The following is a 109445-nucleotide window of genomic DNA, read 5'->3' on the forward strand; positions in this document are numbered from 1 at the left end:
CACATGTGATTAAGACTCTGTTAATCATGTGGATGGTCCAGCAGCGCGTTGAAGGTCTTAATGAATTCTTAACTCGCGGCGACGGACGCAAGGCCGTTCGCGGGACTCTGTCCCTGACCTTGGACAGTCGGGATTCACCTATCGGGGGATGCGGCGCGGGCCTGGGGATGATACGCGAGCAATGCGACCGTTGATCACAGCGGCGCCGTGTCACGACGCCTCTAGGGCCTTTCGGCGCACAGGCGTCCCCAGGGACGAGGCAAGTGGTTAAGCAACCGTTAACGGATGATCCACAGGAGAGTCTGGGCCAGGCGGACCAGGAACGGCTGCCGCCGCGCTTCGCCACCTACTTCCATATCCACCTGGTTTCGGACTCCACGGGCGAGACCTTGAACGCCATGGCGCGCGCGGTGTGCGCCCGTTTCACCGACATCCTGCCGATCGAACACATCTATGCGCTGGTCCGTTCCACGCGGCAGCTGGATCGGGCGCTGGAAGAGATCGGCGGCGCGCCGGGCGTGGTCATGCATACGATCGTCGATCCGGGCCTGCGCGCGGCGCTGGAAGAAGGCTGCCGCAAGCTGGAAATGCCCTGCATCGCCGCCTTGGACCCGGTGATCATGGCCATGTCGCGTTATCTGGGCGCGCGGATTTCGACCCGGGTCGGGGCCCAGCACGCCCTCACCAACGACTATTTCGACCGGATCGAGGCGCTGGACTACGCCATCGCCCACGACGACGGCCAGGGTGGCCAGGACCTGACCCAGGCCGACGTCATCCTGGTCGGCGTGTCGCGGACCTCCAAGACCCCGACCTGCATCTATCTGGCCCACCGGGGCGTGCGCGCCGCCAATGTGCCGCTGGTGCCGGGCCGCCCGCCGCCGCAGGACCTGTTCGAGCTGAAGAACACCCTGATCGTCGGCCTGATCACCTCGCCCGACCGCCTGATCCAGATCCGCCGCAACCGCCTGCTCTCCCTCAAGGAGAACCGCGAGAGCGACTATGTCGACAGCGACGCCGTTCGTCAGGAGATCATCGCCGCCCGGCGTCTGTTCGAGCGGATGAACTGGCCGGTCATCGACATCACCCGCCGCTCGGTCGAGGAGACGGCGGCGGCGATCATCAACCTGCTGTCGGGCGGCCGCGGCAAGGTCGAGGTCCTGGGATGACCCCTGTAACCCCCACCCCAGTGACTTTGGCGTCGAAAAGTTCTGCCCGGCAGATGATCCTGAAGAACGCCGGCGTCGCCTTCGAGGCGGTCAGTCCCGGCGTCGACGAGGAGGCCGCCAAGGCCGGCCTGCTGGCCGAGGATGTCACGCCGCGCGACATCGCCGACGCCCTGGCCGAGATGAAGGCGGTCAAGGTCTCGACCAAACGGCCGGGCCTGGTGATCGGCGCGGACCAGACCTTGGACCTTCGCGGCACGCTGATCGACAAGGTCGACACGCTGGACGAGGCCCGCGCCCGCCTGCTGGAGCTGCGCGGCCAGGTCCACAAGCTGCACTCGGCCGTGGTCGTCGCCCGCGACGGCCAGCCGATCTGGCGGATCGTCGAAAGCGCCAAGCTGTCGGTTCGCCCGTTCAGCGAGGCCTGGCTCGACGCCTATATCGAGCGCCGCGGCGAGGCCCTGCTGTGGTCGGTCGGCTGCTACGAGCTGGAGGCCGAGGGCGTGCAGTTGTTCGACCAGGTCGACGGCGACTATTTCACCATCCTGGGCTTGCCCCTGATCGGCCTGCTCGACTTCCTGCGCCTTCACGGAGCCCTGGCCGCATGAGCCATTCCACCGGTTTTGGGATTTCCGGCGCCGCCATCGTCGGCGGCGTCTGCGGCCAGCCGATCAAGCACTCGATGAGCCCGATCCTGCACAACGCCTGGATCCAGGCGGCGGGCCTGGACGCGGCCTATGTGCCGTTCGCGCCGGCGGCCGATCATTTCGCCACCTTCGTCGACGGCCTGCGCGGGGGCGCCGTGCGGGGACTCAACGTCACCATCCCGTTCAAGGAACAGGCCCTGGCGGCCGCAGACCAGGTCAGCGACCTGGCCCGCATGGCCGGCGCGGCCAATCTGCTGATCTTCGAGGAAGACGGCGTCATCCGCGCCGACAACACCGATGGTCCCGGCCTGCTCGGCGCGATCGCGGCCCAGGCGCCGGGGTTCGACATCACCGCCCGGCCGGTGGTGATCCTGGGCGCCGGCGGCGCGGCGCGGGGCGCGGTCGCCGCCCTGCTGCTGGCCGGCGCGCCCAAGGTCGCGATCGTCAACCGCACGCTCGACCGCGCGCACGAGTTGGTCGCCGCCTTCGGTCCGCGCACCCTGGCGGTCGCCGAATACGCCCTGACCGATCATCTGAAGGACGCGGGCCTGATCATCAACGCGACCTCGCTGGGCCTGGGCGGCGGCGATGGCCCGGCCGCGCGCCTGGACCTGACGCCCGAGGACGCCGTGGTGGTCGACATGGTCTATAAGCCGCTGCGCACCGAGTTCCTGCGCCGGGCCGAGGCCGCAGGTCGTCGCACGGTCGACGGATTGGAGATGCTGCTGCGCCAGGCGATCCCGACCTTCGAGGCGATCTATGGCCAGCCGCCCTCCCCCGAGGTCGATGTGCGCGGCCTGGCCTTGAAGCTGCTGGGCGAGGCCTGAGCCATGCTGGTGCTGGGCCTGACCGGTTCGATCGGCATGGGCAAGTCGACGACCTCGGCCATGTTCCAGGTCGAGGGCGTGCCGGTCTACGACTCCGACGCCGCCGTCCATGCGCTGTACGCCACCGGCGGCGCGGCCGTCGCCCCGGTCGAGGCGGCCTTTCCGGGCGTGGTCGTGAACGGCGCGATCGATCGCGCCAGGCTCAGCGCCCAGGTGGTCGGCGACGCCGAGGCCCTGGCCAAGCTGGAGGCCATCGTCCACCCGCTGGTCGGCGCCCACCGGATCGGCTTCTTCGAGAAGGCGACGGCCGAGGGCCACGAAATCGTCGTGCTCGACATTCCCCTCCTGTTCGAGACCGGTGGGGAGAAGAAGGTCGACAAGGTGGTGGTGGTCTCGGCGCCGGCCGACGTCCAGCGGGCTCGCGTCCTGGCCCGTCCCGAGATGACGCCCGAGAAGTTCGAGGCGATCCTGGCCCGCCAGACCCCCGACGCCGAAAAGCGCGCCCGCGCCGACTTCGTCATCGATACCGGCCAGGGGCTGGACAGCGCCCGCCAGCAGGTCCGCGACCTTCTGACTCTGTTGAGAACTTCCAGCTCCGCTTGATGCGGGACTCGAACGGCTTCATTGAAGGGTCATGGCCCGGGAAATCATCCTCGACACCGAAACCACCGGCTTCGATCCGAAGACGGGCGACCGCCTGGTCGAAATCGGCTGCATCGAGGTGGTCGAGTTCATGCCGACCGGCCGCAACTTCCACGAATATTGCGACCCGCTGCGCGACATGCCGGCCGAAGCCGAGAAGGTCCACGGCCTGTCGTCGGCCTTCCTGACCGGCAAGCCCAAGTTCCACGAGATCGCCGACAAGTTCCTGGAGTTCGTCGGCGACAGCGTCGTCGTCGCCCACAACGCCGCCTTCGACCGCAGCTTCATCAATTTCGAGCTGGAGAAGTGCGGCCGCGCGCCGATCGCCGAGGAACGCTGGATCGACACCCTGGCCATGGCCAAGAAGCGCTTTCCGGGCATGTACAACTCGCTCGACGCGCTCTGTAAGCGGTTCAAGATCAGCCTGGACAGCCGCGACAAGCACGGGGCGCTGATCGACTCCCACCTCCTGGCCGAGGTGTATCTGGAACTGCAGGGCGGCAAGGAACGCGCCCTGGAACTGACCCATGTCGAGGCCCTGTCGGTGTCGGCCGCGATCCAGGGCTCGTACGGCGCCCGCTCGCGACCCCTGGCCCCACGCTCGACCGACGCCGAGCGCGAGGTCCACGCCGCCTGGGTGCGCAAGAACCTCAAGGACCAGGCGCTCTGGATCAAGTTCGGGGTCGTCGCGGCCGAGGGCTAGTCGTCGATCGACGCCGCGGCGGTCCATAGCCGGTCGCGCGATTTCTTCTCTTCAGGAATGCCCGAGTGCCCAAGGAAACCTTGGTGGGCGTTCATAGGCGTTCGTTCGCGTGGCGCGCCGCTCCGCCTGGGCGGATCAGGAAGACATCCTGAAGCACAAGGAAGAAATCAAATACCTCTGGTTGATATTTAGTTTTCGATAAGAAATGCGCGACGTCTTCAGTTCAGGTAGGTCATATTGTCGCGCTTCCGGAGGTATTAATCACGAATTCATCCGCAAGGACGATCAACTTCGCTCAACAATTCTCGTTTTCTCAGAAAACAGGGCGATCGACTTGCGCAAACTATTTCCCATAACTCTGTTCGCTGCCAGCATGATGGCCGGCATGGCCTCGGCCCAGGAAGCGCCGAAGACCGACGCCGCCGCCATGGAAGAACTGAAGGCGCAGCTCCGCGTCATGCAGGAGCGGCTGCAGAGCCTGGAAGCCAAGGCCAACGCGCCCGTCCCCATCCCCATCGCGACGGCGCCGGTCGCCAAGACCCAGGCCGCGCCGGCCACGACGCAGATCAAGTGGGAAAACTCGCCGCGCTTCACCGAGGCCAGCGCGACCTTCAAGATGCGCGGCCGATTGCTGGTGGACGCCGTCGACGTCAACGTCGATCGCGAAACCGGCCCGTCCTACAAGTCCCGCCAATACCGGGCCCGTCAGCTGTTCCTCGGCGCCGAGGGTCAGGTCGGGTCGTGGGCCTATCGGCTCGAGGGCGGCGCGGCGAACGGTTCGGGCTGGGCCTGGGACGACGCGGTCATCGAGTACCGCATGAAGAGCGGCATGCTCCTGACCGTCGGTAACCAGAAGGTCGGCGGCCTCGAGAACCTCACCTCGATCAAGACCATCACCTTCATGGAGCGCGGTCCCTTCGGCGATCTGACCGACAACGGCTTCGTGCTGGCGGCGCAGGCCACCAAGGTCGGCCGCAACTGGTCGCTGCGCGGCGCGCTGCAGGGCGACTCCATCAACAAGGCCGACGTCGCGGCCGGCGCCTACAACGTCAACAACGCCAAGGAACGTTCGGGCGTGATGGCTCGGGCCACCTGGGCGCCGGTCATGACCCCGACCCAGACCGTCCACCTGGGCGTCTCGGCCCGTTACCGCGAGATCGGCGGCGAAACGCCCTTCACCTATTCGGCCGCGGCCAACACCGCCTATCGCGCGCAGAACTCGGCGGGCGGCGTGCTGCTGTCGACCGGCGCCGTCGGCAAGGGCGACAAGACCCTGGCCCTGGAAGGCGCCTGGACGCGCAAGAGCCTGTCGCTGCAGGGCGAGGTCGCGAAGATCCGCGTCGATCGCATCGACACGAGCCGCAGCGCCGCCAATGGCGGCCAGGACTTCGACATCGTCACGGGCTATGCGATGGCCAGCTGGTTCCCGACCGGCGAAACCCGTCCCTACAGCGCCGCCGGCCAATTCAGCCGGATCAAGGTCCTGCATCCGCTCGATAAGGGCGGACGGGGCGCCTACGAGCTGGCCGCGCGCTACGATTTCGCCGATCTCGGCGACATGAAGGCCAACACCGCCACCGCGCTGACTAACCAGCCCGGCCTGGCGACGGCCGGGACCTACAAGGGTCTGACCGCTGGCCTGAACTGGTACCCCTGCAGCAACGTCCGCTTCATGGCGAACGTCACAAAGGCCAAGATCAACAATCGTGCGATCGGCGCCCTGGAGAATGACGCCAAGGTGACGTTGCTGCAGACCCGTATGCAGATCGAATTCTAATCAACACACTCTCATATACTTACGGTCTGGAGCTTCCGGGTGTCATTCCTGAAGAACATTTCGATCCGCAACAAGATCATGCTGTCGTTTGGCCTGCTGCTGGGCGCGGCTGTCGCGATGATCCTCAGCGTCTTTCTTCAGCTCACGGGCATGCAGGAGGCCATCCGTCTGAACGATGAAAGCAAGTCGATCATCGATCAGACCCATACCGCCGAGAAAGGCATGCTGCGCGTGAACTCGCAGATGCGCGGCGTGCTGCTGACCGGGAGCCCCAAATATATGGGATCCTACAAGGAAGGCTGGCAGCAGTTCGACGAGGCGGTGGCCAACCTCGAGCGCTCCAGCCTGACCGGCCCGGAGAAGGCCGCCCTGGCGACCGTCAAGGCCGACGCCAAGACCTGGCTCGACGCCTATGGCGCGCCGCTGACTGAGGCCGCGCTCGATCCGGCCCGTCGCGACGCGGGCCGCGAGACCCTGATCGCCGCCGGCGAAAAGGCGCGCGTGACCCACATCACCAAGAAGGTGACGCTGATCCGCAAGATCGAGCAGGGCCGCATGAGCGTCCGCGAGGCCGACCAGCATCGCGCGATCTTCTCCTCGGTCGCCATGCTGATCGGCGGCGGCGTCGGCCTGCTGGTCATCGCCTTGGGCATGGGCTGGCAGCTGACCACGCTGGTCGCCGCCCCCGTCGGACGCATGACCCAGTCGATGCTGCGCTTGGCGGATGGCGACTTCGATGTCGAGGTTCCCGACCGCGATCGCGCCGACGAGGTGGGTTCGCTGTCGCGCGCCTTCGAGACCTTCAAGGACAACAGCCTCAAGGCCATCCGCCTGGAGGAAGAGACCGGCGCCATGCGCGAGGCCGGCGAAGTCGAGCGCGCCGCGACCGAAGCCCGGCGCGCCCGCGAGGCGGCCGAGGACCGGGCCACGATCGAAGCCCTGGGTCGCGGCCTGCACGCGCTGTCGGCCGGGGACCTCACGCACCGCATCAGCGAGCCCCTGGCGCCCAAGTCCGAGCAGCTGAAGGAAGACTTCAACGCCTCGATCGCCAAGCTGGAGACCGTCATCTCCGGCGTGCGCAACGCGGTTATGACGATCAGCGGCGGCGCGCGCGAGATCTCGGTGGCGTCGGACGACCTCGCGCGTCGCACGGAGCAGCAGGCGGCCAGCCTGGAGGAGACCGCCGCGGCGCTTGAGGAGATTACCGCGACCGTCAACAAGACGGCGGAAGGTGCGGGTCACGCCCGCACCGCCGTCAGCGGCGCCAAGACGGACGCCGAAAACGGCGGCCAGATCGCCGAGCGGGCCGTGGTCGCCATGACCGAGATCGAGCAGAGCTCGCAACAGATCACCCAGATCATCGGGGTGATCGACGAGATCGCCTTCCAGACCAATCTGCTGGCCTTGAACGCCGGCGTCGAAGCGGCCCGGGCGGGCGAGGCGGGCCGTGGCTTCGCGGTCGTCGCCCAGGAAGTCCGCGCCCTGGCCCAACGCTCGGCCGACGCGGCCAAGGAGATCAAGTCCCTAATCAACCTGTCGACCAATCAGGTCACGGTGGGCGTGGATCTGGTCGGTCAGACCGGCAAGGCGCTGGAAAGCATCGTCGCCCAGGTCCTCGACGTCAGCACCATCGTGCGCGAGATCGCGGCCTCGGCCCAGGAACAGGCCAGCGGCCTGCAGCAGGTCAATGTGGCCGTCAATCAGATGGACCAGGTGACCCAGCAGAACGCGGCCATGGTCGAGGAATCCACCGCCGCCAGCCACGGTCTGGCGACCGAAGCCGACGAACTGGCCCGACTGATGAGCCAGTTCAAGGTCAGCGAGACCATGAACCGGAGCGGCCGGGCGCGGGCCGCCTAGGCTGGGCGCTGAGAAGAACACGCGGGGCGATCGGCCCGCGTGTTCGATGCGCGGGCGGCGCCTAGACGCGATCGTCCAGCAGCGATCGCACCGCGGCCAAGTCTTCCGGCGTCGCCGGATTGTAGACGATCATCGCCAGGTCGGGCCGGCCATCGACGGCGAAGGCCGAGTATTCGAACGAGACCGGACCCAGCACCGGATGGCGCAGGTGCTTGACGCCGTCGCCATACTGCCGGACGTCATTGTCGGCCCACATCGCCGCGAACTCGGGACTGCGCCGTCGCAACTCCTCGACCAGCGCGTTCACCGGCCCCTCTGCGCCGGCGCCGGCCCGGGCCACGTCGGCGCGGAAGGCGGCGACCACGAAGCGGGCCACCTGCTCCCACTCGGAATTGATCGCCCTGGCCCGGGGATCGCAGAAGATGCGGCGCAGGATGTTGCGCTCTTCCAGCGGCAGATCGCCATAATTGGCCAGCACCACAGTGGCGGCGCGGTTCCAGGCGATCACGTCCCAGGTTAGGGTCTTGATCATGGCCGGACAGGGATCCAGCGCATCCAGCACCCGCTGCAGCCGGGGCGAGACGCCGTCGGCCTCGCGGTAGCGCAGCTCCGGCGGGCGTCCCAGGCCCAGTAGGAAAAGATGCTCGCGCTCGACGTCGGTCAGCATCAGGGCGCGGGCGATGCGGTCCAGCACGTCGGCGGACGGCGCGCCGCCTCGGCCCTGCTCCAGCCAGGTGTACCAGGTGGCGCTGATGCAGGCGCGTTGGGCGACTTCCTCGCGGCGCAGGCCCGGCGTGCGTCGGCGCGGTCCGGAAAAGCCCAGCGCCACGGCGTCCAGCCTGGCGCGGCGATCACGCAGATAGGCGCCCAAACGGTTCTCGCTGGTAAGCCGGTTCTCGCGCGGGATCGGGGCGTTCATCGTATTAAGCCTTATACCCGTATAAGATCACTACTTTAACAGGATGATCATAGCGCCGACGATGTTCCACGTGAAATCCGTGGAGGGTCATTCATGCGTGTTTTCGTTACCGGCGCGACGGGGTTCGTCGGCTCGGCCGTCGTTCAGGAGCTTAAGGCTCACGGTCACCAGGTGCTGGGCCTGTCGCGCTCCGAAACCGGCGTGGCTCAGCTCGAGGCGATCGGCGTCGCGGCCGTGCTCGGCACGCTCGACGACCACGATGTCCTGACGCGAAGCGCGGCGGCCTGCGATGGCGTCATCCACACCGCCTTCAACCACGATTTCTCGAAGTTCGCCGAGAACGCCCAGCAGGACGGCAGGGCGATCGCCGTGCTGGGCGCGGCGCTGGAAGGCACGACCAAGCCGATCCTGGTGACCTCGGGCACGGCCATGTTGGCCGTCGGCCGGATGGCCACCGAGGAAGACCGACCCGGCGGACATTCGCCGCGGATCTCCGAACCCTCGGCCGACGCGCTGGTCGCCAAGGGGGTCCACGCCTCGGTGGTCCGTCTGGCGCCGACCACCCACGGCGCGGGTGATCACGGCTTCGTGCCGATGTTGATCGGCCTGGCCCGCGAGAAGGGCGTCGCGGCCTATATCGGCGAGGGCGACAACAGATGGTCGGCCGTCCATCGCGGCGACGCCGCCCGGCTCTACCGCCTGGCCCTCGAACGCGGCGCCAAGGGCGAGCGCTATCACGCCGTGGCCGAGGAGGCCGTCCCGATGAAGACGATCGCCGCCGCGATCGGCAAGGGCCTGGGCCTGCCGGTCGAAAGCCGTCCGCCCGAGCACTTCGGCTGGTTCGCCATGTTCGCCGGCATGGACGCGGCGACCTCGGCCGCCTGGACGCGCGAGACCCTGGGCTGGTCCCCGACCGGATCGAGCCTGGCCGAGGACCTGGAGAACGCGGGGTATTTCGGCTGAGGCAGAGGAGCCGCCCTCGTCCTTCGACAGGCTCAGGGTGAGGGCTACTTGAAGGACCGTTCAGTAGAAAACCTCACCCTGAGCCTGTCGAAGGGCGGGGTTTTCGGTTCCTAGACCTTCAGGTCCGCCGTCACCGGCGCGTGGTCGCTGGGACGTTCCCATTCGCGGACGTCGTCGTGGACGCGCGAGGAAGCCTTGCCGTCCACCAGCGCCGCGTCGCGCAGGCCGGGGCTGGCCAGGATGTGATCCAGGCGCAGGCCACGGTTGGACTTGCGGAAATCGGCGGCGCGGTAGCTCCACCAGCTGAACAGCTTCTCGGGTTCGGGCGTCGCCAGGCGCGGCAGGTCGAGCAGGTCCATCGACTTGATCATCGCGTCGAAGGCCTCGAGCTCGGCCGGCGTGTGGCTGACGATCTTCAGCATCTGGCGGTGGCTCCAGACGTCGTTCTCGCCAGGCGCGATGTTCAGGTCGCCGGTGACGATCAGCGGCGCCTTGGGATCGCGTTTCTTCAGCGCGGTGGTCAGGGTCTCGTAGAAGTCCAGCTTGTGGTCGAACTTCGGATTGGCGGCACGGTCGGGCAGGTCGCCGCCGGCCGGAATGTAGAAGTTCTGGATCTCGACCCCAGCCACCTTGACCGCGACGCAGCGGGCGTGGCCTTCGCGGCAGTTCATCAGGGTCGGGACGTCCTCGATCGGCAGGCGCGAGGCGATGGCCACCCCGTGCCAGCCCTTCTGGCCGGCGATCTTCAGGTGCTTCAGGCCCATGGCCTCGAAGGCCTCGCGCGGGAACTCGCCATCCTGGCACTTGATCTCCTGCATGCACAGGACGTCGGGGGCCTGCTCGTCGACGAAACGGGCGGCCTGTTCGGCGCGGAGGCGGACGGAATTGACATTCCAGGTGGCAATACGGAGGCGCATGCCAGCGCTCTAGCCTGGAAATCCCGGCTGGCAAAGAAAAACGCCCCCGGACACCGTGTGTCTCCCCGGCCGGCCAGCGGCCGGCCAAAAAAAAACGCCCCCGGACACCGTGTGTCCGGGGGACGAAAGTCTAGTCTCTCATGCCGCCGCCGGGAGGGGATAGGATCCGGCACGGTTCGCGAAGAGCGGGTCGGTCGCTCATCGCCATGCGTGTTAAATATGCCACTTCAAAACTTTAAGTCAACCCCGAAGTCGGTTGATTCTTGCATGTTGTGGTAATGTCACATTTGGCCCGTCTAGGGCCGCCCCACCTTGCGGCGGGGATCGGTCAGCACGAACAGCTTCGGATCCAGGGCGCCGGTCTCGGCGAAATCCGCCAGGCGCACGCGGATCTGGCCGCCCTTGATGTCGGTGACGGTCCAGCCCATCAGCGCGATCGGGCCGTTGGAGAAATCCAGCGAGATCTTGCCCAGCGCCTGGCGTTTGGCGTCCTGGGCCACGATCGTGAAGCCATCGGCCAGCGGGCGAATCTCGGTGATGACCACGCCGCGATCCAGGCGGACCTCGCGGGCCAGCAGCAGGTTCAGCGGCGTCTTGCTGAGCGGATAGCTCTCGTAGGTCTTCAGCCGGCTGTCAAAGATGTTGACGTTGTTGCCGTTGCTGACCACCAGCAGGCCGGCGGGCGGATCATAGGCGAACCGCGCCTTGCCCGGGCGCTGCAGGTAGAAGGTCCCTTGCGTCTGGGTCCCGCGCGCGTCGGTCTGTACGAAGCGGCCCTTGGCCGACGACAGGCCCTGGATATAGGCGGTCGCCTTGTTAAGCAGCGCCTGCTGCTCGGCGGTCAGCTTGGCCGGGACCGGCGCGGTCTGGGCGAAGGCGGGAGAAGCGATCGCGGCGGCCAGGCCGGCCGCCAGAAGGAAACGGCGATTGGTCATGCGAACTCCTTAAGCCCAACCGTGGCCCGCGCGAAGGCCGCCGCGAGGCCATTTTCCGGCGCTCCGATGAAGCGCCGTTCAGGTTGGGAGGTGGGGAACGCGCCCGCCAAGGTGAAGGTTGCCGGACCACCCCTGAGAGATTTGCGACAAAGCTTGTCATCCCGGCCGCAGCGAAGCGGAGAGCCGGGACCCAGGGGGCGACCGCATTGCGCATGGCCCCTGGGTCCCGGATCAACGCGCTACGCGCTTGTCCGGGATGACAGTTTTTAAAGCGGTGGCGGCGGCGGCGCCAGGATCTCGCGCTTGCCGGCGTGGTTGGCCGCGCCGACGACGCCTTCCTTCTCCATCCGCTCCATCAGCGAGGCGGCGCGGTTGTAGCCGATCTGCAGGCGGCGCTGGATGTAGCTGGTCGAAGCCTTGCGGTCGCGGGTGACCACGGCGACGGCGTGATCGTAGAGGTCGTTGGCCCCGCCCTCGCCCTGGAACGCGCCCTCGATGGCCTCTTCCTGTTCTTCGTCCCCGCCGGCGGTGACTTCTTCCAGGTATTGCGGAATGCCTTGGTCGCGCAGGAACTTGGCGACCTGCTCGACCTCGCCGTCCGACACGAACGGGCCGTGCAGGCGGGTGATGCGACCGCCGCCGGCCATGTAGAGCATGTCGCCCTGGCCCAGCAGCTGCTCGGCGCCCTGCTCGCCCAGAATGGTGCGGGCGTCGATCTTGCTGGTGACCTGGAAGCTGATCCGGGTCGGGAAGTTGGCCTTGATGGTGCCGGTGATGACGTCGACCGACGGGCGCTGGGTGGCCATGATCAGGTGGATGCCGGCGGCGCGGGCCATCTGGGCCAGACGCTGCACGGCGCCTTCGATGTCCTTGCCCGCCACCATCATCAGGTCGGCGACCTCGTCGATGACCACGACCAGATAGGGCATGGCCTCGGGCCGGATTTGCTCGGTCTCGTAAATCGGACGGCCGGCGTCGTCGAACCCGGTCTGGACGGTGCGCTCGAAGTGCTCGCCCTTCTCCAGCGCCTCGTTGGCCTTCTCGTTGTAGCCTGCGATGTTGCGCACGCCGATCTTGGACATCCGGCGATAGCGGTCCTCCATCTCGCGCACGGTCCATTTCAGGGCCACGACGGCCTTCTTGGGATCGGTGACGACGGGGGCCAGCAGGTGCGGGATGCCGTCATAGACCGACAGTTCCAGCATCTTGGGATCGACCATGATGAAGCGGCACTTCTCGGGCGGCAGCTTGTACAAGATCGACAGGATCATGGCGTTGACGCCGACCGACTTGCCCGAGCCGGTGGTGCCGGCGATCAGCAGGTGGGGCATCTTGGCCAGGTCGGCGATGTAGGGCTCGCCGCCGATGGTTTCGCCCAGGGCCATGGGCAGGATCTGGCTGGCCTTCTCGTAGTCAGCGCTGCTCAGCAGGTCGCGCAGATAGACGGTCTCCCGGCGCTGGTTGGGCATTTCGATGCCGATGGCGTTGCGGCCCTGGGCCACGGCCACGCGGCACGAGATCACGCTCATCGAGCGGGCGATGTCGTCGGCGAGTGCGACGACGCGGGCGGTCTTCACGCCCGGGGCCGGCACCAGCTCGTACATGGTGACCACGGGGCCAGGGCGGATCTGGTCGATCTGGCCCTTGACCCCGAACTCGGCCAGCACGCTTTCCAGCAGGCGGGCGTTCTGGCGCAGGGCGCCGGCGTCGACTTCCGACGAGCGCGGCTTGGACTTGGCCAGCATGGCCAGCTCGGGCAGCTGGAACCCGTCGCCGTCGTCGAAATCGAAGGCCTTCTGCTGTTCGCGCAGCTCGCGGCCAGACTCCTTGGGCGGGGCCTTGGGCTTGGCGATGGCCATCGGACGGGCGTCGAGCGTGTCCTCGAATTCGTCCTCGTCGCTATAGCCATCGTCGGCGGGCGGCGGGGTATAGGCGCGTTCCGGAGTCGCCACGGCGGCCGGCGCGGCGGCGACCACGTCGTCCTCGTCGTCGATCGGCGGCAGGCGGCGCTCGCGCTTGGGCGCGCTTTCCGGCTTTTCCTTCTTGGCGCGCGCGGGCTTGGCGGCCGCGACCGGCTCGGGCGCGACGCGGGCGCGAGGCTGCAGGGCGTTGTTGACGGCGTTTTGGATGGCGTCCGGGTTGACGTCGCGCACCCCGATGGCGAAGCCCAGGGCGAAGATGGCGGCGACGGCGAACAGCAAGGCCGCGACGATCGTCGCGCCGGGGATGTGGGCGAACCGCAGGATCCCGGCGACCATGTGCAGCAGGGAATCGCCCCAGAAGCCGCCCAGGCCCTTCTCCAGCTGCCAGATGGCTGGCGGCGGCGGGGCCGCCAGGGTCGCGGCCAGCGCCAGCAGGCCCAGCACGCCGACAATGGCGCGCAGGCGCAGGTCCTTGCGCTCGGCGTCCGGGTCGGCCTGGGCCGCGCGGGTGACGCCGAACACCAGCATCAGCAAGGCGACTCCCCAGGCCGCCAGGCCGATCGACTGCATCAGGAGGTCGGCGACCGCCGCGCCCGGACCCCCAGGGCGTTGCGGGCCGGATCGCCGGTGGCGGCGTTCAGGCTGGGATCGGTGGCGTTGTAGGTGGCGATGGCCAGCAGCAGGCCGGCGCCGACCACGGTGACGACGCCGCCCCGGAACCGGGCCGTCCAGGGCTGGACCCAGCCGTAACGGATCGCGTCCCACAGGAGCTCCGTCGTGGATCGCCGCGCGGCTCGCGCCATGAAAGTCTCCGAACTCAACTTCGCATCCCGTGACCCGCCAAAACGGGTCGAACCGCGATGTTTTGCCCGAAGAGCGTTAAGAGGCGTTTACGACGTTCGTCAGGAAACGATTCAGATTAGGCCGCGTCGAACGCGACCGGACCGCCCCAGAAGCTCTGGACCAGGCCGTTCTGCGGGCCCGGCGCGCCGGTGGTCAGGAAGACGCGGCTGCCGCCCGATCCCGTCGCGTACTCCGGGTGCCGCTCCAGATAGAGCTCCAGCGCGTCGGCCGTGGCCTCGGGCTGCTGGATCAGCGGCGTGCCGGCCGGCAGGGCGGCGCGGAAGATGTCGGCGATGATCTCGTAGTGGGTGCAACCCAGCACAACGCGGTCGGGAAAGCGGCCGATGCGGGTCTTCAGCGCCTGGACGTGGCCCTCGACCGCCTTGGCCAGCTCGACAGCGCTGGCGTCGCCCTCGATCAGCGGCACCAGTTCCGGGCAGGCTTCGGAGAACACCGCTAGGTCCTGCTTGCGCTTGTCGATCTCGATCTCATAGACGCGCGAGCGCACGGTGGCCTGGGTGGCGAACACGCCCAGGATGTCCAGCTGCTGGACCTTCTCGCCGCGCCGCTCGGCCTCGTGCTCCCAGGGCAGGCCCGTGGCCTTCTCGATGGTCGGCACGATGATGCCCAGGATGTTGACCGGCCGGCCCAGGTCCTTGCGGTAGCCCGGCAGCCAGGTCTGCTGCAAGCGGCGCAGGGCGATCGCCGAGGCAGTGTTGCAGGCCAGGACCACCAGGCTGGCGCCCCGATCGAACAGCCGAACGCAGCCGGCCTTGGTCAGTTCGACGATCTCCTCGCCGGTGCGCACGCCATAGGGCGCGTTGGCCTGGTCGGCCAGGTAGGTGAAGTCCGCCTGCGGCAGACGTTGCACGAGGGCGCGGTGGACCGTCAGGCCGCCCACGCCGGAGTCGAAGACGCCGATCATGAGGCAAGCTGTAGCCGCCAAACCGGGCGCCGTCCACGCGCCAAGACCATGGTCGAACGCGTACGGGAAAGGTTACGGTCCTGTCATGTGACGGCCCCGAAGCCTTGCCCTAGGGTCGCGTCAAACTCTTACCGGAGACACTCCGTGCAACGTCGTACGTTCCTTGCCTCGGCCGCCGCCACCGGCGCCGTCGCCGCCCTCAACCCGAGTTTCGCCTTGGCCCAAGCCTCCAATCCCATGCTTCAGAAATGGACCGGTCCCTATGGCGGCGTGCCGGCCTTCGACAAGGTCAAGGTCGCCGACTTCAAGCCGGCGCTCGAAGCGGCCATGGCCAAGAACCTGGCCGAGATCGACGCCATCACCGGCGACAAGGCCGCGCCGAACTTCGAAAACACCATCGCAGCCCTGGAGGACGCCGGCCGGACGCTGAACGACGTCCAGACCTATTACGGCATCTGGGGCTCGAACATGAGCAGCCCCGAGTTCCAGGTCGTCGAGGCCGAGATGGATCCCAAGCTCTCGGCCCACTATGACAAGGTCAACCAGAACGCGGCGCTCTTCGCCCGCATCGAGGCGGTCTACAATTCGCCGGATAAGGCCAAGCTGACGCCCGAGCAGCAGCGGGTGCTGTGGATCTACTACACCAACTTCGTGCGGTCGGGCGCCAAGCTGAACCCCGAAGCCAAGGCCCGGGTCGGCGCGATTAACACCGAGCTGGCCGGCCTCTACACCAAGTTCAGCCAGAACCTGCTGGCCGACGAGAACACCTGGATCGAGCTTTCCGACGCCGACCTCGCCGGCCTGCCCGAGGGCCTGAAGGCCGCCGCCGCCTCGAACGCCGCCGCGCGCAAGCTGCCGGGCAAGTTCGTGGTCGTGAACACCCGCTCCAGCGTCGACCCGTTCTTGACCGAGTCTCCGGTGCGGGGCGCTCGCGAGAAGGTCTGGCGCGCCTTCGTCAACCGCGGCGACAATGGCGGGGCGACCGACAACAACGCCATCATCAGCAAGATCCTAAAGCTGCGCGCCGAGCGGGCCAAGCTGCTGGGCTACCAGACCCACGCCCACTGGCGCCTGGAAAACGCGATGGCCAAGGCGCCCGAGAACGCCATGGCCCTGATGGAAGCGGTCTGGCAGCCGGCCATCGCGCAAGTCGCCATCGACGTCGCCGACATGCAGGCGATCATCGACGCCGAAAAGGGCGGCTTCAAACTCGAGCCCTGGGACTATCGCTTCTATGCCGAGAAGGTCCGCAAGGCGAAGTACGACCTCGATATGAACGAGGTGAAGCCCTACCTGCAGCTGGACAAGCTGCGCGAAGGCATGTTCTGGGCCTCGGGCCAGCTGTACGGCTTCCAGTTCAAGAAGATCGACGGCCTGCCCGTCTATCACGAGGACATCACCGTCTATGAGGTGACCCGCGGCGGCAAGCACGTGGGCCTGTGGTATTTCGACCCCTACGCCCGCCCCGGCAAGCGTTCGGGCGCCTGGATGAACGCCTACCGCACCCAGGAGCGGTTCAAGGGCGAGATCACCACGATCGTCTCGAACAACTCCAACTTCATCAAGGGCAAGCCGGGCGAGCCCCTGCTGATCTCTTGGGACGACGCCACCACCCTGTTCCACGAGTTCGGCCACGCCATCCATGGCCTGAACGCCAACGCGACCTACCCGACCGTGTCGGGCACCAACGTGGCCCGGGACTATGTCGAGTTCCCCAGCCAGCTGAACGAGCACTGGCTGCCGACGCCCCAGGTGCTGAACCAGTTCGCTCTGCACTATCAGACGGGCAAGCCGATCCCGCAGCCCCTGGTCGACAAGATCGAGGCGGCCGGCAAGTTCGGCGAGGGCTTCGGCACCACCGAATACCTGGCCAGCGCCCTGATCGACATGAAGCTGCACCTGGCCGGCGACGTCGACATCGACCCGGACAAGTTCGAACGCGAGGAGCTGGCCAAGCTGAACATGCCCAAGGAGATCGTCATGCGGCACCGCACGCCGCAGTTCGGTCACGTGTTCTCGGGCGACGGCTATTCGGCTGGCTACTACAGCTATCTGTGGGCCGACACCCTGACCGCCGACGCGGCCGAGGCCTTCGCGGAGGCCCCAGGCAAGTTCTACGACAAGGTCGTCGCCAAGCGCCTGTACGAGACCATCATGTCCAAGGGCAACACGGTCGACCCCGTCGAGCAGTTCCGCGCCTTCCGCGGCCGCGACGTCAAGATCGGCGCCCTGATGCGCAAGCGCGGCTTCCCGGTCCCGGCCGGGGCTTAACTCACAACCCTCTCCCCTTGCGGGAGAGGGTGGCCCGCGAAGCGGGTCGGGTGAGGGGTTGAAGAAAGAGACCGCCGCGACTGGCCTCACCGCTGGTCGCGGCGGTTTTCGTTTGTGCGACCCCTCATCCGTCAGCCTGCGGCTGACACCTTCTCCCGCAAGGGGAGAAGGGTTAGATGAGGTCAGGGGCTGAAGGAGTTTCGATGGCCGCGTCCAAGTCCGCTCTGTCCGCCCTCGCCTTTTCCCTGATCGCCGGCCCTGCCCTCGCCCAGACGCAGCCTCCGCCGCCAACCGTCGAACTCGGCGCCGCCCCGGCCCCGGACGAGAGCGCCGTGGTCGCCGAACTGACCGTGGTGGCCAAGCCGCCCGGCCCCGCCGTCTGGCTGGTCGAGAAGGACGGGGCCAAGCTGTATGTCCTGGGTTCCGCCCAACCCCTGCCCCACGCGCTGAAATGGTCCAGCCCGCGCCTGGAAAAGGCCTTGGACAAGGCCGACCTGGTCTTGGTGCCGCCGCAGGCCTCGGTGGGCGTGACCCAGATCGCCGGCTTCGTCCTGCGGTTCGGCGGCGGCCTGCGCCAGCCGATGGGCAAAAATCTCGAGGACCAGCTGCCGCCCGACCTGAAGGCGCGGTTCGTCGAATCCCGCAACCAGGCGCGCAAGGGACCGGGCGACTACAAGAACTGGAAGCCGGCCGTGGCGGGCTTCCTGCTGCTGTCGGACTTCCGCCAGGCCGCCGGCCTGTCCGAAGCCAAGCCGGTCAGCACGATCGAGCGCATGGCCAAGGCTCGCAAGCTGAAGGTCAAGGCGGTCGGCCAGTATCGAATGAGCGCGGTGACGACCATCGCCTCCAAGCTCTCGCCCGACGACCAGCTCTATTGCCTGCGCGTGGCCCTGGACGAAATCGCCTATGACGGCGCCCATTCCACCACGATCGGCCGCGACTGGGCCGAGGGCGACCTGGGCTCGGTCCGCGCCCGTTACCGGGAAAGCGCCGCCCAGCGTTGCCTGATGCGTGCGCCCGGCGGCGCGGCCTTGCTGGAAAAAGGCGTCGCCCAGACGACCGACGCCATGGCCGAGGCCCTCAAGCGGCCTGGCGTCACCGTGGCGGTGGTCGACCTGGGCTTCCTGCTGCCGGCCAATGGGGTGCTGGACCGGCTGAAGGCCGACGGCGCGGCGATCAGCTCGCCGGTCGAATAGCGCCGCGTTGACGCTTGGTCTCCCCTGCCCTCACCTTGGCGACGAGGTTCGGGAGGGAGGCCCAGATGAAGACGACGACCGCCGCAGTGGCGCTGCTGGCCGCCACGCTGACCACCGGAGCGGCGCGGGCCGAGGTGGTCGACGCCCAGCCCAATGGCTTCGAGGTCAAACACGAGATGGCGATCGCCGCCCCAGCCAGCGCGGTCTGGGCCGTCCTGGTCCAGCCGTCGAAATGGTGGGCCTCGGCGCATACCTGGTCGGGATCGGCCGCCAACCTGTCGCTGGGCGCGGCCTCGGGCGGCTGCTTTTGCGAGCGCCTGCCGAACGGCGGCTCGGTGCTGCACATGACCACGGTCTACGCCGCGCCGAGTACGAGGCTGGTGCTGTCGGGCGCGCTGGGGCCGTTGCAGAGCTCCGGGGCCACCGGGGCGCTCACCTTTCTGCTGGCGGAAAAGGACGGTCGCACGACCGTGACCGTCACCTACGACGTCGGTGGCTACTTCAAGGGTGGCCTGGACAAGATCGCTGGCGGCGTCGACGCGGTGGTCGGCCAGCAGGTCGCCCGACTGAAGGCGGCGTCGGAGGGGAAGTAATTCCCCTCTCCCCTTGCGGGAGAGGGTGGCCGCCGGAGGCGGTCGGGTGAGGGGTCGCACACACAGAAACGCCGCGACAGCCGATCGGCCGGTCGCGGCGTTTTGCGTCTATCAACCCCTCACCCGGCCCTTCGGGCCACCTTCTCCCGCAGGGGGAGAAGGGTTATTAAGCGCTTTCGGCCAGGTCGTCGCTGGCGCCCAGCAGGGCCATTTGCAGGCGCGAGCGGTCGCGTCGGGCCGCTTCGAGGGCGCCTTCCGCCAGGGCGGCTTCCGAGGTGAGGCGCTCGATCGTGGCCTGCAGCTCGGAGACCTTGTCCTCGTGCTCGCGACGAATCTGGTCCTGGGCTTCCTGCATGGCGTCCAGGCGGGTGCGCAGCTGTTGAGCCCGCTCCTCGGCGCGCTTGAGCGCCTTGTCCTGGGCCACGCCGCTCTTGGCCAGCTGGTCGGCGCGTTCGATGGCCGTGGCGCGGGCGGTGTCGACGCCGGCGTGGCGCTGACGCAGGCCCTCGGCCTCTTCCTCGAGCGAGCGGATGCGTTCCAGGGCGCGTTCCAAGGCGACGTTGAGGTCGCCGGCGCGGCGCTCGACCGCCTTCTGGTGGGCGCTGGACTCGGCCAGGCGGGCCGAGATCTGGCCGTTCATCTCTTCCAGCTTGTCGGCGCGGCCGGAGGCGGTCTCCAGACGGGTCTGCAGGGCCGAGATCTCGGCGCGGCTGGCTTCGACCTGGCTTTCCAGGCCGCGGATGATGCGGCCGCTGTCGGTCTGGTGGGCGTGCAGGGCGTTCTCGATGGCCTGGACGCGGGCGCGTTCGCCGGCCAGCTGGGCCTCGAGGTCGGTCTCGATGCGCGACAGGCGGGCCACGTCCAGGCCAGCCTGGTCGACGCGCTTCTTCAGGGTCGCGGCTTCCTCGCCCAGCAGGGCGTTGTCCTGGTTGGCGCGGGCCAGGGCGGCCTCGGCGTCGCCACGACGGGTGTCGATGTCCTGGGCCTGGACGCGCAGGCCTTCGACGTCCTGCACCAGATGCTCGATGCGGGCGGTGGCGTCGCGCAGGCTGGCGTCGAGGCTGGAGACCTTCAGGTCCGACTGCAGCAGGGTGTTGCGCAGGCGATCGATCTCGAGGGCGTTGTCTTCGAGGGCCGCTTCCTGGGTCTGGCGGCGAGCGTCGGATTCACCGAGCGCGGTCTCGGCGGCGGCCAGGCGGGCGCTGACCTCGCGCTCCTCGGCCTGGATCTGGGTGATCTGGCGCTGGGCCTGGTCGAAATTGGCGCGCAGGGCGATCAGTTCGGCGTGCTCGGCGCGGCGGGCCTCGAACTCCTGGCCGACCGGACCGCGGATCTCGGCGATCAGCGGCTCGATGGCCTTGAGGTGCTCCATGACGCGGCCGATGCTGTCGAGACCGCCATGGATGGTCTCGTAGCGTTGGCCGATGGCCTGGGTGGACTCGATCTGGTGTTGCACGGCCTCGGACCGGGCGTCGTCGCCCAGGACGGTCGGCTTGCCGTTCTTGTTGTCGCGCGAATTCTTCGACAGCAGTCTCATCTAGCCCACCTTCGCCCCGTGCGAGCCCACCGTGTCCTCACTGGACAGTTGGCGGCGGCCGCGAATCTCTTACCCAGAGGTTAACAACTTAGTTTACGGACAAGATGAATGTCGAGGGGCCGAGGGCGCGACCCGGCGTCGCGGATCAGCCCGAAACCCCGGAAAATGGGGGATGATCCACAGTTTCGACGGCCAGCACGCGGCTGGCGGCGTGGACCACGGCCGCGATGCGCAAGGCGGCCTGGACTTGCGGGGGCGCCACGCCCCTCGCCCGCAGCTCGGCTTCGTGGCTGTCCAGGCACGCGCCACAGGCGTTGATCGCCGACACCGCCACGCACCACAGCTCGTAGTCGACGGTCTCGACGCCGGGATGATGCGCCAGCCGGTTCATCCTCAGCTTCGAGGGCAGCGACCGGTATTCAGGCGTTTCCATCAGGTGCAGGGCGCGAAAATAGACGTTGTTCATGGCCATGATCGCCGCTGCGGTCCTGGCGGCGGCGAAGCCCTCCTCCGTGAGGCCGGCCTCGCGCGCGGCGGCCGTGACCGCCTTGAGGGTCTCCGGCTCGCCGACCGCGCAGGCGCTGGCGACGAAGCAGCCCCACTTGGCCTGGGGCGACAGCACCGTCTCCTCGGCCAGGACGGCCAGATTGGCCCCGATGTCCTTGGCGTAGGCGGGCAGCCGGCCGCGCAGGGCGTCGATCGACATGGGGAGGGCTCCGTGGACCAGAACCGCCGATTAGCATTGTCGGGAAGGTTCGTCCCGATCCGCGCCTCGGGCTGGGGAGAAAGGCGCGGACCGGGACCAGGCGGGGCGTCCGGCGTCGGGGGAGATACGCCGGAACTTTCACCGTGGAAGACGGATACGCCTTGGCGTTTCAGTTATCCAATCGATAGTTTTTGGAATTTCGATAGAGGTGGCCTATATAACGGCCATGCTTCTCCCGACCCTTCGCCAGCTGCAGTACCTGAAGCTCCTGTCGGAGCACGGCTCGTTCAGCCGCGCCGCCGAGAGCGCCTATGTCACCCAGCCCACCTTGTCGGCGGGGATCCAGGAACTGGAGAAGATCCTGGGCGCGTCGGTGGTCGACCGGGCTCGCTCGGGCGTGATCCTGACCGCCGCCGGCCAGGAGGCCGTGCGCCGGGCCGAGGACATTCTCGCCAGGACCGAGGACTTGGTGCAGGCGGCGCGCGGCGCCGGCCAGCCGCTGGCCGGCCGCTTCCGCCTGGGCGTGATCCCGACCGTGGCGCCGTACCTCCTGCCCCGCGCCCTGCCCGTGCTGCGCGACCGGTTCCCGAAGCTGAAGCTGTTCCTGCGCGAGGACCTGACCCAGCGCCTGATCGCGGCGCTCAAGACCGGGGCCCTGGACGCGGCGCTGATCGCCCTGCCCTACGACATGACCGGTCTGGACTGGGCCCATGTCGAGGATGACGAGCTCCTGGCCGCCGCGCCGGCCAACCACCCGATGGCCAGCCAGACGCGGGTCGACCCCGACAGCCTGCGGGGCGACGACCTGATCCTGCTGGAAGACGGTCACTGCCTGCGCGACCACGCCCTGGCCGCCTGCGGCCTGGAGCCGCCGAAAGGCGTTGGCGACGAGGAGAGCTTCGCGGCCACCTCGCTGCCCACCCTGGTGCAGATGATCGGCTCGGGCCTGGGGGTCTCGTTCCTGCCGGCCATGGCGGTCCACGCGGGCCTGACCGACAAGGCGGCCGTCACCGTTCGTCCCCTGGCCACCGAGCATCCCAGCCGCGAGATCGTGGTCGCCTGGCGTTCGGGCTCGAGCCGGGGCGTCGAGGGGCGGCTGCTGGCCGAGACCCTGCGCGAGGCGGCCTAGGCCCCTGCCCTAGACCCCGTGCGAGATCGGCCCCTCGGCGCGCCCTTCGACGAACTGCCGGACATAGGGGTTGTCGGTCGTGTGCAGCTCGGCCGCCGGGCCGCGCCAGATGATCTTGCCGTCGTGCAGCATGGCGATCTCGTCGCCGATCGTCTGGGCCGAGGCCAGGTCGTGGGTGATCGACACCGCCGTGGAGCCCAGGCGCCGAACCTGGTCGGAGATCAGCTGGTTGATCGCCGCGGCGGTGATCGGATCCAGGCCCGTGGTCGGCTCGTCGAAGAACAGGATCTCGGGTTGGGCGACCACGGCGCGGGCCAGGCCGGCGCGTTTCTGCATGCCGCCCGACAGCTCCGAAGGGAAACGGTCGGCCACGGTCGGGGCCAGGCGCACCTGCTCCAGCGCCTCGATCGCGCGTTCGCGGGCCTGCTTGCGCGGCACGCCGTCGGCGTTGATCAGGCGGAAGGCGACGTTTTCCCAGACGGTCAGGCTGTCGAACAGGGCCGCGCCCTGGAACAGCACGCCGACTCGCGAGAACAGCTTGCGGCGCTGGCCTTCCGACAGGCCGACGACGTTCTGGCCGTCCAGCTCGATCTGTCCGGCTTCCGGCCGCATCAGGCCCAGGGCCGTCTTGATGGTCACCGACTTGCCCTGGCCCGAGCCGCCGATGATCACCAGGGACTTGCCCGGCGCGACCGACAGGTCGAGGCCGTCCAGCACCGCCCGGCCCTCGAAGCGCTTGATCACGCCTTTCCAGGCGAGTTTGGGGATCACGTCGGTCATGAGGCGTGGGTGAAGAAGGTGGTCAGGAGGTAGTCGGAGGCGAAGATCAGGATCGCCGAGGAGACCACCGCGTGGGTCGTCGCCCGGCCGACGCCGCGCGCGCCGCCCTTGGCGTTGTAGCCGTGATAGCAGCCCATCAGCGCCACGATGAAGCCGAACACCGCCGCCTTGATCAGGCCCGAGATGATGTCCCAGCTCTGCAGGAAATCGATCGTGTTGCGGATGTAGACGGCCGAGCTGAAGTCCAGCACGCGGGTGGCCACCAGCCAGCCGCCGGCCACCCCGATGGTGTCGGCGACGGCGGTCAGCAGCGGCAGCATCAGCACGCCGGCCAGCAGGCGCGGGCCAACCAGATAGCGGAACGGGTCCGTCGACAGGGTGCGCATGGCGTCGATCTGCTCGGTCGCGCGCATGGCCCCGATCTCGGCGGCGATGGCGGCCGAGACCCGACCGGCCAGCATCAGGGCGGCCAGCACCGGACCCAGCTCCCGGGTGATCCCCAAGGCCACGATCTGCGGCATCACCTGTTCGGCGTTGAAGCGCCCGCCCCCGGTGAAGATGTTCAGGGCCAGGGCCGCGCCGGTGAAGATGGCGGTCAGGCCGACGACCGGCAGCGAGAAGAAGCCGATGGCGACGATCTGCCGCCACAGCTGCCCCGGGAACCAGGGCGGGCTCAGGGCGGCGGCGGTTCCGCGCACGGCGAAGACGCCCACCGCGCCGACCATGCGCACGGCGGCCAGGGCCGAGCGGCCCAACGCGCGAACGGGATTGCCGGCGACTTTCCGGGCCGCCTCGGCCGCGGCCATCAGTAGTTCTCGGCCGGTTGCGTGGCCGGATTGGCCGGAGCGGGCGTCGAGGGCGCGGCCGCGTCGCCGGAGCCGCCCCCTTGCGGACGGATCACCGAGCCGATCAGGCCGAACAAGTCTACCGCGCCTTGCGTGTTCTCGATCTCGCCGCCGGGCTTGAGGTCGTCCAGCGAAGCGCCCGGCGCGATGGCGACGTGCGCCCCGCCCAGGATGCCGTCGCTGGTGATCTTGGCCGTCGAGTCGGCGGGCAGCTTGACGGTCGGATCGATGCTCAACTTGGCGACCGCCAGATAGGTCTTCGGCTCCAGCGTGATCTGCGAGACCGTGCCGACCTTGACGCCGGCGACGCTGACCGCCGCGCCCGGGGACAGCGAGCCGGCCTCGCCGAACTTGGCGCTGATCTCATACTCGCCGCGCTTCATGTGGACGCCGCCCACGCTCAGCGAATAGGTCAGGAAGCCCGCCGCCAGGGCGAGGACGACGACACCCATGGCCGTCTCGGCCCATTGTTCGCGCAAAGCCAAATCCCCTTTGTTCTCTGGCACGTGGCTCTTAGCGGCGTCCAGGCGAGCCAGAGCCGCCCTTTTGGAGCTGGTTGATCAGCACGTCGATGTTGCCGCCGGCGTTGTCGATCGTCGAGACGAAGTCCTGCTGCTGGGTGATGGCCAGCCAGATGCCCTTGAACTGGACGTCGACCACCTTCCAGGTCTGGCCGCCGCCGAGCACGCGCCACGACACGGGCAGGGGGGTCGTGATCTGGCCGCCGGAGATGGTGGTGTTGACGATCACGTCGCCCGGCTTGCGGACGACCGAGCCGGTCACCTTCAGCTGTTCGCCGCGATAGTCGTCGATGCGGCTCTGATAGACGTTCTCGGCATAGGTCCTGAACACCGGCGTGAAGCGGGCGCGCTGGTCCGGCGTGATGGTGCGGGCGTACTTGCCCAGCACGAAGTTGGTGATGCGCGGCACGTCGGCCAGTTCGTCCACCGCCTGGTGGAAGACCTGCGTCTTCTGCGCGTCGCTCATGCTTTTGTTGGCCAGCACGGTGATGACGCGCTGGGCCTTGGTCTGGACGAAGGCCTCGGCGCCGGGGTCGCGAGCCTGGGCCAGGGCCGGGCTGGCGACGGCCAGGGCCGAGGCCCCGAAGAACGCCAAAAGCGCGGCGTTGGCGCCGCGCCGGGTGGGGAGGATGTTTTTCATGGGGTTACCGGGGGAGGTCATGGTTTGGGCGTCGCCGGAGGGGGCGGCGGCGTATCGAAATCGGGCAGGTCCTCGGCCTCGCCAGTGGCCTGGCGGACGAAGGCTTCGCGGTATTGGGTATAAGCCGATCGGGTGGTGACGTACGGATCGGCCGCGTCTTCCAGGGCGTGGAAGGCCGGGTCGGTCTGGGCGCGCAGGTCGACGATCGTCACGCCGGTGCGGGCCTTGCCGAAGTCGGTGCTGAAGCCGCCGACATAGAGCGAGATCGGATCGGTGGCGATATCCAGCGCGCGGCCGACGCCGTCGCGGACGTTCAGCGGACCCATGCCGGGCAGATAGAGATAGGCGCCGGGACCCGCGCCCCAGGCGCCGAAGGTCTGGCCGAAATCGGCCTCGCGCGGCGGCAGGTGCATCTTGGACGCGACGTCGAACAGGCCCAGCACGCCGACGGTCGAGTTGACCACGAAGCGAGCGGTCGAGCGCATGGCCCGCTTGGGCCGGCCCTGCAGCACCTGATTGATGACCGTGTTCGGTTCGCCAAGATTGTAGACGGCCGAGCTGACGCGGTTGCGCACCACGCGGGGCGTAACGGCCAGGTAGCCGTGGGCGATCGGCGAGAACAGCACGCGGTCCAGGCCCATGCCGACCTTGAACGCGCCGCGGTTGAAGCCCTCGAGCGGGTCCTTCACGGCCGAAACGGCGCTGTCGGAATTGGCCGGGGCGGCGGCGACGGTCGGGATCTGATCCTCGGCGCGCGCGGCTGGCGCGAGCGCCAGAACACCGGCGGCCGCGACCGCGCCAGCGGTGGCGAAGCGCCGTCCCGGGGTCGTTCGACGCGGGCCTTGATCCAGATCGCGCAAGCTCGTGCTCCTGCTTCTCACACGCGCCATGTATTCACGACGCTTTCCGTATCAAGATTGAAAGCGACTATTTCCGGTCGCGCTTGTCGCGTGTTGCACGGAAGCCGCTCTCCTTGATGAGGGGCGCGCTGCAAAACGGTGATTCGTTATCGGACGCCAGGAGGGTCTCACGGCGATCTGTCGCGCGACATAATCAGATATATCGGAAATAGCTCTTGACGTATCGTCGATCCGATATATCTGTAATTTCGATATAACGAAACAGGATCTAAAACACGCATGTTTGGACGACATCAACATCACCACCGCGGCCACTGGCGCGGTCACGGCGACGAACACCATGGTCGCCATCCGTTTGGCTTCCACGGCGAGCATCGCGGCGGGCCCAGAGGGCGCGGCGGCCGCATGGGCCGGTTCTTCGACCACGGCGACCTGCGCTTCGTGGTCCTCAAGCTGATCGCCGAGAAGCCCAGCCATGGCTACGAGCTGATCAAGGCCATCGAAACGGCGGCCGGCGGCGCCTACAGCCCCAGCCCGGGCGTGGTCTATCCGACCCTGACCCTGCTGGAAGAGCTGGGCTACGTCACCGCCAGCGACGCCGGCGGCGGCAAGAAGCTCTATACGATCACCGCCGAGGGCGAGGCCTTCCTGGCCAGCAACGACGCGCCGGTCCGGTCGCTTTTCGAGCGCATGGCCGAGGCGGCTTCCGCCAGCGCGGCCTTCTCGCCGCAGATCTTGCGGGCCCGCGAGAACGTCAAGACGGCCCTGCGGCTCAAGCTCCACGGCCAGCTGACGGCCGAGCAGATCGCCGCGGTCGCCAAGGTCCTCGACGACGCCGCCCAGGCGATCGAAGCCATCTAGAGAAAGGCAAGGCCATGGAAAGCCACGCCCGCGTCGCCACCGACAAGGCGGCCCGCTACATGACGCAACTGGCCAAGCACTGGAGCCACAAGTTCGAGGTCACGTATGACGCGACCTCGGCCCTGTTCCCGCTGCCGGCCGGAACCTGCCGGATGACGGCCCATCCCGACGGCCTGGACATCACCGTCGAGGCCGCCGACCTGGAGGGCCTGGCCCGCCTGGAAGACGTGGTGGCCAAGCACCTGGACCGCTTCGCCTTCCGCGAGGGCGAGCTGCAGTACGGCTGGACCCGCGCCTGGGCGGCCGGGATGGTGGATCCGCGCGCCATGCGGATCAACGCCATCCACTGACCCGCCGGATGTCCGTTCCTTACCACCGGATCCTCGCGCGTCGACGCTAGGGTCCGGTGCTGGAAGAGGGAGGACATCATGCGATAAGGGACGGAAGGTTACGCGTTGCCGGCCGGGGCCGCTCGCTTTGGCGAACGCACGGTTCTGTTTGGCGCCAACCCCAATGACATCAAGGTGTCGGGCCAGGACACCGACGGCCGGCTGGGCGTGTTCGACTATGTCGGCCAGGGTCCGGGTGGTCCGCCGCTCCATCTGCACGAGGCCCAGGACGAGGTCTATTTCGTCTTCGACGGCGACTATCTCTTCCAGGTCGGCGAGCGCCGAGAGGTCGTGAAGGCCGGCGGTATGATCTTCCTGCCGCGCGGCGTCCCGCACGCCTTCGCGCAATTGGGCGAGACGGGCCGCATGCTGTTCATGTTCACCCCGGCGGGCCGGATGGAGGACTACTTCCGGCGCCTGGCCGCGCTGGACGGTCCGCCGTCGCCGGCGCGGGCGGCCGCCCTGTTCGCCGATCATGGCATGAGGCTGATTGGCCCGCCGATCGATCCGGGTCATGCTGGGGCCTGATCCTGGCTGGCTGGCGCGCATCCGATGACGCCCCTCTTCCACACCCTGCCGCCCGCGCCCGCGCTGCTCGGCTGGGTGCGTCATCACCAGATTATCCGGTTCCGCTTCGCGCCCGGCCAGGAGGCGCCGATCAAGCCCTATTGGCCGCGTCCCGCCTGCGCCCTGGCCTTCTATCCGCGCGACGCCGAGACCTTGGTCGACGCGCGCGGCGCCAGCCTCATCGTCAAGCCGCGCGCGGCGCTGATCGGCCAGCCGACCGTCCTGACCCATCGACGAGGCGGGGCGGATTTCTGCGTCTACCAGATCGAGTTCCAGCCAGGGGCGCTGCACCGGCTGATGGGCGGCGAGGGGGCCTCGCTCACCGACGTCGCCCTGGACGCCGAGGCGGTGTTTCCCGATCTGGTCGAGGTCGCCGACCGGATCACCGAGGCCAGGACGGTGGGCGCCATGGTCGAGGCCGCCGAGTCCTGGCTGCTGCGGCGCACCGGCGCCTGTCGCCGGGACGCCGACGCGACGACTGGGCCGCCTCGCGGCTGGTCGTGGGCCGGGCGCGGTCGTTGCAACGCCTCGCCGAGCAGGCGGGGCTGAACGTCAGGACCTTCCATCGCGCGTTCCGGGACCGCATGGGCGTCAGCCCCAAGCTCTTCGCCCGCATCGCTCGGCTGGACAGGATGATCCGGGCCCGCAACGCTTCGCCCGCGACCGATTGGCTGAGCCTGGCCATCGACGCGGGTTTCTACGACCACCAGCACATGGCGCGGGATTTCCGCGCGCTGTGCCTGTCCAGCCCGACGAATTTCGACGCACGCGAACAGGCCGCGCCGGAGCGGCGGTTCGGCCTGGCCGAGCGATAGCTCCGGGGCGTCAGTCCATCAGCCGCCGGGTCAGGTAGATGTATTCCAGCGCCTGGCGCCGGGCCGTCTCGGCCAGGTTGGCGCTGGCCGCGTGGCCGCCGTCGACGTTCTCGTAATAGAGCACCGGATAGCCCAGCGCCTCCAGCCGCGCGGCCGCCTTGCGGGCGTGGGCGGGGTGGACGCGGTCGTCCTTGGTCGAGGTCTCGATGAACACCTCGGGATATTTCTGGCCCGCCTTCAGGTTGGAATAGGGATCGTACTTGGCGATCACCGCCCGCTCCGACGGGATGGTCGGGTCGCCATATTCGCCCACCCACGAGGCCCCGGCCCCGATCTGGCTGTAGCGGATCATGTCGAACAGCGGCACCTGCACGACGATGGCGTTGTAGAGCTCGGGCCGCTGCGTCAGGGCTACGCCCATCAAGAGGCCGCCGTTGCTGCCGCCCATGATCCCGAGGCGCCGGGGCGAGGTGATCTTGCGGGCGATCAGGTCCTGCGAGACGGCGAAGAAGTCGTCATAGGCCTTCTGGCGGCCGGCCTTCAGCGCCGCCTCATGCCAGGCCGGGCCGAACTCGCCGCCGCCCCGGATGTTGGCGACGACGTAGGTCCCGCCGCGCTCCAGCCACAGCTTGCCCATCACGCCTGAATAGGCCGGGGTCATCGACACCTGGAAGCCGCCATAGGCGTAGAGCAGGGTGGGCGCCGAGCCGTCGTATTTCACGCCCTTGGGCCGCACGACGAAGTAGGGGATCTTCACCCCGTCGCTGGAGGTCGCCTCGAACTGCTCGACCACGTGGGTCGAGGCGTCGAAGCGGGCGGGGGAGGCCTTGACCTGTTCCAGCTTGCCGGTGGCGGCGTCGGCCAGCCAGTAGGTGCTGGGGGTCAGATAGCCGGTGACGGTGATGAAGATCCGGTCGTCCTTCTCGGATCCCGAGCCCAGGCCGATGCTGGAGTTGGCCGGCAGGTCCAAGCCGGCTTGCGTCCAGCCGTTGGCCCCGTGGGTGAAGACCATGGCCGCGCCCTTGACGTTGTCCAGCAGGCCGACGACCAGCTTGTTCCGCGTGGTGGTCACCGACTCCACGGACTGACGGGCGGTGGGCCGCAGGACCAGGGTCGGCGGGGCCTTGGCCGGATCGGCCTTCAGCGCCGCGAGGTCGAAGCTGATCAGGTCGCCGGTCTTCAGGCCCTTCTCCGCCCAGTCCTGCTCCAGGGAGACGAGCATCTGGCCGCTCACATAGCCCTGCACGGAATGCTTGAGCGGGAAGGGGAGTTTGACCGGCCCGCCGTCGGTCAGCAGATAGGTCTCGGCCTCGAAGAAGCTGACGCCTCGGTTGGCCAGGATCGCGGCCACGGCGCCGTCGGGCTCGGTCAGGGCGTAGGCCGAGGCCGAAACATCGTCGGGCGTTCCCCGGAACACCTCCTTGGCCGAGTCCAATGGGGCGCCGCGCTTCCAGGCCTTGACCACATAGGCGTAGCCCGACTTGGTGACTTGGCCGGGTTCCCATTCGCGGGCCACCAGGAGGTTGTCCTTGTCGACCCAGCTGATGTTCTGCTTGCCTTCGGGCAGGACGAAGCCGCCCTGAACGAAGCTCTTGGTCGTCGTGTCGAACTCGCGCACCGTCACGGCGTCCTTGCCGCCGTTCGACAGGGTGATCAGGCAGCGCGTGTCGTCGGGCGGCAGGCAACTGGCGCCCTTGAACACCCAGTTGGCGTTCTCGGCCTTGGACAGCGCGTCGATGTCCAGGATCGTCTCCCAGGCCGGCTCGGCGGTGCGATAGCTGTCCAGCGTGGTCCGGCGCCAGATCCCGCGCACGTGGTCGGCGTCCTGCCAGAAGTTGCGCAAAGACCCGTCGCCGGCGAACGACACCCCGGGCACCCGGTCCTTGGCGTTCAGGATGGCCAGGGCCTTGGCCTCCAGATCGGCGTAGCGGGGATCGCCCTGCAGCACCGGCAGCGAACGGGCGTTCTGGGCCTTGGCCCAATCGAGGGCGCGGGTTCCCTCGATCTCCTCCATCCAGATGTAAGGGTCGTCCTTGCCCAGGTCGGCGAGCGGGGTGCGGGCTTCAGCGGCTTTTCCGGCTTCGGCGGCGGTCGCGGGGGTCAGGGACATCGGGCTCCCGGAAACAAGGGTGGTGGAGGCGCCCGGCAGGGTGACGTCGCCATAGCCAGTGGTCGTCAGGCTGGTGACGGTGAAATACAGCGCGTCGACATAGCCGCTGATGCCCTCGTGGCGTCCCGCGAAGCTGGTGTAGACGAAGCCCGTCACCACGAAGACGAAGGTGGCCAGGGAGCTGGCGGCGCGGGTGATGTCCTCGACCCGCGTGTCGTCGTAGCGTCGCCCGACCGTGCGCCAGAAGAACTCGCTGTGGATCAGGGTCCACAGCCGCAGCACCCGCAGGAAGCCGAAGTTGAACAGCCAGGCGGGGAACAGCAGGGTGGCCAGAACGAACAGGTCCAGCCAAGCGATCGGCTTCTTCAGCCAGGACTTCAGGTCGCCGTGGGCGATGGCCCGCGCGGCCAGGTCGGCGGCCAGGAACGCGGCGATCCCGTAGTCCAGCAGGTAGAAGGTCACGCCATGGTGCTGCATCAGCGGCGCGGCGATGAAGAAGGCGATCAGCGCCAGGTCGATCAGGATGATGGCGTAGCGAAACCGCACCGCCACGGGCGAGGCGCCGTGATACAGCGCCCGGAGGCGGGCGCGCAGGCGCAGACCCTGCGAATCCTGGCGCTGATCGTCGCGGTGCATTTCGTCCAGCTTTCCACTATATAGCCCGGCTATGAGCCGCACCTTCCTGAAGATGAACGGGCTCGGCAACGACTTCGTCGTCATCGAGACCGCCACCCAGAGCTTCGAACCGACCCCCGAAGAGATCCGCGCGATCGCCAAACGCCCGGATTCTGACGGGAAAGGCGGCGGGGTGGGCTGCGACCAGGTGATCGCCATCGATCCGCCGCGGGCGGAAGGCGCCTCGGCCTATGTGCGGTTCTGGAACTCGGACGGCGAGGAGACCGGCGCCTGCGGCAATGGCACGCGGTGCGTGGCGTGGCTTCTGATGCAGTCGGCCGGCAAGGACGCCGTGGCCTTCGACACCGTCGCCGGTCGCCTGTCGGGCGTCGCCGCCGGCGAGAAGCGGGTGACCGTCGACATGGGCCAGCCAGGCCTGGACTGGACCCAGATCCCGCTGGCCGAAGCAATGGACACCGCCCGGGTCGAACTGCAGGTCGGTCCGATCGACGCGCCGCTGGTCCATACGCCGGTCTGCGTCTCGATGGGCAATCCGCATGTCGTGTTCTTCGTCGACGCGCCCGTCACGGACGAGTTCGCGACCAAGACCGGCTCGCTGGTCGAGCATCACCCGCTGTTCTCCGAAGGCGTCAATGTCGGCTTCGCGCACGTCGCGGCGCGTGACCACATCCAGCTGAAGGTCTGGGAACGCGGCGCGGGCCTGACCGCCGCCTGCGGCACGGGCGCTTGCGCCGCCCAGGTCGCCGCCGTGCGTCGCGGCCTGACCGACCGCCAGGCGCGCGTCGAGTTCGAGAGCGGCTCGCTGGTCATCGAATGGCGCGAGAGCGACGGTCACGTGATCATGACCGGCCCGATCACCATGGAATATGCCGGCAAGTTGCCGGAGCCCGTGGCGGCGTAGGGCCATGGGAACCTACACCGTCATCAAGGCGGCTCCGAAGCCCAAGCCTGAGGTTGGAGAGGAGGGCGGTCCGGCGACCACGATGTCCGGCCCGGACGGCGTCGACGTCGTCACCTTCGGCTGCCGCCTGAACGCCTATGAGAGCGAGGCCATCCGCGCCCGCGCCGCCGCCGACGGCTTGGCCGACGCGGTGGTGTTCAACACCTGCGCCGTCACCAACGAGGCCGTGCGCCAGGCTCGCCAGGCGATCCGCAAGGCCCGCCGCGAGCGGCCGGGCGCGCGAGTCATCGTCACCGGCTGCGCCGCCCAGATCGACCCGGCCGCCTTCGCCGCCATGCCCGAGGTCGACCTGGTGCTGGGCAACGCCGAGAAGGCCGCCCCCGGCGCGCTGATCGACACCAGCGCCCGCGTGCGGGTCAACGACATCATGTCGATCAAGGAGACCGCCGGTCACCTGATCGATGGCCTCAAGGATCGCGCCCGGGCCTATGTCGAGGTCCAGAACGGCTGCGACCACCGCTGCACCTTCTGCATCATCCCCTATGGCCGCGGGAACTCGCGCTCGGCCCCCGCCGGCGAGGTGGTCGAACAAGTGCGCAAGCTGGCCGCCGAGGGCTATCGCGAGGTCGTGCTGACCGGCGTCGACGTGACCTCGTGGGGCGCGGACCTGCCGGGCCAGCCGACCCTGGGCCAACTGGTCGGCCGCATCCTGCGCATGGCGCCGGACCTTCCGCGTCTGCGCCTATCGTCGATCGACGCGGCCGAGATCGATCCGGATCTCTTCAAGCTGCTCGAGACCGAGCCGCGCCTGATGCCCTATCTGCATCTCAGCCTGCAGGCCGGCGACAACCTGATCCTCAAGCGCATGAAGCGCCGACACAGTCGCGAGGACGCCCTGAGGCTGGTCGCCGAGGTGCGTCGCGTGCGGCCCGACGCCGCTTTCGGCGCCGACCTGATCGCCGGCTTCCCGACCGAGACCGAAGAGGCGTTCGAGAACACCCTGCGCCTGGTCGAGGAGGCGGAACTGGCCTTCCTGCACGTCTTCCCCTACAGCGCCCGCCCCAGGACGCCGGCCGCGCGGATGCCGCCGGTGAAGGGGCCGGTGATCAAGGACCGGGCCCGCCGCCTGCGCGAGGCCGGCCAGCGCGGCCTGGAACGTCACCTGCAACGCCAGGTCGGCCGCACCCTGCCGGGTCTGGTCGAGCGCGAGGGCGTCGCTCGGGCCGACGACTTCACCGAGATCCGCTTCGAAGGCGAGGCTCCGCTGGGCGAGATCGTCACCTTCACGGTGACCGGCCACGATGGAGCCCACGTTCTGGCGGAGATCGCCGCCTGATCCGGTCGGTCTGGATGATCGCCGCGCTGGCGATGCTGGCGGCCGCCTCCGCGCGCGCCGAGCCCAAGCCGGTGACGTTCAGCGTCATGACCTACAATGTCGAGGGTCTGCCCTGGCCTGTCCGCAAGGGGCGCGGCACGGCGCTGAAGCGGATCGGCCATGAGCTGGCCGCCATGCGCGCCAAGGGCGTCGAGCCCGACGTCGTCCTGATCCAGGAAGGCTTCCGCGACGAGATCTGGGACCTGATCGACGAGAGCCAGTATCCCTATGTGGCGCGCGGCCCGCGCAAGGGCCAGCGCGATGCGAACGTCTTCCCCAAGGGCCAGCGACCCGACTTCCGCCGCGTGAAGTACCGCCGCAAGGGCGAGGGCCTGGGCAAGTGGGGCTCCAGCGGCCTGTGGGTGCTGTCGAACCATCCGATCGAGTGGGTGAAGTCGCACGCCTATCGCTACTGCGCGGGCCTGGACTGTCTGGCCAACAAGGGCGTGATGCTGGTGGCGGTCGATGTGCAGGGCCTGCCGACGCCGGTCGAGATCGCCGACACCCACCTCAATTCCAAGGGCGCCTCGGGCGTCCCGCGCAGCCGCGCCACCCAGGCGCATCACCTGCAGGCGGACGAGCTGAAGCGCTTCATGCAGGCCGACCGCACGCCAGGCGCGCCGCTGATCGTCGGCGGCGACTTCAACGTCATGCACTCGCCCGAGCGCTTCGACCACGTGATGAACGACTATCCGTTCGAGGTGGTCAGCCGCTGGTGTCACGCGCGCCCGGGGGCCTGCGACACCCAGATCTCGTATGACGGCGACGCGCCGTGGCTGAACACCCAGGATCTGATCGGCTTCCTGAACGGCGAGGCGGTCGCGGTGACCCCGATCGCGGTGGAGGCTACGTTCGACGGCGCCGACGAACCGGTGCTGTCCGACCACGACGGCTACAAGGTGACGTTCCGACTGACACCGAAGGGATAGGGCGATGAGCTTGAGCGGCGGTTGCCAATGCGGCGCGGTGCGGTTTCGGGTGGAGGGCCAGCCCGGACGCGCCTCGATCTGTCATTGCCGGATGTGCCAGAAGGCGTTCGGCGGCCCGTTCGGGGCGCTGGTCACCGTCAGCGTCGCCGACCTGACCTGGACGCGCGGCCAGCGTTCGACCTTCCAGAGTTCCGACAAGATCCAGCGCGGCTTCTGCGCCGCCTGCGGCACGCCGCTGACCTTCGAGTGGAGCGCTGACAAGATCGATCTGGCGGTGTTCGCCTTCGATGATCCCTCGGCCGTGGAGCCGGTGGTGCAGTTGGCGATCGAGAACCGCCCGGCCTGGATGGAGCATCTGGCTGACATGCCAGTGCGCCCGCCGATGGGACCGACCGGGACGGCGGTCAGCCGGCAGCATCCAGATCACGACACCTGATCGTCGGCCGCTTGTTCCATATTTGGGAACATGATAGAATTCTGGCGTGAATGTCGTCACCAAGAGAGTCCTGCAGACGTTCTGGGCGGTTCATCCGAACGCCAGGGGGCCGCTGATCGCTTGGTACAACCACGCCCGAGCCGCGGAATGGCTGACGCCGCAGGACATAAAGAACGACTTCCGCAGCGTCGATTTCGTGGGCGACAACCGCGTCACCTTCGACATCGGGGGCAACAACTATCGTTTGGTGGTGCGGATTTCTTACACCTTCAAACAGGTTCTGGTGAAGTTCGTCGGCACACACGCCGACTATGACAAGATCGATCCGGAGACCGTGTGATGGCGACCGACATCAAGATCATTCGCGACGAGGCCGGCTACCGCGCGGCCATGGCCGAGTTCGAAGCTCTCTTTGACAACGAGCCCGAAGCGGGCAGCGAAGAGGGGGATCGGTTCGAGCTGCTGGGGCTGCTGCTGGCGAAGTATGAGGAAGACAGCTTCCACATGCCGACGGTCGGACCGGCGGAAGCGATCCGCTTCGCCATGGATCGCCAGGGGCTGGGCCAGTCGGACCTGGCCGAGCTCCTGGGTTCCCGCTCGCGCGCGTCGGAGATCCTGAAGGGGCGCCGGGGGCTGACCTTGCCTCAGATCAGGTTGTTGTCGAAGGCCTGGAACATCCCTGTGCAAGCCTTGGTCGCCGAGGTCGAGGCCGCCTGAACGACGCGCTACTCGCCTTCGGCTTCATCTCCATGAAACCCTGGCAGGCTCCAGCCGAACTTGATCGCGCAGGCTCGCAAACCGAACGCCGTGACGAATCCCGCGACGCCCGCCGGCCAGAACGGCGCGCCCAGCAGTTGCAGCACCGCGAACACCGCCGCGCCCAGCAGGGCCGCGGTGATGTAGATCTCGCGGCGCAACAGCAGGTTCGGCTCTTCGGCCAGCACGTCGCGGATCACGCCGCCGAAGGCGGTGGTCAGAACGCCCATGACCACGGCGCTGAACGGATGCACGCCCAGGCCCAGCGCCTTGGCCGTGCCGACCACGGCGTAGCCGGCCATGCCCAGGGCGTCGAGCCACAGCAGGGCGCGGAACCGCCAGCCGCGCTTGCCCAGCAGCCACACCACCGTGGCGGCGGCCAGGCAGGCCAGGATGTAGCCGGGCCGCTGAACCCAGAACACCGGCGCGCCGATCAGGAGGTCGCGAAGGGTCCCGCCGCCCACCCCGGTGATGGCGGCGAAGAATCCGAAGGTGATGATGTCGTGCTTGCGCCGAGCGGCCGCGAGGGCGCCGGTTGCCCCGAAAACGGCCACGGCGGCGTAGTCGAGCCAGAAAAGGGCTGTTCCCAGAGGGTCAAGCTGCAAGTCCATGCCCCTTCATGGCACGCGGTTCGGCCTCGCGCTAACCGTGGTCCCTTAAATCCTGATTTACACTTTCGCCCGTTCGACTAAAGGGGCGCGGATGAGCGATAAGCCCGAGCAGAAAAAAGGCTGGTTCCAGCGCCTGACGTCGGGCCTGACCCGGTCTTCCCAGCAGATGACCGAGCAGGTCACGGGGGTCTTCACCAAGAAGCCCCTGGATCAGGAACAGCTGGACGCCCTGGAAGAGATGCTGATCGAGGCCGACCTCGGTCCGCAGATCGCCGCCCGCATCACCGAAGCCTTCGGCAAGGCGCGTTTCGGCAAGTCGTCGACCGATGACGAGGTCAAGGAGGCCTTGGCCGAGCTGATCGCCGCCGAGCTGGCCGACCGTCAAGGCGACTTCGACCCGCTTGGCGGTCCGCGCCCCTATGTGGTGCTGTTCATCGGCGTCAACGGTTCGGGCAAGACCACCACCCTGGGCAAGATCGCCGCCGACCTGACCGAGAAGGGCGCCCGCGTGCTGATCGCCGCCGGCGACACCTTCCGCGCCGCCGCCGTCGAACAGCTGAAGGTCTGGGCCGACCGGGCCGGGGCCGACTTCATGTCCAAGCCCACGGGCTCCGACGCCGCCGCCCTGGCCTATGAGGCCGTCGAGCGCGCCAAGGCCGAGCACTACGACGTGGTGCTGATCGACACCGCCGGCCGCCTGCAGAACAAGCAGGGGCTGATGGACGAGCTGCTCAAGGTCATCCGTGTCGTGAAGAAGGTCGATCCCGACTATCCGCACGAGACCCTGCTGGTGCTGGACGCCACGGTCGGCCGCAACGCCCTGGCCCAGGAGAAGATCTTCGGCAACCAGGTCGGCGTCTCCGGGATTGTCATGACCAAGCTGGACGGCACCGCGCGCGGCGGGGTGCTGGTGCCGGTGGCGCGCGCCTCCGACAGCCCGATCAAGCTGATCGGCGTCGGCGAAGGCGTGGATGACCTGCAACCGTTCGACGCCCGGGCCTTCTCACGCTCGCTCGTCGGCCTGAAAGACTGATCCGTGAACGAATTGGTGGAAGCGCCGAAAAAGAACAACGGCTGGGTCCGCACCGTCGTCGACTACGGCGCGGCCATCGCGTTCGGCGCGGCCTATTTCATCACCAAGGATTTCCAGAAGGCGACCTGGGTGCTTGTGGCGGCCTCGGCCGCGGCCCTGGCCATCGGCTTCGCGGTCGAGCGCCGCCTGGCCCTGCTGCCGCTGTTCTTCGGCGGCATGGCGCTGATCTTCGGCACGCTGGGCCTGATCTTCCACTCCGACGTCTTCGTGAAGATCAAGGTCACGGTGATCAACCTGGCCCTGGCCGCCTTCCTGTTCGGCGGCGTGATCGCCAAGCGCCAGCCGCTGAAGCTGATCATGGGCGAGGCCCTTCACCTGCCCGACGCGGCCTGGCGGACCCTGACCCTGCGCTATGGCGGCTATTTCGGCGTGGTCGCCCTGTTGAACGAGATCGTCCGCAACACGCAAGGCACCGACACCTGGGTGAAGTTCCGCCTGGGCCTGCTGCCGCTGGCCCTGGTGTTCGTGGCCACCCAGGTGCCCTTCATGATGAAGCACATGGCCAAGGGCGATGAACCGGCGGCGGCCGAGCCCCCGGACGCCGGCTTCTAGCGCGCCGCGCTTTCCACCGTCCACGGACCGTTGTCGTCAAAACGACGTGTTCAAGTGCTAGCCTTGATCCGTCGGCCGAGCGACGGCCGGATGGGGACAGGGGCGAGGCATGGCCAAGAGCAAGGGCGACAAGACGGTCGGCGGTCTGCTGGAGCGTTCGCCCAGCCACCTTCTGCACCGGGTCCTGCAACTGGCGCTCGACATCTATGCCGAGGAGTGCGGCGAGGCGGGGGTCACCCAGCGCCAATTCGCCGTGCTGGCCGCCGTGGCCGAGAACGAGGGCGTCACCCAGACGGCCCTGGTCCGCGCCACGGGCATCGACCGCTCGACCCTGGCCGACATGGTCGCCCGGATGATCACCAAGGGCCACCTCGAACGTCAAAGGTCCAGCGAGGACGCCCGCGCCAACAGCGTGCGCCTGACCGCCGCTGGCCGCGAGGCGCTGGACGCCATCCGCCCGATGGTGGCCATGGCCGACGCCCGCATCCTGGCCTTGCTCAAGCCCGGCAAGCGCGAGGGCTTCCTCGACCTGCTGGCCGACATGGCCGGCGCCGAGCTGCACCCGGCCGAGCCGGAGCCCAAGGCCAAGAAGCCGAAGGCGCCCAAGGCCGAGAAGGTGAAGAAGGACAAGAAGCCCAAGAAGGACAAGGCGGCCAAGAAGGCGGCTTAGGGTCCTCTCCCGCAGTCGCCCCAATTGCTTTCCCAGGCCTTGTGCCTAGGACCCGTGGTTGGGATGGGTTGCGAGGTTCAGGAGTGCGTGGCCGCGATGGCGCGCGCTCATTCCACTACGAGCAAGCGGAACGTTGGGTCCTAGGCACAAGGCCTAGGAAGGCGACGTTTGTTGGCTTGGGTGTCCGGTGTCAGACGATAATATTCAGCAGCGAGCCCGGGCGCAGGATCTTCTGCGGCTGGCTGTCGGGCTGCACGAAGGGCTTGGCCGGCGCCTGGCGCTGTTGCGGCTGGGCCATGGTCTGCATCTGCACCGTCGACGGCGCGGCGGCAGGGCGGGTCGCGGCCGCGTCGCCCAGGGCCGACTGGAAGAACGCCGCGCGCGTCTGCGCCGCCGGACCCGTGGTGGCGGGGACCGAAGCGGGCTTCGACGGGACGGTCGGCCAACCGGCGGGGCGGACGGTGCTCATGACTCGAAGTCTAACATGGTTAATGGAAAGTCGGCGAGTATGGTCAACGCCGCGTTAACGCGATAGCTCCGCGACCTGTGAGCGCACCCCCGCGCGAGATTTGGCGCCTGGAGACCCCGTGACCCGCCAGAAGATCATCTTCGCGATCGTGCTGATCGCGGTCGGCCTGTTCATCGCCTCGATGGTCGGCTCGATGTTCGCGCGCCGTCAGGTCCTGCCGAACGGCTACGCGCTTTCGGTGGGCGGCAGGGGCGAGATCTGGCTCCGGTCGCCGGACGGCCGGACCCTGACCACGGACGTGACCTCGGTCTGGACCTCGCCGGACCGGATGCTGGTCGAGCGCCACACGACCGATGAGAAGCCGCCCTTCAAGCTGCTGGATTGCGACTACCAGGTCGCGGACGGACGCGGTCCCTTGCGCCCGATCATGAAAGCTGAGGCCCTGGCGATGCTGGGGAGCCTGGAACGCCAGAGCGCCTCGGCCAAGACCTGCGTCCAGTAGCGCGCTACTTCGCCTTCTTCAGCAGGTCCTCTGCCGCGTCCGGCGTCAGCGGGCCGGTGTGCTTGGCCAGGATCATGCCGTCCGAACCGACCAGATAGGTCTCGGGCACGCCAGTGACGCCGAACTCCAGGCCCGCGCGGCCGTCGCGATCGACCAGGCGCTGGGCGAAGGGGTCGCCCAGGCGGGTCAGGAAGGCCTGGGTGTTGGCCGGGGCGTCCTTGTAGGCGATCCCGACCACCTTCACGCCCTGAGCCTTCAGCGCCATCAGTTGCGGGTGCTCGACCTCGCAGGGGGCGCACCACGAGGCGAAGAAGTTGACCAGGATCGGACCCTCTCCCGGAGCCCGGATCGGGGCCGGACGGCCGGTGGTCAGGTCGGGCAGTGACAGGGCCGGCATCGGCTTGCCGACCAGGGCGTGCGGCTGGACGCGGGGATCGCGCTTCAGGGCGTAGCCGGCGAACAGGGCCGCCAGGGCGACCAGGATCAGCAGCGGCGCGAAGGCCAGCCAGCGTTTCATGGCCTCTCGCTCCTGGGGATCTCGTCCAGCTCGGCCTGCAGGCGCAAGGCTTCGCGCTTCCAGCGGCGGGCGGTCAGCACGCTGTCGGCGATCAGCCAGGCGAAGGCGATGGCTGAGATCGCGAAGGCGGGCCACAGGTAGGGGGCGTACTTGCCGGCGTCGAAGTCGAAGCTCACCGCGCGGTCTCCGCCAGCTTGATCGCCAGGCTCCGGGCCTTGCGCCGCCAGACCAGGGCCCGGATGCGCACCAGCCACAGGGCGCCGAAAGTCCCCAGATAGGCCAGGCCCATCAGCACGGCGGGCCAGGCGTAGATCGCCGGCAGCCCATCGCCGCGCTTGGCCATGAAGGTCGAGGAGCCCTGGTGCAGGGTGTTCCACCATTCGACGGAGAACTTGACGATCGGCAGGTTGATCAGGCCGACCAGGGCCAGGATGGCGGCCGCGCGGGCGGCCTTCTGCTCGTCGTCCAGCGCGCCGCGCAGGGCCATGTAGCCCAGATAGAAGAGCAGCAGCACCAGCACCGAGGTCAGGCGCGCGTCCCACACCCACCAGGTTCCCCACATCGGCTTGCCCCACAGCGAGCCGGTGATCAGGGCGAGGGCCGTATAGACCGCGCCGATCGGGGCGCAGGCCTGGGCGGCGAGATCGGCCAGCGCCTGGCGGAAGACCAGGCCCAGGAAACTGGCCACGCCCAGGCAGACATAGATGAAGATCGAGATCGAGGCGGCCGGGATGTGGATGAACATCATCCGCACCGTGTCGCCCTGCTGATAGTCTTCGGGGACCAGGAAAGTCATGACCAGGCCGGCGACGCCGGCGGCGGCAGACAACACGCCCAATAGCGGCGCGGCCCACCGCGAGAAGGCCATGAACCGCTCGGGATTGGTCAGGAAATCGAACGTGTGGCGCGCGTCCATGCAGGCTGCTTAGAGCGACGGACGAAGGCCCGCAATGGCCGTATCATTACGGAAGCGGAAGAAGGCGCGACGTGTGCAGGCACGCCGCGCCTCCGCGCGGGTCGGGGTCAGCCGACCTTGCGTTGCTGAATGATCATCTTGCGCTCGCCGCCCTTGAAGACATCGCGACCGCGCGTGTCGAGGCGATGCATGTGGATGCGCTCGCCGCCGGGGCCTTCGTCCAGACCCAGCACGTCGAAGGTCTTCTGCTGGCTGGGGGTCAGGGCCAGGTAGAAGGCCCGGGTGGCGTCGGCGCGGGCCTTCATGGCGTCGGCGGCCTTGGACATGCGGTCCAGGCGCTCGAGGGTGGTCGGCGGCGCCGGCTCGGCTCCGTCCTTGGCCTCTTCCTTCCTGATCATGAGAGGCTTCGGGTTGGTGGCCTCGACATAGGCCTTCAGCGCCCGGTCCTGATCGGTGCGCAGCTGCAGCACGTCGCGCAGGCGCTGGGCGCGCTTTTCCGGATCCGGCGCGCGGAAGTGCTCGCGCATGAAGCCCATGTCCGGGCCGGCGGCCATCAGTATGTCCAGGGGCGGCAGCGGCGGAGCCGGGGGCGCCGGCGGGGCGGGCGGAGGCGGCGGGGCGGGGATCTGGGCCACGGCCGCGCCGGCGGCCAGGGCGGTGACGGCGGCGCCCGCGAGCGCCAGGCGAACCAGTGATTTACGCATGGTTGTGAGCTCCCTCTCGTTGATGACGAAGAGCTTGGCCACGCCGTTATGGCGCGAAAATGTCTGACTTCATGAACAATGTTACAGGTTTGGCGCGCGGCCGAGACGAACGCTGGCTTGCGCTCAAGCTGGCGCGCGTTATGTCAGCTGCCACATCCGGGACACGTCATCCTTTAGCAAGCGCGCACGGACCGCCGTGCGCGGCGCGTCCTCGCTCACGCATTCCTCGCCCGGCCTCGGAGTCCGCATGAAGTCGCTCGCTTTCGTCGCCCTGGCCCTGGCGGGGATCTGCTGGGGTCTGGGCTTTCCCACCGGCAAGCTGATCCTGACGGAGACCGACGCGGCCCACATGGTGCTGCTGCGCTTCGCCGTGGCCGCCTTGGCCGCCGCGCCGTTCGCCCTGCGCCAACCCGAGGTGCGGGCGCTGTTCCGCTCGCCGGTCGTGCTGCTGGCGGGTGTGCTGTACGGCGTGGCCTTCATGGTCCAGTTCGAGGGCCTGGCCCATGTCAGCGTCACGGTCGCGGCCCTGCTGGTCGGGGCCATGCCGGCCCTGATCGCGGTCAGCGCCAAGGTGCTGGGCGAGAGAGTCTCGAAGATGTCGTGGGCCGGCGTCGCGGCGGCGACCCTGGGCGCGGCCCTGATCGCCGGCAAGCCCGACGGGGCCAGCTCGCCCTGGGGCGTGGCGCTGTCGATCGGCGCGCTGTTCCTGTTCCTGGCCTGGCTCCTGACCCTGCGGCGGGCCCCGAAGGCTCCCAACGCCATGGCCATTCCGGCCGTGTCGATCATCGTGGCGGCCTTCACGGTGCTGCCGATCGCCTTGGTCATGCACGGCCCGCCGAAGCTGGACCTGACCGCGCCGGTCTGGGCCGCGATCCTGGCCCAGGGCGTATTGGCGACCCTGCTGGCCACCGCGGCTTGGCAGTACGGCGCCGCGCGCGTGGGCGCCGCCAGCGCCGGCGTGTTCATCAATATCGAGCCGCTGATCGGCGCGACCTGCGGCGTGCTGCTGTTCGGCGATCACCTGACCGCCGCCTTGTTCGCGGGCGGCCTGCTGATCATCGGGGGCAGCTTCGCGGTGGTATTGGGCGAACGGCAGGCCCAGCCGGGCGAGCTGCAAGCGACGGTCGCGCCGACGCCTTAGTCCAGGGCGTTGCGGCAGGCCGCGCCCATGGCCAGGGGCGAGAGCGCGACCGCCCCGACGCAATAGGCCAGCATCAGCATCAGGCCCCCTGTCCAGGGCAGGCCGGCCGTATAGCTGTCCAGCGCCCCGGCGCCGAAGATCACCGGCGGCGCGAACAGCGGCAGGACGATCACCGCCACCAGCAGGCCGCCGCGCTTGCTGCCCAGGGCCAGGGCCGCCCCCAGGCCGCCCAGGAAAGCGAAGGCCAGACCCCCGGCCAGGGCGCACAGCACCAGCAGCGGCACGACCTTGAGCTCGGCGCCCAGCATCAGGGCCGCGACCGGGGCGGCCAGGGCCAGCGGCGCGCCGGTGGCCAGCCACTGGGCCAGGCATTTGGCGACCGCCACGGCTTCCAGCGGCGCGGGGCCCAGGGCCAGCAGATCCAGGGCCCCGTCCTCGTAGTCGCGCTCGAACAGGCGCTCCAGCGACAATAGCGCGGCCAGGGCCAGGGCCAGCCAGGCGATGCCGGGGGCGATGGCGGCCAGGCGCTCGGGCGCGCGGCCGGCGGCCATCGGCAGCAGCACCACGACGCAGGCGTAGAAGGTCAGGGCCAGCAGCGGCCCGCCGCCCTTGCCCCAGGCCAGGGCCAGCTCGCGCCGCAGGAGGACGCCGAACGCCTTCACGATCCGATCTCCACGCTACGGGCCGGGATCGGCAGCGGGTCGTGCACCGAGGCCAGGATCATGCCGCCGCCCGCCAGGTGCTCGGCCATCACGGCGCCGAACGCCGCGCGTTGGCCCGCGTCCAGCGGGGCCATCGGCTCGTCCAGCAGCCACAGCGCGCGAGGACTGGCGGCCAGGCGGGCAAGGGCCAGGCGCCGGCGCTGGCCGGCCGACAGGCGGCGGACCTCCAGGTCCAGCAGGCGATTGAGATCGAAGCGCCCCGCCGCCGCGCGGGCGCTCTCTTCGGTTCCACCGGTCCACAGGGTCTGGAAGCGCAGCTCTTCCCAGGCCGTACGGCTGGATTTCAGCCCGTCCTGGTGGCCCAGCAGATGCAGCTGCTCGGCCCGCGCCGTATCGGCCTCGATCGGCCCCGCTTCACCCTCGAAGCCGACGGTTCCTTCGACCGGGCGCAGCAGGCCGGCGACGGCGCGCAGCAGGCTGGTCTTGCCCGCCCCGTTGCGGCCGACAAGCACCGCCGCTTCGCCCGCGCCGAGCGTCAGATTCAGTTGCGAAAACAGCCGGCGTTCGCCCCGCGAAATCGCCAGATCCTTAATGAGAACAACTCTCAACATGCCAAGTCCCCGCGCGCGACATGGACGTTGCGCGGCGGTGGCGCTAAGAAGCGCGCGGTCGCCCCCCTCCAGTCGTTCAGGGTGGTACGCGGCGCGGAGGCGGAACCTGTGTGTCCCTTCCGATTTGCGCGTGATCCCGGGAGTGGTTTTCGGGCGGCCGTGGACAGAGAAGGATCCTCAGAATGGCGTCTGTAGACAGCCTGAAAGCCCGTCGCGAGCTTAAAGTCGGCAACAAGTCCTACGTCTATTACAGCCTTCGCGCCGCCGAGGAAGCCGGTCTTGCCGGAACTTCGTCGCTGCCGGTCTCGATGAAGGTGCTTCTGGAAAACCTGCTGCGTAACGAAGACAGCGTCTCGGTCAACGAAGCCGACCTGAAGGCCGTGGCCGCGTGGCTGGAAAACAAGGGCTCGGTCGAGCACGAGATCAGCTTCCGCCCCGCGCGCGTGCTGATGCAGGACTTCACCGGCGTTCCCGCCGTCGTCGACCTGGCCGCCATGCGCGACGCTATGGTCGCCCTGGGCGCCAACCCGGCCAAGATCAACCCGCTGAACCCCGTCGACCTGGTCATCGACCACTCGGTGATGGTCGACAACTTCGGCGACCCGAAGGCCTACGAGAACAACGTCAAGCGCGAGTACGAGCGCAACATCGAGCGCTATCGCTTCCTGCGCTGGGGCTCGTCGGCGTTCAACAACTTCCGCGTCGTGCCGCCCGGCACCGGCATCTGCCACCAGGTGAACCTGGAGTACCTGGCCCAGACCGTGTGGACCAACGAGGTCGACGGCGCCGAAGTCGCCTATCCCGACACCGTCGTCGGCACCGACAGCCACACGACCATGGTCAATGGCCTGGCCGTCCTGGGCTGGGGCGTGGGTGGCATCGAGGCCGAGGCCGCGATGCTGGGCCAGCCGATCCCGATGCTGATCCCGGAAGTCATCGGCTTCAAGCTGACCGGCGCACTGCCGGAAGGCGCGACGGCCACCGACCTAGTGCTGACCGTCACCCAGATGCTGCGCAAGAAGGGCGTGGTCGGCAAGTTCGTCGAATTCTATGGCGACGCCCTGGCCAACCTGACCCTGGAAGACCAGGCGACCATCGCCAACATGGCCCCGGAATACGGCGCCACCTGCGGCTTCTTCCCGATCAGCGCCTCGACCATCGCCTATCTGAAGGGCACCGGCCGTACGGCCGAGCGCGTCGCCCTGGTCGAAGCCTACGCCAAGGAACAAGGCCTGTGGTGGGAGCCCGGCGTCGCCGAGCCGACCTTCACCGACACGCTGGAACTGGACCTGGCGGCCGTCCAGCCGTCGCTGGCCGGTCCGAAGCGCCCGCAGGACCGCGTCCTGCTGGCCGACGCCTCGGTCAAGTTCGCCGAGTCGCTGGCCGGTGAGTTCGGCAAGGGCGAACAGCCCGACCTTCGCGCCCCGGTGGAAGGCGAGAACTTCGACGTCGGTCACGGCGACGTGGTCATCGCGGCCATCACCTCGTGCACCAACACCTCGAACCCCTCGGTCCTGATCGCCGCCGGCCTGCTGGCCAAGAACGCGGTCGCCAAGGGCCTGAAGACCAAGCCGTGGGTGAAGACCTCGCTGGCCCCCGGCTCGCAGGTGGTCACCGACTATCTGGCCAAGGCCGGCCTGACCAAGCACCTCGACGCCCTGGGCTTCAACCTGGTCGGCTACGGCTGCACCACCTGCATCGGCAATTCGGGCCCGCTGCCGGAAGCCATCAGCAAGACGATCAACGACGCCGACCTGGTGGCGTGCTCGGTGCTGTCGGGCAACCGCAACTTCGAAGGCCGCGTGAACCCGGACGTCCGCGCCAACTACCTGGCCTCGCCGCCGCTGGTGGTGGCCTACGCCCTGGCCGGCTCGCTGAAGATCGACCTGGCCACCCAGCCGCTCGGCCAGGACAAGAAGGGCAACGACGTCTTCCTGAAGGACATCTGGCCTTCGAACGAGGACATCGCCGCCCTGCAGCGCAAGGCGATCAACGAGAAGATGTTCGCCACCCGCTACGGCGACGTCTTCAAGGGCGACAAGAACTGGCAGGGCATCAAGGTGACCGGCGGCCAGACCTACGCCTGGGAAGGTGACTCGACCTACGTCCAGAACCCGCCGTACTTCCCGAACATCTCGATGACCCCGACCCCGGTCACCGACATCGTGGAGGCCCGCGTCCTGGCCGTGTTCGGCGACTCGATCACCACCGACCACATCAGCCCGGCCGGTTCGATCAAGACGACCAGCCCGGCCGGTCAGTACCTGATCGACCACGGCGTCCAGCCGGTGGACTTCAACGGCTACGGCGCCCGCCGCGGCAACCACCAGGTGATGATGCGCGGCACGTTCGCCAACATCCGCATCCGCAACAAGATCACGCCGGACATCGAGGGCGGCGTGACCAAGCACTTCCCGACCGGCGAAGTGATGTCGATCTACGACGCGGCCATGAAGTACCAGGCCGAAGGCCGTCCCGCGGTTGTGTTCGGCGGCAAGGAATACGGCACCGGTTCGTCGCGTGACTGGGCCGCCAAGGGCACCAAGCTGCTGGGCGTCCGCGCGGTGATCTGCGAGAGCTTCGAGCGCATCCACCGCTCGAACCTGGTCGGCATGGGCGTGCTGCCGCTGCAGTTCGTCCAGGACGGCTGGCAGAAGCTGGAGCTGACCGGCGAGGAGATCGTCTCGATCCGTGGTCTGACGGACCTGGCGCCGCGCAAGCAGCTGATCGTCGAGCTCTATCGCCCGACCGACGGCCGCATCGCCCGCTTCCCGGTCCGTTGCCGCATCGATACGCCGACCGAGCTGGAGTACTTCAAGAACGGCGGCGTCCTGAACTACGTGCTGCGCAACCTGGCCAAGTCGGCCAGCTAAGCGCGGCGTTCGACGCGTGAAAAGAGACGGCCGGCTCCCTCGCGGAGCCGGCCGTTTTTCGTTGGCGCGGACCCCGGCGACGATGTCTGGCCCGCTTTCTCCCCACATGACGTCGCTATTCACGGCCTCGTGAACGGATAAACCGGGCGTTCTTGGCTTAAGTGACCCGCAATGCGTAAGGCCGCCCTCTCCCTGCTTTGCCTGGCCCTGTCCGGCGTCGCCACTTCCCTGTCGTGGGGACCCGCCGCCTGGAGCCAACCCGCGAGGGCCGTGGCGACCAGGGCGAAGACGCCTGTTGTCGTCGAGCTGTTCACCGCCCAGGGGTGCTCGTCCTGCGGCAAGGCCAACCAGCTGGCGGCCGACCTGTCCAAGCGCGACGGCGTGCTGGCCCTGACCTACGCGGTCGACTACTGGGACTATCTCGGCTGGAAGGACACCTTCGCCAAGCCGGCCTTCGCCGAGCGCCAGCGCGCCTACGCCAAGAAGTTCGCCCTGCGCGACGTGCCCACGCCCCAGATGGTGGTCGGCGGTCGCGTCCAGGCGTCCGGGACCAAGGCCGAGGCGGTCGAGGACCTGGTCAAGTCCGTGGAGCGCACGCCCCTGAACGCGCCGGACATGGAGTTCATCGGCAAGACCCGGGTCGCCGTCGGTTCGGGCCCCTCGCCACGCGGCGGCGGCGGCGAGGTCTGGCTGGTGCGCTACGACCCGCGCGAGCAGGACATCGTGGTCAAGCGGGGCGACAACAAGGGCCAGACCCTGATCCACCGCAACGTCGTGCGCGAACTGGTGCGTCTGGGCCCCTGGGCCGGCAAGCCCCGGCTCTATCGCCTGCCGACCGCCACCGGCGTCGACCCCGAGCTCGAGACGGTGATCCTGCTGCAGGGCGCCAAAGGCGGCCGCATCCTGGGGGTGCTGGAAACCTCCAAGCCCGAACGCTGAGTTTTTCGGAAGGCCAAAAGAAAACCCGCGCGGCTGGAGGGGATTAGCCGCGCGGGTCCTTTTGCATATCGACGACGAACGTCTCGTGACCGGGTGGGCTGGGGGGCTGGACAGGACCCCGGTCCGCTCTTCGTCGACACTGTTGTTATCGCGGGCCGATCGGGCGAGGGCTGGGCCGAACAAAGGTTCTTTCTGGGCGCGCCGTGGCGGACTTGCGGCGACCTTTTCAGGAACGCCAAAACGCAAAAAGCCCGCGCGGTGGGGGGAGGGTCCGCGCGGGCTCATTGGGGGAGGGGATATAGAGTTTGTCGGCTGACCGGCCCGCGATCTGGGGGGCTGGGGGGGCTGTTCAGGATCCGAGACCGAAGGATGTCCGATCAGCCGACGATGTCTTTATCGACCCGCAAACAGGCGGGCGAAGGACCGAATTAAGGTCATATCGAGGCGCACCGTGACCATGCCGTGTCATTTTGGGCGGGCGTGACCGACCGGACACGGATGAACGCAACGGCCCTATTTCCCCGCCCCGTCTGTTCCAATCGGCTGATTTGGGATTAGATTCCGGTGATGGCCCTCGACACCCATCCCTCTTCGCCCAACGGCGTCGTCTTCTTCGAACGGCGTGAACTCGACCAGTTGATGCGCCTCTATGGTCGCATGGTCGCGGCCGGCGAATGGCGCGACTACGGGATCGCGGGTCTCGCCGACCGGGCGGTGTTCTCGATCTTCCGCCACGCCGCCGAAGCACCGCTCTACCGCGTCGAGAAGCACCCGGCCCTGAGCCGCAAGCAAGGCGCCTGGGCGGTGTTCGGCCAGGGCGGCCAGATCCTCAAGCGCGGCCATGAACTGACCCAGGTGCTGCGGCTGTTCGAGAAGGGCAAGTTCTCGGTCGTCGACTGAGCCGCCCGACCTAGAAAGAGAAGCCCAGCTTGGCGCCGACGAAGCGACCTTCGTTGTCGTAGCCCCGCGCCGCGCCGACGCCGCTAGTGTCCGCGCTGGGCTGGATGCCGCACAGCACGCCGACGCCGCCCGAAATCCCGCCTTCACGGCGCTCGATCGCGGTGCGGGCGACGCCTCTCGGCAGCGGGGTCGGCGCCTGGGCGTAGTTCAGCGGGACGGGCGCGACCGGCTTCAGGTTCAGCGGCGCCGACAGATTGGGGGCCTTTGTGATCGGCGGGTAGGCGGGGATCGTCTGGGCGTGGGCCCTGGCGGCGAACGTCAGGCCGACGGTAAGGCCGACGGTAAGGGCGAGCGCTCGGATCATCGTCGTCTCCATCGCCGTCAATGTGGGCCCGCCCCGGCCAAAGAGCCAGCGTGACCAAAGAAAAAGCCCCGGCGGTGTCCCGCCGGGGCCCGGTCTTTCGACCTCTCCGTCCGCCTTAGCGGCGGCTGCCCAGGATGCTGAGCAGGAATTGGAAGAGGTTGATAAAGTTCAGATAGAGGTTCAGCGCGCCGTAGTTGGTGGCCACCGCCATCGACTGCTGGTCGCCGCCCATCTGGTAGTAGGTCATCTTCAGACGCTGGGTGTCGTAGGCGATCAGGCCCGCGAAGATGAACACGCCCAGGATGCTGATGATGAAGCTCAGGCCCGGCAGATGCAGGAACATCTGGACCAGCGAAGCCAGCACCAGGCCGATCAGGCCCATGATCAGGAAGCTGCCGAAGCCCGACAGGTCCTTCTTGGTCGTGTAGCCCACCAGGCTCAGGCCGCCGAAGGCGATGGCCGTGATCAGGAAGGTCGAGGCCACCGAGGCGCCGGTATAGGCCAGCAGCCACACGCCCGCGCCGGCGCCGATCGAGGCCACCAGCGCCCAGTACAGGATGCCCGACGAACGCGCCGTCGGGTTCTTCATGGCGAACATGGCGACCAGCATCATCGCCAGCGGGGCGAAGCGGATCACGGTGCCCAGCAGGGTGAAGCCGGCCAGGCGACCGTCCGGGGTCAGGACGTACAGCTGGTTGGCGATCGGCGCGTAGGCGCTGGTCGCGAAGGCCAGGACGGCCGACAGCAGGAGACCCAGCGCCACCTTGTTGTAGACGCCGAGCATGAAACTACGCAGGCCGGCGTCAACCGACATGTCGGCGCGATCCGCCGGGATCGAGCGCGCGTAGCCGCGGTTGAAGTCGTTCATCGAATTAAGCCCTTGAGCTAGAGCGTCCACGGTGGACGCCCCCTGAATATCGGGTGTCCGGGGCGGTCGCGCAATCCCCTCACGAAAGTGTTCATGGTATGCATTCGTGAAAGCCGCTGATCATCGGCGCGCCTTGCGGGACAACGGCTGACGCCCTTAGAAAGCTTGCCTAACAACGCCTCCCATTGGGGCGAAAGAGGGGCTCGCCGATGGAATACGCCAAGCTGGGTCGGACCGACGTGACCGTCTCGCGCTGTTGTCTGGGCACCATGACCTGGGGTTCGCAGAACTCCGAGGCCGAGGCTCACGAACAGATGGACTATGCTTTCTCGCGCGGCGTGACCTTCTGGGACACGGCCGAGATGTACGCCAGCCCGCCCAATCCCGAGACGCAAGGGCGGACGGAAGAGTACATCGGCTCGTGGCTGACCAAGACGGGCAAGCGATCGCAGATCGTGCTGGCCTCCAAGGTCGCGGGTCAGGGCGCGGCCTTCGGCGGCCTCTCCTGGATGCGCAAGGACGGCGCGACGACTCGTCAGACCCGCGCCCAGATCGACGAGGCCGTCGAGGGCTCGCTGCGCCGCCTGAAGACCGACTATCTGGACCTCTACCAGCTGCACTGGCCCGACCGGCGGGTGCGGGTGTTCGGCGGCCAGACCTACAAGGACTACGACCAGGACTTCGAGAGCTTCGGCGACATCCTCGAGGCGCTGGACGCGCATGTGAAAAAGGGCTCGATCCGCCATGTCGGCGTGTCGAACGAGTTCCCGTGGGGGGTCATGCGCTTCCTTGGAGAGAGCGAAGCCAAGGGTTTGCCGCGCGTCGCCTCCATCCAGAACGCCTACCACCTGGCCAACCGCACTTTCGAATACGGTCTGGCCGAGATCGCCATGCGCGAGCAGGTGGGTCTCCTGGCCTACTCGCCCCTGGCCCAGGGCCAGCTGACCGGCAAGTACCTGGATGGCGCCCTGCCGGAAGGCTCGCGCAAGGTGCTCTACAATCGGATGCAGCGCTACGAAGGGCCCGGCGCCCAGGAGGCTTTCCGCGCCTATGTGGACCTGGCCAAGGCGCACGGCCTCGACCCAGCCCAGCTGGCTCTGAAGTTCTGCGACGCCCGTCCGTTCGTGACCGCCACGATCATCGGCGCGACCTCGATGGCCCAGCTGAAGACCAATATCGACGCCTTCGACGTCCCCTGGACCGATGCGCTGGAAGACGCCGTCAACGCCATCCACGCCCGCCAGCCCAATCCGTGCCCCTAGGCGTTATCGAGCGATGATCCGCCTCTTCACCGCCATCGCCATCCCGCCGGAGATCGGCCAAGGCCTGCTCTCGCGCCAGCACGGGATCGAAGGCGCGCGGTGGCGGCCGCTGGAGGCGTTCCACATCACCCTGCGTTTCGTCGGTGACGTGCAGGAGCCGGTGGCGGCCGATCTCGACGAGGCGCTGGCCGAGATCACCGCTCCGGCCTTCGACCTGGCGCTGACCGGCGTCGGGCATTTCGGCGAGGGCGCCGATCTCCACGCCGTCTGGGCCGGGGTCGAGGACAGCGCGCCACTACGCCGCCTGCAAAAGGCCAACGAAAGCGCCGCCCGCGCCGCCGAGCTGAAGCCCGAGACGCGGGTCTATACGCCCCATGTCACCCTGGCCTATCTGAAGCGTCCGGCGGTCCCGGAGGTCGGGGCGTGGATCCAGGCTCACAACCTGCTGCATTCGCCGGCCTTCCACGTCGACCGCTTCGGCCTCTATTCCAGCTGGCAGACCAGCGCGGGGTCGGCCTACCGGCTGGAACGGGAATATCCGCTGACCTAGTCGTGGGTGATGGTCTGGAAGCCGTGGGCCTGGGCCAGCGTCGCTTCGCCTGCCGCGATCCGCGCCGACGGATTGGGCCGGGGCTCGGCGACCTTGGCCAGGGTGTTGCGGTCCACGTGTTTGAACGGTTCGTCGCGGCCCCGGACCTGCAGCATGGTCGTCGAGACATAGGACCAGCCGCCGTCGGCCTCGAACTTGACGTCCAGCTGGTAGGAATCCGTCCGGAACGCCCACTCCAGGAAGTCGGTCGAGCAGATGCCGTAGCCGGGCCCGCCCCGCTCGGCCCGAACCGTCAGACCCCCGCCATTGTCCAGCGCCCGGCCGCTGGCCAGCGCCGTCTGGCCGCGGGGCAGGGCCAGGGTCTGCATGACCAGGCCCGTCTTGGGCTCGAACAGCCAGTAGCCGATCTGGTCGTGGAAGGTGGTGTCCTCATCCGAGGCGACGATGTGGACATGATAGCGCAGGCCGTAGAACAGCTGCGGCCCATTGGCCTGCGGGTCGATCGGCTGCATCTCGATGCGCTCGAGGAACTCGCGTCGCTCGGGACCCTCGGCCTTGGGATTGACGTCGACGCCCTTGCGACCTTCCCACGCGCCGGCCAGGCGCCGCAGCGGACCCAGATTGGCCAGGGTGTCCGGATCCACGTCCTCCGGTTCGGTGAAGATGTCGTCGGGAAAGTCGAACATGTCGTCGTGGCTCCGGCCAAGCTTGGTGTTGGCTCTAGCGGGACGAGTCCTTTCGTCAAGCGCGAGTTGGCGGCTCACGCCACCGCGTGGTCCTTCAGCACGCCCAGGGGCACGATCGCCAGCATCTCCTCATGGGTCGCCGCCAGCACCACCTGGGGGGCCATGCCGGCGTCGAGGGCCTCCTTCCACCGCCCGGCGCACAGGCACCAGCGGTCGCCGGCCTTCAGCCCCGGGAAGGCCAGTTCGGGCCGAGGCGTCGACAGGTCGTTGCCCTTGGCCTTGGAGAAGGCCAGGAAATCGTCGGTCATCACCGCGCAGACGGTATGCAGGCCCAGGTCATGCGGTCCCGTCTCGCAACAGCCGTTGCGGTAGAAGCCGGTCACGGGGTCCAGGGAGCAGGCGGCGAGTTCGCCGCCCATGACATTCTTGGCGCTCTTGTCGTACCGCGTGCTCATGCGGGTGATCCTAGACCCCAGGCGGGCGGCGCCAAGCGGCTTCGCGCTCGACGGCGCTTTTTGGTCGGAAGGCTTTTGCTGCGACGCAGCAATGCTAAGGTCGCCACAACGCAGAAAACAAAGCAGGGGAGTTCCATGACCTTCGAAAGCCGTCCGCGCCGCAGCGCCCTCTACATGCCGGCCTCCAACGCCAAGGCGGTCGAGAAGGCCCGGACCCTGGACGCCGACGTCATCATCCTGGACCTGGAGGACGCGGTCGCACCCGAGACCAAGCCGGCGGCCCGCGAAGCGGCCGTGGCGGCGGTCAAGGCCGGGGGCTTCGGCGCGCGCGAGGTGGTGATCCGGGTCAACGGCATCGACACGCCCTGGGGCGCCGAGGACCTGCGCGCCGCCGCCGAGGCGGGGCCCGACGCGGTGCTGGTCCCGAAGGTCGACGACGCGGCCGACGTGCGCCTTTACGACCAGCACCTGAACGCCGCTCCGCCGCATACGCGCCTGTGGACCATGATCGAGACGGCCAAGGCCGCCTTCCATCTCTGGGAGATCGCCGGAGCCGTGCACGGCACGCGCCTTTCCGCCTGGGTCATGGGGGTCAACGACTTCGCCAAGGAGATGCGCGCGCGCCAGACGCCGGACCGCGCGCCGTTCCTGCCGCTGCTGACCCTGTCGGTCGCCGCCGCCCGCGCCCACGGCCTGACCATCCTGGACGGGGTGCACAACGACATCGAGGACTTGGCGGCGCTGGAGGCCGTCTGCGTCCAGGGCGTCGACTTCGGTTTCGACGGCAAGACCCTGATCCACCCCAAGCACCTGGAGATCTGCAACCGGGTCTTTTCGCCTTCGCCCGAGGACATCTCCTGGAGCCAGGCGGTGATCGCCGCCTTCAACGCGCCCGAAAATTCTGGCAAAGGCGCCTTGCGGGTGGACGGCAAGATGGCCGAACGTCTGCATCTGGCGCAGGCCGAGCGTCTTGTCGCGGTGGCCAAGTCTATCGCGACGCGGTCCGCGAGCGCCTAGGGGGTCGTTGAAGGTCGAGTATGCGGGCTATCGTTCTCTCCGTCGTCCTGGTCGCCAGCCCCGCGCTGGCGCAGATTCCGACGGCGCCTGCATCCAGTCCCCCGGCGCAGGACGCTCCGGTCAGCACGGCCGTTCCCGTCCCGGCGCCGGAGGCCGCCCAGGTTCCGCCGGCGCTCGACCCGCTGGCCGACCTGATCTCGCAGAGCAATCAGACCACCGACGAGGAAGAGGTCGAGGCCGCCAGCAAGCCGGCGCCGAAGCACAAGGGACAGATCCTGCCGATCCCGCCGCCCGAGCCCGAGGCTTCGGCGACGCCCGGCGGCGAGCTGACCAAGGCCCAGGTCTATGAACTGCGGGTCAAGGGCTCGGTGGCGGCCGCCCAGAACCTGCAAGGCCCGCTGGACGGCGCCTGGCGGATCGCCGGGGCCGACGGCGGCCAGCTCTACGCCCTGCAGATCGTCGACAAAGCCGGCGGGGCCGGCGAGCTGGAAGGCGCCTGGCGCGACCTGCGCCGGCCGGGATCGGTCGGGTCGACCGGCCTGATCGAGGACCTGCGCCGCGACGGCGATACGATCACCGCCCGCTTCAGTCCCAAGGTTGGCGAATCCTCGGTCCTGACCCTGCGGTCGACCGTCGAAGAGCGCTGGTCCGGCGAGCTCGCCGAGAACGGCGCCAATATCGCGGTGGTCGCCGAGCACCTGCTGCCCCAGGCCCCGCCCGGCTACGAGACCGAACGCCGAGGTCCCTATGTCTGGCCGGGCGCCCAACGCCCCATCGCCAGCCGTGCGGCGTCGGCCGCCCCGGCCTGCTCGACCAAGGGCAAGAAGGGCAAGGCGCTGAAGGCCGCCAAGGCCAAGTGCGCCGCCGCCGCCCGCAAGTCCAAGGGCTCGACCGTGAAGAAGGGCAAGGGCGGCAAGGCCAAGGCGACGGTGTCGAAAAAGAGGAAGTCGACCAAGAAGCGTCGTTGAACCCGTTATCCGCTCTTCCCCGCGCAGGCGGGGATCCCAGCGGACTTTCGGTTGGCTCGACTTGGGTCCCCGCTTACGCGGGGATGAGCGACATTTCTAGCGAAGAGCCGCCCGCGCCGCCGCGAGCGGGGCGGCCAGGGCCTCGGTGGAGTAGGCGCGGCCAGGGCTGTGGCCCCAGACCGGACCGGGCCAAGCCGGATCGTCGTTGCGGCGGCCCACGACGTGGATGTGTAGCTGCGCGGTGACATTGCCCAGCGCCCCGACGTTCAGCTTGTCGACCCGCAGGCCCAAGGCCGCCCCGACCGCGCGGACCGCGGTCCCGGCCAGCACGATCTCCTCCATCAGCTGGATACGGTGGCCGGTGTCCAGCTCCTCGATCTCGCGCAGGTCAGGCTGGCGCGGGATCAGCACCAGCCACGGATAACGGGCGTCGTCCTGTAGCCGCACCTCGCACAGCGGCAGATCGGCGACCTTGTGCGAGGTGGCGACGAACGCCGGGTCCAGGTGGAAGTCTTCAGCCACGTTTCGGAACCGCCGCCCAATAGTCGAAGTCGAGAATGACGGCCGGATTGTAGGCGCCTTCGCCGTCCTTGTCCGGGAAGTCGTCGCACAGCCGATCCTTGGTCGCCACCAGCCGCAGGCGCAGGGCGCCGACATTCCCCAGATCGGCCTTGTCGAGGACCTCGCTCCAGGCGAACACCGTGCCGCCGGCGAAGAACGGGGCCACGTGCCGGCCGCCGTTGATCGCCAGGATCAGGCCGGCGTTCTGCAGGCCGTTGAACGACAACGCCTTGGCCGTCGAGATCACCACCCCGCCATAGACCAGTCGCCGGCCTGACGGGTCCTTGTTTCGTTCGAACTGGTTGAAGTGGACCTTGGCGGTGTTCTGCCACAGGCGCGTGGCCATCTGGTGCTCGGCCTCCTCGACCGCCATGCCGTCGACATGGTCGATCTTCTCACCGATGTCGTAGTCCTCGAAGGCGTGCGGCGCGCCGGCCAGGGTCCAGTCGTAGGTCGAGAAGTCCAGCCCGGGCGGGATCACCAGATCGGCGGGGGCGACCGCCGACGACAGGGCCGGGACCGTCTGCTCGGCGATCGTGGCGTCCTGGTCGCGTTTCCTGACCATCACCCAGCGGACATAGCTCAGCACCGCCTCGCCGCGCTGGTTGGTCCCGGTGGTGCGGACATAGACGACGCCGGTCTTCTTGTTGGAGTTCTCTTTCAGCCCGATCACGTCCGAGACGGCGCTCAGGGTGTCGCCGGGAAAGACAGGGGCCAGGAACCGGCCCTCGGCATAGCCCAGGTTGGCCACGGCGTTCAGGCTGATGTCGGGCACCGTCTTGCCGAACACGACATGGAAGGCGACCAGCGGATCGACGGGCGCGGCGGCCAGGCCGCAGGCGCGCGCGAACTCGTCCGAAGAGAACAGGGAAAAGCGCGGTCCGTAGAGCGCCGTATACAGCGCCACGTCTCCCGCCGTGACCGTTCGGGGCGTGGCGTGGACCAGCCTCTGGCCCAGCTTGAAGTCCTCGAAGAAATGGCCCGGATCGGTCTTGTTCATCATACCCCCCATCTCTGGCTCCTCTTATCGTTGTTCAGGCATCTTTGCCGCAGTGCAGCGAAACGGGAAAGAGGGCTTGAGGCCGAGCCGCGACGGGTCTAGACCGCGCCGCGACATTTCACTGTCCACAGCCTTGATGGAGACCCCATGGCTCGCGCGAAGATCGCCCTTATCGGCGCCGGCATGATCGGCGGCACCCTGGCCCACATCGCCGCTCGCGAAGAGCTGGGCGACGTGATCCTGTTCGACATCGCCGAAGGCACCCCGCAGGGTAAGGCGCTCGACATCGCCGAAGCCTCGGCCGTGTTCGGCAAGGACGTGGCCCTGAAGGGTGCCAACGCCTACGAAGACATCGCCGGCGCCGACGTCTGCATCGTCACCGCCGGCGTGCCGCGCAAGCCGGGCATGAGCCGCGACGACCTGCTGGGCATCAACCTGAAGGTCATGAAGGCCGTCGGCGAAGGCATCAAGGCCCACGCCCCGAACGCCTTCGTCATCTGCATCACCAACCCGCTGGACGCGATGGTCTGGGCCCTGCAGCAGTTCTCGGCCCTGCCGAAGGAAAAGGTCATCGGCATGGCCGGCGTCCTCGACTCGGCCCGCTTCGCCTACTTCCTGGCCGAAGCCACTGGCGTGTCGGTGGAAGACATCCACGCCTGGACCCTGGGCGGTCACGGCGATGACATGGTCCCGATGGTCCGTCACTCGACGGTCGGCGGCCTGCCGCTGCCGGAACTGGTCAAGCAAGGCTGGCTGTCGCAGGACAAGCTGGACGCCATCGTCGAGCGCACCCGCAAGGGCGGCGGCGAGATCGTCGCCCTGCTGAAGACCGGCTCGGCCTTCTACGCCCCGGCGGAATCGGCGATCGCCATGGCGACGTCGTACCTGAAGGACAAGAAGCGCGTCCTGCCGTGCGCCACCTACCTGACCGGCCAATACGGACTGAACGGCCTGTACGTCGGCGTGCCGGTCGTCATCGGCGCCGGCGGCGCCGAGAAGATCGTCGAGTTCGAAACCAACGACGCCGAGAAGGCCATGTTCGCCAAGTCGGTCGAGTCGGTGCAGGGCCTGATGGAAGCCTGCAAGGCCATCGACAGCTCGCTGGTCTAAGCGATCCTCGATCCAGAACGACGAAGGGCGGCTCCTCGCGGGGCCGCCCTTTTTCTCTGGTCCGGTTGGCTGCCCCCTCCGCGCCTTCGGCGCTCCTCCCCCTGAGGGGGAAGAAGGATAGCGGATCACCTTCTGCCCCCTCCGGGGGCGGACGACCTGCGGAGCAGGTCAGGTAGGGGCAAGTGCCAGACTAATGCGCCGCGTCGCCGGGCTCCTGGGAGATCTCCTCCAGCGTCTTGCCGACCTGCTTGGCGCCGTAGTCCTTGGCCACGTCGCCCAGCGATAGGATGCCGGTCAGGTTGCCGGACTCGTTGAGCACCACCAGGCGGCGGACCTGGTTGTTGGCCATCTTGGCGGTCGCGTCGGCTAGGATGTCGTCTTCCTTTACGCTCAGCACCTCGCCGTCGGACATCACGTCCGAGACGGCGCTGTCGAAGCTGCGGCCTTCGGCGACCACGCGCAGGACGATGTCGCGGTCGGTGACCAGGCCGACGACCTTGCCGTTGTCGACGACCGGCACCACGCCGCTGTCGACCTTGGCCATGGTCTCGGCGACCTTGCGGATGCTGTCGGTGGGACGGGCGACCGAGACCTGGCTGGTCATGGCGTCGCTGACTTTCATGGCGAACCTCTTGGGTTGGAATTCCGAGGCTCTAAAACCCGCAGCGCGCGCCAACCGTTCCGCTTCCGCTTGTCATCGGGCGCCTCTATCTAGGCGCATCCCCTTTCGGAGCTTCCCATGTCGATCTCGATCCACCAGGCCAGCGCGCCCGTGTTCATCCAGGGCCTGAAGGGTCTGAAGGGCGTGCTGACCAAGGCCGCCGCCCTGGTGGAGGCCAAGGGCTGGGACCCCGACGCCCTGCTGAAGGCGCGGCTGTATCCCGACATGTTCCCGCTGATCCGTCAGGTGCAGATCGCCACCGACTTCGCCAAGGGCGGCGCGGCGCGTCTCGCTCAGGCCGAAGTGCCGGCTTGGGACGATGTCGAGACCTCGTTCGAGGGGCTGATCGCCCGCATCGACCGCGCCATCGCCTTCGTGGAAGGCCTGGACGTCGCCGCGTTCGACGGCGGCGAGGCCCGTGACGTCCAGCTGGTGCGTCGTGGCGAGACCCACACCTTCAACGGCCTGGACTATCTGCAGCGCCAGGCGATGCCGAACTTCTTCTTCCACATCACCACCGCCTACGCGATCCTGCGCCACAACGGCGTCGAGGTTGGCAAGCGCGACTTCCTGGGCACGGCCTGATCTTTCCAAATCCCGCCTCCCTGGCGAAAGCCGGGGCCCAGATGGAAGGGCGTCGGGGCGGGTTCCTCGAACTCGGCGCCTTTCCAATCCGTCCAAGCGCCCTGGGATCTGGGTCCCGGCTTTCGCCGGGAAGACGGGATAGAGGGTCTCTTTTGACTCCTTCCCGAAATTTGTGCATAAGCCCCGGCTTCCGGCGCTTTATCAGCAGCGCCTCCACCGTCACGACCCCGGCCTGTTAGCGCAGGATCCATCCGGACGAGGACGGCGAGGACCCCCGTCGACGTGATCGTCCACGGGGGCTGATCGCGTTTGGTCTAGTGATTTAACCCAGGGTTCGACATGTTCGACGGCCTTACAGAGCGACTTTCAGGCGTCTTCGATCGCCTCGGCGGTCGCGGCGTGCTGTCCGAGAAGGACATCGACGAGGCGCTGCGCGAGGTCCGCGTCGCCCTGCTCGAGGCCGACGTCGCCCTGCCGGTCGTCAAGGACTTCATCAGCAAGGCCAAGGAAGCCGCCTCGGGCGAGGCGGTGATCCGTTCGGTTAAGCCGGCCGACCAGGTGGTCAAGATCGTCTATGACGGCCTGGTGGACATGCTGGGCGGCGAGGTCCCGACCGGCCTGAACCTGGCCCTGAACCCGCCGTCGGTCATCCTGATGGCTGGCCTGCAGGGCTCGGGCAAGACCACCACCACCGGCAAGCTGGCCCTGCGCCTGTCGAAGACCGAGCGCAAGAAGGTGCTGGTCGCCTCGCTCGACACCCGCCGCCCGGCCGCCATGGAGCAGTTGGCGACCCTGGCACGCCAAGTCGAGGTCGAGAGCCTGCCGATCGTCGCGGGCCAGAGCGCCCCTGACATCGCCCGGCGCGCGATGACGGCGGCCAAGCTGGGCGGCTACGACGTCCTGATCCTCGACACCGCCGGCCGCACCACGCTGGACGAGGCGATGATGAGCGAGGCGGCGGAAATCGCCCGCATCGCCAGCCCGTCCGAAACCATCCTGGTCGTCGACAGCCTGACCGGTCAGGACGCCGTGCGCACGGCCAAGGCGTTCCACGAGCGCCTGCCGCTGACCGGCCTGATCCTGACCCGCGCCGACGGCGACGGCCGCGGCGGCGCGGCGCTGTCGATGCGCCACGTCACTGGCCTGCCGATCAAGTTCCTCGGCGCCGGTGAGAAGATCGACGCGCTGGACGTGTTCGACGCCCGCCGCGTCGCCGGCCGCATCCTGGGTCAAGGCGACGTCGTGGCGCTGGTCGAGAAGGCCGCGGCCGATCTGGACCATGCCGAAGCCGAGCGCATGGCCAAGAAGCTGGCCAAGGGCAAGTTCGACCTGGACGACCTGTCGGCGCAGCTGAAGCAGATGCAGAAGCTGGGCGGCATGGAAGGCATCATGGGCCTGCTGCCCGGTGTCCAGAAGGTCAAGAAGCAGATCTCCGAGAGCGGGATCGACGACAGCGTCTTCCGCCGCCAGCAGGCGATCATCAGCTCGATGACCAAGGAAGAGCGCAAGAAGCCCGACATCCTGGCCGCCTCGCGCAAGCGCCGCATCGCCGCCGGTTCGGGCGTCGACGTCGCCGAGATCAATCGCCTGCTCAAGCAGCACCGCCAGATGGCCGACATGTTCAAGGCCATGTCCAAGGACGGCGGCAAGGGCCTGGCCCGCATGGCCCAAATGATGGGCGGCGGCGACATGGCGCGCATGAAGAATATGGGCGGCGGCAAGATGCCCCAGCCCGATCCCAATGCAGCGGGAGGCCTTGGCGGCGTCCCGGGGCTGCCCGGTCTGCCGGGCCTCGGGAATGGCGGCGACGCCAAGCCCAACCCTCTCTCCGGCCTGGGCCTGCCCGGCTTCAACCCGTTCAAGAAATAGAACTTTAGACCTAAGGACTACCTCAAATGCTGAAGATCCGTCTCGCCCGTGGCGGCGCCAAGAAGCGTCCGTACTACTCGATCGTCATCGCCGACAGCCACTCGCCGCGCGATGGCCGCTTCATCGAGAAGGTCGGCACCTACAACCCGCTCCTCAAGAAGGACGACGCCAACCGCGTCACCCTGAAGGTCGAGTCGATCCAGGAGTGGCTCAAGAAGGGCGCCCAGCCGACCGACCGCGTCGCCCGCTTCCTGGCCGCCCAAGGCCTGACCACCTGGGCCCACGGCAACAACCCGCAAAAGGGCGCCCCGGGCAAGAAGGCTCAAGAGCGTTCGGCCGAGCGCGCCCAGCGCGAGGAAGACCGCAAGCAAGCCGAAGCCGACGCCAAGGTCGCCGCCGCGGAAGCCGCTGAAGCCGCCAAGGTCGCCGCTGCTGAAGCCGCCGCCGCTGCCGCCGCTGCTCCGGCGGTCGAAGAAGCTCCGGCTGAAGAAGCCCCGGCCGCCGAAGTCGCCGCTGAAGAGGCTCCGGCCGCTGAAGCGCCGGCCGAAGAAGCCTCGGAAGGCTAATCAGGGTTCCAGCGCCGTCGTCTCTCTCGAGGCGGCGGCGCGACTCTGTCTGCGCCATGGCCCACGCTCCCGAAGACCCGATGATCCTGGTCGGCCGTGTGGCCGGCGGCTTCGGCGTGCGCGGCGAAGTGCGGATCGCGACCTATACCGAAGACCCGATGAGCATCGCGGCCTTCAAGACGCTGAAGCGTCAGGACGGCTCGGTCGCCCTAACCATCGCTTCGGCCCGCAAGACCAAGGACGGTGTCGTCTGCCGTTGTTCCGGCGTCGACACCAAGGAAGCGGCCGACGCCCTGCGCGGCCTGCGCCTGTATGTCCCCCGCTCGGCTCTGCCCGAACCGGACGAGGACGAGTTCTACCTGACCGACCTGGTCGGCCTGACGGTCCGCCACATCCAGACGGACGTCCTGCTGGGCCGCGTCAAGAGCGTCCAGAATTTCGGCGCCGGCGACATTCTCGAGATCACCCCTGACCTGGGCGGCCCCACCTGGTACCTGCCGTTCACGCGGGCGGCTGTGCCCGAGGTCAAGATCGGCGAGGGTCTGATCCTGGCCGACCCGCCCGCTCTGGTGGGTGAGCAGGAAGGTCCCGACGAGGACCAGTCCTAAGCAAGGAGCGTCGCGTGTCGGACGGAAAGTGGCGGGTCACCGCCTCGCGAGTCGTGCATCAAGACCGCTGGATCCATCTGCGCGCCGACGACTGCGTGACCGACGAGGGCGCGGTGATCGCGCCCTACTATGTCCTGGAATATCGGGACTGGATCGAGCTGGTGGCGCTGGACGCCGACAACAACGTGCTGCTGGTCAAGCAGTACCGCCACGCCCTGGGCGACATCTCGATCGAGCTGCCAGCCGGCGGCATGGACGCCGGAGAGACCGACCCGGTCGAGGCGGCCCGCCGCGAGCTGCTCGAGGAGGCCGGCTGCGCCGGAACCCTGACCCTGCTGGGCGAGACCCGGCCCAACGCCGGCACCCATACCAACCGCATCCACATCATCCTGGCGCGCGATGTGGTGAAGGTCGCCGAGCCGAAGGATGATCCCCACGAGCGGATCGAGACCGTCTGGGTCTCGGCCGCCGAAGCCCTGCGCATGGCCCTGGCCGGTGAGATCACCGTGGGCATGCAGGCCGCCTCGCTGCTGCGAGGCTTGGCCGAGGCCGGCGTGGCCCGGATCGAACTGGCCTAGGAAGCTACTTCCGCACCCGCATCAGGCATTCCTGGGCCACCGAGGCCAGGAGCTTGCCGTCCTGGCTGAACATCTGGCCGCGCACCAGGCCGCGGCCTTGCGAGGCGCTGGGGCTGTCCTGGGCGAACAGGGTCCAGGCGTTGAAGTTGAACGGATGGTGGAACCACATGGCGTGGTCCAAGCTGGCGCCCTGCAGGCCCGGCGTCGTCCAGATCAGGCCGTGCGGACGCAGGGCGCTTTCCATGAACGCCATGTCGGAAGCGTAGGCGAGCGCGGCCTGCTGCATCCTGATGTCGTCGCCCAGCGGGGCCTTGGCGCGCATCCAGACTTCCTTGACGCCCGACTTCTTCACCGGCGCCACCGGGTTCTGCATGTCGACCCAGCGCGTATCGACCGGGCGCGGGCGCTCGGCCAGGGCCAGCATCTTCGGATGGATCTGGTCGCCCAGGCCGCGCAGGAACTCGGCCTCGGTCGGCAGGCTTTCGGGATCCGGGGCGTCCGGCATCTCCGACTGGTGCTCGAAGCCCTCTTCCGGCGTCTGGAACGAGCAGGCCAGGTTGAAGATCTGCTCGCCGTGCTGGATGGCGGCCACGCGGCGGGTCGTGAAGGTGCCGCCGTCGCGGGCCCGCTCCACCTCGTATAGCACCGGGGCATTCACGTCGCCGGGACGGATGAAATAGGCGTGCAGCGAGTGGCAGACCCGTTCCGGCACGGTCTTGTAGGCCGCCAGCAAGGCCTGGGCGATCACCAGCCCGCCGAAGATGCGCGGGAAGCCGTCGTTGGGGCTGACGCCCCGGAACAGGTTCACCTCGATCGGCTCGAGGTCGAGGATATCGGCGAGGTTTTCGGTCGTCTGCATGGCGCAGTGCGATAGGCTCGCTTCGGCGCCGCCGCAAGCCGTCACCTTGCGTCAGGCCGTCGCGCTCCCCATCGTGGGGCGATGTCGTCTTCTCCGCCCGTGATCCATCACCCCGCCTTCCGCGCCGAGATGCCGGCAGGGCACCGGTTTCCGATGGACAAGTTCTCGCGTCTGGCGACCGTGCTGGAAGGCGAGGGCGTTCCGGGTCCGGACGGTTTCGCTCGCCCCGAGTTCATCGATGTCGACACCCTGCGGCTGGCCCATGCGGAGGACTATGTCCGGGGGGTGATCGAGCTTTCCTTGCCCGCCGACGTGGTCCGGCGGATCGGCATGCCCAACACCGACAGCGTCGCCACCCGGGCTCGCGCGGCGACCGGCGGCACGCTGCTGGCGGCGCGCCTGGCCCTGGAGCACGGGATCGCCTGCAACACGGCCGGCGGCAGCCATCACGCATCGGCCGAGAGCGGCGCGGGGTTCTGCGTGTTCAACGACGTGGCCGTGGCCGCGCGACGGCTCTTGGCGGAGGGGGCCATCGGCCAGGCCCTGGTCGTCGATCTCGACGTTCACCAGGGCGACGGCACGGCGCGGATCTTCGAGGACGATCCCAGCGTCTTCACCTTCTCGATGCATGCGGAAAAGAACTTCCCGCACCGCAAGGCGACCAGCGATCTGGATGTCGAGCTGGCCGACGGGACCGATGATCGGACGTATCTGGAAAAGCTGGAAGCGATCCTGCCGGCGCTGCTGGGCAGCGTCCGGCCGGATATCGTCTTCTTCAATGCGGGGGTGGATCCGCACGCGGACGACAAGCTGGGCCGTCTGTCGCTGACCGATGACGGTCTGGGGCGACGAGAGGCCTATGTCCTGGGCGCTTGTCTTTCTCTTGAGATCCCCGTGGTCGGGGTTATCGGTGGCGGCTACGACGCGGATATCGATCGTCTGGCGGCGCGCCACGCCATCCTGCATCGGACGGCCAAGTCTTTGTATTCTCGATAGTCTCTTCGGGTCTTATTGGGCGATCGGACGATCGCCAACTCCGTCGAGGCGGCTCACGGGGAGCGGCCCGACGGAGGCTACGCGGCGATCACTTACAGGCTCGAAGCGAGCGAACCGGCGATGACGACGAGCGGCAGAACCGCGAGAACGAGCGAGGCGAGGCCGGCGACGGCGTTGGTCTTCATGGTCATGGTCTTGATCCCTGTTTCTTTTGGTCGGCGCCACGTCGGCGTCCGATGAGCAAGGATATAGGCGCTGACTCTCGTTAATGCACGTTACCCTTGCTTCATGACGCCGATTTAAGAAACTTTGTCGCACCCAACCGGCATTACAGGGGATTAATGTGGTCGTCTGTAACTGTTTCTCGCGAAACTTTATCCTTTGAGACGATCGCCCCGATAAACCATGCTCACTCCTCGCTCGGGGCCACCAAAAACAGTCCCCGCATGGTGGCGATCGGGGCCGAACGGGTCTCCTGCCAGGCCTCGACATGGACGTTGGCGATACGGCGTCCCAGCTTCTTGATGCTGGCGCGGGCATAGGTGGTCAGCGGCCGGCCCGAGCGCAGGTACTCGATCGAGACGTCGATCGTGCGCGGCTGGCGCTTCATCGGCGCGGCGACCGACAGCTGGGCCAGGGCGGTCATCTCCATGAAGGCCCCCAGCACGCCACCGTGGATGGCGGGCAGCATCGGATTGCCGACGATGTGATGGGCGAACGGCAGGATCGCGGTCATCTCGTCCCCGGCCAGCTCGGCCTTCACGCCCAGGAAGCGGGCGTAGGGGATGGCGTCCAGCATCGAGACCAGGCGGGTGTCGGCGTCGCTCATCAGTCCACGCTCCCCGTCTTGGCGCGCGGTTCGCGCGAGGGTTTGAGGTTGGCGCCGGGCTTCTTGCCGGCGCTGCTGTCGAGCATGAAGCTGGCCTGGGCGGTGGCCACCGGGTCCTCCGGGTCGCGGTCGTAGGCCACGGCGCGGACGAAGGCGATCGAGCGGGTCAGCTTGTAGCAGTGGGCGCGAGCCATGACGTCCAGGCCCGGTTCGGCCGGTCGCATGTAGTCGATGCGCAGGTCCAGGGTGGCGATCGAGGTCCAGGTCTCCATGGAGGCGTGCACCGCCTGACCGCTGGCGTGGTCCAGCAATGTGGTGACCACTCCGCCGGCGATCACGCCGGTCTCGGGATCGCCGACGATCTCGGGGCGGTAGGGGACCTTGAGGATCGCGACCGCGTCGCCGATCTCCAGGGTGGTGAATCCCAGCGCCTTGGCCTGGGGGCTGCCCTCGTTCATCGCCGTGGCGATCATCCGGCTCTGTTCGTTGTCACTCATGCCTGCTCCCTTGCGGGGATAGGCTTAGCGTCTCTTGCGTTGTCATATCCAGACGTGATCAAGCCCGAAGATCTTCTGTGTCCCCGTCCGGACGGCCTCTACTGCCCGCCGGGAGACTTCTATATCGACCCGGTCCGCCCCGTGGACCGGGCCGTGATCACCCATGGCCATGCCGATCACGCCCGCGCCGGGCATGGCGTCGCGGTCGCGACGCCGGAGACCCTGGCGATCATGGCGGTGCGCTACGGCGAAGACTTCGCCGGGCGCCGCGAGGCCGTGGCTTATGGCCAGACCTTCGTCCGGGATGGCGTCGAGGTGACCCTGGTCCCTGCCGGTCACGTGCTGGGCTCGGCCCAGGCGGTGGTGCGCTGGAAGGGCCTGACCATGGTGGTGTCGGGCGACTACAAGCGCCGCCGCGACCCGACCTGCGCCCGGTTCGAGCCCGTGCCGTGCGATGTGTTCATCACCGAGGCGACCTTTGGCCTGCCGGTCTTCCGTCATCCCGACGACGCTGGCGAGATCCGTAGCCTGCTGGCCTCGGTCGAGCAGTTTCCGGAGCGCTGCCACATCGTCGGGGCTTACGCCTTGGGCAAGGCGCAGCGGGTGATCCGGCTGCTGCGCGAGGGCGGCTGGGACAAGCCGATCTTCGTCCACGGGGCGCTGGAGCGGCTGAACGCCCTCTACGAGGCCCACGGGGTCGAACTGGGGCCCCTGGCGCCGGCCACGGCCTCGGGACCGAAGGAGGCCTTCGCCGGCCAGATCATCATCGCCCCGCCCAGCGCCGTGGCCGATCGCTGGTCGCGGCGCTTCCCCGATCCGGTCGACTGCTTCGCGTCCGGCTGGATGCGGGTGCGAGCCAGGGCGAGGCAGCGGGGCGTCGAGCTGCCGCTGATCCTCTCGGACCACGCCGACTGGGACGAACTGACCGCGACCCTCTCCGAGCTGCGCCCCGGCGAGGTCTGGATCACCCACGGCCGCGAGGAGGCCCTGGAGCGCTGGTGCGAGCTGGAAGGCCTGCCGGCGCGGGCGTTGCGGCTGGTCGGTTACGACGAGGAAGAGGGGGAGTAGTCACGCGCCCCCTCCGCGCTTCGCGCTCCTCCCCCGAAAGGGGGAAGAAGGTCGCAGCGCATCCTTCCGCCCGCCTTTGGGGCGGACGACCTGCCTGGCAGCCCGAGCGCGACAAGGTCACCCTGCATACGCTGGCGATCATCCGCGACGGCCAGCGCATCGACCTCCTGAAGAACGGCGAGGACGTCCTCGTCCTGCGTCGCGAGAAGGATCTCGAGCGGGCCATGCTGGATGGCCGGATGACGGCGACAATCCAGATCAAGGACCTGCGGGTCGGCGACCTGATCGACTGGTCGTTCAGCGTCGAACGGCGCGACTCGATCCTGGGACCGCGCGTCAGCGACTTCGAGCGCATGGGCTGGTCGGGCGTGGCCGGGCGCTATCGCGTACGGATGCTGTGGTCGGGCGGCGTTCCGGTGACCTGGAAGGCCTCCGCCGGTTTCCCCGATCCCAAGATCGGCAAGGTCGACGGTCTGAACGAACTGTTGGTCGACCAGACGGAAGCGGTCGCTCCCAAGCCGCCGACCGGGGCGCCGATACGTTTCCAGCGGGTCGGCGAGATCCAGGCGACCACCTATCGCGGCTGGGCCGACGTCGTCGCGCCGATGGCGCCGTTGTACGACGCGGCCACGACGCTGGCGCCGGACTCGCCGCTGAAGGCCGAGATCGCCGCCATCGCCGCCGCCAGCCCCGACCCCAAGGTCCGCGCCTTCAAGGCTTTGCAACTGGTCGAGGACAAGACCCGCTACCTGCTGCTGGCCATGGGTGACGGCGGCTACAAGCCGGCCTCGGCCGACGAGACCTGGGCGCGGCGCTTCGGCGACTGCAAGGGCAAGACCGCGCTGCTGCTGGCCCTGCTGAAGGGGCTGAACATCGAGGCCGAACCGGTGGTGGTGCTGGCCAATCCCGCCGCCGACGGCATGAACGAGCGCGTGCCCTCGGCCAGCCAGTTCAACAACGTGCTGGTCCGCGCCCACATCGACGGCAAGGCCTATTGGCTGGACGGCACGCGCACGGGCGACCGAGGCGGCCTCCAGGCCCTGGCCGCGCCGCCGTTCCTGTGGGGCCTGCCGATCAAGGCGTCCGGCGCGACCCTGGAGCCGATCGTCCAGCAGACGCCGTCGCGGCCCTATATGGACGCGACCATACGCGTGGATGCTTCCTCCGGCCTCGACAAGCCGGCCAAGTCCAACATGGTCATGACCATGCGCGGCGAGATGGCGCGGGGCATGACGCGCGTGATCGACAACGCGCCGCGCGCCGAGATCGAGCGCGGCTTCCGTCAGAGTTTCTCGTCCTCCAACAGCTGGCTGAAGATCGAGACCCTGGACTGGTCGGTCGCCGACGATGGCGCGGTCACCCTGACGATCGCCGGGACCGCCGACATGGACTGGCGGCTGAACGACGACGTCGGCCTGCTGGAGTGGCGCCTGCCGATGTCGGACTCGGGCAAGGTCGCCCAGTTTCCACGCCGCGAACCCGGCCCGAACGCCGACGCGCCGTTCGCCACGCCTTTCCCAGCTTCAGGAAGGCCCTGGTCGAGGTGACGCTGCCGAACGGCGGCGCGGGCTACACGGTCAAGGGGCCGGTCTTCAACGGCCGGATCGCCAACCTGGACATCGCGCGGGCCGCGCAGGTGAAGGACGGTAAGGCCGTGTTCTTCGAATCCGAGCAGAGCGTGGGCCGGGAACTGCCGTTCGATCAGGCCGAGGAGGCCAACAAGGCGCGACGCCGGCTGGCCGATCAGGCCCTGATCGTCCGCGCGCCGAAGGGTTCGTGAGGCTCCGTATTAACCGAACCTCGTTCGTGAATCGCACGCAACCCCTTGAAGACTCAGCCGTCGTTGGGCAAAGGTCGCCTCCGCGTCCTTCTCCTCCAAGGGGCGCGGTGGGGATATCGATGATCAAGTCTGAACTCATCGCCAGGCTCGCGAATGAAAATCCGCACCTGACGCAGAAGGACGTCGAACGCGTGGTCGGCGTGATTCTCGAGCGCATGATCGGCGCTCTCGAGGACGGCGGCCGCGTGGAGCTCCGCGGTTTCGGCGCCCTGTCGGTTCGCTCGCGTCCCGCCCGCACCGGCCGCAATCCCCGCACCGGCGAGGCCGTCGAGGTCCGCGCCAAGCATGTGCCGTTCTTCAAGAGCGGCAAGGAACTGCGCGCCCGCCTGAACGCGGACGGCGACGAGTAAGCCGAGCGCCCGCGCTCCTGAAGCTTGCCCTGACACGCGAATGACGCCAGCCTCCGGCCTCTATCGAGGCAGCGAGGGATTTGTCATGAGCATGGTCAAGGAGTTCCGCGAGTTCATCGCCCGCGGCAATGTCATCGACCTGGCCGTCGGCGTGATCATCGGCGCGGCGTTCAACGGCATCGTCAAAAGCCTGGTCGACCAGGTGATCATGCCGCCGATCGGTCTGCTGACCGGTGGTCTCGACTTCTCGAAGCTGGAATGGGTGCTGCGCCCCGAGGATCCGGCGACCGAGGCGATCGAGAAGGTCTCGGTGCAGTACGGCGCTTTCATCAACACCCTGATCCAGTTCTTCATCGTCGCGATGGTGGTGTTCCTGCTGGTCAAGGTCGTCAACGGCATCCGCCGCGCCGACGCCGCCGAACCTGCGCCCGCCGCGCCGCCGGCCCCGACGCCGGAGGAAAAGCTGCTGACCGAGATCCGCGACCTGCTGGCCAAGACGTAGGGTTCAGGCCGTCAGGGCCGCGACCGCCGCCCGCGCCGCGACCTGGCCCGTTTGCCAGGCCCCGTGGGCGGTGGAGAAGAAGTTCGGGCTGCAGGCCTCGCCGGCGAAGAACAGGCGCTGGTCGACAGGCTCGGCCAGCACTGCCCGCGCGCCGGCGTGACCGGGCAGAGCGTGCGAATACGAGCCGCCGGCGAAGGGATCGGCGGCCCAGTGAGTCTCGGCCAGGACATGCAGCTTGGCGCGGATATCGCCGCCATAGACCCCGACCAATTCGTCGATCGCGAAGGCCGCCGCCGCGCCGGGACCCTGGCCCTCCAGCGCGCGGGCATGGGCCCCGCCCAGGAACACCTCGATGATCGGTTTGCCCAGCGGGCGCAGGTGATAGGCCCCAGTCGCGGTGGTGTGGGGATCTCCGTAGACCTGGGTCTCGGGCGGAAACATCTCCGGCTCCTGCAGGCGCAGGAACACCTTGTCGGCCAGGCCCAGCGGCAGGCCGGCGGCGGCGTCCAGCTTGTCGGGCAAGGCCGGCATGAAACGCAGCGCTCCAGTGGCCAGGATGGCGGTCGGCGCGCAGACGATCACGGCCCGCGCCGTGACATCGCCCTGCGGCGTCTCCAGCGTCACCCGAGGTCCGCCGTGGCGGATCATCGTCACCGGGCAGGAAAGGCGCGTCGATAGCCGCCCGCCCAGACCCGCGATGGCCGTCCCGTACCCCTCGGCGACCCGCCAATTGACCTCGGTGTCCTCATAGGCGGCGTAGTCGTGCAGCGAGACCTGGTCGAACTCGGCGCCGTTGTAGAAGGCGCTGAAGGCGTTCAGCAGCGGCGTCCATGGGCTGTCGGGATCCATCAGGTCTGACGCCGGGCGATCGGGGCCCCCGGCGCGGGCGGCGGCGTCCAGGCGGGCGTCGAGGGCGGTGAAGGCCTCGCCGAACGCGGCGCGCTCGTCGCGGGTGAAGACCGGATTGTCGGCGATGTTGGCCCACGGCGGCGGGGTCTTGTCGAGGGTCAGGCCCAGGGCCTCGACCCGGGCCACCAGCGGGTTCCGGTCAGCCGAATGCAGCCATTCGCATCCCAGGTCGATCGGGCCGATCGCGGTCTGGATCGTGTGGGCCCGACCGCCGAGGCGGTCGCGGGCCTCCAGCACGACGCCCGTCAGGCCGCTGGCGGCCACGATCTCGGCGGCGGCCAGTCCGGCGGCGCCGGCGCCCACGATCGCGATGTCGACCTCGTCCATGAGACCTCATCGGATCGTGGGACCTAAAGCTGGCCTACTTTTGCAGGCTGGCCGCGTCGAGGTCCAGCTTGTCGGCCGGGATCACCGTGGCGTTCGGCGCGGCCTTGGTCAGATCCGCGCCCATGGCCTTGGCGTCACCGGCGACGATGACGCTCATCTGGGCCGGGTCCAGCTTGTCCCTGGCGAAGGCCTGGACCTCGGCCGGGGTCACCGCCTCGACCTTGGCGGCGTAGCTCTGGATCTCGGTCAGCGGCACGCCGTAGACGGCCAGGTTGCCCAGGATGTTGGCCAGACCCTCCGAGGTGCCGAGATCGCGGCCGAAGCCGCCGACCAGCACCGACTTGCGGGCCGCCAGCTCGCCGACCGAGGCCGGCTCGGCGGCCAGGCGGGTCAGCTCGGCGCGGGTCAGGGTGACGACCTCGCCGGCGGACGGGTTCTTGGTCTGCACCCGGGCCGAGAAGCCGCCGAAGCGGCCCTGAGGCGTCAGGCTGGAGCCGGCGCCGTACGACAGGCCGCGCTTGATGCGGATCTCCTGGTTCAGACGCGAGGAGTAGCCGACCCCCAGCACCGTGTTGGCGACGACGCCCTGGTAGTAGTTGGGGTCGGCGCGGGTGATGGCCGGCTTGGCCAGCAGCACGGCGGCCTGGCCGGTGCCGGGCAGGTCGATGATCAGGTTGCGCGGCTGGTAGCCGGTCGGGGCGGCCGGCGGGGCCGGCGGCGGGACGGCTGGCTTCTTCCAGGTCCCGAACGCCTTTTCGGCCAGGGCGAAGCCGGCTTCGGGGGTCAGGTTGCCGGTCAGCACCAGCACGGCGTTGTCCGGTCGCCAGTAGGCGGCGTGGGTCTTGGCCAGATCCGTACGCTTGATCTTCGGCAGCGAGCCCGGCGTGCCGCCGGCCACGTGGCCATAGGCCGAGCCGGCGTACAGCACCGGCGCGGTGGCGAAGCCGGCCAGGCTGCCCGGGCGCTGGTACGAGACCGACAGGCCGTCCAGGGTCTCGGCGCGGACGCGGTCCAGCTCCTCGGCCGAGAAGGCCGGGTGCTCGGCGACGTCGGCCATGATGGCCATGGCCGGGGCGGCGTTGTTGGCCGTGACGCTCAGTGTCAGGGACGCGGCCTCCCAGCCGGAACCGGCCTCCAGATTGGCGCCCAGGGCCTCGGTCTCGCGGGCGATCTGGGTGGCCGAGCGGCCCGTCGTGCCCTCGGTCAGCAGTTCGGAGGTCAGGCTGGAGGTCCCCGCCAGGCCGGTCGGGTCGGAGCTGGCGCCGCCCTTGACGGTCAGGTCGGCGGTGATCAGCGGCAGGTCGCTGGACTTGGCGACAATGACGCGCAGGCCGTTGGCCAGGGTCTTCTCGGCCGGGGTCGGCAGCACGGCGGGCACCGGCGGGGCGACGGCCGGGATCTTCTCGCGGTCGCCCTCGGGCGCCAGGGTCGTGACCGGTCCGTCGTACTTGACGGAGGCGACCTTGGGGATCGGCGGCGTGGCGTCCTTCTCGCCGGCCGGGCGGTCCTTTTCCGGCAGGTAGCGGATCACGGTGCGACGGTCGTCGGCCAGATACTTCCTCGCGACGCGCTGGATGTCGGCGGCGGTGACGGCCTGAAGCTTGGCCAGGCTGGTATTGGCCGTGGCGGCGTCGCCCTCGGTCTCGAGCGCGTAGCCGATGGCGAAGGCGCGGCCGTCGATCTCCTCGCGCTTGCGGACGGCGTCGGCCAGCAGGCCGGCCTTGGCCTCGGCCAGCTCGGCCGGTGTGACCAGCCCGTCGCGGACGCGGGCGACCTGGGCGCGGAGCGCGGCCTCGCCCTGGGCCACCGTCTTGCCGCCGGCCATGATCGCCCCGACGTAGAACAGGCCCGGCTGGGCGTTGTTGGGGGCGCTGGAGAACACCGACTGGGCGATCTTCTGCTCGTAGACCAGGCTGTCATAGAGGCGCGAGGACTTGCCGGCCGACAGCACCGCGTCCAGCACCGCCAGGGCGGGCGTGTCCTTGTCGGCGGCGGCCGGGGCCAGCCAGGTGATGGCCAGGGCCGGCAGCGGCACGTTGGGGCCGTAGGTGTTGACGGTCTTCGGGCCGGTGCGGGCCGGCTCGACCACGGTGACCTTGGGAATCCCGCCCGCCGGCTTGGCGATCGGTGCGAAATACTGGTCGATCATCGCGTCCAGCTTGGCCTGGTCGAAGTTGCCGACGACGATCAGGGCGGCGTTGTCCGGACGATAATAGGTCTGGTGGAAGGCGCGGACGTCGTCGACCGTGGCCGCGTCCAGCTCCTCGATCGAACCGATGCCCGGTCGCTGATAGGGATGGTTCGCGTACGACTGCTGCGGGATCGAGAGCGCGAAGAAGCGGCCGTAGGGGTCGGCCAGCACGCGCTGACGCAGCTCTTCCTTCACGACGTCGCGCTCGGAGGCGAACACGGCGTCATCGATAACCAGCGACTTCAGGCGATCGGCCTCGGCCCACAGCAGACGTTCCAGGTGATTGGCCGGCACCACCTCGTAGTAGTTGGTGAAGTCGTCCCAGGTGGAGGCGTTGTTGAAGCCGCCGACATCCTCGGTCAGGCGGTCCAGCGTCTCGTTGGGCATGTTGCGCGTGGCCTTGAACATGAGGTGTTCGAACAGGTGCGCGAAGCCCGAGCGGCCGTGGGGATCGTCCTTGGAGCCCACGCCGTACCAGACCTGCACCGACACGTTCGGCGTGGTCGCGTCGCGCGAAGTGTAGACCTTCAGGCCGTTGGCCAGCACGCGCTGCTGGTAGACGATCGGCGGGACCTTGATGGCGGTCGACGCCGCGACGGCCGGCTTGGCCTTGACCGGAGCCGCCATGGACAGGGGCGACAGCGCCGTCGTGGAAAGGGCCGCCGCCACGAGGGCGAGCTTGGCGGTGCGGATCATGCGCGAAGGGCTCCTGGAAAGTATGATGCGACCCTAGCACTGCTCGCACGCGGGTAAACCTTACCGAGCTGTCATATGGGTGGAACCAAGCGGTGAGGTCAGTGTTACACAGGGTCGTCTCGCCCCCCGACGTCTTCGGGTCGGTGACAGTGGGGGTAAGTTTGTCCGATATCTCGCTCCGTGGCCGCTTACGCGCGGCAACGACAGAAGACCACGCGATGCTGGACGCCACCGTGGACGGGTGGCGTATCGAGACGACCTCGGGCTATGGCGCCTTCCTGTCGGCCTCGGCCGCCGCCCTGACACCGCTGGAACTGGCCCTGGAACGGGCCGGCGTCGCCGAGTGGCTCCCGGACTGGGCTCAGCGCGCCCGTCGCGTCGACCTGGCGCGCGACCTCGCGGTCATGAGACTGGACGCACCGCCGCTCGCCGCCGCTTGGGTTCCCGATCGGGATTTCGCCGCCGGCCTGCTCTATGTCCTGGAAGGCTCGCGCCTGGGCGCGCGCTTCCTGGCCCGCCAGGTTCGCGCCGCCGACGCCGCCCTGCCCCTAGCCTATCTCACGCATGGCGAGGACCATGATCTGTGGCGATCGTTCGTGGTCTGGCTTGAAGCGATACCCAAAGTCGGGTTTCGGACAGACGCGGCCGAAGCGGGAGCGCGATATGGGTTCCAGTATTTCTCGGACGCGTTCGAGAGGTTGGCCCCTTCACCTGGAAACCTGAATGTCCGAGCCGGCCCCCATGTCCGGGTTTGAGGTCGATCTGACCAACTGCGACCGGGAGCCGATCCACATCCTCGGCTCGGTCCAGCCTTTCGGCTTCCTGCTGGCCGTCAATTCGGACTGGGTCGTGGTCCATGCGTCGACGACCAGCCTGCGCTATCTGGGCCTGGCCCCGGACGACCTGCTGGGCCGGCCGCTGACCCAGGTGATGAGCGGGCACGCGATCCACAACATCCGCGGCCGCCTGCAGGTGATGCGCGGGGCCGACGCGGTCGAGCGCATGTTCGGCCAGCCCCTGGTCGACGGCGGCGAGGACTTCGACCTCGCTCTGCACTATTCCGGCCGCCTGCTGATCGTCGAGGGCGAGCCCAGCCACCCCGACACCCTGATCGAAGCCGCCTCGGCGGTGCGCTCGATGACCACGCGCATCGCCGCACGGCCGACCTTCGAGGAGTTCTGCCACGAGGCCGCCCGCCAGGTGCGCGCCCTGACCGAGTTCGACCGGGTCATGGTCTATCGCTTCGGGCACGACGGCGCCGGCGAGGTCATCGCCGAGTCGGTGCGTCCGGGCATCGGCTCGTTCCTGGGTCAGCGCTATCCGGCCCAGGACATTCCCGTCCAGGCTCGGGCCCTGTACGAGCGCAACTGGCTGCGGATCATCGCCGACATCGACGCCGAGGTCTCGCCGATCATCCCCGAGGTCAGCCCGTCGGGCGAGCCCGTCGATCTGTCGATGAGCATGCTCCGGGCCGTCTCGCCGATCCATCTCGAGTACCTGCGCAACATGGGCGTCGCCGCCTCGCTGTCGATCTCCATCCTGCGCGACGGCAAGCTGTGGGGCCTGTTCGCCTGCCACCACTACGCGCCCAAGCACATCAGCTACGAGCGTCGCACCGCCGCCGAGCTGTTCGGCCAGCTGTTCTCGCTGAACCTCGAGAGCCGCGAGCGCGAGATCGAGACCCGGCGGATGGCCGAGGCCCGCAACCTGCACGACCGCATGCTGAACGCGGTGGTCAAGTCCACCGCCGGCGCCGAAAGCCTCAGCCCCTATCTCAACGACCTGTGCCGCCTCGTGCACTGTGACGGCCTGGCCCTGTGGCTGGAGGGCCGGCTGACGCTGCGCGACTCCACGCCCGACGCCAGCGACGTCCACACCCTGATCCGGGTGCTGCGCGACAAGGACACCCACTCGGTGTTCTCCACCAACGAGATCAGCACCCTGTTGCCGTCGGCCGCCGCCTGGTCGGAGAAGGCCGCCGGCATGATGGCCGTGCCGCTGTCGCGGTCGCCGCGCGACTACCTGATCTTCTTCCGCAAGGAGGAGGCCAAGACCGTAGTCTGGGCGGGCCAGCCCGCCAAGCTGGTCCAGGTGGGGCCGCTGGGCGACCGCCTGACCCCGCGCAAGAGCTTCGAGGCCTGGGAGGAGACCGTGCGCGGCCAGAGCCGCCCGTGGACCATCGTCGAGCGATCGTTGGCCGAGAGCATGCGCGCCAGCCTGCTGGAGATCGTCTTCCGCCTGACGGACATCGCCGACGAGGAGCGCCAGCGCGCCAACCAGCGCCAGGAACTGCTGATCGCCGAGCTGAACCACCGCGTACGCAACATCCTGGGCCTGATCCGCGGCCTGATCAGCCAGAGCCGCTCGGGCGTCTCGACCGTCGAGGAGTTCGCCGAGGTGGTCGGCGGCCGCGTCCAGGCCCTGGCCCGCGCCCACGACCAGATCACCCGCCATCAGTGGGGGCCGGGCGCGCTCAGCGACCTTATCACCGCCGAGGCCGAAGCCTATCTGTCGGCCAAGGCCCAGCGCGTGCGCCTGACGGGCGAACCCACCGCCCTGGCGCCGGACGCCTTCTCGATCCTATCGCTGGTCATCCACGAGCTTATGACCAACTCGGCCAAGTACGGAGCCCTGTGCGACCAGCGCGGCCTGGTGGTGATCGACTGGGCGCGCGACGCCAAGGGCGACCTGATCATCGACTGGCGTGAGCAGGACGGCCCGCCGGTCAAGCCGCCGACCCGCCGGGGCTTCGGCTCGACGATCATCGAGCACTCGATCCCGCACGACCTGAACGGCGAGGTGGCGCTCGACTACCGGCCCGAGGGCTTCCAGGCGCGCATCCGCATTCCTGGCCGCTATGTCACCACCGAGGGCATCACCGCCGCGGTGACCCAGCCGCGTCGCACCGACACGCCCGTCCGCGCGCCCGAGCGGATGCTGGTGCTGGAAGACAACATGATCATCGCGCTGGACCTCGAGGACATGCTGACCCGACTGGGCGTCAAGCAAGTCATCGTGGCCTCCAGCGTCGCCCAGGCCATGGACGCCCTGGCCGAGGGCCTGCCGCCGTTCGCGATCCTCGACGTCAATCTGGGCCAGGAAACCAGCTTCCCGGTCGCCGAGGTGCTGCAGGCGGCCGGCGTGCCGTTCGCCTTTGGCACCGGCTTCGGCGACAGCGCCGCCTTCCCCGACCGTTTCCGCGACTGTCCGGTGCTGCAGAAGCCCTACAGCGCCGAGAGCGTGGCGGCGCTGTTCTAGGCCCCGGACCTTGCGCTACAACCGGCGCGGGCGGTTGCCCGCGCTGGGAGAAATCGTGCACGCATCCGTCGCCAAGGGTCCGCAGACCTCGATCCTCGTCGCCTGTGTCCTGATGGTCGGCGGGACGGCGGCTTTCGCCCAGTCGACGCCGGCTCCCACCAACCTGGAGAGCGCCTCCAGCGAGGGCTCGCGCTATTCGGTGCTCTCCGACGCGCTGTGGGCCATGGGCTCGGACGCTGTTCCCGAGCCGGTCGAGACCGCGCGCGCGGCCGTCGCGGCCCAACCGAACAGCGCCGAGGCCCACCTGCGACTGGGTCTGGCGATCAGCCTGGAAACGCCCCGGGCCGTGGAGCTGGTCAGGCGCGAATACGAAGAAGCCCTGCGGCTGGAGCCCGCGAACCCGCGCGCCTATGCCCTGATGGGCGAGTTCTATAGCCACGAGGGCGACGCCGAAGGCGTGGAGCGCACCTACCAGGCCTGGCTGGCGTTGACGCCCAACGACCCCAAGGCCCGGGTTTCGCACGCCGTGGCGTTGGCGCGTCTCGAGCGCCTGCCGGAGGCCGACGCCGAGCTGGAGCGATCCCTGGCCCTGGGGCCGACACCCGCCGCCTACATGGTCAAGGCGATGCGGGGCGGGTCGCCAGACGATGTTCTGGCCAATGTCGACAAGGCGCTGGCGGCGGGCGGCGACGCGGCGCGGATCTATCACTGGCGCGCCCGGACACGTTGGCAGTGGGGCCAGACCGACCTGGCGCTGGCCGATGTCGCCAAGGGGTTGGAATATGCGCCGAACAGCTTCCGGCTTCGCCAGCTGCGCGGCGAGATCAACGGCGGCGCGGGACGCTATGGGCTGGCGATCGCGGAGTTCGACGCCCTGGTCGCGCTGCAGCCCGGCCGGCCCGACCTGCTCAACGATCGCTGCTGGACGCGGGCGAAGGCGGGCGTGGAGCTGCTGAAGGCGAAGGCCGACTGCGATGCGGTGGTGGCTGGGGACCCGGACCGGCCCGAGGGCTTGGACAGCCGCGGCCTGGTGAAGCTGCGCCTGGGGGACCTGGCGGGCGCGATCGCGGACTACGACGCGGCGTTGGCCCAGGATCCGGAGATGGCGACGTCCCTGTTCGGTCGTGGGGTGGCCAAGTCCTGGAAGGGCGACAAGGCCGGCGCCGAAATCGATCTCGACAAGGCGCGCGCTGTCGATCCCGAGGTCGAAAAGCAGTTCGCCAATTTCGGCGTCGCGCCCTAGTCCAGCACGAACCTAGTCCGCTGCGCGGGCGTCGGGACCATGCATTGGTCGTGTCGCCCGAACAGTCGGTAGCGGCGGCTGGCGATGGCGTCATAGACCGCGTCGGACAGGCGCCGGGGCGCTCGGTCGATCAGCGACAGCCACCGCCAGGGCCGGGGCAGGCGACGCAGCAGGGCGGCGAAGCCGGCGGCCTTGGCGCGCGGCCGGCCCTGGTCGAAGAACAGGAAACTGGTAGGCGCGTCGGGATTCAGTCCGTGGGCCAGGGCCAGTCGGCGGCCGTAAGGGGACTGGATCGGCGTGAAGCGGATCGCACCGTCGCGGTCCCAGCCCATCACCGTCCGCACCGTCCCGTAGCACAGATGGCAGACACCATCGAACAGCATCAGACCGTCAGGCGCCAGCGGATCGCGGTCGCTCATCCTCCTTCGCACTCCCGGCGCAGCGCCTTCAGCGACTGGGGCACGTTGCGACGCATCATGCCGCTGATCAGGCCGGCGGGCATGGCGAAGGGCGCGGTGGCCCAGAGGTCGTAGGTGACGCGGGTGCGCTGTCCGCCGTTCAGCGGCTCCAGTCGCCAGAACCCCTCGCAGGCGCGGATGTCGCCGCCGATGCAGGTGAAGCGGATCTCGCGGTCGGGCTGCAGGGTCACGCGCGAGATCGAACGCATGGTCGGCGCCAGGAAGCTCCACTTGACCGCGTGCTCGCGGATCTCGGTGCCGTCGGACGCGCGAGAGACGACGCGGCAGCTCTTGACGCCCGGACTCATACGGGCGGCCCGGTCGCAGTCGAGGATGGTCTTGAAGACGACCGCGGGCGGGGCGGCGATGTCGATGCTGGCCCGGACGACGCCCCGGCCGTGGTCGTCGGCATGGGCCTCGACCGCCAATCCGCCGTCCTTCACGTCCCACTCGGCCGCCGCCCGCGCCGGACCGGCAAGAGCAAGTAAGGCGAGAAGAGGAACCAGCCGGCGCATCATGCTGAAGCTAACGCGCCGGCCCGGATTTCGTCAGGCCCCGGAGCCGCTTTTAAAGCGGCTTCGAACTCAAGCAAGAAGAGGTGCGTGACGGCGTCACGCTCCGGCTCTGTTTTTCACCAGGTCGTCGACCACGGACGGATCGGCCAGGGTCGAGGTGTCGCCCAGGCTGCCCAGCTCGTTCTCGGCGATCTTGCGCAGGATGCGGCGCATGATCTTGCCCGAGCGGGTCTTGGGCAGGCCGGGAGCCCATTGCAGCACGTCCGGCGCCGCGAACGGGCCGATCTCGTGGCGGACCCACAGGACCAGGTCCTTGCGCAGCTGGTCGGTGGCCTCGACGCCGGCTTTCAGGGTCACATAGGCGTAGACGCCCTGGCCCTTGATATCGTGCGGATAACCGACCACGGCGGCCTCCGCGACCGTCTCGTGGGCCACCAGGGCGCTCTCGATCTCGGCCGTGCCCAGGCGGTGGCCCGAGACGTTGATGACGTCGTCGACCCGGCCGGTGATCCAGTAATAGCCGTCGGCGTCGCGGCGGCAGCCGTCGCCGGTGAAGTACTTGCCGGGATAGGTCGAGAAATAGGTGTCGAAGAAGCGCTGGTGGTCGCCATAGACCGTCCGCATCTGGCCCGGCCAGCTGTCGGTGATCACGAGGTTGCCCTCGGTCGCGCCGTCCAGGACCTTGCCCTCGGCGTCGACCAGCTGCGGCTTGACGCCCGGCAGCGGCTTGGAGGCCGAGCCCGGCTTCAGGTCGGTGGCGCCCGGCAGCGGGGTGATCAGCATGCCGCCGGTCTCGGTCTGCCACCAGGTGTCGACGATCGGCAGCTTCTCCTTGCCGACCACGCGGTGGTACCAGAGCCAGGCTTCCGGATTGATCGGCTCGCCGACGCTGCCCAGCACGCGCAGGGACGACAGGTCGTTCTTGGTCACGTGCTGGTCGCCCTCGCGCATCAGGGCGCGCAGGGCCGTGGGGGCGGTGTAGAAGATCTCGACCTTGTGCTTGTCGATCACGTCCCAGAAGCGGCTGGGGGTCGGATAGTTCGGCACGCCCTCGAAGATGAGGCTGGTCCCGCCATTGGCCAGCGGACCGTAGACGACGTAGCTGTGGCCGGTGACCCAGCCCACGTCGGCCGTGCACCAGAAGACCTCGCCGGGCTTGTAGTCAAAGACGGCCCAGAACGTCCACGAGGCCCAGGCGAGGTAGCCGCCAGTCGTGTGCAGCACGCCCTTGGGCTTACCCGTCGAGCCCGAGGTGTAGAGGATGAACAGCGGGTCCTCGGCGTTCATCGGCTCGGGCGGGCAGTCGGCCGAGACGGTGTCGCGAACGTCCTGCCAGACGATGTCGCGGCCGGACTTCAGCGGCACGTCGGCGCCCGTCCAGCGGATCATCAGCACCTTGCCGACCCACGGGCAGTGGTTCAGGGCCTCGTCGATATTGGCCTTCAGGGGCACGCGGCGGCCACCGCGGCGGCCTTCGTCGGCGGTGATCACGAAGTGCGAGGCGCAGTCCTGGATGCGGCCGGCGATGCTGTCGGGCGAGAAGCCGCCGAACACCACCGAGTGCACCGCGCCGATCCGCGCGCATGCCAGCATGGCCACGGCCGCCAGCGGCACCATCGGCAGATAGATGGTGACCCGGTCGCCCTTCTGGACGCCCTGCGCCTTGAGGACGTTGGCCATGCGGCAAACCTCCTCGTGCAACTGGCCGTAGGTCAGGGTGCTGGAGGTCCCCGGCTCGTCGCCCTCGAAGATCAGGGCGACGTCGTCCTTCTTGGCCGGCAGGTGACGATCCAGGCAGTTGGCCGAGACGTTGAGGACGCCGTCCTCGTACCAGCGGATGTGGAAGTCGTCCTTGGCGTAGGAGACATCCTTGATCTTGGTCGGGGCCTTGATCCAGTCGAGGCGGGCGGCGATGTCGCGCCAGTAGCCCTCGGGATCGGCCTCGACCCTGGCCACGGCGGCGTCATAGGCGGCGGCGTCGATATGCGCCTCTTCCGCCAGCTCCTTGGGAACCGGGAAAACCTGTCCTTCGCTCACCAGCCGTACTCCCTTATCTCGTTGGTCGCCGGAATAGGCGAAGCCAGCCGTCCGGCGCAAGAAGACCATTGTGGTTTCTCACGTCGAAGCGACTGGCGATTGTCTCGTGAACTACGATCAGAAGAAGCCGAGCGCCTTTGGGCTGTAGCTGACCAGCATGTTCTTGGTCTGCTGATAGTGGTCGAGCATCATCTTGTGGGTCTCGCGGCCCACGCCCGACTGCTTGTAGCCGCCGAAGGCCGCGTGGGCCGGATAGGCGTGATAGCAGTTGGTCCAGACCCGCCCCGCCTCGATGCCCCGCCCGAAGCGGTAGCAGCGGTTGGCGTCGCGGCTCCAGACACCCGCGCCCAGGCCGAAGGCCGTGTCGTTGGCGATGGCCAGCGCCTCTTCCTCGTCCTTGAAGGTGGTGACGGCCAGAACCGGGCCGAAGATCTCCTCCTGGAAGATCCGCATCTTGTTGTGGCCCTCGAACACGGTCGGCTCGACGTAATAGCCGTCCGACAGCTGACCCGGCAGGATCTTGCGCTTGCCGCCGGCCAGCAGCTTGGCGCCTTCGTCCCGACCGATGTCCATGTAGCCGAGGATCTTGTTCAGTTGCTCCTCGGAGGCCTGGGCGCCGATCATGGTGGCCGGATCCAGTGGGCTGCCCTGGACCACCGCGTTCACGCGCTTCAGCGCCTTCTCCATGAACCGCTCGTAGATCGACTCCTGGACCAGCGCCCGGCTGGGGCAGGTGCAGACCTCGCCCTGGTTCAGGGCGAACATGGTGAAACCCTCCAGCGCCTTATCGAGGAAGTCGTCGTCCTCGCGGGCCACGTCGTCGAAGAAGATGTTCGGCGACTTGCCCCCCAGCTCCAGGGTGACCGGGATCAGGTTCTGGCTGGCGTACTGCATGATCAGCCGGCCGGTGGATGTCTCGCCGGTGAAGGCGATCTTGGCGATGCGCGGGCTGGAGGCCAACGGCTTGCCCGCCTCGATACCGAAGCCGTTGACGATGTTCAGTACGCCGGCGGGCAGCAGGTCGCCGATCAGCTCGGCCCACACCATGATCGAGGCCGGGGTCTGCTCGGCGGGCTTCAGCACCACGCAGTTGCCGGCCGCCAGGGCCGGGGCCAGCTTCCAGCAGGCCATCAGCAGCGGGAAGTTCCACGGGATGATCTGGCCGACCACGCCCAGCGGCTCGTGGAAGTGGTAGGCGATGGTGTCGTGGTCGATCTCTGAGATCGAGCCTTCCTGGCTGCGCAGGCAGCCGGCGAAATAGCGGAAGTGGTCGATGGCCAGCGGGATGTCGGCGGCCAGGGTCTCGCGGATCGGCTTGCCGTTGTCCCAGGTCTCGGCGGTGGCCAGGACCTCGAGGTTTTCCTCCATGCGGTCGGCGATCTGGAGCAAGATCCGCGAGCGATCCGCGGCGCTGGTCTTGCCCCAGGCCGCCTTGGCGGCATGGGCGGCGTCCAGGGCGCGCTCGATGTCGACGTCCTGCGAGCGGGCGATCTCGCAGATCTTGCGGCCGTGGATGGGCGAGCTGTTGTCGAAGTAGCGGCCGTCGGCCGGGGCGACCCACTGGCCGCCGATGAAGTTGTCGTAGCGGGCCTTGAACGGCGGGCGCGACAGGGAGTCGATGAATTCGGGCTTGGTCATGGTTTCCTCCATGCGCCTGACGGCGTCTTGGAGGCAGATTGGCTCGGCCTGGACGCGGCGTGGCCAGAACCGGATCGACCCGGGCCGGCGGTGTCTCAGATCTGAGACAGCTTCAGTGGAATTCGCGACCGCGCGTCAGGTCAAGGCGCTTGAGCTTGCGGTTCAGGGTGGCGCGCGACAGGCCCAGCAGACCGGCGGCGGCCGAGACGTTGCCACCGGCCTTGGTCAGGGCACGGCGGACGGCGGCGCGCTCGGCCTTTTCCAGGTCGACGGAGGCCAGGTCGGTCGAACGGTCAGGCGAGGGCAAGCCGCGCTTCAGGGTTTCGTCGGTCAGCTTCAGGGCCAGACGCGCGGCGCGCGAGGCGCCGATGACCACGTCGTCGCCATCGACGGCCAGCATCGGGACCGAGGCGCGGTCGGCGCTGGTCTCCGGCAGCAGCACGATGCGGGCCCCGGGGAAGGCCTCGCGGAAAGCGCGGACCTCGATGCGGCGGGCCGCGTCGGTGACGGCGCGCTCGATCAGGCCGGTCAGGCCCTCCAGCCCGGGACGGCACGAGGAGACGTCCAGCGCCCCAGCCAGGCGCCCGCTCGCGTCGAACAGCGGCGCGACGGTGCAGGAGAGGCCGATGTTGCGGGTGTGGAAGTGCTGGTCGCGATGGATGGTCAGCACCCGCTGCTCGGCGATGCAGGTGCCGATGCCGTTGGTGCCCTCGCGGGCCTCGCTCCACACCGCGCCATTCCACAGCCCCCAGCGGCGGAACACCGGATCGTCGGCGGCCACGCCCCGGCGGTCGACCGGCACGCCCTCGGCGTTGGTCAGCAGCACGCAGCCGCCGCCTCCGCCCACGGCCTGGAAGAGCGCGTCGAGATTATCCTGAGCGGCGGCCAGAAGCGGCCCCATCCGCTCCTGGGCCTCGCGCAGTTCGGTCCCCGACAGGGTCTCGGGCGGCTTGCGGTTTTCAGGATCGAGGTGGTGTTGGGTCAGGCTGCGTCGCCAGGAGGCGGCCAGCGGCGTGGCCGCGCCGTCGCGCAGCACCGACAGAACCCTTTCGGCATGGCCCGGTTCGGCCATCGCGTTTCCTCCGCGTCCGGGTCACGCCCGGCCATCGCTGGTCAGCATGACGCGACGACAAGCTCGGGTGCAAGTGCGGCATTTTGGGGTCGGCGCATTCCCCGATTGGGCGTAAAGCCTGGGCGTTGTCTTGAAGGAGCGTCCCATGCTGCTGGCCCTGTCGACCTGGTCCGAGATCGAAACCCGCCTGAAGACCAGCACGAGCGTGGTGGTGCCGATCGGTTCGAACGAGCAGCACGGACCCACGGGCCTCCTGGGCACCGACTGGCTGTGCCCCGAGATCATCGCCCATGAGGCCAGCAAGCGCGCGGGTGACAGGATCCTGGTGGCTCCGACCTTCAACATCGGCATGGCCCAGCACCACCTGGCCTTCCCGGGCACCATCTTCCTGCGCCCCTCGACCTTCATCGCCGCGATCGGCGACTGGGTCCGGTCGCTGGGCGCGCACGGCTTCACGCGGATCTATTTCCTGAATGGCCACGGCGGCAACGTCGCCTCGATCGAGGCGGCCTTCTCGGAGATCTACGCCGAATACAGCTTCCGCAAAGAGCGCGCGCCGTTCGCCCTGAAGCTCAAGAACTGGTGGGACCTGGCCGGCGTCAACGCCCTGGCCAACCGCCAATTCCCGACCGGCCACGGAAGCCACGCCACGCCGTCCGAGATCGCCGTGACCCAGTGGGGCTATCCGGAGACGATCAAGACGACGGCCTACGAGCCGAAGATCGCCCCGTCCGGCCCGATCCGCGAGGCCCTGGACTTCCGCGCCCGCTACGCCGACGGCCGGATGGGCTCGGACCCGGCCCAGGCCACGCCCGAAAAAGGCGGCGAGCTGGTCGACATGGCCGTGGGCGCCCTGCTCGAGGACATCGCCGCGTTCGGGGCGGAGAAGGCGCCGGCTTAGGACCGACGCCTCGGGGTCAGGCGTCTCCGCTTCGCCGCGGCCGGACGGCTTTCCGGCCTAGAACGCCACGCCGAACCTGAGGATCGCCACCAGGGCATGGCCGACGCCGCCGTCGGCGCCTGGATCCTTCACATATTGCAGGTCGGGCTGGATCGTGACCGGGCCGATCTTGTCCGAATAGGTCACCTCGATCGCGCTTTCCGAGCGCGTCAGGCGCTGGCCCGCGTCGAAGGCGTTGTCGCGGAACTTGCCTGACAGGAACGCCTGATTGATCCCCACCGAGAAGGCGCTGTCGGGGCGGCTCTCGAAGACTCGCTCGACCAGCACCCCCGCCTGCCAGCCACCCTTGAAGGCGGTGGTGTCGCCGTCCGACACGCCCAGGCGGGCGAAGGCCGTGGTCTTGCGCCCCTCATCCCCGCCGCTCAGCTGGCGCTCCAGCAGGACATAGGCCCCCTTGGCGGTGCTGTGGACCGGGCCGCCCGTCGGGGTCACGGCGCGGATGTCGTCCTGCTTGTCGGTATAGCGCCAGGTCCCGAAAGCCACCTTGCCACGGCCCTGCCATCCGGCCTCGGCGATGATCAGCACGCCATTGTCGAACGAGGTATGGACGCCGCCCGGATCGCCCAGCACGCCGGCATTGGCGTTGAGCACGGCGGCCTGGGCGTAGAGGGTTTCGCTCGGCGTCCAGCGGGCGCGCACGGCCAGGGCCGTCGACGGGAAGATCGACGGGCCGTTCGGCCCCGTGGCCGCCAGTTCCGAGCCGATGCCGAAAGCCGGGGCGATCAGCAGGCCGGCGCTGTCATTGGCGTAGAATTCGCTGTTGAGGTCGTAGAGGCCGGCGCGGACCGAGCCCTTGTCGCCGAAGCCCTGCTCGACCCAGGCCTCGAACAGCCGGGCGCGCTGGCGTGTGACCTCGATATTGTCGACGCCCTGCAGCGTGCCGGCGTCGTCGTTGGGCGCCGCGCCGCTGTTGTTGAGTAGGAGCACGTGGACGGTCGCGCCCTTCCAGCCGACGGCCTTGTCCAGATCCAGGTCGGCGGCGACTTGCAGATCGTCCAGCACCCGGCCGCGCTTGGCCAGGCCGCCGCTGACCGCGCCCGTCACGTCGGCCGTGTAGCTGACGCCCAGTTGCAGCGCCGGGGCGTCCTCCGCATGGGCGCGGGCAGCCAGCAGTCCGGCGGCGATGAAGATGGATCCGGCCGCCAGGCGGTAGGCCAGTCGATTGATGTCGGCCCCACGGGCCTTGGATTGGCGCATTCTAGCCCCCGCTATCCCCGACGTTCGATCGGGCGAGGGCTCAGCCTCCCGCCGGGCGGGGCGCCATCCGGTAAACCTCGGCTGTGGCGCGTCGTCGCAGAAGCGGCCGCGCGCCAGGAATTCGGCGTCCCCGCGACGAGATGACGCTGACCTCCGCCAAAGGGGGCATGAACATGCACGGCCAAGCTTGCGCGCGGTCAGGCGCGTTCGGCCGGGTCAGGAGATGTCGGAAAGGTCCTTGGTGGAGCCGAGGATGATTTGGGGATCTAACCAGGATGTCTCATACTGTCTCAAAATTCCTGTATCATCATATAGTTGATAGGATCTCCCGTTTCAGTTAGTCTCATTTCGTTCCCTAAAATCCGCATCAAAAGTGTGGGGAAAATGAGGGGAAAATTGGAGGCTCGAAAACAGGGACTTCTAACTTGTCGCTCACAGCCCTCAAGGTGAAGAACGCGAAAGCCGGTCGCCACTGCGACGGACGTGGTCTGTATCTCGATGTTCAGCCGAGTGGATCGCGGTCATGGCTTTTCCGCATCCAGTTCCAGGGGGTGCGTCGCGATTTCGGCTTGGGCTCGGTACGGGACGTCTCCCTCGCCGATGCGCGGATCGCGGCGGCCGAGATGCGCCGTAAGGTCAGGAGCGGGGGCGACCCAGCTGCCGACCGTCGAAGCGCTCGTCGGTCCACCCCGTCGTTCGAGTCCGCTGCTCGCGCCTGTTACGAGACGTTGAAAGCCGGTTGGAAGGACAGCCGGCAAGCTATTTGGATCGCCAGCTTCGAGCGTCACGTCTTTCCGATGATTGGCTCCAAGCCCGTGGACAAGGTCGATGCGCTCGTTGTTCGGGATGTTCTGGAGCCGATTTGGCTGACGGTGCCTGATACCGCCAATAAGGTGCTTCAGCGGATCAATGCGGTTCTCGACTTCGCTCATATCAAGGGCTGGATTGACAAGGAAGTTTCCCTGCGATCGGTCCGCAAGGGACTTCCGCGCCAGAACAACACTGGCTCGCACTATGCGGCGATGCCCTATCAGGACGTGCCGGCCTTCCTCCAAGCAGTTGCGGCGATGTCGCCGACCCTTGGTCGGGATGCGCTGCAACTGACCGTCTACACGGCTGTACGCTCCAACGAGACGCGGTTTGCGGTCTGGAGCGAATTTGACCTCGACAAGGGCGTCTGGTCGATTCCGGCCGAGCGTATGAAGATGAAGGTGGCCCATGCCATCCCGCTATCGAGGCCCGCCCTCGCTCTCCTACAGCGGATGCGCGACGCCCGGGTGGACGACGATGAACTCCTGTTCTCTCCAAATGGGGTCAAACCCATCAGCGACATGACGATGTCCAAGGTGCTCCGCGACATGAAGGTCGAGAATGTGACCGTTCACGGTTTCCGCAGCGCCTTCACAGACTGGTCGTCGGAAATGACCGACTTCCCCAAGGAAGTCGCCGACAAGGCATTGGCGCACAAGATTCCAGATCGGGTCGAAGCCGCCTATCGCAGGACTGACTTTTTCGAGAAGCGGCGCAAGCTGATGCAGGCCTGGGCTGACTATCTGGCCACGTCCGCAGAGCCAAAGACCAAGTCAGCTTAGCTATCGATGATCGCGGCGACAGTGCAGCCAGTCTGATTTCCGTGGCGCCTATCTTCCCCTTTCATCTGCGCGAAAATTGGCAGGGTCGTTGATCCAGCGATTGATCGCGGACTCGTGCCATCCCGCACCGTGAACACTAATCGGGATCTGGCGAGGAAAGGTCCCCTCCCCGATCTTCCGATAAAGGGTCGAGCGGCTCAGCCCCGTGCGCGCTAGCACGGTCTTGAGGCGGACGATGCGGTCGAGGTCGGCCATCGTTTAAAGCTCCACAGACTGGGATCTGAAGGCATTCGATGGGCCAGAATTGGATCGCTCGCCGCTGGCGGCAAGGCCTCGCTGGGCCAGATCGTACTCTGGAAAACAAAGACAGGCCCTAGGCGCCTCTAGCGAAGGTGAGAACGTACCGTCATTCGGCTGTCCGCGCTTCGGCACAGCCAAATTCGTCCAAGGCTCCGGGCTGGTTGGGCTATTTCTTCAGACGCACACCCGGACCGCCAGCCTCGTCGGCCGACAAGAACGTCACCCCGGCCTTTTCCAGTGACTGTCGTACTGCATCGACATTCGCGGCGGAACTCCGGCCAGGACCGGCCGAACCCTCCATGCGCACAATAGTCGGCAGGGAGACGCCTGACGCCGCCACCAGTTGCGGTTGGCTCCAGCCCAAGAGAGCGCGAGCGGCTTTGATCTGCTCCGCCGTAATCATCGGGCGATAATTTTATTATCGTTTGCGATCATTTTATAATTGACCTCATGCTGATTACGGGTGACGATAAAATCGTCACCTATGATTAGAGAGCAGAGGCCATGGAGTCACGTCGAAAGGCGGGGCGCGCGCCTGCGCGTGTAGACGAACCGTCCAGGCGAGCAATGATGGTCGGCGGCGCCGTCGCCTGCGGGGTTTCGGGCATGGCTCCGCTCCAGGTCCGCGCGGCCCCATCTGTCGCCATCTGCTACCGCTGGCTGGCCATCGACGCTGAACAGCGGCGCCTCCAACTCGAATGGGGTACGCTGGAAGGCTGGCTGATGACCAAACGCAATTGGTACAAGCTCACGCCGGAACAGCGGGCCGAAATCCCCGAGGGTGCGAGACTCGGTGAGATCGACGCGCGGCTCGATGTGCTGGAGGTCGAGGGACACGCCCTCCTGAAGGCGATGCGACCGAAACCGGCGAGGAGCTTTGAGGCCGTCATCGCCAATCTCTCGGTGGCGGCGCGGCTGATATTCGTTGAAGATCATCCCGAAGCCCACGGTCTTATCACTCGCGCGGCCCGCGACCTTGCCGCGCTCTCGGGTGGAAAGTGACCCGCCGCGTCGCCCGGCGACGCGATGGCGCCGACCGCCCATTTGCGGCAACGTTCCGCCGTAACGCCGCTGGCTTCCTCGAAGGCGCCGAGGCGGCGCTGTCGCGACACCCGGAGGCGACGCGCTACTTCCTAGCCATAGCCATCGAACTGGCGTTGAAGGCTTACCTGCTCGACCGAGGGATCAGCGACGACTGGAACCGCGTCTATCTCCGGCACGATCTCGTCAAGGCGCTCAGGTTCGCGCGACGTGCTGGCTTCGATAGCGCTCCTGCCGGGGTCGCCGAACTGGCCGCGCTGCTTGGCCGCTATTACCAAATCCATGGCATCTCGCGGATGACGCCGGACGAGATTGCATCTGTGTGCTGGCGTCAGGCCTGCACGACGGTTCGGAAGCTCATCGCCGCCGTCGCTGAGGCCGCAGGGCCAGACCCTTCTGGTCAGGAGAACGTCGCGTGATGATGCGTCTCCGCATGCCTTGGACGCTCGCGGTGAGTCAGTGGTGGCGCTGGCGATATCCCTATCTCTGGCGCGGCCGGATCTTCGATCCACACGACGCTCAACAGGTCATGTCCTACGCGGTGCTGCGTCTTCGCCAGGAGACACGGGATGTCTTCCTGCCCAATCACATTCAGGCGCTCGACTACGCTCTGATCGCTCGCCACCTGGGCATCTCCGCCGCCGAAGTCCAGGCGCGCCTGGCCGATGCGCTTTGCGAGATTTCCCGGACGATCGCTCTGATCGAGCGCGCCCGTCCTCATTCCAACAATCCAGCCAATGCGGAGCATCCCGATGTCTGACGACAAGGGGCCATTCGCCGTCTCCCGCCGCGTCGTGATCGGCGCTGCGGGCGCCGCGCCCATCGTTGCCAACACCGACGCCGGCGCGGCGATGCAGGACCAAGCCATCGCCCGCTGCGGCGAATGGCTGGCGCTTGACGCTGAGATCGACCGCTTGGGTAATCGCTGGTCGGATCTAGAGACCGTTCTCGTGCGGCAGAAGCGGTGGGAGCGCATGACGCCCGAGGAGCGCGGAGAGCTGTTGCCGTCCGAGGAGATGGACGCCATCGACAAGCAGCTCGAACCGCTGTTCGAGCAGCGCGAGGCATGGCTGGAGGCTCTTCCCACTGTGCGCGCCAACGACATGCTCGGCGTAGTGGCGAAGCTGGAGGTAGCGTTGCGGGTCATGGTCCACCAGCAGGGTGACGGCTACGACCTCTTCAAGGCGACGATGGACGAGCTGCGCACCGCGCGCTGTCCCAATTGCTGGGCGCCGGTTTGCAAGCGCTAGCCGCGCCCCTCCCTACAGCCGTCTTGCCCACCCCAACCTGCGGGAGCCAGGACCGGAACGGTCGGTGCTCGCCCTGGAGCGCTTGGACAGCCTCTGCCGGGCGGGATGGTGCGGGTCAAGGGCGGCTTCGCCGTCGCTCCGCGAGACGCCCGCAGGGCGTCCCCTTGACGCGCGCCAACCCGTCCGGCCCTTGTTCCACCAAGCGATCCAGGGCGTCTTGTCTCCGAGCGAAGTTGGTCGGCGGCCGCGCGCTCAGTGGTTGGCCGGACAGGCCCAGCCAAGCGGCCCTGTCAGCGTACGCGCTTGAAGCGGACACGGTCCTTGCCGGCGATGAGAAAGGCGTCAAAGCCAGCGTCGCCCCAGGCCTTGCGCTGCACTTGGCTCGTGTAGGGATCAGTGGTGTTGGCCCACCACTGCTGACGGGCCGCGCTCTTGGGAAGCATGGCGCCAAGGATGCGCTCGATCTCGGCGAAGGTCAGTTCGAGTTCGCCTTGACGCTGGCGACGCAGATGACCCGACAGGGGATCGTACTTGGACATCCCCCAGCATCGCCGATTGGTCCGGACACGTCGAATCCACGCGCGACTAGCGCGAGTGGAGAACGACCTTGAAAAGCCACGCTTGCGAGCGTCTTTGCCGCCGTAAGCACTTTCCGGGATCGGCGGCGTTGCCGGCGATCCGACTCATGGAGACTTTCGTGACCGATACGCCTGAAGCCCGCACGCCGAACGCCGTCGATCTCCACGTCGGCGGCCGCGTTCGTATGCGTCGCAAGATGCTGAACATGAGCCAGGAACACCTCGCCGACGCGCTGGGGCTGACCTTTCAACAGGTGCAGAAGTACGAGCGCGGCGCCAACCGGGTCAGCGCCAGCAAGCTCTATGAGATCGCCAAGACGCTTCAGGTCCCAGTGTCGTTCTTCTTCGATGGTCTCGCTGATCCGGTGACCAATGAAAACGATGATGTCGGCGCCGCCGACCGGATCGTGACCGAGTTCCTCAACACGCCCGAGGGCATGGAACTGGCTGAGATGTTTCCCAAGATCGGCCGGGGCCGCGTCCGCCGACAGGTTCTCGACCTCGTCCGCGCCATGGCTGAGGAAAGCTCGCCCCGCGACGCGTCTTAGGCTCCAGCGGCCAGCATTTCGCCAATCAGGTCGAGCAGCTCGGACGGCGTATAGGGCTTCTGGATGAACCGGGCTCCAGCCGGCAAGTCGCTGGCCTGGAGCGCCGCCGCGCCACTGGTGACCAGGATTTTCAACGCTGGCACGCGCATGGCGACCAGGTGCGCCAGGCCCGCGCCGTTGATCTCGCCTGGCATGTCGACGTCGGTGAACATCAGGGCGATGTCGGGACGGGCATCGATGAGCGCCAGCGCCTCTTCAGCGTTCACGGCCTCCAGGCAGTGGAAACCGCCATCAGTAAGGATGTCGCAGGCCAGCATCCGAACCAGTACTTCGTCATCGACGACCAGCAGGATGGGGGCCGCCGGCAGGCTTTCACTATCGATTGTCATGGTCGCGCCCCAACGACGCAACGCCGGGAAATGCCAAGCGCGAGAGTCGCATACCCGACTAACCCGAGACGGGGATTTCTGTTGCACGATTTCGGCGATTGCCTGGGGTTGTCTCTGAGAAGGCACAACCCGCGCCGGATCAGGGGCTCGATCAGCCGCACCGGACTCGAACGCCCTCCTTCCACCGCGTCGCCATAACGCCAGGGTGTGCTCGGCGTCGTCGGCTTTGAGCATGGTCGCCAAGAACGTGAACGCGCCGTAGAGGACGGCGCGGTCATCGCGGGTCAGCTCGACGAGGCCGGCCTTTTGCACCAGACCGCCCAGCTCGATCAGGTGGCGGGTGCGCTCGCGCCGTTTCACCACCCACGCCCGCGTATCGGTTCTGGCTCGCCGCGCTTCCAGCCGATGGCGCGCGGCCTTGGCCCGGCGCTCTGCGTCATTGGTCGCCGCCAGCGCTAGGCGCAGGGGCGCTCGACCCGCCGCGAAAGAACCCCGCGCCGCGCTTCCTCCAGCCCTCCTTGCGCGCGGCGTTCCCGGCATCGGCCAGATCCAGAAGTCCGCCGGCCAAGGTATCGATGTCGAGTGTGTCGGCGCCCGTGGCGATCACCAGCTCGCCAAGCTGCTTGATCTTACGATCCTTCAGGGTCTTGGCCTTGTCTTCGAGGCTCTTAAGTTCCGCGTCGAAGTCACGTGGCTTGCGCATTCCAAGTCTCCAGGTTTCGATGATGCGCCAATCGTAAATCAGGGCGTCCGGGAATGCTGTAAGGTCGCCGGAACACACTGGGATGGGCCGGTCCCTCCCGAGATTCTTTCTTGGGAGGGCGCGCTTATACGTCGTGCCGACGTGCGCTCAGGGTAGTAAGTGGTCTGTCGCCATGGCGATCTACCACTTCAGCGTCAAAGTCATCAGCCGCGCCACCGGGGCCAGCGCCGTGGCCTCGGCCGCCTATCGCTCCGCCTCGCGGCTGCACGATGAGAGGTTGGACCGCGACCACGACTTCACCAACAAGAGCGGCGTCGCCCATTCCGAGATCATGCTGCCGGACGACGCGCCCGAACAGCTCTCCGATCGGGTCTCGCTTTGGAACACCGTCGAGGCCGGCGAAAAGCGCAAGGACGCCCAGCTCTCCCGCGAGGTCGAGTTCGCCATCCCCCGCGAGATGGACCAGGCGCAAGGCATCGAACTGGCCCGCGACTTCGTCCAGCGCGAAATGGTCGATCGCGGCATGGTCGCCGATCTCAATGTGCATTGGGACATCGGCCCGGACGGCCTGGCCAAGCCCCACGCCCACGTAATGTTGTCGATGCGTGAAGTTGGCGAAGCCGGCTTCGGCGCCAAGGTCCGCGACTGGAACCGCACCGAATTGGTCGAGCATTGGCGCGAGGCCTGGGCCGACCACGTCAACGAGCGGCTGGCGCAGTTCGACATCGACGCGCGGATCGATCACCGCAGCCTGGAAGACCAGGGCATTGACCTGGAGCCGCAGCACAAGATCGGCCCAGCGGCTGGACGCATGGCCGGCGAAGGCGTCGAGACCGAGCGGCTCGAAGACCATCACCGCATCGCCCGCGAGAACGGCGAGAAGATTATCGCCGATCCACGCATCGCCCTGGACGCCATCACCCACCAGCAGGCGACATTCACCCGCTACGACCTGGCGAAGTTCATCCACCGCCATTCGGACGGCAAGGCGCAGTTCGACCGCGCTATGAGCGCGGTGCAGGCCTCGCCCGAGATGGTGGCGCTGGGCCGTGATGGACGTGGGGACGATCGCTTCACGAGCCGCGAGATGATCGCCGTCGAGGACCGGCTGCATCGCGCCAGCGACGTGATGGCGCAGCGCCGAGCGCACGCCGTCAGTGAGTTGGAACAGCGCCGCGCCCTGGCGCGCGCCGCGCAACGTGGCCTCGTCCTTTCCGGAGAGCAGAAGGCTGCGTTCGAGCACGTCACCGAGGGGCGGGATCTTGGCGTCGTCGTCGGCTATGCCGGTACGGGCAAGTCCGCGCTCTTGGGCGTCGCTCGCGAGGCTTGGGAAGACGCGGACTATCGCGTTCAGGGCCTGGCGCTATCGGGCATCGCCGCCGAGAATCTGGAGGGCGGGTCCGGCATTGCCTCGCGCACCATCGCCAGTCTTGAGCATCAGTGGGCGAAAGACCGCGAGTTACTCCACCCCCGCGACGTACTGGTGATCGATGAGGCCGGGATGATCGGCTCGCGGCAGATGGAGCGACTGTTGTCGGCCGCCCATAAGGCCGGGGCCAAGGTGGTGCTGGTCGGCGATCCCGAGCAGCTCCAGGCGATTGAGGCCGGCGCGGCGTTTCGGTCGATCGCCGAGCGCCATTATCACGTCGAGATCAAGGAGGTTCGTCGGCAGCGCGAGGACTGGCAGCGCGACGCCACGCGGCATCTGGCGACCGGTCGCACGGGCGACGCGCTTGCGGCTTACGAGGCGCGCGGCATGGTTCACGCGGCCGAGACACGCGACCAGGCGCGCGAGGATCTGGTCGAACGCTGGGACCGCGAGCGCGTGGCCGAGCCGGGCAAGAGCCGGATCATCCTCACCCATACCAATGACGAGGTGCGCGAGCTCAATTTGACGGCGCGCGACCGGCTGCGCCAGGCCGGTGCCCTGGGCGAGGACGTGACGGTGAAGGCCGAGCGCGGTGAGCGCTCGTTCGCGACCGGCGATCGGCTGATGTTCCTGAAGAACGATCGCGGGCTGGGCGTGAAGAACGGCATGCTCGGCGAGATCGAGCAGGTCTCGCCGACGCAGATGACGGTGCGGCTCGACGCCGGGCGTCCCGACGCGGAGCGCTCGGTCGTCTTCGACCTCAAGGACTACGCCCAGGTCGATCACGGCTATGCCGCCACCATCCACAAGAGCCAGGGTGTCACCGTCGATCGCGCCCATGTGCTCGCCACGCCGGGGATGGATCGTCATGGCGCCTATGTCGCCCTCTCGCGTCATCGCGACAGCGTGCAGATCCATTACGGCCGCGACGAGTTCGAGGATCTCGGCAAGCTAACCCGCGTCCTGTCGCGTGAGCGGGCCAAGGACATGGCCAGCGACTTCGCCGAGCGGCGCGACATCCACGTGCCGGCGTCGATGCGGCCGAAGGAGCTACCACAGCGCCAGCGCGGGACGTTCGACGGGTTCAAGCCCGCCACTCCAGCGCGTCAGCCGGCGGCGCCGGTGCGGGAGGTTGGCCAGTTCGACCAGCACCGCGCGATCGAGCGCCACGCTCGCGCTGCGGCCGACGTCATACGGATGCACGACCGCGGCTTGCCGGTACTCGCCCATCAGCGACGGGCGTTGGTGGAAGCGCGCGAGGCCATGGCTGAGGTCAGTCCGCACGCGGCCAAGGATCTGGAGCGGGCTTACGTGCGCGACCCGGCCTTGGCCGGCGAGACCGCTTCGGGCCGCACCCAGCGTGCGGTCCGCGTCCTTCAGCTTGAGGCCGAGGTCCGCGCCGATCCGCGTTTGCGCGCCGACCGCTTCGTCGAGCGCTGGCAGGGCCTGGAGCGCCAGCGCTCAGCGCTGCATCGCTCCGGCGACATGACCAGCGCCAGGCAGGTCAAGGAAAGCATGGGCGCCATGGCCAAGAGCCCGGAGCGCGACCCGCAGATGGAGTCGCTGTTGCGCACCCGCAGGCCCGAGCTTGGGCTTCCCGCCGAGATGGGCCGCAGCGTGGGCCAGGAGCTCTCGGACTACCTCGGCATCGGGCGCGGCCGAGGACTTGGCATCTGAAAGCAGGAGGATGGGATGGATCAGGATATCGGCTCGGAAGCTCCGGGCGATCCGGCGGCGGTGGCGTTCGAGGCATTACGGCGGGAGGTGGCCTTGCTGAACGTCGCTCTGGCGGGGTTAGCCGCCGAACGCGCGTCGGCGCCAGACTACAGCGAGACGCTGGGGGAGATCGCTCAAGGCGTGAGGCTCGCGGTTGGGCGGATAGGGAAGCTGGCGACGAGTCCAGCGTTGGCGGCTACGCCCGCTGAGATTGCGCGGCAGATCACTGCGGCCGGTGATGAGGCCCGGCGGCAGGACCGCGCGACGTTGCATCAGGCCCATGAGATGCTTCAACGGGTGGCCGGCGATCTTCGCGGTTGGGTCGATACGGCGCGTTTGGCCAACGCGCAGAACTGGCGGCTTTTGCAGGCGGCCTTGGCCGGTGTGATCGGCGGCGCGGTTCTTGGCGCGAGCTTTCCGGTCATCGTTGCGCAGGCTGCTCCAGAGCCGTGGGCTTGGCCGGAGAAGCGGGCGGCGCGGGTGCTGCACCGCGACATGTGGCCGGCAGGCGAGCGACTGTTGACTGTTGCCGACCCACAGCGTTGGCAGGAAACGCAAGCCGCGCGGCGGATGGTTGAGCAAAACCGCGATGTGCTGGCTCGGTGTGTAGCGGCAGCTCAGAGGGCTAAGAGCGGCAAGCGCTGCCTGATCAGCGTGGGCTCCCTGAGCGCGTCACGATGCGCATGTTCTCTCCATTGAACGGGATAGCACTCAGTGCTACATATTTCTCATGAGCGAGGCCAAGGAAGTCGCGCGGGTTTTCAAGACGGCTTGGTTCACCAAGGCGGCCAAGAAGGCGCTGATCAAGGACAGCGAGCTTTGCGCGGCGGTTGCAGCGGCAATAGCTGGCCAAGCCGATGATCTGGGTGGCGGGGTGTTCAAGAAGCGGCTCGACAAGAACCGTAGCCGCAGCATCATCTTGGCCAAGGGTCGAAGGTATTGGGTTTACGCCTATCTGTTCGCGAAGAAGGACAGGGCGAATATCGACGACGACGAACTGAAGGCCTTTCGCAAGCTAGCCGACCTCTACGCCGAAAAGACCGACGTGGAGATCGACAAGGAGCTAGAGGCCAAGGTGATTGTGGAGATCTGTCATGACCAAGCGCAAGTTTAAGAGCGACGCCTTCGAGGCGATCCATGACAACGTCGCTGGAATGTACCGGGCCGGCACGATCGACAAGGCCACGATGCGCGACTTCGACGCCACGTGCCTGACCGTGCCGCCGATGATCGAGCCCGCGCAGATTAAGCAGCTCCGGGAGAGCAATCACGTCAGCCAGCCGGTCTTCGCCCGCTATCTCAACACCAGCGAAAGCACGGTGGAGAAGTGGGAGGCCGGAGCCAAGAAGCCCAGCGGCGTGGCGCTCAAGCTGCTGGCAATCGTGCAGAAGCACGGGTTGCAGATTCTGGCCTAACCTAGCTCCAGCGGTGAGCCCACACGGCGCCCAGGAACTCGCAGGTATGGCGCGGTGGCGGCAAAAGGTCAGAGCTAACCCGCCTCCTCTTCAACCGACAGGTCGACATCGACGGCGGGCGCGGCGGTTCCGGTGTGGACAATCGAGACCCGAGCGCCTGGCCTCAGGTGCTCAAGGCTCACCCGCGCCGCCAACTGACGGGCCAACGCCTGGACGATGCTCGTGCCGAGCCCGGAAGGCGACGGCTTCGCGGTGGGCATTCCAACGCCGTCGTCCGAGACCGATAGCGTCCAGCTCTCCCCCTCGGTCTTGTAGTCGACCGTGATCCCGCCGCCTCGGCCATCGGGGAACGCATGCTTCAGGGCGTTGATGACGAGTTCTGTCGTGACGAGCCCCAGGCTGACCGAAACGCCGGCGTCGACCGTGACGTCTTCGGCGACGACATTGAGGGTCAGTTTATGAGGGTCCGGGATCATCGAGGCGGCGATGGTCGCGCAAAGCCTGGTCAAATAGGCCCGCAACTCGACGGTTCCGGTGGTCGCCCCCGCAAGCTGCTGTTGCAGGTCGGCGATCGACATCACCCGGGCGTGGGCGTTTTGCAATTGGTGCTTAGCCTCTTCGGACCGCGCCGCGCGCGCGTTCTGCATGAGGACGCTTGCGATGATCTGCAGGCTGTTGGCGACCCGATGACGGATTTCCTCCATCAACGCCTTATTCTCGGCGACGAGTTCATCATTGGCCCTGAGCTGATCGCGCGCCGTGCGGGCCGCCGTTCGCATGTCCGTGACATCGGCGATTGCGACCAGAAGACGGAGCTTGGCGGGATCGCTATAGGCAAGTTTCTGGGCGCCTATGGCGAGGTAACGGTCGGGCTGGCCAGGTCGCTTGAGTTCCATCTCGTAGGACTCGATGGCCGCCGCGCCGGCCGCCGTGACCTCAAGCAGCATCCTGAGTTGGGGCGAGCCCCACTCCCCGGCTCCCAGATCGGTCAGCTGTCGCCCGATAGCGCTTTCGGTCGCGATGCCGAAAGCCCGACCGAAAGAGTCGCTGACGGCGACAATCGACAGGTCGCCGTCAATGAGAAGCAGGGGCGCAGCCGAAGCCGCGACCATGGCGAGGGCCAGGCTCAAACCTGGGTCGTTCGGATGCAATATATGGTGGGCGGGCACAGTGGCCCCTTCACAACAACCAGAGGCTCGCGCAGCGAAAGCCGTACCCGGCGAATAGGCGGCAGCGCTTCGTAGCGCACCTTGTCACACAATAGCACATCGACGCCTGTTCTCCCGTCCTTCGAGGGGGGCGACATGGGGTGGGTCTGCCTCGCAGCGGACTTGGCGCCGCTCCTGCGGCGATCAACGGCCTTGCGCTCGCTGGTCACGCCGCCGCGTCGAGCGCGCACTGGGCCTGAGCGGCGGCCTTAGGGGGCGGTCGCGAACAGCGGGTCCGCTTGTCGAGGACAGGCTTTTTGGAGCCGGCGGTTCAAGGTGTTTGGAGAAGCTGTCGTCGTGCGTTGAAATCGAGGGGTCTTCGGTTGCGGCGTCCGGTTCCGGCGGAAAGGCTGGACGTTCGCGCCCCGACCCGCACCGAGAATTTTAAGCCTGAGCGGAGCCGTGCGCCCTGGCGAACGTCGCGGCGTCGTCGAGTCGACGCTTGATCTGCTGATGCGTGGTCGAATCAACCCCTGGCTTGCCCGCGTGGGAAAACTCCGTGTCGACCAATATCTCGCGGATGGCTTCCAGTAGCCTTGGCTGTTCGATGGACAGGGCCCGCAGGAGCGCATCAACAATGCGCTCCTGGGCTAGAAAGCGCGCGTCTTGTGGCGCGTTGATCGGGATCGAGGACATGGCGGGTTCCTTTGAGACTTGGTGGAGGGACCTCGCGCGATGGCGAGCCCGCCTGGCGGCGAGTGTGCAAGATCGCCGGGGCGCGCACATCGCGTGCCGGCGGACTAAGTCGGTGTTCGTGGCGGCTTTTTCCTAGGCCGCGCGGTTCCGGCCCGAGCCGGAGCAAAGAGCTTGTAAAGCGGCGTCATCAACGCTGCGGCGACGATCAGGCCGACGGAAATTTCGAAGAGCCAGGTCATTGGCTTGTTCCCAAGGGGCGCAGCTCACGGCGCGCCGCCTGAAGTGGCGGGCTTGCGCGCCGAGCGGAAAAGCAAAGCGCTTCGGACCACGAGCACACGGTATCTCGATGCGCTGGCGATCAGGACCTTCAATACTTGTCGCGACCATCCACGCTTAGGCTTTCGCTCAGCCCATCGAGCCTGGCGGTGATCACCGCCCTGCCTCGGGGGCCAAGTTGGCCGTGACGATCGCGCAGCGTCCGCTCCTGGCGCTCGATGGACGCGAGCGTCCGTCTGGCCTGGCTGACTTGAGCCCGACCTAAGCGACCATTTCGCGCGCCGCGATCAATCCGTTCCGCCAGGTGCGCCTGACGTTCGTCGATCGTCGGCGCGGCAAAGGTCCCTCGTTGACCATGCCGGCTGACGTCCACCTGCTCGTCCTGTCCTTGAGTGGCGATCCATAGGCCGCGCGTGTCGTAATAGCCGAACGTTTCGCCACGGACCCAGCGGCCCTTCTCATAGTAGCCCGGCTGAGGATCGGCGATCCACGCGCCCTTGGCGTCGCGGTGTCCGGCCGTCAGGCCTTCCATCCAATGACCGTCCCTGTCGTATTTGCCTGTGGCTGGGCCCGAGATCCACTGCCCCGACCGGTCGTAGAAGCCCGACACGGCGGGTATCCAACGGCCTTCCTGGGCATAGTAGCCACTCGCTGACGCCGGAACCCAGAGCTTGTCGGCATAGTAGCCGCTAGACGAGGCGTCCGTATTGGCCTGCACCCATCGCCCATCGCGTCCATAGTATCCGCGCGGCGGGCCGTCGACCCAGTCGCCATCGCGATCGAAATAGCCAGTAGCCTCGCCGCGGGTAATGGCTTGGGCATGCCATGCGCCTTGGCTGTCGTAGAAGCCGTAGGCGCGGGCGCAATCGGGCTCGCCCTTGGCGACCTGGTTGCCGATCAGCGCGCCGACGGCGCCGCCGATCACCGCGCCTGTGCCGCGATCACCGCGTCCCGCTACGGCGCTGCCTGCGATGGCGCCAATGCCGCCGCCGGCAAGCGTGCTGGCGACGCGACTGCCCTGACGCTGCTGGCAGGTTTGCTGCGCGAGCGCAATGGTGGGGATCAAGGCCACGGCGCAGGCGCCGGCGACGAGGGTTTGAATGCGCATTGTCTGAGGGTTCCTGGAGAAAGGACATACCCTCCCCCTTGGTCCATACATGGTGCTTTCAATGCTGAATTACAATTGTCACGGAATATAAATCAGAAAAAGTCAAAAATTATCAGAACACGTGGGGATATTTTATAGAAAAAGTTTTTGATGGGGTGATTTATATTATGCGATTGGCCCAATTTAATTGCGGAATTTTCAGCTGACGACCCGATTTTTCAAGCCGCCTGGCGGTATCGGTCAGATGGCGAGGCGCCGGCGGAGCCCCAACTTGGCTTGCATTCGCAACTTGGGGGCGGTTCATTCGAAGTGGACGTCGTAAGATGCACGATCCGTCGGGCGCCGGCCGCGGAAGACCGACAATCATGGGTATGGCGCGGATCAGCTAGCCGCGAAGTTTCTGAATACAAGCCCGCAGCAAAACTTGGCGCGACGGCGACACGTCTCGCTTGCCGAGCTCAGTTAGCGCCCCTGCGAGGGGTTCGCCTCGATGGCGGGCTCCAAGGTCCCAGATTTCACGCCGGACGGCGGCTTCGCTCGGCGCAACGCTTCGCAGCCATGAGAGAAATCTCATCGAACAACCTCACACCAGACTTTTCCTCGCCGCGCCATCAACCGTCCTGTCCGCCGGATAGCGGATTGGGCGTGCTCCAGCGCGCCCTGTGATGATCCAACTGCTCAGCGAGCCGAGTAACTTGGCTGTTGAGATTATCGACGTCGCCTTGAAGCTGAGCGCAACGTTGTTTCAGATAGCTGTTTTCGCGCAGCACGCGTTCAAGTTCAGGGTCCATTTGGAGAGCCTCGAGCGTGGCCAAGCCAGAGCGGTTCGACCGCGACGCGGTTCACTCTCGACGGTCACGTCCTTCATGTGGGGAGACCGACCGCCGTTTCATAGCGCCGTTGAAAATAGCTCGGGGGAGGGACGGCTTTTCGACGAGTGTTTCCGAGGCTCCCCAGCGAATAACCGCGCTTGAGGTCTCCATGAAGCCGCCGCTGAAGCGCGGCGGAATCTCAGACGCGCCTGGTAGCGTTGGGATAGCCGCGCCGGCGGTGCTGCTCGGCCAAAAGAGCGCCTTTCACCTGAACACGGAAAATCAAACGCTTGAGTGAGTGGGCGTTTGACAAAGAGACGAGCGGGGCGATGGATCGGTCGGCTGATGTTTCAACGTATCGGGTCTATTCGGACGCCTCGCCCGCCGGACCCGCGATGCGGAGATGAGGCGATTTCACCGAGGATGACGACCGGCGAAGATTGGGATCGGCGCCGATAGAACACCACCCAACCATCCGGAGCCTCGCTTGAAAGCCGTCGTTCGTGTTCTGCGCCGTGCTAGCATCTTCAAGAGCCTCGGGCCCGGCTTGATCACGGGCGCGGCCGACGACGATCCCAGCGGTATCGCAACCTATTCTCAGGCCGGCGCCCAGTCCGGCGTCAATATGCTTTGGACGATGGTCTTCACCTATCCGCTGATGGCGGCGGTCCAGATGATCAGCGCCCGCATCGGCCGGGTCACGGGCCTGGGCCTGGCCGCCAATATGGAGCGCGTCTTCCCGCGTGGCGTGGTGACCCTGCTCGTCATGCTTCTGTTCGTCGCCAACACCGTCAATATCGGCGCGGACCTCGCGGCGATGGGGGCCGCGGCCAAGCTCACCCTGGGATGGGGCCAGCACCTCTTCACCTGGCTGTTCGCGGCTATCTCGCTGGCTCTCCAGATCCTGGTCCCGTACCATCGCTATGTACGCTATCTAAAATGGCTGACCCTTGCGCTGTTCGCCTATGTCGCCGTGGTCTTCACCGTCCACATCGACTGGGCCGAGGTCGCGCTGCGCACGATCCTTCCGAAGATCGAGCTGACAGGCGCCATGGTCACCCTGGTGGTTGCGATCTTCGGCACGACGATCAGCCCGTACCTGTTCTTCTGGCAGGCGTCCGAGGAGGTCGAGGACCAGGAGGCGGATCCCGCCGCCGGTTCGCTGCTCGCCAACCCCGAACAGGCCCCCGCGCAGTTGCGGCGGATCCGCTGGGATACGTTGCTGGGCATGGGGTTTTCCAACCTCATCGCCTTCTTCATCATCCTGACGACCGCCGTCACCCTTCACCTCGCCGGCAAGACCGACATCCAGACTTCGGCTCAGGCGGCAGAAGCCCTGCGCCCCATCGCTGGAGAGTTCGCCTTCTTCCTGTTTAGCCTGGGCATCATCGGCACGGGCCTCCTGGCGGTGCCGGTCCTCGCCGGCTCGGCCGCCTACGCCATCAGCGAATCTCGTGGCTGGAAGACCGGCCTGGAGCGTCCGGCCAGCCAGGCGATCGGCTTCTACAGCGTCATCGGTCTGGCCACGGTTCTGGGCATCGCCATCGACTATTCGCCGATCGACCCGATCAAGGCCCTGTTCTGGAGCGCGGTTCTCAACGGTGTGATCTCGGTGCCCATGATGGCGGCCATGATGGTGGTGGCCTCGCGCCGACACGAGATGGGGCCGTTCATCGCTAGCTTGCCGCAACGTATCTTCGGTTGGGCGGCCACCGGGGTCATGGCCGCCGCCACGGTGGCGATGTTCTTGCTGCGCTAGCGGTCAAGCACCAACCCTTTTTTGAGAGCCTCGCGCGGCGGATCCCACCATTGAAACCTTCAAGATCGATATTTTGCCTCATTACCTGATGGCCGGGGAAGCAGCCCAGCGATAACGCACTTTAGGCTTGAACGAGCGCTTCGAAGAGCCGGTGTTCTGATCGGTGGAGAACGGACATGAGATCAAGTTAGGCCATGGCGGCGAGGTCCGACTAGGTTCGGAATTCACCGTTGGCGCCAGGCGGCCAATGTCCGGTTCCCGCAGCTAAGCCAAGTTCCGGTTATGGCGCTACGCGGCCACTCCGCTGGTGAGAGCGCGCCTTCTCTACGACTTGGCGACGTCGGTCGTAGGTAAGCGCTTCGTTAGGCAGGCAAGTCAGCATCTCTGCGCCAGGAGCGGGTCAACGCGAAGCCCGCCCAGAGCGCCGCCAGGATCGCCGAGACGGCGAGCAGGGTGTTGAAGCCGCGTTCGAGAACCAGGCGCGAGTCCACCGCCGCTATGGCGGGCCGGACAAGGCAGCCTTCAGTCCCACCCACCGGCGCCGGACGCCGCAGCACCGCCTGGCGGGCCAGACGTTCGCTGGTGGCGCGAAGTTCGACGCACCGCGTCCAGTCGCCGCCCGGAACGATGACGTAGGTCTTCAAGGGCGGATCGCGCAGGAGATCGGCTACGGAAAAGCCGAGGGCGCCCACATACGCCGTCGCGCACAGCGCCATCACGAGATTGCGGCTGATCGGATCAGTCACCCACGATCTCCACTCTACGCCACCAGCATCGCGAGCGACTCGGCGACCGTGGGTGAGCGCTCGCTGGCGACGACCTGGGTCCGCAAATTGGCTTCCAGGATATCGAGGATCTCCGCATCGACCTCGGCGTCGAACTTGCGCGCGAAGAGGTCCGAGCAGGACGTCAGCATGTTCGCATCGGCTTTGGTGAAGGTGCGAGGACGAAGCTTGATATCCCCATCGGGAACCCAGTCGATCATCCGCTTGTCGTCGTTGACGATCTCGCCGTGCGCGGCGGTGTTCATTATCACGGTCTGGAAGAAGCCCTCATCGGCGATGAAGGTGTTGCGGTAGAAGGCCTTGTAGCGATCGACCGACGGGTCGTGGCAGACGAACTGGCAGAACGCCCGACTGACGATCTTCCACTGGTTGCCAATATAGGGCGTGACGTCCTTCAGGAAGAGCCGGGTGACCAGGCTGTCGACGATGCGGCCGCCCTGTTCAACCACGTGCCGCAGCACCCGGCCCATGGTCTCGGGTCGGATGACGGCCTGGTCGAGCACCCGGATGAACTCCCGGCCTCGGTTGGCGTCGAGGAAAGCCCGGATGCGCTCCTGGGTCGCCAGGGGAAAGTCCTGGCCGCTCAGATTGATGAAGTAGTCCCACCGCGCGTCCATCTCGAGCAGCTTGGTCATGCCGCGCAGCTCGGCGTCGACCAGGCTGTAGCCGCCCCACAGGGCGCGCTTGCTCTCCAGGACGGCGGCGTTGGGATAGGCGGCGAGAAACCCGCGCAGGTCGCTTTCCAGCGCCGGGCCGGCGTTCTTGTCGACATGGACAAGGTAGTGGTTGGCCGGGTCATGGATCGCCTTGAACAGCCGCTTGAACTGCTCGGGATAGCGGTGGACCAGGACCAGATAGGCGATAGTCGGCGGCTCGCGGCGCTTGATCAAGACTTCGTGCCTCGCAGGGCGTCCGGGTCGATCGGTCGAGGCCTGGGGGGCTGGCTTCCGGTCGACCGAGGATCGTTCAGGCCCTTGGGACCTGAGGGGCGTGTTCCAGGATAGGTCTTCATCGTTCGGCCTTTCGTCGAGCGCGCCGGTCCGCGGCGCTCGGTCTGCTCAGGCCGGGTCTTCCTGGGCCTGGCCGCTATTTCTTGCGCGGCGCCAGGGTCTGCGAGAGCGTCGAAGGCGCGGCAGCGATCACCTTGGGCTTGATCGCCTTGGGCTTGCGGACTCCACGATTGCCTTTGGACATGGGGTGTTCCTTTTGAAGAGGCGGACGTCGGCCATCGGCGCGGAGCGGGCCAAGCCCGCCCCGATGCGGTCGGCTTTTGATCTTGCGATAGCAGGGTGTCCCGGCTTCGGGACCTAGGGACCTTCCGCTTGGCGGACCGGTCCGTATGGCGTGACTGCGCGCCTCAAGGAAGACCATAGCACGGACAGCCGCGCGGCGGTGAAATGATTACGGTGTGGGAGCTATCGCCCGCGGACCGCGCTATCCTGTTCAAGCAACGGATTATCCCGCGCCATGCTGACTCGTCGGCACGAAAGGACGCCATGTCCGCCCCCTCGAACAGCCAGTCCAACCGCCAACGCGCAGCGTGTTTCAATGAGCCCGTGGGGCGCCGTGCTGGTGATTTTCTGCGTGCGCCGAGTCTCGATCCGGGCAGTGCGGGCCGAGGCCCTTTTCCTTGGTGGCCGGCACAAGGGCAAGATCCGCGAAGACGCGCGGAAGGAGTTGCTGGCCCCCGGTCTCGATCCCGAGCGCGCCGCCCTCCTGCGAGCGGTCATTCGCACGACGCCGCCGTCTACTGCGTGTCAGCGCGCCCATGACCGACGAAGACGCCTAGGCGATGCGTCGCGAGAACGATTATCTCAAGCGCCGGAAGACCCAATTGTCGGACGATGTCACCAGTCTCGGCGGCCAGATCCTGCGCATGCAGCCAGCGCCTGAGCGGTCGCCATCCAGATCAGGCGCCAAACCCGCTGGCGACCGGACAATCGTGACGCTGACGCGCGGCCCTGCAGAATCTGGCGCGAAAAATCCGATGAGAAAGTCGACTGGATCAACATCAGCGATGCCCGTGTGCCTACCGACCACGGCTTGGCCGGGAGGACCGGCGGGGGCTGGGTCATCACCCCAGCAGGCGCGGCTGCGCTCGCCTCCTCGGGGATGAATAACCATCAAAGGATGGGTCTCGTGTAGCGGCGGCCTGCTTGTCAAACTCGGGACGCAGCCGAAGGTCCGCGTTCCAGCAAGATGCGAACGGCAGCACTTGGCGCAGGATGGTCGCGGTGAGCGGTCAATCTAAGGCGAACGCTAACTTCTCCCGTTGCGGTCTATCCTCGTCATTTGAGGGCCAGAATCACTGGCTCTGTCCGGATGCGACGTTAGGCCGCGCGACGACGTACTCTGGGCCCCATCACGGCAAATTATTGCTCAGAATGGTTCGGCGTAAACATGCGCCCCCCGGGCCTGTCGGCTTTGCCGGATGCCAGCTCATAAAGCGCTGGCCGGTTCTGCTGTCCGCCGACTGTAAAAAGGGGGATATCCCAGCCCGCACCACGCTAGCGCAGACGGTGTCATTGAAGCGCGAAAAAAGTGAGGGGAAATCCGTGGGGACGCCTGCGAGCCTATTGCAGTTTCTCGAACGAAAACAGTTATTTAACAGAGATCCTTGGTGGAGCCGAGGGGAATCGAACCCCTGACCTCCTCATTGCGAACGAGGCGCTCTACCATCTGAGCTACGGCCCCAAGGAGCGGCGGAGATACGGCCCTTGAGGCCTCTCGTCAAGCGGGGTTCTCAACCCGCCTTGCCAGCACTCTCCAGGCACGGCAAGAAGCTCTGGCGTCCGGACGGAAAACTCATGGCCCCGATCATCAATCTCGTCTTCTTCATCCTCAACGCCCTGTTGAACCTGCTCTGGTGGGCCATCATCATCTCGGCGATCCTGAGCTGGCTGTTCGCGTTCGACGTGATCAACCGCCGCAACCAGTTCGTCTACAACGTGGCGACCTTCCTGGATCGCGTCACGGACCCGATTCTAGCGCCCTTCCGCCGCATCATTCCGTCGATCGGCGGCGTCGACATCAGCCCGATCATCGTCCTGCTGCTGCTGCGGGGCATCCAGATCTTCATCCTGCCGGCGCTGCAGAACACCCTTCTGAACGTTCTGGGCTGAGGTTTTGGTTGAAATTCTGGCCGTCCGACTGACGCCGCGTGGCGGCCGCGACGCGATCGACGGCTGGGCGGCGGACGCGGACGGCCGCCCCTATCTGAAGGTGCGGGTGGCCTGCCCGCCCGTCGACGGGGCCGCCAACGCCGCGTTGCTGGCGTTCCTGGCCAAGACCCTGAAAATCCCCCGCTCGGCCGTCCGCCTCGCCTCTGGCGACACCGCCCGCCTGAAGCGCCTCGAGCTGGATGGCGTCACCGCCGACGACCTGGCGCGCGCCTTCGGCGCCCGCCCCTAGGCGTCACGCCGGGGCAAATCCTTGCCGATTCGATCCGTTGCGAAGCTTCGTACGCACGATCCTGCCCGCCACAAATCCAGCCAAGCCATTGACGTGACGGCGTTCTTTTACTTCCCTGTAGCCGTTTACGACTAGCCTGGTCGTAAGCGGGGACCGGGGGGTCTCGGGGGCAAGGGCGTCCATGATCGGGACCGAGGAGCAGAAGGACGTGGCGCTCGCCGCCGCCTCGCGGCGCGCGAACACCTATCTGCGCATCGGCGCGACCCTGGCCATCGCCCTGTTGCTGCAGATCTACATGCATCCGGCCTGGGGATGGCTGTGGGCCTTGACCTACGTCCTCTGCTACGCCTTCGAAGCCTGGGTGAAGCACGGGCCGCGCGATCCCGCGGCGTCCGCGCCCCGCTGGCGGCGTGTGGTCGCCTTCGCCGCGCCCTTCGTCACCTCGGTGGCGTTCGGCGCGTTGTCCGTGCCCCTGTTCGCATCCCACGTCCGGTTCGCGCCCACCCTGGGCGGAATGCTGCTGGCGGGCGCCTTGCTGAACGTCGTGGTGACCAACGCCGGCAGCCGTTCGGCCACCCTGATGGCCGCCGCGCCGCACGCCTTCTACCTGCTGATAGCCCCGTTCATCGCCAAGGCCGCCAATCCCGGAGCCAACCTGGCCGACGTGCTGTGGTTCGGCGCGCTATTGATGATCATCTCGGTCGCCGTCGCCAGCCGGACCCTGACCACCGCATTGAAGGCCGAGGCCGACGCCAAGGCCGAGGCCGAGCGCCGGCGCCACGAAGCCGAGGAGGCCGTCGCCGCCAAGTCCGCCTTCGTGGCCATGATCAGCCACGAACTGCGCACCCCGATCAGCGCCATCCTGGCCGGGGCCGCCCGCCTGCACAGCGAGGTCCCCGAGGCCAGCTCCAAGATCCACGCGCAGCTGATCGCCGACGCCGGCGACCTGATGCGCGCCCTGCTCAACGACCTGTTGGACTTCTCCCGCCTGGAAGCGGGACGCATGAACGTCGAGCAGGCCCCATTCAATCTGCGCCAGGCTCTGTCGGACACGCTGCGGCTCTGGCGGCCCGAGATCGCCCGCAAGGGCCTGAAGCTGAAGGTGCATGGCGCGGCGACCCTGCCGCGCTGGGTCAACGGCGACGTCACCCGCCTGAAGCAGGTGCTGAACAACCTGCTCAGCAACGCCATCAAGTTCACCGAGCGCGGCGAGATCACCGTCGTGCTGAACGCCGAACCGACGCCCGAACGGGTTCTGTTGTCGATCGAGGTGATCGACACAGGGCCGGGCATCCCCGACGCCCTGCTGGGCCGCCTGTTCACGCCGTTCGACCAGCTGCACGCGGCCGTGGTGCGTCACCACGGCGGTTCGGGCCTGGGCCTGGCCATCAGCCGTGAACTGGCTCGGCTGATGGGCGGCGACCTGACCGCCGCCCGGCCGCCGAAACAAGGCGCCGTGGCGCAGGGCGCCCACTTCACCCTGACCGCGACCCTGGGCCTGGCCGAGGCGCCGCGTGTCGAGGAGCCGGGTCTCTCGATCGCCGGCCTGCGGGTGCTGGTGGTCGACGACCACGTGGTCAACCGGCGCGCCATCGAGCTGGTTCTTCAGCCGTTCGGCGTCGAGGCCACCCTGGCCGAGTCTGGCGAGGAGGCCCTGGAGCTGCTGGCGTCCGAGGCGTTCGACGCGGTGCTGATGGACGTCTACATGCCCGGCATGGACGGCCGCGAAGCCACCCGCCGCCTACGGGCCGGCGCGGGCCCCAACCGGGACGTCCCGGTGATCGCCGTCACCGCCTCGGCCACGCCCAAGGATTGGGACGCCTGCGCCGCCGCCGGCATGAACGGTCACGTGGCCAAGCCCATCGATCCGATGGAGCTGTTCGGCGCCCTGGCTCAGGCGCTGGGCGGTGGGGCCTCGGCCGCGACACCGGACGGCGCGGCGGCCTGATCCAGCACCGCGCGCAGGCGCGCCGTCAGCGCCGCCTCATCCTTGAAATCGCATTCCCACACCACCTCGACCCGCCAGCCGGCGGCCAGGAGGGCCGTCGTCGAGCGTTCGTCCCGCGCGACGTTGCGGGCGACCTTGGCCAACCAGTAGTCGCGATTGGCCTTGGGAACCCGCGCGCCGCGGGCGCAGTCATGGCCGTGCCAGAAGCAGCCGTGGACGAAGAAAGCCAGCTTGCGACCCGCCATCACCACGTCGGGATTACCGGGCAGGTCCTTGCGGTGCAGGCGATAGCGCGCGCCAAGCCCCGTCAGGATCCGCCGCAGCGCCTTCTCCGGCGTGGTGTCCTTGCTCTTGACCCGGGCCATGACGGCCGAGCGCTTCGCCTTGTCGT

116 protein-coding genes, 1 tRNA gene and 4 pseudogenes (1 of these 121 running past the window's edge) are annotated in these 109445 nt (G+C 67.7%); 66 read left to right on the top strand and 55 right to left on the bottom strand.

What is annotated here, in order from left to right; translation table 11 throughout:
- Positions 1-263: 263 nt before the first annotated feature.
- The 7 genes from MZV50_RS00005 (at position 264) to MZV50_RS00035 (ending at position 7622) form a co-directional block, all read left to right on the top strand.
- Positions 264-1169: a pyruvate, water dikinase regulatory protein gene (locus MZV50_RS00005; protein WP_252632328.1), complete on the top strand. Its 906-nt coding sequence runs from the start codon at positions 264-266 to the stop codon at positions 1167-1169.
- Positions 1166-1774 carry a Maf family protein gene (locus tag MZV50_RS00010; protein WP_252632329.1) on the top strand — a complete coding sequence of 203 codons (609 nt, stop codon included), beginning with the start codon at positions 1166-1168 and terminating at the stop codon, positions 1772-1774. The genes MZV50_RS00005 and MZV50_RS00010 overlap by 4 nt, the downstream gene beginning before the upstream one ends.
- On the top strand, positions 1771-2640 hold the full coding sequence (gene aroE, locus MZV50_RS00015; protein ID WP_252632330.1) for a shikimate dehydrogenase: 870 nt from the start codon (positions 1771-1773) through the stop codon (positions 2638-2640). Before MZV50_RS00010 ends, aroE begins: the two co-directional genes overlap by 4 nt.
- A gap of 3 nt (positions 2641-2643) precedes the next feature.
- Entirely contained in the window at positions 2644-3243 is a 600-nt protein-coding gene (coaE, locus tag MZV50_RS00020; RefSeq protein ID WP_252632331.1) for a dephospho-CoA kinase, read from the top strand.
- A 31-nt stretch (positions 3244-3274) separates the two neighbouring features.
- On the top strand, positions 3275-3985 hold the full coding sequence (dnaQ, locus tag MZV50_RS00025) for a DNA polymerase III subunit epsilon (protein WP_252632332.1): 711 nt from the start codon (positions 3275-3277) through the stop codon (positions 3983-3985).
- 334 nt (positions 3986-4319) lie between these two features.
- The gene (locus tag MZV50_RS00030) at positions 4320-5762 is read left to right on the top strand and encodes an OprO/OprP family phosphate-selective porin (protein WP_252632333.1); all 1443 of its coding nucleotides are present in this window, start codon (positions 4320-4322) and stop codon (positions 5760-5762) included.
- Positions 5763-5801: 39 nt separating this feature from the next.
- Positions 5802-7622 (top strand): methyl-accepting chemotaxis protein, encoded by a 1821-nt coding sequence (locus tag MZV50_RS00035; RefSeq protein WP_252632334.1) that lies wholly within the window; start codon positions 5802-5804, stop codon positions 7620-7622.
- Positions 7623-7683: 61 nt separating this feature from the next.
- Here MZV50_RS00035 and MZV50_RS00040 read toward each other — a convergent pair whose 3' ends face one another.
- On the bottom strand, positions 7684-8541 hold the full coding sequence (locus MZV50_RS00040; protein ID WP_252632335.1) for a helix-turn-helix transcriptional regulator: 858 nt from the start codon (positions 8539-8541) through the stop codon (positions 7684-7686).
- A gap of 93 nt (positions 8542-8634) precedes the next feature.
- Here MZV50_RS00040 and MZV50_RS00045 point away from each other — a divergent pair, with 93 nt between their 5' ends.
- Entirely contained in the window at positions 8635-9504 is an 870-nt protein-coding gene (locus tag MZV50_RS00045; protein WP_252632336.1) for an SDR family oxidoreductase, read from the top strand.
- Between the two features lie 110 nt (positions 9505-9614).
- Here MZV50_RS00045 and xth read toward each other — a convergent pair whose 3' ends face one another.
- The 4 genes and pseudogenes from xth to MZV50_RS00065 all read right to left on the bottom strand — a co-directional run bounded on the left by xth (position 9615) and on the right by MZV50_RS00065 (position 15046).
- Positions 9615-10421: an exodeoxyribonuclease III gene (gene xth / locus MZV50_RS00050; protein ID WP_252632337.1), complete on the bottom strand. Its 807-nt coding sequence runs from the start codon at positions 10419-10421 to the stop codon at positions 9615-9617.
- A 296-nt stretch (positions 10422-10717) separates the two neighbouring features.
- Entirely contained in the window at positions 10718-11356 is a 639-nt protein-coding gene (locus MZV50_RS00055) for an outer-membrane lipoprotein carrier protein LolA (protein ID WP_252632338.1), read from the bottom strand.
- A gap of 266 nt (positions 11357-11622) precedes the next feature.
- Positions 11623-14099 (bottom strand): annotated as a pseudogene (locus MZV50_RS00060) (DNA translocase FtsK 4TM domain-containing protein).
- A 98-nt stretch (positions 14100-14197) separates the two neighbouring features.
- Positions 14198-15046 carry a glutamate racemase gene (locus tag MZV50_RS00065; protein WP_252632339.1) on the bottom strand — a complete coding sequence of 283 codons (849 nt, stop codon included), beginning with the start codon at positions 15044-15046 and terminating at the stop codon, positions 14198-14200.
- A gap of 144 nt (positions 15047-15190) precedes the next feature.
- Here MZV50_RS00065 and MZV50_RS00070 point away from each other — a divergent pair, with 144 nt between their 5' ends.
- Positions 15191-17317 carry a M3 family metallopeptidase gene (locus MZV50_RS00070; protein WP_252632340.1) on the top strand — a complete coding sequence of 709 codons (2127 nt, stop codon included), beginning with the start codon at positions 15191-15193 and terminating at the stop codon, positions 17315-17317.
- Between the two features lie 6 nt (positions 17318-17323).
- Here MZV50_RS00070 and MZV50_RS26640 read toward each other — a convergent pair.
- Positions 17324-17478 (bottom strand): annotated as a pseudogene (locus tag MZV50_RS26640) (hypothetical protein); the annotation flags it as partial.
- 42 nt (positions 17479-17520) lie between these two features.
- On the opposite strand from MZV50_RS26640, the gene MZV50_RS00075 reads away from it, so the two are divergent.
- Positions 17521-18513 (top strand): TraB/GumN family protein, encoded by a 993-nt coding sequence (locus MZV50_RS00075; RefSeq protein WP_252632341.1) that lies wholly within the window; start codon positions 17521-17523, stop codon positions 18511-18513.
- Positions 18514-18578: 65 nt separating this feature from the next.
- Positions 18579-19106: an SRPBCC family protein gene (locus MZV50_RS00080; protein ID WP_252632342.1), complete on the top strand. Its 528-nt coding sequence runs from the start codon at positions 18579-18581 to the stop codon at positions 19104-19106.
- A gap of 166 nt (positions 19107-19272) precedes the next feature.
- Here the strand turns inward: MZV50_RS00080 and creS are convergent, their stop codons facing one another.
- Positions 19273-20643 (bottom strand): crescentin, encoded by a 1371-nt coding sequence (gene creS / locus MZV50_RS00085; RefSeq protein WP_252632343.1) that lies wholly within the window; start codon positions 20641-20643, stop codon positions 19273-19275.
- A gap of 145 nt (positions 20644-20788) precedes the next feature.
- Positions 20789-21349 carry a carboxymuconolactone decarboxylase family protein gene (locus MZV50_RS00090; protein WP_252632344.1) on the bottom strand — a complete coding sequence of 187 codons (561 nt, stop codon included), beginning with the start codon at positions 21347-21349 and terminating at the stop codon, positions 20789-20791.
- A 226-nt stretch (positions 21350-21575) separates the two neighbouring features.
- On the opposite strand from MZV50_RS00090, the gene MZV50_RS00095 reads away from it, so the two are divergent.
- Entirely contained in the window at positions 21576-22478 is a 903-nt protein-coding gene (locus tag MZV50_RS00095) for a hydrogen peroxide-inducible genes activator (RefSeq protein WP_252632345.1), read from the top strand.
- A 9-nt stretch (positions 22479-22487) separates the two neighbouring features.
- Here the strand turns inward: MZV50_RS00095 and MZV50_RS00100 are convergent, their stop codons facing one another.
- Genes MZV50_RS00100 through MZV50_RS00120 form a run of 5 tightly spaced genes read right to left on the bottom strand, consistent with a single transcriptional unit; the run spans position 22488 to position 26154 of the window.
- Positions 22488-23258, bottom strand: a complete 771-nt coding sequence (locus MZV50_RS00100; protein WP_252632346.1) for an ABC transporter ATP-binding protein — start codon at positions 23256-23258, stop codon at positions 22488-22490.
- Positions 23255-24064: an MlaE family ABC transporter permease gene (locus MZV50_RS00105; protein ID WP_252632347.1), complete on the bottom strand. Its 810-nt coding sequence runs from the start codon at positions 24062-24064 to the stop codon at positions 23255-23257. Before MZV50_RS00105 ends, MZV50_RS00100 begins: the two co-directional genes overlap by 4 nt.
- Positions 24064-24588: an outer membrane lipid asymmetry maintenance protein MlaD gene (gene mlaD / locus MZV50_RS00110; RefSeq protein ID WP_252632348.1), complete on the bottom strand. Its 525-nt coding sequence runs from the start codon at positions 24586-24588 to the stop codon at positions 24064-24066. The genes MZV50_RS00105 and mlaD overlap by 1 nt, the downstream gene beginning before the upstream one ends.
- Before the next feature lie 28 nt (positions 24589-24616).
- Positions 24617-25285, bottom strand: a complete 669-nt coding sequence (locus tag MZV50_RS00115) for an MlaC/ttg2D family ABC transporter substrate-binding protein (protein WP_252632349.1) — start codon at positions 25283-25285, stop codon at positions 24617-24619.
- Positions 25282-26154, bottom strand: coding sequence for an MlaA family lipoprotein (locus MZV50_RS00120; protein WP_252632350.1), 873 nt, complete (start codon positions 26152-26154; stop codon positions 25282-25284). Before MZV50_RS00120 ends, MZV50_RS00115 begins: the two co-directional genes overlap by 4 nt.
- A 249-nt stretch (positions 26155-26403) precedes the next feature.
- Here MZV50_RS00120 and MZV50_RS00125 point away from each other — a divergent pair, with 249 nt between their 5' ends.
- The 5 genes from MZV50_RS00125 (at position 26404) to MZV50_RS00145 (ending at position 28756) form a co-directional block, all read left to right on the top strand.
- Complete coding sequence (locus MZV50_RS00125) at positions 26404-26985, top strand: PadR family transcriptional regulator (protein ID WP_223392421.1); 582 nt, start codon at positions 26404-26406, stop codon at positions 26983-26985.
- 14 nt (positions 26986-26999) lie between these two features.
- Complete coding sequence (locus MZV50_RS00130) at positions 27000-27335, top strand: DUF2218 domain-containing protein (protein ID WP_252632351.1); 336 nt, start codon at positions 27000-27002, stop codon at positions 27333-27335.
- A 105-nt stretch (positions 27336-27440) separates the two neighbouring features.
- Complete coding sequence (locus MZV50_RS00135; protein WP_252632352.1) at positions 27441-27902, top strand: cupin domain-containing protein; 462 nt, start codon at positions 27441-27443, stop codon at positions 27900-27902.
- 24 nt (positions 27903-27926) lie between these two features.
- Complete coding sequence (locus tag MZV50_RS00140; protein ID WP_252632353.1) at positions 27927-28490, top strand: hypothetical protein; 564 nt, start codon at positions 27927-27929, stop codon at positions 28488-28490.
- Positions 28460-28756: a helix-turn-helix domain-containing protein gene (locus MZV50_RS00145; protein WP_252632354.1), complete on the top strand. Its 297-nt coding sequence runs from the start codon at positions 28460-28462 to the stop codon at positions 28754-28756. Before MZV50_RS00140 ends, MZV50_RS00145 begins: the two co-directional genes overlap by 31 nt.
- A gap of 10 nt (positions 28757-28766) precedes the next feature.
- Here the strand turns inward: MZV50_RS00145 and MZV50_RS00150 are convergent, their stop codons facing one another.
- Positions 28767-30866, bottom strand: a complete 2100-nt coding sequence (locus MZV50_RS00150) for a prolyl oligopeptidase family serine peptidase (protein ID WP_252635321.1) — start codon at positions 30864-30866, stop codon at positions 28767-28769.
- A 9-nt stretch (positions 30867-30875) separates the two neighbouring features.
- Positions 30876-31502 (bottom strand): annotated as a pseudogene (locus MZV50_RS00155) (ion channel); the annotation flags it as partial.
- A gap of 31 nt (positions 31503-31533) precedes the next feature.
- Here MZV50_RS00155 and dapF point away from each other — a divergent pair.
- Genes dapF through MZV50_RS00185 form a run of 6 tightly spaced genes read left to right on the top strand, consistent with a single transcriptional unit; the run spans position 31534 to position 35860 of the window.
- Entirely contained in the window at positions 31534-32403 is an 870-nt protein-coding gene (gene dapF / locus MZV50_RS00160) for a diaminopimelate epimerase (RefSeq protein ID WP_252632355.1), read from the top strand.
- 4 nt (positions 32404-32407) lie between these two features.
- Positions 32408-33739, top strand: a complete 1332-nt coding sequence (gene mtaB, locus MZV50_RS00165; RefSeq protein ID WP_252632356.1) for a tRNA (N(6)-L-threonylcarbamoyladenosine(37)-C(2))-methylthiotransferase MtaB — start codon at positions 32408-32410, stop codon at positions 33737-33739.
- A gap of 14 nt (positions 33740-33753) precedes the next feature.
- A complete protein-coding gene (locus MZV50_RS00170) occupies positions 33754-34707 on the top strand; it encodes an endonuclease/exonuclease/phosphatase family protein (RefSeq protein WP_252632357.1) in 954 nt (317 codons plus the stop codon).
- 4 nt (positions 34708-34711) lie between these two features.
- Positions 34712-35143, top strand: coding sequence for a GFA family protein (locus MZV50_RS00175; RefSeq protein WP_252632358.1), 432 nt, complete (start codon positions 34712-34714; stop codon positions 35141-35143).
- A 46-nt stretch (positions 35144-35189) separates the two neighbouring features.
- Positions 35190-35483: a type II toxin-antitoxin system HigB family toxin gene (locus tag MZV50_RS00180; RefSeq protein WP_252632359.1), complete on the top strand. Its 294-nt coding sequence runs from the start codon at positions 35190-35192 to the stop codon at positions 35481-35483.
- Positions 35483-35860 (top strand): helix-turn-helix domain-containing protein, encoded by a 378-nt coding sequence (locus MZV50_RS00185; RefSeq protein ID WP_252632360.1) that lies wholly within the window; start codon positions 35483-35485, stop codon positions 35858-35860. The genes MZV50_RS00180 and MZV50_RS00185 overlap by 1 nt, the downstream gene beginning before the upstream one ends.
- Before the next feature lie 8 nt (positions 35861-35868).
- Here the strand turns inward: MZV50_RS00185 and MZV50_RS00190 are convergent, their stop codons facing one another.
- Entirely contained in the window at positions 35869-36510 is a 642-nt protein-coding gene (locus tag MZV50_RS00190; RefSeq protein WP_252632361.1) for a trimeric intracellular cation channel family protein, read from the bottom strand.
- A gap of 91 nt (positions 36511-36601) precedes the next feature.
- Here MZV50_RS00190 and ftsY point away from each other — a divergent pair, with 91 nt between their 5' ends.
- The 3 genes from ftsY to MZV50_RS00205 all read left to right on the top strand — a co-directional run bounded on the left by ftsY (position 36602) and on the right by MZV50_RS00205 (position 38825).
- On the top strand, positions 36602-37543 hold the full coding sequence (gene ftsY / locus MZV50_RS00195) for a signal recognition particle-docking protein FtsY (RefSeq protein WP_252632362.1): 942 nt from the start codon (positions 36602-36604) through the stop codon (positions 37541-37543).
- A 3-nt stretch (positions 37544-37546) separates the two neighbouring features.
- Positions 37547-38155 carry an inner membrane-spanning protein YciB gene (locus tag MZV50_RS00200; RefSeq protein WP_252632363.1) on the top strand — a complete coding sequence of 203 codons (609 nt, stop codon included), beginning with the start codon at positions 37547-37549 and terminating at the stop codon, positions 38153-38155.
- 109 nt (positions 38156-38264) lie between these two features.
- The gene (locus MZV50_RS00205; RefSeq protein WP_252632364.1) at positions 38265-38825 is read left to right on the top strand and encodes a MarR family winged helix-turn-helix transcriptional regulator; all 561 of its coding nucleotides are present in this window, start codon (positions 38265-38267) and stop codon (positions 38823-38825) included.
- 190 nt (positions 38826-39015) lie between these two features.
- On the opposite strand, the gene MZV50_RS00210 is transcribed toward MZV50_RS00205, so the two are convergent.
- The gene (locus tag MZV50_RS00210; RefSeq protein WP_252632365.1) at positions 39016-39294 is read right to left on the bottom strand and encodes a hypothetical protein; all 279 of its coding nucleotides are present in this window, start codon (positions 39292-39294) and stop codon (positions 39016-39018) included.
- 118 nt (positions 39295-39412) lie between these two features.
- Here MZV50_RS00210 and MZV50_RS00215 point away from each other — a divergent pair, with 118 nt between their 5' ends.
- Entirely contained in the window at positions 39413-39796 is a 384-nt protein-coding gene (locus MZV50_RS00215; RefSeq protein ID WP_252632366.1) for a hypothetical protein, read from the top strand.
- 4 nt (positions 39797-39800) lie between these two features.
- On the opposite strand, the gene MZV50_RS00220 is transcribed toward MZV50_RS00215, so the two are convergent.
- The 4 genes from MZV50_RS00220 to MZV50_RS00235 form a co-directional block, all read right to left on the bottom strand.
- Positions 39801-40313 (bottom strand): DsbE family thiol:disulfide interchange protein, encoded by a 513-nt coding sequence (locus MZV50_RS00220; protein WP_252632367.1) that lies wholly within the window; start codon positions 40311-40313, stop codon positions 39801-39803.
- Positions 40310-40489: a heme exporter protein CcmD gene (ccmD, locus tag MZV50_RS00225; RefSeq protein ID WP_252632368.1), complete on the bottom strand. Its 180-nt coding sequence runs from the start codon at positions 40487-40489 to the stop codon at positions 40310-40312. Before ccmD ends, MZV50_RS00220 begins: the two co-directional genes overlap by 4 nt.
- Positions 40486-41229 carry a heme ABC transporter permease CcmC gene (ccmC, locus tag MZV50_RS00230; protein WP_252632369.1) on the bottom strand — a complete coding sequence of 248 codons (744 nt, stop codon included), beginning with the start codon at positions 41227-41229 and terminating at the stop codon, positions 40486-40488. The genes ccmD and ccmC overlap by 4 nt, the downstream gene beginning before the upstream one ends.
- Before the next feature lie 107 nt (positions 41230-41336).
- Positions 41337-41933, bottom strand: coding sequence for a Spy/CpxP family protein refolding chaperone (locus MZV50_RS00235; RefSeq protein ID WP_252632370.1), 597 nt, complete (start codon positions 41931-41933; stop codon positions 41337-41339).
- A 247-nt stretch (positions 41934-42180) separates the two neighbouring features.
- On the opposite strand from MZV50_RS00235, the gene MZV50_RS00240 reads away from it, so the two are divergent.
- Positions 42181-43074, top strand: coding sequence for a DMT family transporter (locus MZV50_RS00240; RefSeq protein WP_252632371.1), 894 nt, complete (start codon positions 42181-42183; stop codon positions 43072-43074).
- Here the strand turns inward: MZV50_RS00240 and ccmB are convergent.
- Positions 43071-43736, bottom strand: coding sequence for a heme exporter protein CcmB (gene ccmB, locus MZV50_RS00245; protein WP_252632372.1), 666 nt, complete (start codon positions 43734-43736; stop codon positions 43071-43073). The two genes, MZV50_RS00240 and ccmB, sit on opposite strands and share 4 nt — an antisense overlap.
- Positions 43733-44347, bottom strand: a complete 615-nt coding sequence (gene ccmA / locus MZV50_RS00250; protein WP_252632373.1) for a heme ABC exporter ATP-binding protein CcmA — start codon at positions 44345-44347, stop codon at positions 43733-43735. The genes ccmB and ccmA overlap by 4 nt, the downstream gene beginning before the upstream one ends.
- A gap of 182 nt (positions 44348-44529) precedes the next feature.
- Between ccmA and acnA the strand changes: the two genes are divergently transcribed.
- From acnA to MZV50_RS00265, 3 genes are all read left to right on the top strand, one after another.
- Positions 44530-47220, top strand: a complete 2691-nt coding sequence (gene acnA, locus MZV50_RS00255) for an aconitate hydratase AcnA (protein ID WP_252632374.1) — start codon at positions 44530-44532, stop codon at positions 47218-47220.
- A gap of 171 nt (positions 47221-47391) precedes the next feature.
- Positions 47392-48159, top strand: coding sequence for a DUF1223 domain-containing protein (locus MZV50_RS00260; protein ID WP_252632375.1), 768 nt, complete (start codon positions 47392-47394; stop codon positions 48157-48159).
- A 567-nt stretch (positions 48160-48726) separates the two neighbouring features.
- Positions 48727-49059 (top strand): DUF2794 domain-containing protein, encoded by a 333-nt coding sequence (locus tag MZV50_RS00265; RefSeq protein WP_252632376.1) that lies wholly within the window; start codon positions 48727-48729, stop codon positions 49057-49059.
- A 10-nt stretch (positions 49060-49069) separates the two neighbouring features.
- On the opposite strand, the gene MZV50_RS00270 is transcribed toward MZV50_RS00265, so the two are convergent.
- Together MZV50_RS00270 and MZV50_RS00275 are read right to left on the bottom strand one after the other, a co-directional pair.
- Positions 49070-49423 carry a hypothetical protein gene (locus MZV50_RS00270; RefSeq protein WP_252632377.1) on the bottom strand — a complete coding sequence of 118 codons (354 nt, stop codon included), beginning with the start codon at positions 49421-49423 and terminating at the stop codon, positions 49070-49072.
- A gap of 115 nt (positions 49424-49538) precedes the next feature.
- The gene (locus tag MZV50_RS00275) at positions 49539-50291 is read right to left on the bottom strand and encodes a Bax inhibitor-1/YccA family protein (protein ID WP_252632378.1); all 753 of its coding nucleotides are present in this window, start codon (positions 50289-50291) and stop codon (positions 49539-49541) included.
- 209 nt (positions 50292-50500) lie between these two features.
- On the opposite strand from MZV50_RS00275, the gene MZV50_RS00280 reads away from it, so the two are divergent.
- Positions 50501-51553, top strand: coding sequence for an aldo/keto reductase (locus tag MZV50_RS00280; RefSeq protein ID WP_252632379.1), 1053 nt, complete (start codon positions 50501-50503; stop codon positions 51551-51553).
- A 13-nt stretch (positions 51554-51566) separates the two neighbouring features.
- The gene (gene thpR / locus MZV50_RS00285; protein ID WP_252632380.1) at positions 51567-52103 is read left to right on the top strand and encodes an RNA 2',3'-cyclic phosphodiesterase; all 537 of its coding nucleotides are present in this window, start codon (positions 51567-51569) and stop codon (positions 52101-52103) included.
- Here thpR and MZV50_RS00290 read toward each other — a convergent pair.
- Both MZV50_RS00290 and MZV50_RS00295 read right to left on the bottom strand, forming a co-directional pair.
- Positions 52100-52789: an FABP family protein gene (locus MZV50_RS00290; protein WP_252632381.1), complete on the bottom strand. Its 690-nt coding sequence runs from the start codon at positions 52787-52789 to the stop codon at positions 52100-52102. The two genes, thpR and MZV50_RS00290, sit on opposite strands and share 4 nt — an antisense overlap.
- 74 nt (positions 52790-52863) lie before the next feature.
- Positions 52864-53244 carry a DUF2237 family protein gene (locus tag MZV50_RS00295; RefSeq protein WP_252632382.1) on the bottom strand — a complete coding sequence of 127 codons (381 nt, stop codon included), beginning with the start codon at positions 53242-53244 and terminating at the stop codon, positions 52864-52866.
- Positions 53245-53379: 135 nt separating this feature from the next.
- Here MZV50_RS00295 and MZV50_RS00300 point away from each other — a divergent pair, with 135 nt between their 5' ends.
- Positions 53380-54261, top strand: a complete 882-nt coding sequence (locus MZV50_RS00300) for an HpcH/HpaI aldolase/citrate lyase family protein (protein WP_252632383.1) — start codon at positions 53380-53382, stop codon at positions 54259-54261.
- A gap of 20 nt (positions 54262-54281) precedes the next feature.
- Positions 54282-55229 carry a hypothetical protein gene (locus tag MZV50_RS00305; protein WP_252632384.1) on the top strand — a complete coding sequence of 316 codons (948 nt, stop codon included), beginning with the start codon at positions 54282-54284 and terminating at the stop codon, positions 55227-55229.
- Positions 55230-55325: 96 nt separating this feature from the next.
- Here MZV50_RS00305 and MZV50_RS00310 read toward each other — a convergent pair whose 3' ends face one another.
- Both MZV50_RS00310 and MZV50_RS00315 read right to left on the bottom strand, forming a co-directional pair.
- Positions 55326-55751 (bottom strand): HIT domain-containing protein, encoded by a 426-nt coding sequence (locus MZV50_RS00310; protein WP_252632385.1) that lies wholly within the window; start codon positions 55749-55751, stop codon positions 55326-55328.
- Complete coding sequence (locus tag MZV50_RS00315; RefSeq protein ID WP_252632386.1) at positions 55744-56790, bottom strand: MaoC family dehydratase; 1047 nt, start codon at positions 56788-56790, stop codon at positions 55744-55746. Before MZV50_RS00315 ends, MZV50_RS00310 begins: the two co-directional genes overlap by 8 nt.
- 147 nt (positions 56791-56937) lie before the next feature.
- Between MZV50_RS00315 and mdh the strand changes: the two genes are divergently transcribed.
- Complete coding sequence (gene mdh / locus MZV50_RS00320; protein ID WP_252632387.1) at positions 56938-57900, top strand: malate dehydrogenase; 963 nt, start codon at positions 56938-56940, stop codon at positions 57898-57900.
- A gap of 190 nt (positions 57901-58090) precedes the next feature.
- On the opposite strand, the gene MZV50_RS00325 is transcribed toward mdh, so the two are convergent.
- On the bottom strand, positions 58091-58522 hold the full coding sequence (locus MZV50_RS00325) for a CBS domain-containing protein (protein ID WP_252632388.1): 432 nt from the start codon (positions 58520-58522) through the stop codon (positions 58091-58093).
- A 117-nt stretch (positions 58523-58639) separates the two neighbouring features.
- Between MZV50_RS00325 and MZV50_RS00330 the strand changes: the two genes are divergently transcribed.
- From MZV50_RS00330 to MZV50_RS00350, 5 genes are all read left to right on the top strand, one after another.
- The gene (locus tag MZV50_RS00330) at positions 58640-59146 is read left to right on the top strand and encodes a DUF1993 domain-containing protein (RefSeq protein ID WP_252632389.1); all 507 of its coding nucleotides are present in this window, start codon (positions 58640-58642) and stop codon (positions 59144-59146) included.
- Between the two features lie 339 nt (positions 59147-59485).
- A complete protein-coding gene (gene ffh, locus MZV50_RS00335; RefSeq protein WP_252632390.1) occupies positions 59486-61015 on the top strand; it encodes a signal recognition particle protein in 1530 nt (509 codons plus the stop codon).
- A gap of 26 nt (positions 61016-61041) precedes the next feature.
- Positions 61042-61581 carry a 30S ribosomal protein S16 gene (gene rpsP, locus MZV50_RS00340; protein ID WP_252632391.1) on the top strand — a complete coding sequence of 180 codons (540 nt, stop codon included), beginning with the start codon at positions 61042-61044 and terminating at the stop codon, positions 61579-61581.
- Between the two features lie 56 nt (positions 61582-61637).
- The gene (gene rimM / locus MZV50_RS00345; RefSeq protein WP_252632392.1) at positions 61638-62189 is read left to right on the top strand and encodes a ribosome maturation factor RimM; all 552 of its coding nucleotides are present in this window, start codon (positions 61638-61640) and stop codon (positions 62187-62189) included.
- A 14-nt stretch (positions 62190-62203) separates the two neighbouring features.
- Positions 62204-62767 carry an NUDIX hydrolase gene (locus tag MZV50_RS00350; RefSeq protein ID WP_252632393.1) on the top strand — a complete coding sequence of 188 codons (564 nt, stop codon included), beginning with the start codon at positions 62204-62206 and terminating at the stop codon, positions 62765-62767.
- 4 nt (positions 62768-62771) lie between these two features.
- On the opposite strand, the gene MZV50_RS00355 is transcribed toward MZV50_RS00350, so the two are convergent.
- A complete protein-coding gene (locus MZV50_RS00355; protein ID WP_252632394.1) occupies positions 62772-63626 on the bottom strand; it encodes an acyl-CoA thioesterase in 855 nt (284 codons plus the stop codon).
- Between the two features lie 81 nt (positions 63627-63707).
- On the opposite strand from MZV50_RS00355, the gene MZV50_RS00360 reads away from it, so the two are divergent.
- The gene (locus MZV50_RS00360; RefSeq protein ID WP_252632395.1) at positions 63708-64622 is read left to right on the top strand and encodes a histone deacetylase family protein; all 915 of its coding nucleotides are present in this window, start codon (positions 63708-63710) and stop codon (positions 64620-64622) included.
- A gap of 92 nt (positions 64623-64714) precedes the next feature.
- Here the strand turns inward: MZV50_RS00360 and MZV50_RS00365 are convergent, their stop codons facing one another.
- The 3 genes from MZV50_RS00365 to MZV50_RS00375 form a co-directional block, all read right to left on the bottom strand.
- On the bottom strand, positions 64715-64813 hold the full coding sequence (locus MZV50_RS00365; RefSeq protein WP_004617191.1) for a hypothetical protein: 99 nt from the start codon (positions 64811-64813) through the stop codon (positions 64715-64717).
- A 218-nt stretch (positions 64814-65031) separates the two neighbouring features.
- Positions 65032-65451 carry a PaaI family thioesterase gene (locus MZV50_RS00370; protein WP_252632396.1) on the bottom strand — a complete coding sequence of 140 codons (420 nt, stop codon included), beginning with the start codon at positions 65449-65451 and terminating at the stop codon, positions 65032-65034.
- Positions 65451-65948: a PaaI family thioesterase gene (locus tag MZV50_RS00375; protein ID WP_252632397.1), complete on the bottom strand. Its 498-nt coding sequence runs from the start codon at positions 65946-65948 to the stop codon at positions 65451-65453. Before MZV50_RS00375 ends, MZV50_RS00370 begins: the two co-directional genes overlap by 1 nt.
- Before the next feature lie 39 nt (positions 65949-65987).
- Between MZV50_RS00375 and MZV50_RS00380 the strand changes: the two genes are divergently transcribed.
- The 5 genes from MZV50_RS00380 (at position 65988) to mscL (ending at position 69708) form a co-directional block, all read left to right on the top strand.
- Positions 65988-67016 carry a ligase-associated DNA damage response exonuclease gene (locus MZV50_RS00380; RefSeq protein ID WP_252632398.1) on the top strand — a complete coding sequence of 343 codons (1029 nt, stop codon included), beginning with the start codon at positions 65988-65990 and terminating at the stop codon, positions 67014-67016.
- Positions 66947-68563, top strand: coding sequence for a DUF3857 domain-containing protein (locus MZV50_RS00385; protein WP_252632399.1), 1617 nt, complete (start codon positions 66947-66949; stop codon positions 68561-68563). The genes MZV50_RS00380 and MZV50_RS00385 overlap by 70 nt, the downstream gene beginning before the upstream one ends.
- Positions 68560-68796 (top strand): hypothetical protein, encoded by a 237-nt coding sequence (locus MZV50_RS00390; protein WP_252632400.1) that lies wholly within the window; start codon positions 68560-68562, stop codon positions 68794-68796. Before MZV50_RS00385 ends, MZV50_RS00390 begins: the two co-directional genes overlap by 4 nt.
- Positions 68797-68915: 119 nt before the next feature.
- On the top strand, positions 68916-69206 hold the full coding sequence (locus MZV50_RS00395) for an integration host factor subunit beta (protein WP_004617135.1): 291 nt from the start codon (positions 68916-68918) through the stop codon (positions 69204-69206).
- Between the two features lie 85 nt (positions 69207-69291).
- Entirely contained in the window at positions 69292-69708 is a 417-nt protein-coding gene (gene mscL, locus MZV50_RS00400) for a large-conductance mechanosensitive channel protein MscL (protein ID WP_252632401.1), read from the top strand.
- A 3-nt stretch (positions 69709-69711) separates the two neighbouring features.
- Here mscL and MZV50_RS00405 read toward each other — a convergent pair whose 3' ends face one another.
- Positions 69712-70944, bottom strand: coding sequence for a flavin monoamine oxidase family protein (locus tag MZV50_RS00405; RefSeq protein ID WP_252632402.1), 1233 nt, complete (start codon positions 70942-70944; stop codon positions 69712-69714).
- Positions 70945-70978: 34 nt separating this feature from the next.
- Positions 70979-73831, bottom strand: coding sequence for a M16 family metallopeptidase (locus MZV50_RS00410; protein WP_252632403.1), 2853 nt, complete (start codon positions 73829-73831; stop codon positions 70979-70981).
- 218 nt (positions 73832-74049) lie between these two features.
- On the opposite strand from MZV50_RS00410, the gene MZV50_RS00415 reads away from it, so the two are divergent.
- Genes MZV50_RS00415 through MZV50_RS00425 form a run of 3 tightly spaced genes read left to right on the top strand, consistent with a single transcriptional unit; the run spans position 74050 to position 78332 of the window.
- Positions 74050-74586, top strand: coding sequence for a biliverdin-producing heme oxygenase (locus MZV50_RS00415; RefSeq protein WP_252632404.1), 537 nt, complete (start codon positions 74050-74052; stop codon positions 74584-74586).
- Entirely contained in the window at positions 74573-77089 is a 2517-nt protein-coding gene (locus tag MZV50_RS00420) for an HWE histidine kinase domain-containing protein (RefSeq protein WP_252632405.1), read from the top strand. Before MZV50_RS00415 ends, MZV50_RS00420 begins: the two co-directional genes overlap by 14 nt.
- A 55-nt stretch (positions 77090-77144) precedes the next feature.
- Positions 77145-78332 (top strand): tetratricopeptide repeat protein, encoded by a 1188-nt coding sequence (locus MZV50_RS00425; protein ID WP_252632406.1) that lies wholly within the window; start codon positions 77145-77147, stop codon positions 78330-78332.
- Here MZV50_RS00425 and MZV50_RS00430 read toward each other — a convergent pair.
- From MZV50_RS00430 to MZV50_RS00450, 5 genes are all read right to left on the bottom strand, one after another.
- A complete protein-coding gene (locus tag MZV50_RS00430; RefSeq protein WP_252632407.1) occupies positions 78329-78751 on the bottom strand; it encodes a thiol-disulfide oxidoreductase DCC family protein in 423 nt (140 codons plus the stop codon). The genes MZV50_RS00425 and MZV50_RS00430 overlap by 4 nt on opposite strands.
- Complete coding sequence (locus tag MZV50_RS00435) at positions 78748-79305, bottom strand: SRPBCC family protein (protein ID WP_252635322.1); 558 nt, start codon at positions 79303-79305, stop codon at positions 78748-78750. The genes MZV50_RS00430 and MZV50_RS00435 overlap by 4 nt, the downstream gene beginning before the upstream one ends.
- Positions 79306-79401: 96 nt before the next feature.
- Positions 79402-81345 (bottom strand): acetate--CoA ligase, encoded by a 1944-nt coding sequence (gene acs, locus MZV50_RS00440; protein ID WP_252635323.1) that lies wholly within the window; start codon positions 81343-81345, stop codon positions 79402-79404.
- A gap of 114 nt (positions 81346-81459) precedes the next feature.
- Positions 81460-82980 (bottom strand): aldehyde dehydrogenase, encoded by a 1521-nt coding sequence (adh, locus tag MZV50_RS00445; protein ID WP_252632408.1) that lies wholly within the window; start codon positions 82978-82980, stop codon positions 81460-81462.
- A 112-nt stretch (positions 82981-83092) separates the two neighbouring features.
- Entirely contained in the window at positions 83093-84052 is a 960-nt protein-coding gene (locus tag MZV50_RS00450; protein ID WP_252632409.1) for a GAF domain-containing protein, read from the bottom strand.
- 145 nt (positions 84053-84197) lie between these two features.
- Here MZV50_RS00450 and MZV50_RS00455 point away from each other — a divergent pair, with 145 nt between their 5' ends.
- On the top strand, positions 84198-84953 hold the full coding sequence (locus MZV50_RS00455) for a creatininase family protein (RefSeq protein WP_252632410.1): 756 nt from the start codon (positions 84198-84200) through the stop codon (positions 84951-84953).
- Between the two features lie 57 nt (positions 84954-85010).
- Here MZV50_RS00455 and MZV50_RS00460 read toward each other — a convergent pair whose 3' ends face one another.
- The gene (locus MZV50_RS00460) at positions 85011-86210 is read right to left on the bottom strand and encodes a carbohydrate porin (protein WP_252632411.1); all 1200 of its coding nucleotides are present in this window, start codon (positions 86208-86210) and stop codon (positions 85011-85013) included.
- Positions 86211-86635: 425 nt separating this feature from the next.
- Here MZV50_RS00460 and MZV50_RS00465 point away from each other — a divergent pair, with 425 nt between their 5' ends.
- Entirely contained in the window at positions 86636-87802 is a 1167-nt protein-coding gene (locus MZV50_RS00465; RefSeq protein ID WP_252632412.1) for a tyrosine-type recombinase/integrase, read from the top strand.
- Between the two features lie 48 nt (positions 87803-87850).
- Here the strand turns inward: MZV50_RS00465 and MZV50_RS00470 are convergent, their stop codons facing one another.
- Positions 87851-88057 (bottom strand): helix-turn-helix transcriptional regulator, encoded by a 207-nt coding sequence (locus MZV50_RS00470; RefSeq protein WP_252632413.1) that lies wholly within the window; start codon positions 88055-88057, stop codon positions 87851-87853.
- A 615-nt stretch (positions 88058-88672) separates the two neighbouring features.
- On the opposite strand from MZV50_RS00470, the gene MZV50_RS00475 reads away from it, so the two are divergent.
- The 4 genes from MZV50_RS00475 to MZV50_RS00490 are packed head-to-tail and all read left to right on the top strand — an operon-like array spanning position 88673 to position 90393.
- Complete coding sequence (locus tag MZV50_RS00475) at positions 88673-89104, top strand: hypothetical protein (RefSeq protein ID WP_252632414.1); 432 nt, start codon at positions 88673-88675, stop codon at positions 89102-89104.
- Positions 89101-89562 (top strand): hypothetical protein, encoded by a 462-nt coding sequence (locus tag MZV50_RS00480; protein WP_252632415.1) that lies wholly within the window; start codon positions 89101-89103, stop codon positions 89560-89562. The genes MZV50_RS00475 and MZV50_RS00480 overlap by 4 nt, the downstream gene beginning before the upstream one ends.
- Entirely contained in the window at positions 89562-89903 is a 342-nt protein-coding gene (locus MZV50_RS00485; protein ID WP_252632416.1) for a sigma-70 region 4 domain-containing protein, read from the top strand. Before MZV50_RS00480 ends, MZV50_RS00485 begins: the two co-directional genes overlap by 1 nt.
- Complete coding sequence (locus MZV50_RS00490) at positions 89896-90393, top strand: hypothetical protein (protein WP_252632417.1); 498 nt, start codon at positions 89896-89898, stop codon at positions 90391-90393. Before MZV50_RS00485 ends, MZV50_RS00490 begins: the two co-directional genes overlap by 8 nt.
- A 290-nt stretch (positions 90394-90683) precedes the next feature.
- On the opposite strand, the gene MZV50_RS00495 is transcribed toward MZV50_RS00490, so the two are convergent.
- A complete protein-coding gene (locus tag MZV50_RS00495) occupies positions 90684-90932 on the bottom strand; it encodes a DUF7662 domain-containing protein (RefSeq protein ID WP_252632418.1) in 249 nt (82 codons plus the stop codon).
- Between the two features lie 146 nt (positions 90933-91078).
- Here MZV50_RS00495 and MZV50_RS00500 point away from each other — a divergent pair, with 146 nt between their 5' ends.
- Positions 91079-91519, top strand: a complete 441-nt coding sequence (locus MZV50_RS00500; RefSeq protein WP_436792196.1) for a helix-turn-helix domain-containing protein — start codon at positions 91079-91081, stop codon at positions 91517-91519.
- Here the strand turns inward: MZV50_RS00500 and traD are convergent.
- Positions 91516-92268, bottom strand: coding sequence for a conjugal transfer protein TraD (gene traD / locus MZV50_RS00505; RefSeq protein WP_252632420.1), 753 nt, complete (start codon positions 92266-92268; stop codon positions 91516-91518). The two genes, MZV50_RS00500 and traD, sit on opposite strands and share 4 nt — an antisense overlap.
- Positions 92269-92344: 76 nt before the next feature.
- On the bottom strand, positions 92345-92611 hold the full coding sequence (locus tag MZV50_RS00510; protein ID WP_252632421.1) for a conjugal transfer protein TraD: 267 nt from the start codon (positions 92609-92611) through the stop codon (positions 92345-92347).
- Positions 92612-92783: 172 nt separating this feature from the next.
- Between MZV50_RS00510 and traA the strand changes: the two genes are divergently transcribed.
- Genes traA through MZV50_RS00530 form a run of 4 tightly spaced genes read left to right on the top strand, consistent with a single transcriptional unit; the run spans position 92784 to position 97111 of the window.
- Entirely contained in the window at positions 92784-95657 is a 2874-nt protein-coding gene (traA, locus tag MZV50_RS00515; protein WP_289781932.1) for a Ti-type conjugative transfer relaxase TraA, read from the top strand.
- Between the two features lie 15 nt (positions 95658-95672).
- Entirely contained in the window at positions 95673-96395 is a 723-nt protein-coding gene (locus tag MZV50_RS00520; RefSeq protein WP_252632423.1) for a DUF6118 family protein, read from the top strand.
- 31 nt (positions 96396-96426) lie between these two features.
- On the top strand, positions 96427-96810 hold the full coding sequence (locus MZV50_RS00525) for a type II toxin-antitoxin system RelE/ParE family toxin (protein WP_252632424.1): 384 nt from the start codon (positions 96427-96429) through the stop codon (positions 96808-96810).
- Positions 96791-97111, top strand: coding sequence for a helix-turn-helix domain-containing protein (locus MZV50_RS00530; RefSeq protein ID WP_252632425.1), 321 nt, complete (start codon positions 96791-96793; stop codon positions 97109-97111). Before MZV50_RS00525 ends, MZV50_RS00530 begins: the two co-directional genes overlap by 20 nt.
- Before the next feature lie 74 nt (positions 97112-97185).
- On the opposite strand, the gene MZV50_RS00535 is transcribed toward MZV50_RS00530, so the two are convergent.
- The 4 genes from MZV50_RS00535 to MZV50_RS00550 all read right to left on the bottom strand — a co-directional run bounded on the left by MZV50_RS00535 (position 97186) and on the right by MZV50_RS00550 (position 101154).
- Positions 97186-98241: a sensor histidine kinase gene (locus tag MZV50_RS00535; RefSeq protein ID WP_252632426.1), complete on the bottom strand. Its 1056-nt coding sequence runs from the start codon at positions 98239-98241 to the stop codon at positions 97186-97188.
- A gap of 462 nt (positions 98242-98703) precedes the next feature.
- Positions 98704-98955, bottom strand: a complete 252-nt coding sequence (locus MZV50_RS00540; RefSeq protein WP_252632427.1) for a hypothetical protein — start codon at positions 98953-98955, stop codon at positions 98704-98706.
- 367 nt (positions 98956-99322) lie between these two features.
- Positions 99323-100339, bottom strand: coding sequence for a glycine zipper 2TM domain-containing protein (locus MZV50_RS00545; RefSeq protein WP_252632428.1), 1017 nt, complete (start codon positions 100337-100339; stop codon positions 99323-99325).
- A gap of 611 nt (positions 100340-100950) precedes the next feature.
- Positions 100951-101154, bottom strand: coding sequence for a hypothetical protein (locus tag MZV50_RS00550; RefSeq protein WP_252632429.1), 204 nt, complete (start codon positions 101152-101154; stop codon positions 100951-100953).
- Positions 101155-101320: 166 nt separating this feature from the next.
- Between MZV50_RS00550 and MZV50_RS26445 the strand changes: the two genes are divergently transcribed.
- Complete coding sequence (locus MZV50_RS26445; RefSeq protein WP_289781893.1) at positions 101321-101449, top strand: hypothetical protein; 129 nt, start codon at positions 101321-101323, stop codon at positions 101447-101449.
- Between the two features lie 189 nt (positions 101450-101638).
- Positions 101639-102910 carry an NRAMP family divalent metal transporter gene (locus tag MZV50_RS00555; RefSeq protein WP_252632430.1) on the top strand — a complete coding sequence of 424 codons (1272 nt, stop codon included), beginning with the start codon at positions 101639-101641 and terminating at the stop codon, positions 102908-102910.
- Positions 102911-103272: 362 nt separating this feature from the next.
- On the opposite strand, the gene MZV50_RS00560 is transcribed toward MZV50_RS00555, so the two are convergent.
- The 4 genes and pseudogenes from MZV50_RS00560 to MZV50_RS00575 form a co-directional block, all read right to left on the bottom strand.
- Positions 103273-103656 carry a hypothetical protein gene (locus MZV50_RS00560; RefSeq protein WP_252632431.1) on the bottom strand — a complete coding sequence of 128 codons (384 nt, stop codon included), beginning with the start codon at positions 103654-103656 and terminating at the stop codon, positions 103273-103275.
- Positions 103657-103670: 14 nt separating this feature from the next.
- Positions 103671-104564: pseudogene (locus tag MZV50_RS00565) on the bottom strand (beta-1,6-N-acetylglucosaminyltransferase); the annotation flags it as partial.
- A gap of 17 nt (positions 104565-104581) precedes the next feature.
- Positions 104582-104707 carry a hypothetical protein gene (locus tag MZV50_RS00570; RefSeq protein ID WP_252632432.1) on the bottom strand — a complete coding sequence of 42 codons (126 nt, stop codon included), beginning with the start codon at positions 104705-104707 and terminating at the stop codon, positions 104582-104584.
- A gap of 1606 nt (positions 104708-106313) precedes the next feature.
- Positions 106314-106389: transfer RNA gene (locus tag MZV50_RS00575), tRNA-Ala, on the bottom strand.
- 113 nt (positions 106390-106502) lie between these two features.
- Here MZV50_RS00575 and MZV50_RS00580 point away from each other — a divergent pair.
- The 3 genes from MZV50_RS00580 to MZV50_RS00590 all read left to right on the top strand — a co-directional run bounded on the left by MZV50_RS00580 (position 106503) and on the right by MZV50_RS00590 (position 109054).
- Positions 106503-106817 carry a YggT family protein gene (locus MZV50_RS00580; RefSeq protein WP_252632433.1) on the top strand — a complete coding sequence of 105 codons (315 nt, stop codon included), beginning with the start codon at positions 106503-106505 and terminating at the stop codon, positions 106815-106817.
- 4 nt (positions 106818-106821) lie between these two features.
- Positions 106822-107106 carry a DUF167 family protein gene (locus MZV50_RS00585; protein ID WP_252632434.1) on the top strand — a complete coding sequence of 95 codons (285 nt, stop codon included), beginning with the start codon at positions 106822-106824 and terminating at the stop codon, positions 107104-107106.
- Positions 107107-107287: 181 nt separating this feature from the next.
- Entirely contained in the window at positions 107288-109054 is a 1767-nt protein-coding gene (locus MZV50_RS00590; protein WP_252632435.1) for an ATP-binding protein, read from the top strand.
- Here MZV50_RS00590 and MZV50_RS00595 read toward each other — a convergent pair.
- Positions 109000-109445 carry the 3' portion of a very short patch repair endonuclease gene (locus MZV50_RS00595; RefSeq protein WP_252632436.1) on the bottom strand. 16 nt of this gene lie beyond the right edge of the window, so only the last 446 of its 462 coding nucleotides appear in the window; its start codon lies beyond the right edge, outside the window; it ends in the stop codon at positions 109000-109002. The two genes, MZV50_RS00590 and MZV50_RS00595, sit on opposite strands and share 55 nt — an antisense overlap.

Source organism: Caulobacter segnis (assembly GCF_023935105.1).
Lineage (GTDB): Bacteria > Pseudomonadota > Alphaproteobacteria > Caulobacterales > Caulobacteraceae > Caulobacter > Caulobacter segnis_B.

Bases quoted from the DNA above. Each gene is read 5' to 3' on its own strand.
- MZV50_RS00010 (WP_252632329.1), top strand. From the start codon at position 1,166: ATGACCCCTGTAACCCCCACCCCAGTGACTTTGGCGTCGAAAAGTTCT.
- aroE (WP_252632330.1), top strand. From the start codon at position 1,771: ATGAGCCATTCCACCGGTTTTGGGATTTCCGGCGCCGCCATCGTCGGC.
- coaE (WP_252632331.1), top strand. From the start codon at position 2,644: ATGCTGGTGCTGGGCCTGACCGGTTCGATCGGCATGGGCAAGTCGACG.
- dnaQ (WP_252632332.1), top strand. From the start codon at position 3,275: ATGGCCCGGGAAATCATCCTCGACACCGAAACCACCGGCTTCGATCCG.
- MZV50_RS00040 (WP_252632335.1), bottom strand. From the start codon at position 8,541: ATGAACGCCCCGATCCCGCGCGAGAACCGGCTTACCAGCGAGAACCGT.
- MZV50_RS00045 (WP_252632336.1), top strand. From the start codon at position 8,635: ATGCGTGTTTTCGTTACCGGCGCGACGGGGTTCGTCGGCTCGGCCGTC.
- xth (WP_252632337.1), bottom strand. From the start codon at position 10,421: ATGCGCCTCCGTATTGCCACCTGGAATGTCAATTCCGTCCGCCTCCGC.
- MZV50_RS00055 (WP_252632338.1), bottom strand. From the start codon at position 11,356: ATGACCAATCGCCGTTTCCTTCTGGCGGCCGGCCTGGCCGCCGCGATC.
- MZV50_RS00065 (WP_252632339.1), bottom strand. From the start codon at position 15,046: ATGATCGGCGTCTTCGACTCCGGCGTGGGCGGCCTGACGGTCCACCGC.
- MZV50_RS00075 (WP_252632341.1), top strand. From the start codon at position 17,521: ATGGCCGCGTCCAAGTCCGCTCTGTCCGCCCTCGCCTTTTCCCTGATC.
- MZV50_RS00080 (WP_252632342.1), top strand. From the start codon at position 18,579: ATGAAGACGACGACCGCCGCAGTGGCGCTGCTGGCCGCCACGCTGACC.
- creS (WP_252632343.1), bottom strand. From the start codon at position 20,643: ATGAGACTGCTGTCGAAGAATTCGCGCGACAACAAGAACGGCAAGCCG.
- MZV50_RS00090 (WP_252632344.1), bottom strand. From the start codon at position 21,349: ATGTCGATCGACGCCCTGCGCGGCCGGCTGCCCGCCTACGCCAAGGAC.
- MZV50_RS00095 (WP_252632345.1), top strand. From the start codon at position 21,576: ATGCTTCTCCCGACCCTTCGCCAGCTGCAGTACCTGAAGCTCCTGTCG.
- MZV50_RS00100 (WP_252632346.1), bottom strand. From the start codon at position 23,258: ATGACCGACGTGATCCCCAAACTCGCCTGGAAAGGCGTGATCAAGCGC.
- MZV50_RS00105 (WP_252632347.1), bottom strand. From the start codon at position 24,064: ATGGCCGCGGCCGAGGCGGCCCGGAAAGTCGCCGGCAATCCCGTTCGC.
- MZV50_RS00115 (WP_252632349.1), bottom strand. From the start codon at position 25,285: ATGACCTCCCCCGGTAACCCCATGAAAAACATCCTCCCCACCCGGCGC.
- MZV50_RS00120 (WP_252632350.1), bottom strand. From the start codon at position 26,154: ATGGCGCGTGTGAGAAGCAGGAGCACGAGCTTGCGCGATCTGGATCAA.
- MZV50_RS00125 (WP_223392421.1), top strand. From the start codon at position 26,404: ATGTTTGGACGACATCAACATCACCACCGCGGCCACTGGCGCGGTCAC.
- MZV50_RS00130 (WP_252632351.1), top strand. From the start codon at position 27,000: ATGGAAAGCCACGCCCGCGTCGCCACCGACAAGGCGGCCCGCTACATG.
- MZV50_RS00140 (WP_252632353.1), top strand. From the start codon at position 27,927: ATGACGCCCCTCTTCCACACCCTGCCGCCCGCGCCCGCGCTGCTCGGC.
- MZV50_RS00150 (WP_252635321.1), bottom strand. From the start codon at position 30,866: ATGTCCCTGACCCCCGCGACCGCCGCCGAAGCCGGAAAAGCCGCTGAA.
- dapF (WP_252632355.1), top strand. From the start codon at position 31,534: ATGAGCCGCACCTTCCTGAAGATGAACGGGCTCGGCAACGACTTCGTC.
- mtaB (WP_252632356.1), top strand. From the start codon at position 32,408: ATGGGAACCTACACCGTCATCAAGGCGGCTCCGAAGCCCAAGCCTGAG.
- MZV50_RS00170 (WP_252632357.1), top strand. From the start codon at position 33,754: ATGATCGCCGCGCTGGCGATGCTGGCGGCCGCCTCCGCGCGCGCCGAG.
- MZV50_RS00175 (WP_252632358.1), top strand. From the start codon at position 34,712: ATGAGCTTGAGCGGCGGTTGCCAATGCGGCGCGGTGCGGTTTCGGGTG.
- MZV50_RS00185 (WP_252632360.1), top strand. From the start codon at position 35,483: ATGGCGACCGACATCAAGATCATTCGCGACGAGGCCGGCTACCGCGCG.
- MZV50_RS00190 (WP_252632361.1), bottom strand. From the start codon at position 36,510: ATGGACTTGCAGCTTGACCCTCTGGGAACAGCCCTTTTCTGGCTCGAC.
- ftsY (WP_252632362.1), top strand. From the start codon at position 36,602: ATGAGCGATAAGCCCGAGCAGAAAAAAGGCTGGTTCCAGCGCCTGACG.
- MZV50_RS00205 (WP_252632364.1), top strand. From the start codon at position 38,265: ATGGCCAAGAGCAAGGGCGACAAGACGGTCGGCGGTCTGCTGGAGCGT.
- MZV50_RS00210 (WP_252632365.1), bottom strand. From the start codon at position 39,294: ATGAGCACCGTCCGCCCCGCCGGTTGGCCGACCGTCCCGTCGAAGCCC.
- MZV50_RS00220 (WP_252632367.1), bottom strand. From the start codon at position 40,313: ATGAAACGCTGGCTGGCCTTCGCGCCGCTGCTGATCCTGGTCGCCCTG.
- ccmC (WP_252632369.1), bottom strand. From the start codon at position 41,229: ATGGACGCGCGCCACACGTTCGATTTCCTGACCAATCCCGAGCGGTTC.
- MZV50_RS00235 (WP_252632370.1), bottom strand. From the start codon at position 41,933: ATGCGTAAATCACTGGTTCGCCTGGCGCTCGCGGGCGCCGCCGTCACC.
- MZV50_RS00240 (WP_252632371.1), top strand. From the start codon at position 42,181: ATGAAGTCGCTCGCTTTCGTCGCCCTGGCCCTGGCGGGGATCTGCTGG.
- ccmA (WP_252632373.1), bottom strand. From the start codon at position 44,347: ATGTTGAGAGTTGTTCTCATTAAGGATCTGGCGATTTCGCGGGGCGAA.
- acnA (WP_252632374.1), top strand. From the start codon at position 44,530: ATGGCGTCTGTAGACAGCCTGAAAGCCCGTCGCGAGCTTAAAGTCGGC.
- MZV50_RS00260 (WP_252632375.1), top strand. From the start codon at position 47,392: ATGCGTAAGGCCGCCCTCTCCCTGCTTTGCCTGGCCCTGTCCGGCGTC.
- MZV50_RS00265 (WP_252632376.1), top strand. From the start codon at position 48,727: ATGGCCCTCGACACCCATCCCTCTTCGCCCAACGGCGTCGTCTTCTTC.
- MZV50_RS00270 (WP_252632377.1), bottom strand. From the start codon at position 49,423: ATGATCCGAGCGCTCGCCCTTACCGTCGGCCTTACCGTCGGCCTGACG.
- MZV50_RS00275 (WP_252632378.1), bottom strand. From the start codon at position 50,291: ATGAACGACTTCAACCGCGGCTACGCGCGCTCGATCCCGGCGGATCGC.
- MZV50_RS00280 (WP_252632379.1), top strand. From the start codon at position 50,501: ATGGAATACGCCAAGCTGGGTCGGACCGACGTGACCGTCTCGCGCTGT.
- thpR (WP_252632380.1), top strand. From the start codon at position 51,567: ATGATCCGCCTCTTCACCGCCATCGCCATCCCGCCGGAGATCGGCCAA.
- MZV50_RS00290 (WP_252632381.1), bottom strand. From the start codon at position 52,789: ATGTTCGACTTTCCCGACGACATCTTCACCGAACCGGAGGACGTGGAT.
- MZV50_RS00295 (WP_252632382.1), bottom strand. From the start codon at position 53,244: ATGAGCACGCGGTACGACAAGAGCGCCAAGAATGTCATGGGCGGCGAA.
- MZV50_RS00300 (WP_252632383.1), top strand. From the start codon at position 53,380: ATGACCTTCGAAAGCCGTCCGCGCCGCAGCGCCCTCTACATGCCGGCC.
- MZV50_RS00305 (WP_252632384.1), top strand. From the start codon at position 54,282: ATGCGGGCTATCGTTCTCTCCGTCGTCCTGGTCGCCAGCCCCGCGCTG.
- MZV50_RS00315 (WP_252632386.1), bottom strand. From the start codon at position 56,790: ATGAACAAGACCGATCCGGGCCATTTCTTCGAGGACTTCAAGCTGGGC.
- mdh (WP_252632387.1), top strand. From the start codon at position 56,938: ATGGCTCGCGCGAAGATCGCCCTTATCGGCGCCGGCATGATCGGCGGC.
- MZV50_RS00325 (WP_252632388.1), bottom strand. From the start codon at position 58,522: ATGAAAGTCAGCGACGCCATGACCAGCCAGGTCTCGGTCGCCCGTCCC.
- MZV50_RS00330 (WP_252632389.1), top strand. From the start codon at position 58,640: ATGTCGATCTCGATCCACCAGGCCAGCGCGCCCGTGTTCATCCAGGGC.
- ffh (WP_252632390.1), top strand. From the start codon at position 59,486: ATGTTCGACGGCCTTACAGAGCGACTTTCAGGCGTCTTCGATCGCCTC.
- rpsP (WP_252632391.1), top strand. From the start codon at position 61,042: ATGCTGAAGATCCGTCTCGCCCGTGGCGGCGCCAAGAAGCGTCCGTAC.
- rimM (WP_252632392.1), top strand. From the start codon at position 61,638: ATGGCCCACGCTCCCGAAGACCCGATGATCCTGGTCGGCCGTGTGGCC.
- MZV50_RS00355 (WP_252632394.1), bottom strand. From the start codon at position 63,626: ATGCAGACGACCGAAAACCTCGCCGATATCCTCGACCTCGAGCCGATC.
- MZV50_RS00360 (WP_252632395.1), top strand. From the start codon at position 63,708: ATGTCGTCTTCTCCGCCCGTGATCCATCACCCCGCCTTCCGCGCCGAG.
- MZV50_RS00365 (WP_004617191.1), bottom strand. From the start codon at position 64,813: ATGACCATGAAGACCAACGCCGTCGCCGGCCTCGCCTCGCTCGTTCTC.
- MZV50_RS00370 (WP_252632396.1), bottom strand. From the start codon at position 65,451: ATGAGCGACGCCGACACCCGCCTGGTCTCGATGCTGGACGCCATCCCC.
- MZV50_RS00375 (WP_252632397.1), bottom strand. From the start codon at position 65,948: ATGAGTGACAACGAACAGAGCCGGATGATCGCCACGGCGATGAACGAG.
- MZV50_RS00395 (WP_004617135.1), top strand. From the start codon at position 68,916: ATGATCAAGTCTGAACTCATCGCCAGGCTCGCGAATGAAAATCCGCAC.
- mscL (WP_252632401.1), top strand. From the start codon at position 69,292: ATGAGCATGGTCAAGGAGTTCCGCGAGTTCATCGCCCGCGGCAATGTC.
- MZV50_RS00405 (WP_252632402.1), bottom strand. From the start codon at position 70,944: ATGGACGAGGTCGACATCGCGATCGTGGGCGCCGGCGCCGCCGGACTG.
- MZV50_RS00410 (WP_252632403.1), bottom strand. From the start codon at position 73,831: ATGATCCGCACCGCCAAGCTCGCCCTCGTGGCGGCGGCCCTTTCCACG.
- MZV50_RS00415 (WP_252632404.1), top strand. From the start codon at position 74,050: ATGCTGGACGCCACCGTGGACGGGTGGCGTATCGAGACGACCTCGGGC.
- MZV50_RS00420 (WP_252632405.1), top strand. From the start codon at position 74,573: ATGTCCGGGTTTGAGGTCGATCTGACCAACTGCGACCGGGAGCCGATC.
- MZV50_RS00430 (WP_252632407.1), bottom strand. From the start codon at position 78,751: ATGAGCGACCGCGATCCGCTGGCGCCTGACGGTCTGATGCTGTTCGAT.
- MZV50_RS00435 (WP_252635322.1), bottom strand. From the start codon at position 79,305: ATGCGCCGGCTGGTTCCTCTTCTCGCCTTACTTGCTCTTGCCGGTCCG.
- adh (WP_252632408.1), bottom strand. From the start codon at position 82,980: ATGACCAAGCCCGAATTCATCGACTCCCTGTCGCGCCCGCCGTTCAAG.
- MZV50_RS00450 (WP_252632409.1), bottom strand. From the start codon at position 84,052: ATGGCCGAACCGGGCCATGCCGAAAGGGTTCTGTCGGTGCTGCGCGAC.
- MZV50_RS00455 (WP_252632410.1), top strand. From the start codon at position 84,198: ATGCTGCTGGCCCTGTCGACCTGGTCCGAGATCGAAACCCGCCTGAAG.
- MZV50_RS00460 (WP_252632411.1), bottom strand. From the start codon at position 86,210: ATGCGCCAATCCAAGGCCCGTGGGGCCGACATCAATCGACTGGCCTAC.
- MZV50_RS00470 (WP_252632413.1), bottom strand. From the start codon at position 88,057: ATGGCCGACCTCGACCGCATCGTCCGCCTCAAGACCGTGCTAGCGCGC.
- MZV50_RS00475 (WP_252632414.1), top strand. From the start codon at position 88,673: ATGGTCGGCGGCGCCGTCGCCTGCGGGGTTTCGGGCATGGCTCCGCTC.
- MZV50_RS00485 (WP_252632416.1), top strand. From the start codon at position 89,562: ATGATGCGTCTCCGCATGCCTTGGACGCTCGCGGTGAGTCAGTGGTGG.
- MZV50_RS00490 (WP_252632417.1), top strand. From the start codon at position 89,896: ATGTCTGACGACAAGGGGCCATTCGCCGTCTCCCGCCGCGTCGTGATC.
- MZV50_RS00495 (WP_252632418.1), bottom strand. From the start codon at position 90,932: ATGTCCAAGTACGATCCCCTGTCGGGTCATCTGCGTCGCCAGCGTCAA.
- MZV50_RS00500 (WP_436792196.1), top strand. From the start codon at position 91,079: ATGGAGACTTTCGTGACCGATACGCCTGAAGCCCGCACGCCGAACGCC.
- MZV50_RS00510 (WP_252632421.1), bottom strand. From the start codon at position 92,611: ATGCGCAAGCCACGTGACTTCGACGCGGAACTTAAGAGCCTCGAAGAC.
- traA (WP_289781932.1), top strand. From the start codon at position 92,784: ATGGCGATCTACCACTTCAGCGTCAAAGTCATCAGCCGCGCCACCGGG.
- MZV50_RS00520 (WP_252632423.1), top strand. From the start codon at position 95,673: ATGGATCAGGATATCGGCTCGGAAGCTCCGGGCGATCCGGCGGCGGTG.
- MZV50_RS00525 (WP_252632424.1), top strand. From the start codon at position 96,427: ATGAGCGAGGCCAAGGAAGTCGCGCGGGTTTTCAAGACGGCTTGGTTC.
- MZV50_RS00530 (WP_252632425.1), top strand. From the start codon at position 96,791: ATGACCAAGCGCAAGTTTAAGAGCGACGCCTTCGAGGCGATCCATGAC.
- MZV50_RS00540 (WP_252632427.1), bottom strand. From the start codon at position 98,955: ATGTCCTCGATCCCGATCAACGCGCCACAAGACGCGCGCTTTCTAGCC.
- MZV50_RS00545 (WP_252632428.1), bottom strand. From the start codon at position 100,339: ATGCGCATTCAAACCCTCGTCGCCGGCGCCTGCGCCGTGGCCTTGATC.
- MZV50_RS26445 (WP_289781893.1), top strand. From the start codon at position 101,321: ATGAAGCCGCCGCTGAAGCGCGGCGGAATCTCAGACGCGCCTGGTAGC.
- MZV50_RS00570 (WP_252632432.1), bottom strand. From the start codon at position 104,707: ATGAAGACCTATCCTGGAACACGCCCCTCAGGTCCCAAGGGCCTGAAC.
- MZV50_RS00580 (WP_252632433.1), top strand. From the start codon at position 106,503: ATGGCCCCGATCATCAATCTCGTCTTCTTCATCCTCAACGCCCTGTTG.
- MZV50_RS00590 (WP_252632435.1), top strand. From the start codon at position 107,288: ATGATCGGGACCGAGGAGCAGAAGGACGTGGCGCTCGCCGCCGCCTCG.